Raw genomic sequence first — 112,135 nt, 5'->3', positions numbered from 1 at the left:
GATCGTTGCCATCGTGATTGCTGGCAAAGGAGGCGTGATCCGCCGGGTGCCAGTCCTGGGTAAAGACGCGCAGTTCGAACTGATCCAGCAGGGCGTTGATCTCGGCCACAATATCATCCCCGCCGGGCACCGCCAGCGCGCCACCCGGGCAGAAGTCATTCTGGACGTCGACAACGATTAGGGCTTCGGTGGCAGGGCGCATATTGGTCTCCTTTTCGATGGGATCAGCTAAGAAGGTGTTGCGTAGGGCGTCAATGGCGCGCCCTTGAATATTGCCCTGAGTCGGGCGTAAGAGGACAGCCATGTTTACCGTTGCAGCATTATATCACTTCACCCGCTTCCCTGACCCTGCGGCGCTGCGTCCCGCTTTGTTGGATGTTTGCGATAAAGCCGGCACGACCGGCTCTTTGTTGCTGGCGCAAGAGGGAATCAACGGCACGTTTGCTGGCTCACGCGCCGGGGTGGATGCCGTTTTGGCCCATATCCGCGCCCTGCCCGGCTGCGCCGATCTGGAGTGGAAGGAAAGCACCGCCACAGAGCAACCTTTCGGCAAAATGAAAGTGCGGCTGAAGAAAGAAATCGTCACCATGGGTCAGCCTGATGTCGACCCGAAAGCACGGGTTGGGCATTACGTGACGCCCGAGGATTGGAACGAGCTGATCCAACAGCCTGACGTCGCGGTGATCGACACGCGCAACGATTACGAGGTGCAGATTGGCACGTTTGAAGGTGCAATAGACCCGCATACGGCCAGTTTCCGAGAGTTTCCGGCCTGGTGGGAAGAAAACAAACACCGTTTCCACAACAAACGCGTGGCGATGTTCTGTACCGGTGGTATCCGCTGTGAAAAATCGACCAACTATCTGCTTGGGCAGGGTATCGAGGACGTCTTTCACCTTCAGGGTGGTATCCTGAAATACCTTGAAGAGACTCCACAGGACGAAAGCCTGTGGCATGGTGAATGTTTCGTCTTTGATGAACGCGTGTCCGTGGGGCATGGGCTGGTCGAAGGGCCGCACAGCCTGTGCCGGGCCTGTCGTCGCCCCCTGACACCCGCAGATTTGAAGAGCCCTGACTATGAAGAAGGTGTTTCGTGTCATCAGTGTGTTGATGAACATGATGAGGCCCGGAAAGAACGTTTCCGCGAGCGTCAGCGCCAAATTGCACTGGCCAAGAAACGGGGTGAGTACCACCTTGGCCGCTCAGAGGCATCGCACGACTAGATTGAAGTCTCTGCTTGACCTTCCTGTTGCTGGAACCTTTATCAAAGGGTAGTTTCAGGAAAGTCGGTGAGACATGACAGCCTCTTCTACAACAGCGCTGCACATTCAGGGCATGACCTGCGCGTCTTGCGCCGGGCGGGTCGAACGTGCTTTGGCCGCGGTGCCGGGCGTGGCTTTGGCCGCTGTAAACCTTGCGAACAACACAGCCTCTGTGACCCATGACACCACCGTAAAGCCAGTGTTTTTGGCTGAAACAGTGACGAAAACCGGATATCCGGTCGCTACGGCAGAACTGGTTCTTGAAGTCGAGGGCTTGAACTGTGCCGCCTGTGTCGGGCGGGCAGAAAAAGCATTAAACGCCGGGGCTGAGGTACTTGAAGCCAGTGTGAATCTGGCGACCAAGACCGCCCACGTGACCTATCTGGAAGGCGCGACCAGCGCATCCGAGATCGCGGCGTTGTCGACAATGGCCGGGTACCCGGCTCATGCAAAACAGGTCAGCGCACTCGACTCCGATGCGACCCAAGACGAAATCGCCCCAATTCGACGCAAGACTTTGCTGGCAGCGGCATTGGCCTTGCCTGTTTTTGTGATGGAAATGGGCGGTCATTTGATCCCCGCCATGCACGGCTGGGTTCATGGCACGCTTGGGATGCAAAACGCGATCTTTTTGCAGTTTGTGCTGACGACGCTGGTGTTGGTCGGCCCGGGGCGTGGGTTTTTCACCAAGGGCTACCCTGCGCTGTTGCGCGGTGCGCCGGATATGAATGCACTGGTCGCGCTTGGAACCTCGGCGGCCTATCTGTTTTCGGTTTTGGCAACCTTTGCCCCCGGCCTGCTGCCGCAAGGAACCGCGCAGGTTTACTATGAATCAGCGGCGGTGATCATTGTCCTGATCCTGTTGGGCCGGTGGCTTGAAGCACGGGCCAAGGGGCGCACGGGCCAGGCGATCCGAAAACTTCTGGATCTGCGCCCAAAAACCGCACGCGTAGAACGTAAGGGCGCGCTGAAAGATCTGCCCATCGGGCAGATCGCTGCCGGTGATGTGATCCATATTCGGCCGGGCGAGAAGATTCCGACCGATGGCGTGGTTATCAGCGGTGAAAGCTATGTCGACGAAAGCATGATCACCGGCGAACCCGCGCCTGTTGGCAAGGCCGAAGGTGCAGGATTGGTTGGCGGGACGGTCAATGGGAATGGCGCGTTGGTGATGCGGGCACAACAGGTTGGATCAGAGACTGTTCTGGCCCAAATTATCACTATGGTCGAACAGGCGCAGGGAGCAAAGCTGCCGATCCAAGGCGCCGCAGACCGGATTGTGATGTGGTTCGTTCCCGCCGTTTTGGGGGTCGCTGCGGTGACTGTTCTGGCTTGGCTGATCTTTGGCCCGCAACCTGCGCTTGGCTTTGCTTTGGTCGCCGGGGTGTCGGTTTTGATCATTGCCTGCCCCTGTGCGATGGGGCTGGCGACGCCGACCTCGATCATGGTGGGGACGGGCCGCGCGGCAGAGCTGGGCGTTTTGTTTCGCAAGGGCGATGCCTTGCAAGCCTTGCAAGGCGCCCGCGTCGTGGCCTTTGACAAAACCGGCACGTTAACCGAGGGCAAGCCTCGGCTGACCGATGTTGCCTTGGCGCCAGGCGCAGACCGCGCCACTGTTTTACGGCTTGCAGCAGGGGCCGAGGCCGGGTCAGAGCATCCCATCGCGCGGGCCATCACCAGCGCCGCACCCGGCGCTGCGGCCGAAACGTTTGAGGCCTTGCCAGGCAAAGGCATAATGGCGCGGGTAGAGGGGCGCGATATATTGATCGGCGCCCCCCGCTTGATGGATGAAAATGACGTAATTTATAGTGATTTAGAGACTGAATACCGCGCTTTAGCGGGGCAAGGTAAGACGCCGGTGATTGTGGCCGTGGATGGTGTTGCCAAGGCCGTTTTGGCAGTTTCTGACCCTATAAAGCCCAGCGCCGTGAAGGCCGTTCAACGCCTGCACCAGATGGGGCTTAAGGTTGCGATGATCACCGGGGATGCGCAGGGCACAGCGGATGCGATTGCCGCGCAGATTGGTATTGATCAAGTTACCGCAGGGGTGCTGCCTGCTGGCAAAATTGACGCGGTGAAGTCGTTGGGAAGGGACGTTGTTTTTGTAGGCGATGGCATCAATGACGCCCCTGCTTTGGCCGCCGCGGGCGTGGGCATTGCCATTGGCACGGGAACCGACGTGGCGATAGAAGCGGCGGATGTGGTTCTGATTTCGGGTGATCCGATGGGAGTTGTCACGGCGCTGCAAATCAGTCGGCAGGTTCTGCGCAACATCAAACAGAACCTGTTCTGGGCCTTTGGCTATAATACGCTGCTGATCCCGTTGGCTGCGGGGGTGTTTTACCCGCTGCTGGGCGTTCTTTTGTCACCCGTGTTCGCCGCCGGCGCGATGGCCATGTCCAGCGTCTTTGTCCTGACCAACGCGCTGCGCCTGCGGTGGATGTCTTTCGGAGAAGCGCAATGAATATCGGCTCTGTTTCGGCCAAATCGGGCCTGCCTGCGAAAACCATTCGCTATTACGAAGAGATCGGCCTGATCGCGCCTGATCGCACGCCCAACGGGTATCGGGATTTTTCTGATACCCATGTGCACAAACTGACGTTTTTGCATCGGGCGCGTTCGCTGGGGTTTACAATTGAGGATTGCCGTACCCTGCTGGCCCTGTGGGAGGACAAAGCCCGCGCCAGCGCCGAGGTCAAACACATCGCCCAGGATCATTTGGCTGAAATAGAGACGAAGATTGCCGATCTGATGGATATGCGGGATACGCTGGCGCATTTGGTGGACACCTGCGCCGGAGATCACCGGCCTGATTGCCCGATCCTGAAACAGCTCAGCGGTGAAACCCCGGATGAAAAGGAAGCCTGATCTGATGAAACGCGTTAAAGCAACCGTTTTGGCCACTCTGTGCCTTGGATGCATTGGCTCCGTGGCCCTTGCCCACAGCGGCGTGAAGAACCCAGCGGTTTTGGCCCGTATGGAGAACATGAAATCCATTGGCGCCGGGATGGAAGTTCTAAGCAACATGGTAAAGGGCAAGGTTGCCTTCGATGCAGCCAAGGCCCGCGCCGCAGCCGGTGATATTGCGCGGCATTCGACGCAGACAGTCGCCTTGTTTGAAGCCCCGGAAACCGACCCGAAAACAGAGGCAAAGCCGTTGATCTGGGAGCGGTTTGACGATTTCACCACCAAGGCAGGGGCGACCGAAACACTTGCAATTGCCCTGTCACAGAGCCTTGAAACCCCTGATGACCTGAACGCCGGGTTTATGCAGCTGGGGGCCTCGTGCAAGGCCTGCCACCGCGACTATAAGGACTAGATCATACTGCGATGGGCAGGGGGCGGGCCAGCAGCTCTTGCCCGACGACACGTTCCACGAAAGGCACCAGCCCTTCGGGGCCGGAGGCGCGATCTTTGATATGAATGCACAGATCGGGGCGCAGCGTAGCGATAATGCCGATCAGATCGCCACGGATTTTGTCATCCAACCCGCCTGAAATGATCACACAGTCGATGCGCGGTTCGGTTTCAAGCTGGCGGACGACCTCGGGGTGGTCATGAGCGCCCAACCATTCGATGGGCAGGTGCGAAAGCTCTTCGGCGACGTTGCCAATGACGTGGGGCAAACGACCGATCAAAAGCACAACGGGGTACATGGGGGATCCTTTCCTTTGCCGGTCCCGCACCCGGTGGCGGGACCTGCCGCAAAGGAAGTATAGCACATCGCGCCGGAGGACCGGCGCGGGCGCTTAGAAATCGAGGTTGGCGACGTCCAGAGCGTTGCTTTGGATAAACTCGCGCCGGGGTTCCACAACGTCGCCCATCAGCTTGGTGAAGATGTCATCGGCATCGGCCAGATCGTCGATTTTCACCTGCAACAGGGTGCGCGCTTCGGGGTCCAGCGTGGTCTCCCACAGCTGGTCTGGGTTCATCTCACCCAAGCCTTTATAGCGCTGCAGGGTCAGGCCCTTTTCGCCTTCGGCCAGGATCGCCATCAGCAGGTCGATGGGGCCGTGAATTTCAGTTTCACGGTCGCGACGCACCAGACCAGCGGGTTTGGCGTAATAGTCACGGGTTTCGGCACTGACCGACGACAGGCGGCGCGCTTCGCCCGAGCGCAGAACGGCACCGTCCAGCGTGCGGATTTCTTCGACCCCGCGCAGGATCCGCGACAGGCGAATGCCGTGATCCTGGGTGATGCGACCGTTCCAGCCCTGTTCGTATTCGACCGCGACCTGATCCAGACGCCCGGCCACAGCCGTCGCCACCGCTTGCAAATCAGCGTCCGCCTTGCCCGGATCAAAGGCCCCCGCAAGCGCGGCCTGTTCCAGAATGTTGCGCGGATAGTGCGTGGGGAAGGCATCCAGCACGGCCTTGAAGGCGCGGGCGGCTTCGACCACGCGGCTCAGGTCATTGCCGGCGATTTCCTCGCCCGAAGACAGGCGCAAAACAGCGCCCTCGATCCCTTGCGCCACCAAATAGTCATCCAGCGCGGGTTGGTCTTTCAGATAGACCTCGGACTTGCCGCGCGCGACTTTGAACAGCGGTGGCTGCGCGATGTACAGATACCCGCCTTCGATCAGTTCCGGCATCTGACGGAAGAAGAAGGTCAGCAGCAGGGTCCGGATGTGGGCGCCGTCGACGTCGGCGTCCGTCATGATGACGATCTTGTGGTAGCGCAGCTTGGAGATGTCGAATTCATCGCGGCCAATGCCGGTGCCCATCGCCATCACAAGGTTGCCGATCTCTTGCGAACCCAGCATCCGGTCAAAGCGCGCACGTTCGACGTTTAGGATTTTACCGCGCAGGGGCAGGATCGCCTGCGTGCGACGATCACGGCCCGTTTGGGCGGAACCACCGGCCGAGTCACCCTCGACGAGGAACAGTTCGGTTTTGGATGCGTCCTTTTCCGAGCAATCCTTGAGCTTACCGGCAAGGAAGTTCACATCGGTCGCAGTTTTACGGCGGGTCAGTTCACGCGCCTTGCGGGCGGCTTCGCGGGCCAGCGCGGCCTCGACAATCTTGCCGACAATCTGCTTGGCTTGGGCAGGGTTTTCTTCAAACCACTCGCCCAGCTTTTCGTTGACCAGCCCCTCGACCGCCGGACGGACCTCAGAACTGACCAGCTTATCCTTGGTCTGGCTGGAGAATTTCGGGTCGGGCACTTTGACCGACAGAACACAGGTCAGACCTTCGCGCGCGTCATCGCCGGTGAAGTTCACCTTTTCCTTTTTCGCGATCCCGCTGTCCTGAGCATAGCGGGTGATCGTGCGGGTCAACGCACCACGCAGACCGGCCAGATGGGTGCCGCCATCACGCTGCGGGATGTTGTTGGTAAAGGGCAGGACGTTTTCATGGTAGCTGTCGTTCCACCACATCGCGACTTCGACGCCGATGCCGTCTTTCTCGCCGGTCATGAAGACAGGCTCTTCCATCACCGCGGTTTTGTGACGGTCCAGGAAGCGCACGAATTCACGCACGCCGCCCTCGTAATACATCTCGGCCCGCAGGGGTTCGGCGGGGCGTTCATCTTCGAGGATGATCCGCACGCCTGAGTTCAGAAAGGCCAGCTCGCGCAGGCGGTGTTCCAGCGTCTTGAACACGTATTCAAGGTTGCTGAACGTGTCGGTCGAGGCCAAAAAGCGCACCTCGGTGCCCTTTTCGCCATTCGCATCGCCAACGACGCGCAGATGTTCTGCGGTTTCGCCATGGGCAAACTTGGCATAGTGTTCCTTGCCGTCGCGCCAGACGCGCAGCTCCAGCCAATCGGAGAGGGCGTTTACAACGGACACGCCCACGCCGTGCAGACCGCCGGACACCTTGTACGAGTTGCTGTCGAATTTACCACCGGCGTGCAGCTGGGTCATGATGACCTCGGCCGCGGAAACGCCTTCTTCCTCGTGCATGCCAACCGGAATCCCGCGCCCGTTATCGCGCACAGAAACCGAGTTATCGGCATGGATTTTAACGCTAACGAAGTCGGCGTGACCGGCCAAAGCCTCGTCGATGCCATTATCGACGACCTCATAGACCATATGGTGCAGGCCCGAGCCATCATCCGTGTCGCCGATATACATACCGGGGCGTTTGCGGACGGCTTCCAAACCTTTGAGAACCTTGATAGAATCGGCGCCGTATTCTTCCGGCGTCTGCGCGTTGTCGGACATGCTGCCCTTCCTTCGTATTTTTGTCATTTTATACGAAGTTTTGCGGGGGATGTCACGCGCATCCCCCATATTTTGCGGTTTGCGTTAAGCCGCTTTAGCGCCCAACGCGCGGGCCTGATCCAGCCAGTTTTCGACCTTGGCCGCATCGGGGTGCGAAGCCGGGGCAAATTGGCTGTAGCGCGTTGGTTTGATCCCGACGAAACCCAAAATCTGACGGCCCAAAAGTTTCTTCAACGCATTGCCGTAGGCCAAACGAAGGAAAAACGCGGGCGTGTCGGATGTCAGCAGGACGCGCGCGGTTTTGCCGGTCAGCAGGGGCTTGGGAATGCCAAACATATTGGTGTGGCGCGTGTCGAAGGTGCGCCCCGGCAAAAAGGCGCGGTCAAACAGTCCTTTCAGCTTGGCTGGCACCCCGCCCCACCACATCGGCGTGCCCAGAACGACGTGCTCGGCCCACTCCAGATCTGCCAAGAAGGCCTCGAGATCGGGTTCCAGCGTTTTCGGGTTTTCATAACCGCCTTCGCCGTAATCCATATCAAAGGACATCTGGCCAAGGTCGTGCAGGCGCACGTCGTGGCCAGCCTTTTGCGCGGCCTCGGCATAGCTGGCCGTTAGGGATTTCGACAAAGAGCTTTGGCCCGGATGGCCGTTCAGCACGAGGATGCGTTTGGGGGTCATGGCGATTCTCCTAATAAATGACCACGGTCAATTTACGCTTATAATGACCGTGGTCAATTATTATTTTTGACCTTAGTCACTTTTTGTGATTTCAAGGGCGCTATGAACAAACCCGTGCAGCAAAGAACCCTAAAAACCCGCGCCAATCTGGTAGAGGCCGCGCGCGCCATTGTCCTGGACGTCGGCTATGAGGGCTTGCGCACAGAAGAGGTCGTGAAACGCGCCAGCGTGGCCAAGGGCACGTTTTTTGCCCATTTCGCCGACAAGGATGCGTTGCTTGAGCTGTTGATCGGTGAGGCCCTGCTTGAGTGCCTTGATCAGATGGCAGAGCGGCCCGCACCGGTCACGGTGCCCGAAGTTGTCGAGCACCTGATGCCGCTGATCGGTTTGATGACACAAAGCCGCTTTGTCTTTGATGTGATCGTGCGCCATTCGGGGGCGGCGGTGGTCGAGTCTCTTGGACCCATCGCGCAAAGCTTTGATCTGCAGTATGCGGTATTCGCCAAGTGGTTCGACCCCGAAGGCGACCATCCGTTCCGCCGAGACGTCCCGCCCGAGTTGCTGGCCGAAGGCATACAGGCCTTTGCCATTCAGGCCATGGCGCTGATGTTCTGCGCGATCAACAGCGTGACCTCGGTCGAGGATCGGCTGACAGTCTATCTGAACGCGTGGTTGTTGCCGTCTAAATAAACGGGATCAAAAGACCGACCCCGATCAACAAGACCCCCGCCGTCAGGTTCATCCGGCGGATTGCACCCGGCGAGGTCATCAGGGCGCGTACTTGGCCAAGGAACAGTGCCAAGATCAGGTTGCCGATCAGCGGCACCAGCGCCGATAAGGCGCCGATCACAACGATGTCTTGCCAGACCAGCGCCGACAGATCAAAGAACCCCGGCAGCATGCCCATATAAAATAGGATCGCTTTGGGGTTGCCCAATATCACCGCCAAACCGGCCAGAAACCCGGCCCACATGCCGGGGCGGGTCAGGCGGCTGTCCGAGGCGATGGTTTTATCGGCGTGGCGGATGATCATCACCCCCATGAACAGGAAAAACCCCGCCGCGACCCAGCGCAGCAGTTCTAGAAACCCGCCATAGACCGACAAGATCCAGCTGATGCCAAGGATCGCCAGCACGGACCAAAGCACATCGCCGATCACCACGCCCAGCGCCAGTGGCCAAGCAGCATGAAACCCGCCCGACAAGCCGCGCGCGATCAGCGCCACCCAGACCGGGCCGGGGGTGAGAAACAAGATCAGGAGCGCGCCGGAATACAGCGCCAGTTCGCCAATGCTCAGGGTCATACGCCGTCTTTCAATTTGCCGTTTTCGTCCAGCTCCCAAAATGGGTTCCAGGCGTATTCCCAGACGTGGCCTTCGGGATCGGCCCAACTGCCGGTGTAGCCGCCCCAGAAGATGTCGTCGGGGCGTTTTAAGGCGGTGCCACCGGCGGTGATTGCCGCGTCATAGGCGGTGTCGACCTCGGCCTTACTGGCGAAGTTCACGGCCAGTGTCTGTGCGCCGGTGCCCAGGTCATCGACAGATTTGTTCAGATCATGGGCCAGTTTTTCGGCGGTATAGAGCCCAAATTTTAGCCCGCTGAGGTTATAGAACACCACGTCGTCGGATTGGAATTCTGACTCCCATCCCAGCGACTTATAAAACGCGGCCTGCGCCTGCAGGTCGCGGGCGGCGAGGGTGATCAGGGTAATGCGGTTTGCCATTAGGGCGCGTCCTTGGGGGTAATGCGGCTGGTGCCGGTATCCTCGGTAATCTCGAAATACTGCGCGCGGGTGGACAGGTCAGAAAACAATTCCGGCCCGGTGCCAGTCATGAAAGCTTGGGCGCCCAACGCGCAGATTTCATCATAAAGCGCGGCGCGGCGGGTGGCGTCAAGATGGGCGGCGACCTCGTCCAGCAACAAGATCGGCGGCGCGCCAAAATCCGCCGCCAGTGCCCGCGCATTGGACAGGATCAGCGAGATCAGCAAAGCCTTTTGTTCGCCGGTGGAACATTGCGCCGCTGCGACACCCTTGGCGGTAAAAACGGCGCCCAGATCAGCGCGATGCGGGCCGATCAATGTGCGCCCGGCGGCCATGTCGCGCGGCCGGTTCTGGGCAAAGGCCTGCGCCAGATCGTCTTCGGCTTCGGGCATTTCGACCAGCAGATTCAGATCGGCGGCGGGAAAGGCGGTTTCAGCCCCGGATTGGGCCTGCGCGATCCGGGCGATGGCATCCACCCGGTTGGCGTGAATGCGCGCGCCCGACTGCGCCATCTGCGTTTCCAAAGCGTGATACCAATGGGCGTCCTGCACCTGATCTTTCAGCAGCCGGTTGCGTTCGCGCATGGCCTTTTCATAGGCCAGCGTGGCTTCGCCGTGGCCCGGCTCAAAGCTAAGCACCATGCGGTCCAGAAAGCGCCTCCGCCCATCGGCGCCTTCAATCCACAGCCGATCCATCGAGGGCACGAGCCAGAGCATCCGCGCGATCCGCCCCAAGGCGGCCTGCGGCGCGGCTTTGTCATCGATCCGAACCTGGCGCGACGTGCCCGGCTCGGCCCAGGTTTCGACTTCGTGCACCTGATGCAAAGAATGCAGTTCAGCGCGCAGTTTCCAGCCCAATGCTTCAGGGCGGCGGATCAGATCTTCGCCCGCCGCGCGGCGCAACCCGCGCCCCGGCGATAACATGGATACGGCTTCAAGGATGTTGGTCTTGCCCGCCCCGTTGGGGCCGAACAAGGCCACCGGACGGCCATCAAGCCCGATTCCCGCCCGCTGATGCGAACGGAAATGCGAGGCCGTCAGATGTGATAAAAACAGGCCAGTCATCCCAGCCCTTCCGTGTTTGCGCGCTTAGACGCGCATCGGCATGACGACGTAAACCGCGCTGGTGTCATTGCCTTCACGCATCAGGGTCGGATCCCCGGCCGAGTTGAACAGGAAGACGGCGTTTTCACGATCCACCTGACTGGCGATTTCCAGCAGGTATTTCGCGTTGAAACCGATCTCCAGACGTTCGTCGCCATAGGCCACGGCCAGTTCTTCCTCGGCGGCGCCAGCATCGGGCGCGTTCACCGACAAAACCAGACGGTCTTCGTCCAGCGACAGTTTCACGGCGCGCGAACGTTCCGAGCTGACAGTGGCCACACGGTCAACGGCCTTGGCAAAGTCGGACGCGTCGACCTCTAGCTGGCGGGTGTTGCCGGTGGGGATCACGCGGGTGTAATCGGGGAAGGTGCCGTCGATGACTTTCGAGGTCAGGGTGATCTCGGGCGTGGCAAAGCGCACTTTGGTTTCGCTGACGGACACGGCGATTTCGACATCGTCGTCGTCCAGCAGCTTGCGCAGCTCGCCTACGGTTTTGCGCGGCACGATCACGCCAGGCAGAGTTTCGGCGCCTTCGGGCAGGTCGGCATCAATCCGGGCCAGACGGTGGCCATCGGTTGCAACGCAACGCAGCTTTTTGCCGCCATCGCCATCGGCCACGTGCATATAGACGCCGTTCAGGTAGTACCGGGTTTCCTCGGTCGAAATGGCGAATTTGGATTTGTCGAACAAACGGCGCAGCACGGGGGCCTTGGCCGAAAAGTTCGAGCTGTATTCCGACGTCGCCATGACGGGGAAATCTTCTTTGGGCAGGGTGGCCAGACTGAAGTTGGAGCGGCCCGCGTCCACCGTCAGACGGTGATGCGGGGCTTCGTCGGTCAGGGTGACCAAAGCACCGTCGGGCAGTTTGCGCACGATTTCATGCAGGGTCACGGCCGAAACGGTGGTGGCCCCGGCGCGTTCGACCTGCGCCACAGCTTTATCGACCACTTCGATATCCAGATCCGTCGCGCGGAAGCTGACGGCAGCGCCCTCGGCTTCGATCAGCACATTCGCAAGGATCGGGATAGTATTGCGGCGTTCGACAACCGATTGCGCCTGGGCAACGGCCCGCAACAGCGCGCTGCGTTCTATGCTGAATTTCATTCCCTCGCTCCTCATGATGCCGGGAGGGAAAACCTAGCGGTTTCCCTCTGCGGCTCAAGCATTTTTTAAGAGTCTCGGCTGGTTTAACGGGGGCGTCAAGACCAGTTGCGCCCCCAAAGGGCGTTAAGCCTCGAGCATACGGCGCAAAAGCTCCAGATCTTCGGCGATCTGGCTGTCTTTGGCGCGCAGCTCGTCGATGCGTTTTACGGCATGCATGACGGTCGTATGGTCACGCCCACCAAAACGACGCCCGATTTCAGGCAGGCTGCGCGAGGTCAGCTGCTTGGCCAGATACATGGCGATCTGGCGCGGGCGGGCAATGGTGCGGTTGCGCTTGGGCCCGATCAGGTCTGACAGGCGGATGCTGAAATGCTCTCCGACGCGGCGCTGAATTTCCTCGACGGTGACCTTGCGGTCTGAGGCACGCAACACATCCGACAGACAATCCTGAGTCAGATCCAGAGTGATTTCCTTGCCCACAAGCGAGGCAAAAGCGAACAGCCGCGTCAGCGCGCCCTCCAGAACCCGCACGTTGGTGGAAATCCGGTGAGCCAGGAATTCAAGCACACCATCATGGATCATCAGACCCGGATACTGGTTGCGATAGTGGTCGACCTTTTGCTGCAGAATTCCCAAACGCAATTCGTAATCGGTTGGGTGCAGATCGACGACCAGCCCGCATTGCAGGCGGCTTTTGATGCGATCCTCAAGATCTTTGATTTCACCGGGCGCACGGTCCGCCGAAATGATGATCTGTTTGTTCTGGTCGACCAGCGCGTTGAAGGTGTGGAAGAACTCTTCTTGGGTGCTGTCCTTGCCGGCGATGAACTGCACGTCATCGACCATCAGCACATCAACGGAACGAAACAGTTCTTTGAAGCCCATGGTGTCACGTTCGCGCAGCGCCTGAATGAAGCGGTACATGAACTGTTCCGCCGACAGATAGACCACGCGCAGATGCGGCGACTTGGTGCGCAACTCGTGCGCAATCGCGTGCATCAGGTGGGTTTTACCAAGCCCCACGCCGCCATAAAGGAACAGCGGGTTAAAGGTGACCGGGCCACCTTCGCCAACACGGCGTGCAGCGGCATGGGCCAGTTCGTTGGGTTTGCCCACAACAAAGCTGTCAAAGGTAAACCGCGCATCCAGCGGCGCACCCAGATCGGGCTGACGTACAGCGGGCGCGGCGGCAGTAGGAGCAGTTTTGGTGTTGGCAGGTTCAGCCTTGGCAGAAGGCGCGACGGCAGATTTCGGAGCGACGGCGAATTCAAGACGATCGACTTGTTCGCCCGAGCGCATGAAATGCTGTTTGATCTGATCGCCGAAGTTGCGCTGCACCCAGTCACCTACAAAGCTGGTCGGCACGTTGAAGCTTACCACGCCATCTTGCAGGTCCTTAAAGGCCAGAGGTTTGATCCAGGTCGTGTAATTGTTATCGCCGATCTCGCTGCGAATTTCGTTGCACACCAAACCCCATTTTTCTGCCGTCATCTCTTTGTTTGCTCCCGCACCTTACCACCAGACCCGCCCAAACAGGGCACCCTGCGATTCAGATGTCTTTGGCAACAAACTTACATCTGGCTAAAACGCCAGTTGCCCCTTTCGGTGCGCAAAGCAAAACAACACCCCATCCGCTCCGGCGGGTGCCGAAGATCCTTGTCGTGTTCCGCTTTCGCGCGGTCTGTCTTTGGACATGAAGGTGCCAAAATGGAAAACCATCCGATACCCTACAGCAGGCGGCAAAACGCAAAGCCCCACTTCGCAAACCGCTCCGATGCCCGATGCTCACCCGCAGTTCAAATAGTTCCCCGTTGGACCGATTTGAATTAGCAGACGGGGTGAGGCCCGGGCCATGTCCCCCCAAGACGATGTGAATCGCAATTCAAAATTACCAAGCGCCTAGGCGGAGTCGCAACTGATCTTCGGGCTTGACTGAAAGGTTTCCCAAAACGAATCCCGCAAGTGCTTGATGAACATTGTTCTGATGCGATTTTGTTACAGCATAAAAAAAGCAAAAAAGAGACGCCGGGTCACCCCAGCGTCTCTTGGAATCACGAAAAGTGAGTCGTTTTCTTAGCCCAGCGACTTAACGCGTGCGGACAGGCGCGAAATTTTACGCGCAACAGTATTCTTGTGCAGAATGCCTTTGGTAACACCGCGCATCAGTTCGGGCTGAGCATCGCGCAGAGCAGCGGATGCTGCGTCCTTGTCGCCCGACTCGATCGCTTCTTCGACTTTACGCAGGTAGGTGCGAATGCGCGAACGACGTGCTTTGTTGATTTCGTAGCGGCGCTCGTTCTGACGGGCGCGTTTTTTTGCCTGAGGCGAATTTGCCATGTCTGTGTCTTCCCGTTTGGGTCTCGTTACATAATTCTCGTGCGCAGAGCCCCACCGGGTTTCATGAACCGGCTGATTCTGGCCAAGCGGGCCTCACGCGCATGTATGACGGCTGCGTATAGGGATATTGGCCCTGAAAGGGAAGCCCTTATTTATCGCGGAACTGTGGCTCGCGCTTTTCAAGGAAAGCGCCCATGCCTTCTTTCTGATCCTCGGTCGCAAACAGCGAATAGAACACGCGGCGTTCAAACAGGATGCCTTCGGTCAGCGTGGTCTCGTAGGACCGGTTCACCGCCTCTTTCACAACCATGGTGCTGATGGCAGATTTCTCGGCAATCTTGCGCGCCGCATCCATGGCTTCGTCCATCAGCTTCTTGGCGGGCACAACGCGGCTGACAAGGCCGGAACGCTCGGCTTCTTCAGCGTCCATGAAACGGCCTGTCAGGTGCATATCCATCGCTTTGGACTTGCCGACAAAGCGGGTCAGGCGCTGGGTGCCCCCAAGGCCGGCGACAACGCCCAGATTGATTTCCGGCTGGCCGAACTTGGCAGTATCAGCGGCGATGATGAAGTCGCACATCATCGCCAGCTCGCAACCGCCGCCCAGCGCATAGCCTGCAACGGCGGCGATGATGGGCTTGCGGCAGCGGACAATGGTATCGTGATCGTCGGTAAACATGTCGCCCGCGAAGACATCGACAAAGCTCTTTTCGCTCATCTCTTTGATGTCAGCCCCGGCGGCGAAGGCCTTATCAGAACCGGTGACCACAATGGCGCGCACTTTGTCGTTTGCGCCCATCTCGGTCAGGCATTTGGCCAGCTCTCCGATCAACTGGCTGTTCAACGCATTCAAAGCATCAGGACGGTTCAGCCGGATCAGGCCAACGTGGTCTTCGATTTCAACAATCAGCGTCTTGTAAGCCATCCGTGCGGTCTCCCGGTTAACGATCACAGAACCGATTCCTTAGCAGCCTGAGTATGCTGATCAAGCTATCTTTGACATTGCGCACACCAGAAAGTTGAGCGTCCCGACTGCACGATTCGCTGGATTTCGCCGGTGCATCCGGGGGTTAGGCAGGGTTCGCCCTCGCGGCCATAAGCGCGGAAATTATGCTGAAAGTAGCCCAGCTCACCATCTGCCTGCCGGTGATCGCGCAGGCTGGAGCCCCCGGCGGCGATGGCTTCTTCCAGCACGTCGCGGATGATGGGCACCAAGTCAGCGATCCTTTTGGCCGACACCTGCCCCGCCTTGCGCTTAGGCGAAATTCCAGCACGGTTCAGCGCCTCGCAGACATAGATATTGCCCAGACCGGCGATGATCTTTTGATCCAGCAGGGCAGATTTCATCGGAGAGTTACGCCCCGCAAACGCCTGAACCAGGTAGTCGGTATGAAAGCCGTTGCCCAACGGCTCGGGCCCCAAACCGGCCAACAGCTTGTGGTTTTGAACTTCGTTCATAGGGGCCATATCCATCGCCCCAAACCGGCGCGCATCGTTAAAGGTGATCCGCGCGCCGTTCTCCATGTCCAGCACCACGTGGTCATGCTTTTGCGCGGCCGGGTGGTCATGCAAGAACTGCCCTAAAGGGTCGCCGGACACGGTCATCCGACCCGACATGCCCAGATGGATGATCAGGCATTCACCCGTGTCCAGATCCGCCAATATGTATTTGGAGCGCCGCCCCAACCGCAGCACCCGCGCGCCGGTCAGACGTTCGGCCATACGCTCGGGGAAGGGCCAGCGCAGATCGGGCCGATTGACGTGGGCCTGGGCGATCACCTGCCCCTCCATCGCGGGGGCAAGGCCACGGCGGACGGTTTCAACCTCGGGCAATTCGGGCATGCGACGTCTCCTGCGATTGTGTCGGGCGCTGGGCACCTATATGGAAGGATAGAAAGCAACGGCGGCAAGACCCATGAGCGATAAAACCACCCATTTCGGATTCCAAACCGTGCCCGAGGATGAAAAAGCCGGGATGGTGCATGGGGTCTTTACCAATGTGGCCTCAAAATACGACATCATGAATGACGTCATGTCGATGGGCATCCACCGCGTCTGGAAAGACGCGATGATGGATTGGCTGGCGCCGCGGCCCGGGCAGGAACTGTTGGATGTGGCGGGCGGCACCGGGGATATTTCGTTCCGGTTTCTGAAACGTGCGCCGGGGGCGACCTCGACCGTGTTGGACATGACGGAATCGATGCTGGTTGAAGGGCGTCAGCGCGCCGATGCCGAGCAGATGGCCGATAGCCTCTCATGGGTCACCGGCGATGCCATGGCGCTACCGTTTTCGGACAACAGCTTTGATGTTTACACGATCAGCTTTGGCATCCGAAACGTCACCCGCGTGCCTGATGCGCTGGCCGAGGCTTACCGCGTGCTGCGCCCCGGCGGCCGGTTGATGGTGCTGGAGTTCAGTCAGCTGCCCAACCCCGCGATGCAATGGGCCTATGATCGGTACTCGTTCAACGTGATCCCCGAGATGGGCAAGCTGATCGCGGATGATCGCGACAGTTACCAATATCTGGTGGAATCGATCCGCAAGTTCCCTGATCAGGACACCTTTGCGCAGATGATCAAGGACGCCGGGTTCGGGCAAGTGAAGTACCGCAACCTGAGCCTTGGCATTGCGGCGCTGCACTCGGGCTGGAAACTGTAAATGCGCGGACCTCATAACATCTGGCGCCTGATCCGTACCGGCGCCACCATGGAGCGCACCGGCGCCATGGGCGTGGTGCTCGAAGCCATGGAAGCGCCGCGCGCCCTGCGCATTGTCGCGCGCACGTTGGTTTGGCCCGTGCAATGGCTGGGCGATAAGGGCGACCCGAACCTGCCGCCCGCCACCCGTGCGTTGACGGCTTTGGGCCCGGCCTACATCAAGTTCGGTCAGATCCTGTCGACCCGCCCGGATGTGGTGGGCCCGGAACTGGCGCAGCAGTTGCGTGTTCTGCAAGACAAGCTGCCGCCGTTCGACGTGGACACCGCCAAGAAGGTCATCGCCGAAGAGCTGGGCGCGCCGGTCGATCAGCTTTATTCCGAGTTCTCCGAACCCGTCGCGGCCGCCTCGATTGCACAGGTCCACCGCGCGCGGGTTGATGCCACCGGACAAGAGGTTGCCGTAAAGGTGCTTCGTCCGGGCATTGAGCGCGCCTTCCGTAAGGATATCGACGCCTTCTATTTCGCTGCCGGGTTTATCGAGGCGTTTTCGCCGGCCTCGCGCCGTTTGCGTCCGCGCGATGTAGTAGAGCATTTCGAAGGCGTGGTGATGGGCGAGCTGGACCTGCGTCTGGAAAGCGCGGCGGCGTCCGAATTTGCCGCCAACACCAAAAATGACACGGGCTTTTTCGTGCCTACCACCCATTGGGACCTGTCCGGGCGTCGCGTGATGACGATGGATTGGGCCGAGGGCGCGCCGCTGGGCGACAACGACGCGATTGACGCCGCCGGGCATGATCGCCGCGTATTGGGCGAGCGGGTGCTGCAACTGTTCCTGTCCCATGCGCTGCGCGATGGGTATTTCCACGCCGACATGCATCAGGGCAACCTGAAGGTTGGCGCCAACGGCGATGTGCAGGCGTTTGACTTCGGCATCATGGGCCGGATTGATGAATACACCCGCCGGGTTTACGCCGAGATTCTGTTTGGCTTTATCCGCCGTGATTACCGCCGCGTGGCCGAGGTGCATTTCGAAGCTGGCTATGTGCCCGCCGACCGGGACATTGATGAATTCGCTCGCGCCTTGCGCGCCGTCGGAGAGCCGATCTTTGGCATGGATGCCTCGCGCATATCCATGGGCAAGCTGCTGTCGTACCTGTTCGAAGTGACCGAACAGTTCGGCATGGAAACCCGGACCGAGCTGATCTTGCTGCAACGCACCATGGTGGTGGTCGAAGGCGTGGCACGATCTTTGGATGAACACATTAACATCTGGGAAGTCGCCCATCCCGTGGTCGAGGCCTATGTGCGCGAAAACGTCGGCCCGCGCGCCTTTGCCCGTGATCTGGCCAAAACAGCGCGGGTGCTGGCGCGGTTTGGGCCAAAACTGCCGCAGATGGCAGAGCAGGTGCTGGTGCGCCAGTCCGCCGATCCGGTTGAGCCGCCCCGCGCGTCACGTTTGTCCGCGGTGATATGGTTTGCGTTGGGTGCGGGGCTTACGGCCTTGGCGAGCGTTCTGGCACAAACGCTGTAAAGCAGCAGCACGCTGAAAACAGAAACGCCCGCCGAGGCGGGCGCTTTGTTCAGTTGTTATAGTACTTCTTGCCGTAGCTGCTGTAGGCGCCATAACTGTCGCCAAAGCCGTAGCGTTTCATGCCGCGACCATCGATCTGGTTCAGAACGATGCCGCTGACAGATACGCCCACGGTTTCAAACATCCGCAGCGCATCACGCACCTGCGTTTTCGAGGTCTTATCCCAGCGCACGGTAAACAACACCGCGTCCACGTTCTGCGCAATCACACGTGCATCGGGCACAACCAAAACCGGCGGTGTGTCGACAATAACAAAATCATAGATTTCGCGTGCACGATTCAAAAACTCCGCAAAACTATTCGAAGACAGAACATCTGCTGCGTTTACTTTGGTTTCCTCGGCCACAAGAATGTCGGCGCCGATCAGTTCATTGAAGATAACCGCGTCTTCAAGCTTGGTATCGCCCGAAAGAACACTCATCATCCCTTTGGCATCCTTTGCGCCAAGATACTGGCCAAAGATCTGACGCCGAATATCGCCTTCAACCAACAAGACTTTCTTACCCAGTCCAACCAAATTGTGTGCCATCGCAAACGAGATGGTGGTCTTGCCTTCACCAGGCAGCGAGGACGTAGACATGATGACTTTTGGCGTGTGGTCGATGCCGGACAAAAGCACCGAGGTCCGGAGGTTTCGAATGGCCTCTGCCGCTGCCGACGACGGTTTTTCGGACAGATACTCGATCCCGGCTTTCCGGCTGCGTGCGGGCAACAAAGGCACCTGCCCCATGACAGGTATGCCAGTGTCATCTTCAATGTCTTTGGCCTGACGATAGTTGTTCTGGCGCATTTCCCAGATCAACGCACCGCCGGCCCCGAACATAACCCCCAGCATCAGCGATACGATCAGGATCAGAGATTTCTTTGGTTCGGCCGGACCTTCGGGAAGAACGGCCCGCGAAAGAAGACGACTGTCAGCCTGCTGGATACCCTCCTGCGCAGAGGTCTCTTTCAGACGACCCAGAAAATACTCATAGAGCAAGCGGCTGGCTTCGGCTTCGCGGGACAGTTGCTGCAGTTCGATCAGCTCTTCACTTTGTGCGGCAATTTCGGCTTCCATCGAGCTGATGCTGTTTGAAAGCGATGCAGCCTGAAGCGAAGTACGTTCCGCTTGTTGACGTGCGGTGGTCAGAACCTGCTCAAACCGCGCGTCAAACGCCTCGCCTTCGCCCTGCGTGCGCAAGATCGTCAACAACCGCGCGTCATCGGCTTTCTGAGCCTTTTCCTCGGCGCTGGCATCGGTCAGCGCTTGCAGATCCAGAACCTTCTGTTCGGCGATCAATGCGCTTGACGCGGTCCCGTCACGACGATCACGCAGGTCTTTGACCTGGCGTTCAAGGGCTTGCACGCTTTCAAGGCTCACAACCTTGGAACTTGACGAAAATTCTGAGACCCGCGCCTCTGCCTGTTCAAGTTCAATTTTCAAGTCCGCAACCCGAGAGCTGAGCCATTGAGACGCGTCACGGGTGGCTTCGAACTTTACGTCCATTTGGTACAGCACGTATTGCTCGGCGATCAGATCAGCCAGCATCACTGACTTTTCAGCGGCCTCCGAGATCACGGTAATCTGCAATACATAGGTGCTTGGCAAGTTGCGCACGTTCATGCGTTCCTGCACAGCCTTGATTGTTGTGGTCAATTCAAACTGGGCGTTGGGCGGTTTGGATTCTGCGCCGGTCAGCAGGCTCTTCAGTTTGCTCTTTAACGAGGGGGGGCGCAGGGTGCTATTGAACTCTGGATCGCGGGTCAGGTCGGCCGCCTTCACGACACGCTCGATCAACGCCCGGCTTTTCAGAACTTCTACTTCCGTATTGATCGCTTCGGAATCAGCGCCAAGGCTGGGCAACACCGCGCTAAGGTCCACCAACTCGGCACCGTTAGCATTCAACAAAATATCCGTGGTGGCTTTGTACTTAGGGGTTGCAACGGAGAACGCGTAGTAAACGCCCGCCAACAAGAACAACAATCCAGCCGCTAAGATCCATAGTTTGCGGCGCCAGAGCGTTCCAAGTAGCTGGCTTAGATCAATCACGTCATGATCGACAATCTGCTCGCGCTGCGGGAAAAACTTTTCAGACACGTTCATTTTCGTCCTTCAAATAGCTTTCTGCGTTCAACAGCAGCCAGCCTTAGTGGTCTTTGTCTATAAACTTTTCGCAACTGCGAAAAGAATAGATTTGCCGATGCAAACCGATATTGACAGATCGAGACAAAACCACCCCACACATTCGCGAAACAGGGGAAAAATCCATCAACTTTGGCGTCGGTGAGTGGCCCAAAGCCCCATTTCGAGCAAAAATCGGCAGAATCACCCCAAAGTCACAACAGGTAGGGACGTGGTGGGTGGTGCCGGTGATAGGACTCGAACCTACGACCCCATCATTACGAATGACGTGCTCTACCAGCTGAGCTACACCGGCACACTTAGACCGCCAGAGGCGTCTTGGTAGCGCGCTCTTTAGCACCACGTTTCAGGCGTGTGTAGCCCTAATTCGTCGCGGTGCGTTGTTCTTCTTCGGTCAAAGGTTCCGCATCAATGATGCCCGGGCGGGTCGGGTCATCGGTGGGCGTGACGTCGACGTCTTCTGAAAGGGCCTCGGGCGTTTCGACCGGGGCATCTTCAGTGATTTCCTCGACGGGAATAGCCTCTTCGATCTCTTCATCCGCGCTCTTGTCTTCCAGCGCACCTACGATCAGCGGCAGCATCTCGGTGGAGTGCGGCATGGAAAGCGCGCCCGCCGGGGCGGTCTTCCAGCTAAGCGTATCAAAGCTGGCGCAGTTCTGGCAAACCGGCGCCCATTCGCCATGAGCCGTACCGCAGCTGTCGCACAGCCACTGCGGCCCGCGCGAAGCGGTCAAAGCCTTGGTCAGCCAGCCGCGCACCACAACGTCATCCGCGCCTTGACCGCGCTCAATTGCGGCCATCAGCGTCAGAGAACGCGCGGTCGGGTCGGACTCGGCCAGATCGCCCAGCGCCTTGCGGGCTTCGGGGAAGTCTTCGGCGGCGATATGCAGCTCGGTCAGCAACATCCGGGTTTCCGGGTGGCTTGGCTTGAGATTGGTCAGCGCCTTGAACCGTTTCAGACGGGCTTGTGCGTCTTCCTCGGGTTTGATCTCGGCAAAAGCGGTGGCCAAATCAGGGTGAGGTTGAACCTCCCACGTTTTTTTCACCACACGGGTCGCATAACGCGGCTTGCCTTGTTCGATATAGGATCGCGCAGCCATCACAGCGGCAGGGATCAAATCGGGGGACAGGCGGTTGGCCTCAATGGCGGATTCGCGGGCTTCGATCGGGCCGGTGTCATCCAGAATATCGCGCGCCTCGGACAAGGCAAGAACGGCATCGCGACGGCGGTGCACATCACGCGGCAAAGCGCCGTGGCGCAGCTTGGCGCCCAAGGTTTTGCGTGCGCCTTTCCAATCGGCTTTTTCGGCCTGAAGCTTCAGCAACGTGTCCTGAACTTCTTCATGCGCCGGTTTCAGGGCAAAAGCCTTTTCAGCCAGTTTCAGTGCGACATCGGTATCGCCATCCGCCAACTTTTGCTTCATCAAGCCACGCACCCCGACAAAACGCGTGCGATCATCGGTCAGCAACGCTTTGTAGGTTGCTTCGGCCTTTCTGCGGTCGCCAGACATTTCAGCGGCCTGGGCGGTCAGCAGGTTGGTCAGTTCTGGCTTATTCAGCAAACGTTCAGCCTTGGCGGCTTTGCTGATCGCACTGCGACCATCACCCGAAGCCAGCGCCAGCATGCCATCGGCCAATGCCTTGAACCCGCGCCGTTCACGGTTGCGGTCAAAATAGCGCGAAATGGCGGTTTCATCGCCCAGAACGAACTTGATCACAGCAACCAATAGGCCCGCCAGTTTCAAAACCAGCCAGACAACGACCAGCAATATCAGCGCCACGATCACAGCTTGCAGCGGCCCGAATGAGAACTCCCACCCGCCAACAGCAATGCTAAGCCCGTGTTCGCTTTCCATCAGCAAACCCGCGCCAAAAGCCAACGCGGCGACCAGAACGACAAAAAGAAGGATTTTCAGCAAAGACCAGAGCATTTCACCCTCCTTAATTTACAGATGCGAGAAGCGCTTTGGCCGCAGCCTGCGCATCCAGTCGGGCTTGGGCTTGGGCCACCCAATCCGCCATCGCGGCCTGCCCGTTTTCAGGCAGGGTTGTCAGTTCAGCCAACGCTGTCGTCAGATCCCCCGCTGCCACGGCGGCTTGGGCGCGCGACAGCACGGCATCGGGGTCATCCCCGTCACGCGGTGTCAACGATCGGGCACCGGTCTGAACCCGCAGGAAATTCGACAAACGCTCGGAGGTGCTTGCGCCCGGGGCCGCTTTCAGAGACGCCGCCAAGGCATCGCGCGCATACCCGGCAAACTCGGTCTGCAGACCAGCCAATGAGGTCACCCCGGTTTGCGCCACATCTGTCAGCGCGGCGGGTAGGTCATATCCCGACAAGCTGCCCAATGCGGCCTCAAAGCCGGTTCCGGTTTCCAACGCAGCCATGATGCGCATCGCGGCAGAGTGTGCTTCGAGCGCGCGGGCCTCGGATGTGGCGTCACTGGCGGCGGTTTCGACTTTGGTTAGCAGTTCGTCATTGCGCGCACGCTGATCTGCCAGCTCGGCGCGCATCTCCTCCAGCTCGCGCTGGTATGCGGCGGCGGCACCGGAAGAATCCCCCGAAGCAATCGGGGCTTTTTCAATTTCGGTCACACGTACATCCAGATCGGTCAGCGCCTGTGACAGGGTTTCAATCTGAATCGCCAGATCCTCGGCGGTGTCGCCCAAGGCAGTGATCTGCGGGGTCATATCGACCGGAGCGATAGCGGCGACACTGGCTTTAAGATCAGCGATGGTCTGGGCCACTTCATCATTCTTAAGCACCAGTTCGTCGATGCGCGTGTCGTTCTGGGGGTCACCAAACAGGCCAAGCGGGCCAAGGTACTGCGACGCGCCAAACCCGATGACTGCCGCGATGATTCCGCCGACAACCGGGCCCATAAAGCCACCGCTGCGTTTGGGCTCGGACGTGATTTCAGGTTCGGGCGCTTCCAGAGGCGTGTCGGCATCCTGCAGAACTTCTTCGATCTGCTCGATATCTTCCTGAGCCTTGGTTTCAGACTCTTCCTCGATGGTGGCTTCGTCTTCAATTTGATCCAGCGACTCTTGCGTCTTCGCTGCCTGGTCTTCGGCTTCTGCTTTGGTTTCGCCGTCGATTTGGTTCTCGGTCGGTTTGCTGGAATCCGTCACGAAGCCCACCCTGTTTAATTCAACAATTAATCCTGCGCTTTCTGCGCTGCAAATACAGCTTAGCTTGGCGCTGTGACACCCTCAAGCGGATCACATCAACTTCAGTATCGCCTTTAGCATGCCTTGCGCATCCGGCGTGGGGGCAAGTGCGACACGATCAGCCGGCCCGGCCCAAGCCTCATACACAGCAGAACTTAGCGCAGCGATCCACATTGGCGCGTGGATATGGGTCGATTCTAACGACAGAAGCTGGGCACTTCGCGGGGAAAAAAGCGGAAGGATCACCGGGGTAGCACCCGACAGAAGCTCTCGCGCCGGGTCCGTCAAAGCCTGAGAAACCTGACGATAAACGACCAATTCGGTGCAGGGCTGCCCGCCCTTGTTCAGTCGCTGACAAATGTCCCCACGGCTGTGTTCGCCGCGCAGGTGCAGCAGGGGCTCATTGGGCGGGTTGCACAGGATTTCAGCGATCAGCGCATCCGCGTCCGGAGCTGTTAGCGCCACCTTTATTCCGGCGGCATGGGCCGCCTTCGCCGTGCGTGGCCCGACGCAGTAAGCGGCAATTTGCCGAGAGCCGTTTGGCACGGCAATCTGGGGCACCGCGCTGGCCGAGCTGAGGATCACCGAACCGGGGGGCTGAACCTGCGCGCCATGGGATTCGATCCGCATGATCGGAGACCGCACAATCGGCAGATCGGGCCACAAAGCAGCGCACTCCCGCGCGAAGGCTTGGGCGCCTTTGGTAGGCCGGATCAGCAATAGGGTTGGGGTCACACGACCTCCTAGAAGCATTGTGCCAAAGCTTTCACGGTGTTACCTGCCATTGGATGATCACGCAATGTTGGGACCATGGGCCAGACACTGACATTTTTGGGGCTGGAAAGCAGCTGCGATGACACCGCCGCTGCGGTGATCCGTCATACGCCGGGCCAGACCCCACAAATTCTGGCCAATGTGGTGGCCGGACAAACCGCGTTGCACGCGAATTTTGGCGGTGTCGTGCCCGAGATCGCGGCCCGTGCCCACGCGGAAAAGCTGGACAGCTGCGTTCAAGAGGCATTGGCCGAAGCGGGGCTTGCGCTTTCAGCGCTGGATGGGGTCGCCGTGACAGCAGGGCCCGGGCTGATAGGCGGCGTGATGTCGGGTGTGATGTGCGCCAAAGGGCTGGCGGCGGGCGCCGGTTTGCCGCTGATCGGTGTGAACCATCTGGCCGGGCATGCACTTACCCCGCGCCTGACCGATCAGCTGGAATTTCCCTATCTGATGTTGCTTGTTTCGGGCGGGCATTGCCAGTTCTTGCTGGTGCGGGGATCAGATGATTTCTCCCGTTTGGGCGGCACGATAGACGATGCGCCGGGGGAGGCTTTTGACAAAACCGCCCGGCTTTTGGGGCTGGCGCAGCCCGGTGGGCCTTCGGTCGAAAAAGAAGCCACGGCCGGCGAACAAAACCGATTCAAGTTTCCGCGCCCGCTGATGAACAAACCGGGTTGCGACATGTCTTTCTCGGGGCTGAAAACCGCGATCTTGCGGGCGCGCGATGCCTTGGTGGCGGAAAAGGGCGGAATAACGGTGCAAGACCGCGCTGATATCTGCGCTGGGTTTCAGACAGCCGTGCGCGACGTGTTGGTCGGCAAGACCGAGCGCGCTTTGACCACCTATATGGCAGAAGACCCTTCTGAACCGGCGCTTGCCGTCGCTGGGGGCGTGGCGGCAAACATGGCCATTCGCGGTGGATTAGAGACGCTTTGTAAGCAAAGAGGCGTAGAGTTTCTGGCACCCCCGCTACGCCTGTGCACCGACAATGCCGCCATGATCGCTTGGGCGGGGATTGAAAGGTATCGCGATGGACAACGCGATGGCATGAACCTGACGGCGCGCCCGCGTTGGCCACTGGACAAAGCAGCGACCCCCATGTTGGGATCGGGTAAGAAGGGGGCAAAAGCATGAGCAGTATCGCCATTGCAGGTGCGGGGGCGTTTGGTACCGGTCTGGCCATCGCGCTTGGTCGTGCCGGGCGTGCGGTCACGCTTTGGTCGCACGACCAAAACCACGCAAGTGCCATGCAGCACAGCCGCGAGAACCTGTCGCGTCTGCCGGGTGTGAAACTGCCTGATTGTGTCACTGTTTCAGCCGAAATTGCTGATCTGGGTGGGCATGATGCGGTGTTGGTCGCCGTCCCGATGCAAGCCTTGGCCGGGTTTCTGGAAACCGCCAAAGATGCCATCGGCGCGACTCCGGTAGTGGCCTGTTGCAAGGGTGTTTCGCTGATCACGGGCACTGGCCCGACGTCGATCATCGCCCAAACCTGCCCGGTTGCCACCCCGGCGATCCTGACCGGGCCGAGCTTTGCTGCCGATATCGCCAAGGGCCTGCCAACAGCTTTGACTTTGGCCTGCAAAGACCCGCACGCCGGTCAGACGCTGCAAAATCTGCTGTCGACGCCCGATTTAAGGCTCTATCGCAGCACGGACACGGCCGGGGCCGAGCTGGGCGGCGCCCTGAAGAACGTCATCGCGATTGCCGCTGGCATCGTGATAGGCGCAGGCTTTGGCGACAGTGCCCGCGCGGCGCTTATCACCCGGGGGTTTGCCGAGACAAATCGCTTTGCTAAAGCGTTTGGCGCTGAAACAGAGACACTTTCGGGCCTGTCCGGGCTTGGCGACATGGTGCTTACCTGCACCTCAGATCAGTCGCGCAATTTCAAACTTGGGCTGTCGCTGGGGCAGGGGCAGGCCTTTGATCCTTCGATCACGGTCGAGGGCGCGGCCACCGCGCGCGCCGTGGCCAAAATCGCCCGGGATAAGGGTATCGAGATGCCGATCACCACAATGGTCGCTGCGGTACTGGACGGTAAACTGAATATCAAAGATGCTACGCGTGCGTTGATGTCGCGTCCGCTAAAGGAGGAATAAATGCCGTTTTTCGCTGTTGTCTGTCATGACAAACCCGGCCATCTGGAGGTCCGCAAAGCCAACCGTGATGCTCATGTCGCCTATCTGAAAGCCACCAGCGTGGCACAGGCCGGGCCGTTTCTGGACGCGCACGGCGATATGTGCGGCTCGTTGCTGATCTTGGACGTGCATGACATGGCCGCGGCTGAAGACTGGGCCGCGAACGACCCTTACGCCAAGGCGGATCTGTTCGAAAGCGTCACGATCAAGGCGTGGAACCGGGTGATCGGCTGATGGCCTATTGGTTGTTCAAGTCTGAGCCCAACACCTGGAGCTGGGATCAACAGGTCGCCAAGGGCGAGGCGGGCGAAGAATGGGACGGCGTGCGCAACTATCAGGCGCGCAACAACATGCGGCTGATGAAAGTTGGGGATCGTGGGTTTTTCTATCACTCGCTGAAAGAGAAAGCGATCGTCGGCATTGTCGAGGTCTGCGCTGAATCCCACCCCGACAGCACCACCGACGATGACCGTTGGGAATGTGTCGATATCAAAGCCGTCGAACCGGTGCCCAAGCCGGTCACGCTTGAGATGGTGAAAGCTGAACCCCGGCTGTCCGACATGGTTCTGGTAAACAATTCCCGCTTGTCCGTTCAGCCCGTGACCGAACAGGAATTCAACCTCATCTGCACCATGGGTGGTGTAGGGCTGTAGGAAATTCCACCAAATCAGGTATACTGCGCGCATTGGAAAACGCGTGGAGGACCCAATGGCGTATTTATCCGTACTGATCGCGGCCGTTGCCGCATATGCCTTCGGAGCTGTGTGGTACATGGTTTTGGCACAGCCGTGGATGGCGGCATCTGGTGTGGAAGTTGGCGAAGATGGCAAGCCAGCAGATCGGTCAAACCCGACCCCCTATATCATCTCCTTCGTCTGTGCTGTTCTGGTGGCAGGAATGATGCGCCACATCTTTGCCTTGGGCGGGATTGAAGGCGCGGGCAAAGGGCTGATCTCGGGGCTTGGCCTTGGCGTCTTTATCGCCGCGCCGTGGATCGCAACCAACTATGCCTTTGCGGGCCGCCCCAGAAACCTGACGCTTATCGACGGTGGATATGCCACGTTTGGCTGCGCCGTGATGGGCTTAGTGCTGGGCCTGATCTAAACAAGAAGCGGGGGCTTTGGACGTTCACCAAACCCCCCGTTTCCCCCGTGGCTCGCACCACGCTCTCTCGGACAGATCAAAGATCTGCAGCAGCGTTCTAGCAGAAATCGGCGGGTTTCCAAAACGATTACCGCTGAGAATTCTTATAGAATTCAACAAACTATCGCATTAAATTGCCTGCGCCCGCCAAAAAAGGGCGGGCGCAAAGTCAAATTTCGTAAAGCTTAGCCGTAGATCGACTCTTTGCCGAAATGCTTGGTCAGCATGTAGTAAACCACGGCGCGATACTTGTTGCGCTCGGATTTACCATAGGTCTCGATCACTGAATTGATCGCGCCCATCAGCTCGGGCCCGTCAGCCAGACCCAGCTTCTTGATCAGGAAGTTGTTCTTAACGGTTTCCAGCTCGCTTTCCTGCGTCGCTGCAACAGTCGAGGCGTCGTCATTGTAGATCGCGGGGCCACATCCGATAGTGACCTTGGTCAGCAAATCCATATCCGGAGTCATGCCACATTTGTTCTTTAGATCATCAGCATACTTCGCGATCAGATCGTCTCTTTTGCCCATCTTAAATACTCCCAGCTTGGACCAAATCAGGGCTTTTACTACCCTCTGGCGGGCAGCGTAGGGCGAAACGGTCCGCATACAAAGGAAAACTTTGCCCCATCTTTCCCCGCCAGCGCAAATCATATAGTGTAAATTGAATGCATGAGTGTTTGTCGCCGTCGTTGCCGCGATCCGCTCCGAAAACTGAAAGAAACAAAGTGACACTCCCTGCACTATCAACCTTTGTCTTTGCACTAGCTCTTGCCAGCTCGGCGCTTGCCCAGATGCTTGAAGCTCAGCGCGTCACCGACGACGTCTGGGCGCTTGTCGGCCCCAAGGAACAGCGCAACGCGCAGAACCTTGCCAACAATGCCACCTTTGGCGTTGTGGTGACCGAAGCCGGTGTTGTGCTGGTTGATCCCGGCGGCAGCTGGTTAGGGGCCGAGGCGATCCACGCTGAAATCCGCGCGCTGACTGACAAGCAGGTGACCCATGTCATCAACTCCGGCGGGCAGGATCATCGCTGGCTGGGCAATGGGTATTGGCAGACGCAGGGCGCCACGGTGATCGCGAGCAATGCGGCCGTCGCGGATCATAAAGATCGGGGATCAATGCAGTTGACGATGCTCGACAATCTGATCGGGGATGGGTTGGCGGGTACGGAACCCGCCTATGCTGACATCACCTTTGATGAGACCTACACGCTAAAGCTCGGCGAGTTAGAGTTTGAAATCATCCATCCCGGGCAGGCGCATACGCCGGGCGATGCCTTTGTCTGGTTACCCGCGCGTGACACGGTGTTCACCGGCGACATCGTCTATGTCGAACGCATTCTGGGCAACGGGTCGCAGTCTGACGCCAAAAGCTGGATCGAAGCCTTTGAAGCGATGGCAGCTTACAATCCAACCCATGTGGTCCCTGGCCATGGCGCGGCAACGACGCTCGACCACGCCCGTGCCGACACCTATGACTATCTGGTGAACCTGCGCACCCGGATCGGCGCGCTGATCGACGAAGGGGGCGATATTCTGGACGCGCCCAAGATCGACCAATCCGCCTTTGACTATCTGGAACAATTCGACAGCCTTGCCGGGCGCAATGCGCAACAGGCCTTTGAGCAGATGGAATGGGAATGAAAAACGCCGCCCCGTTTAGGGCGGCGTCGCGTTAGATCTGGCGGTAAGTCCGAATTAGTAACGATAGTGTTCCGGCTTGAACGGACCTTCGGGGGTGACACCGATATAATCGGCCTGATCCTTGCTCAGCTCGGTCAGCTTCACGCCGATCTTGGCCAGGTGCAGACGGGCAACTTTCTCGTCCAGATGCTTGGGCAGGATGTAGACTTCGTTGTCATACTGATCACCGCGGGTGAACAGCTCAATCTGCGCCAGAACCTGGTTGGTGAACGACGCCGACATCACGAACGACGGGTGGCCAGTGGCGTTACCCAGGTTCAGCAGACGGCCCTCAGAAAGCAGGATGATGCGGTTGCCCGAGGGCATCTCGATCATGTCCACCTGCTCTTTGATGTTGGTCCATTTGTGGTTCTTCAGGCTCGCGACCTGAATTTCATTGTCGAAGTGACCGATGTTGCCAACAATCGCCATGTCCTTCATCGCGCGCATATGCTCGATGCGGATGATGTCTTTGTTGCCGGTGGTGGTGATGAACACGTCGGCAGAATCTACCACGTCTTCCAGAACCACAACTTCGAACCCGTCCATTGCGGCCTGCAGGGCGCAGATCGGGTCGACCTCGGTCACCTTCACGCGGGCCCCTGCACCGCGCAGTGACGCGGCCGAGCCTTTGCCCACATCGCCGTAGCCGCAGACCACGGCAACCTTACCGGCCATCATGGTGTCGGTGGCGCGGCGGATGCCGTCGACCAGCGATTCCTTACAGCCGTATTTGTTGTCGAACTTCGACTTGGTCACGCTGTCGTTCACGTTGATCGCGGGGAAGGGCAGCTGGCCGGTTTTCTGCAGGTCATACAGACGATGCACGCCGGTGGTGGTTTCCTCGGATACGCCCTTGATCGCATCGCGGGTCTTGGTGAACCAACCGGGGCTGGCGGCCATGCGCTTGGCGATCTGCTTGTGGATCACCTCTTCCTCTTCGGACTGGGGCACGCCCAGATCTTCGCCGGCCTCGGCGCGGGCGCCCAGCAGCACGTAAAGCGTGGCGTCGCCGCCATCGTCGAGGATCATGTTGACGCCGTCTTCAAACAGGAAGGATTTGTCCAGGTAGTCCCAATGCTCTTCCAGAGTTTGGCCTTTGACGGCAAAGACCGGAATGTCAGCCGCCGCGATGGCCGCCGCCGCGTGGTCCTGCGTGGAAAAAATGTTGCACGAGGCCCAGCGCACATCGGCGCCCAGTGCGACCAGCGTTTCAATCAGAACGGCGGTCTGAATGGTCATGTGCAAAGACCCGGTGATCCGCGCGCCTTTCAGCGGTTTGCTGTCGCCATACTCTTCGCGAAGCGCCATCAGACCGGGCATTTCGGTTTCGGCGATGTCCAGTTCCTTGCGACCGAACTCAGCCAGCGCGATGTCTTTTACAATAAAATCGTTAGCCATTTTCGGCTCCAGTGTTTGGTGTCCTTGCCTTTGAGGGGCAAATAGCACCAGCGATGCCAATTGCCAACAACAGCAGATCGTTAACCCGTGTCTGCAATAAGTTTTCTTGAAACGTGATCGCCCTGCTGGCACAGTCAGAGCAAAAGAACGAATGAGGCAGTACAATGAAACGGACAAGAAAGTCCGTGCTCGACCTGTTTAAGAAACGGGGACGCGGCGCGGAGATTGGCGTATTTGCAGGCAATTTCACCCGTAAAATCCTGCATGATGTAAACCCAACGAAGCTGTATCTGGTTGATCCCTGGATCAATTTTGATGACCCCGGGCTGGAGAAATCTTGGTACTCCAAAGGGTCCACCCACGATATGGACCAGCTTTATCAGAAACTGCGCAGCAAATATGATCGCCGCGTGGCCAACGGTCAGGTTGAATTCCTGCGCGGGACAGCAGCAGAAATGATGCCACAGGTCGAGGATGAGAGCCTGGACTTCGTCTATATTGATGGTGATCACCGGTATGAATCGGTCAAGATCGACCTTGCGTTGGCCTATCAAAAGATCAAGCCGGGCGGGATCATTGCCGCAGATGACCATGTGCTTGGCTATTGGTGGGAAGACGGCGTTGTGCGTGCATTGAATGAATTCATCGGTGCCAACGCGCATGATGTTTCGATCATCGCCTGTGATGAAAATCAGGTGGTCCTGCGGCGACACAAAGCCAAACACGCCAAGGCGCTACCCATATCAGACGCGGCTTGATCGCGGCTTGCTTTCAGGCTGGCTGAAACGTTGGCGGTAATGCGGTGGCTGAACATCCCTGTGCCTTTTTAAGGGCGTTTGCCGTGCTCAGACGCGGCACCGCGAGGTTCAGACTTTGGGATATTGCGCGACAGTTGCAAAGCAGCCTCGCGCAAATTTGCGTCGTCCAAGCGAGTGATTTACAGCGCAGATCAGAAAAGTTAGCAACGGGTCTAAAGGAGGCCCCATGGCCAAAGAACCACGCGCATGGCAACGGATGCTTTCAGGCCGCAGGCTTGATCTGCTGGATCCAACCCCGATGGATATCGAGATCGAAGACATCGCCCACGGGTTGGCTTTTGTCGCGCGTTGGAACGGGCAAACAGCGGGTGATTTTGCCTATTCGGTGGCGGAGCATTCGCTGTTGGTGGAACAGATATACGGCCTGCAAAATCCCGATGCGCCGATAAAGTGGCGGCTGGCCGCTTTGCTGCACGATGCGCCTGAATATGTGATTGGCGATATGATTTCGCCCGTGAAAGCCGCCATTGGCCCCGACTACGGCAAGTTGGACGATCGGCTGATGGCCGCAATCCACATCCGGTTTGGCCTACCCGCGCAATTGCCCGTGACGGTGAAGAAGGCGATCAAACGCGCCGACAAGGTCTCCGCCTGGCTTGAGGCAACGCAGATTGCGGGCTTTTCCCCGGCCGAGGCCAACAAGTTCTTTGGCCGCCAAAACCCAGACTTGATCGGTGGGCTAAAGTTGCACCTTCGCCCATCGATAGAAGCCCGCAATGACTTCACCGCGCGGCATATGGAGTTGCTGAAACAGTTATGAGCCGCCAAGTGCTTGTCAGGTTGGGCATTGTTACGCTCTACGGTTTGATCCAGTACGCGATCAGCTTTTTCATGTTTGATCATCCCGCTGCAACGATAAGCGCTGTCGCCCTTTACGGCATCGGCCTTGGGCTTGCGTGCCAACTGGTGTTTGACTGGAAGCTGTTGCTGCCTCTTCGTACCGTCATAGAGCGCACCGTAGTCGCGATTTTAGTTGTGTCGGCTTTATTGATACTGCTGCGTTTTGAAACGCTGATCTGCGTGGTCATCGCGCTTCCCTTTGCTGCCGGGCTTGCGACGTTTGGGATTGCTCTGACCCGGGCTATTTTGAAGGCGCTCGATCCGACGCATCTGAACGTTTCAATTCTTATCGTGTTGCCGATGGTGCTGCCCGTATTTGATTGGGCGCTGCCTACGAAAACTGAACTCGTGCGCGTTTCGAATTCAATCGTTGTCGATGCGCCAGCGTCAGACATTCGCAGATTGGCGGAAAACGTCGCTCCGATTACCCAAATGGAAAGACCCTGGACCGTCACTCATGACCTGCTGCGCGCGCCGCGGCCCGTGTCAGCACAAACCATTGATGGGGTGCGATATGCCACATGGACCAATGGCGTGCATTTCGAAGAACACCTGCTAAACGGGCCTGATCTGGCCTGGCGTTTCGTCTTCCCCGATCCAGACGCCTTAAAGGCGGTGGACACACGCATCTCTCCTACCGGGCCAGAAGTCTCGTTGATCGAAGGTCGCTACAGTTTTGAACCGCTTGGGTCGTCCAGAACCCGAGTGACTTTGACAACGACCTATCAACTTGCCACACCGATTAACGCGTACCTGAAACCTTGGGGAAAGCTGTTTCTGGGGGACTTTCATGTTGCCGTGCTGACAACGATCGCCGACCGCGCCGAGGCACGACACAAAGTAGTGATGCGAGACCCGCCCCAATGATCCACATTCGCCGCGCCGGATCACTAGACACGCGCCCCATGGTCGAGCTGTTGAACGGCATCATCGAAGTCGGCGGGACAACAGCAATCGCAGCACCGGTCGACGCACAGGATTTCGCCGAGTGGATCGCCAAAAGTCAGCGCAGCGCTTGGTTCATTGCAGAAGACGCCCAAGGCACGTTGTTGGGATTTCAATGGATCGAACAAATCCCAGACTTGCCCGCCGAAGCGGCCGAAATCGCGACGTTCACCCGGATTGGCAAGACCGGGCTTGGCGTGGGTTCGGCCTTGTTCGGGCAAACCCGCAAGGCGGCCAAAGCTCTGGGCTATCGTTGGATACGCGCCAATATCCGCGCTGATAACACAGGTGGATTGGCCTATTATCAAAGCCGCGGGTTTGAAGAATACGCCCGTTTGCCAAACGTACAGCTTTCAAATGGTCAGGTCGTGGACAAGATTTTGAAACGGTTTGAGCTTTAGCACAGACGACCGGCGCTCTGGCCGTTCCAGACCCAACCGCTGAAGGCGGGTGTAAAATGCGCCTCAAACCCGTCATCCCAGATCAGGCGCGTGCAATCCGGCGCATCAACGCGTCGAAATCTAGGGCCTTTGACCTTGGAAAGCGCCGTGATTGCGCCGCTGGCGTCGCGGCCAAAACCGATCTCTTGCCCGGTGCCAATAACTTCGATCCCGCTGGAATAGGGGCTGATTTGATAGCTGGGTTGTGGTTCGGGCGTGGCGCAGGCGGCCAGAGCCAGGACCAGCGCAAGGGCCCTCAACGTGGGCTGCGCTTGGCCAGAATCCGTTGCAGCGTCCGGCGGTGCATGTTCAGACGTCGCGCGGTTTCTGAAACGTTGCGGTCGCACAGCTCATAGACGCGCTGGATGTGTTCCCAACGCACGCGATCCGCCGACATCGGGTTTTCCGGCGGCGGGGGCAGTTCATCCCCGGTGGCCAGCAAAGCATTTGTGACGTCATTGGCATCGGCCGGTTTGGCCAGATAGTCGGTCGCACCCATCTTTACCGCAGACACCGCAGTCGCGATTGCGCCGTACCCGGTCAGCACAACGATCTTGGCATCCGGGCGACGTTCACGCAGGGTTTCGACCACGTCCAGCCCATTGCCATCTTCCAATCGCAGGTCGATCACAGCAAAGGCTGGGGGGCGCGCCGTCGCGATGGCTTTGCCAGCGGCAACGGTTTCGGCGGTTTCGATCTCAAACCCGCGTTTTTCCATCGCACGGGCCAAACGGCGCAGGAACGGCTCGTCATCATCTACGAGGAGAAGAGATTTATCCTCTCCGATCTCAAGCGCATCTAGCTCGGCCATCGGTGTTCTCCTGCGTCGCGACGTATTTCTACTGTTTCTAGGGGTTTAGGCTGACACCGTCAAACGGCGGCGTCAACTTCCATAGGCCTCGCTGAAACAGGCAACAGTTGTGGCCATGTCCTGCGGGCTGATCTCTCGGCGGAAGAACTCCAGAAAGCCTTCGCCCGGCACGACCAGATAGGTGAAAGTGGAGTGATCCACCAAATAGTATTCCGGATCATCCCCTTCGCGCTTCTTGTAATAAGTGCGATAGGCCTGCGAGGCCGCTTTGACCTGCTCGGGCGTGCCGGTCAGGCCCAACAGCTTGGGGTGCATGTTTTCTGTGAAGTCCTTCAACAACTCGGGCGTGTCGCGCTCGGGGTCGATAGAGATGAACACTGGCAGAATGTCGTGACCCATGTCATCCAGAATGTCGATGGCCTCGGCGTTGCGGGCATTGTCCAGCGGGCAGACATCGGGGCAATAGGTGTAGCCAAAGTACAGCAACGAGGGGCGCGTGATCACATCTGCGTCAGTGACGGTCGTGCCGTTCTCATCAATCAGGGTGAACGGGCCGCCAATAGCGCCTGCACCACCGCCGACCTGACCAATCCGGCATTCGGCATACTTATCGTCCGATCCGCCGGGAAAGGCGAAAAAGGCCGCAATTGCCAATAAAGACACGGTGGTAACACCTGCCACAATAGCGCTGGTCTTGGTCAAGATCATTCTCCTTTGTCTGCGGGAACGTGCTTTGATCCGCAATCATGCGGCTGTATACAAGGGGTCATCTTGCCGCACAAACGTATATCGGGAATGACAGATTTAAACAGCCAACCTCTGATCAGCCCACACCGGCGCAGCCACTGGGTTCGCCTGCGGACGTTGATCTGGTTGCGCTGGGTCGCAATCATTGGGCAATCCGTCGCCATCACGGTGGCGCATTTCGGCTTTGGGCTTGAGATCAACATCGGTCTTTGCCTGCTGGCGATCGGAGCAGCGATTTGCTTCAATCTAACCGCGATCTTCGTCTATCCCGAAAACAAGCGCCTGTCTGAACGCGAGGCCGCTTTGACGCTGCTGTTCGATCTGGGCCAACTGTCGGTTTTGCTGTTCCTGACCGGAGGGCTGCACAACCCGTTTGCCTTGCTTGTGCTGACCCCCGTTACCATCGCTGCCACTGCTTTGCGTCAAAGATCCACCCTGACTTTGGGGGTCTCGGCCATCATCATCGTCAGCGTTCTGGCGTTTCTGCATCTGCCCCTCGTCCTGCCGGGGGGGGAGGTAAAAGCGCTTCCAGGTATTTTCCTTTTTGGCTTTTGGCTTTCCATTGTGATCGGCGTGGCATTCTTATCGCTTTATGCATCGCGCGTGATGTCGGAAATAAACTCCATGTCTGATGCGCTTTTGGCCACACAGATCGCGTTGGACCGGGAACAAAACCTTGCCAATCTGGGCGGAGTGGTCGCCGCCGCGGCGCACGAACTGGGCACGCCGCTTGCAACCATCAAGCTGGTCAGTGGCGAACTGACCGAAGAGCTGGAACCGGGTACAGAGCTGCATGACGACGCTGTTCTGATCCGCGATCAGGCAGATCGTTGCCGTGACATTCTGCAATCCATGGGCCGCGCGGGCAAAGACGATCTGCAGATCAGATCTGCCCCCGTGGCCAATGTGGTAGCCGAGGCCGGTGAACCGCATGTCGCGCGGGGCAAAACCGTCCATTACGATCTAGTGCCGCAAGACGGTAACGATCCGCGCGAACCCACAATCATCCGAAGCCCCGAGGTGATCCACGGGCTGCGCAACTTGATCCAGAACGCCGTGGATTTCGCCCGCGAACACGTTTGGGTCATGGTGGGGTGGAATGACACGCATATTACAGTCCGTATCATCGACGATGGCCCCGGGTTTCCGCAGCACCTGCTTGGCCGCATTGGCGACCCGTATGTCCGGTCTCGTCGCAACGATCCCAAACGGCCTGGCTATCAAGGTATGGGGCTGGGGCTGTTCATCGCGAAAACGCTTCTGGAGCGGTCCGGCGCAGAACTGAGCTTTGCCAATGGAGCCGATGTCGCACAGCCGACCGTGCCCCACCGCGGTGCCGTGGTTGAAGTCTCATGGCCGCGCGGACTGATCGAATCTGTTCCGGCACAAGCCCTTGGCGCGCTGGGCGAAAACCAACCTTTCTGACACAGGATCGGCCCCGAATTAACGGGCGTTTAACCATTCTGGCCACACAGTTATCCGTAAGAACGACCTGTCGAAAGGAAGGTTAACATGGATATCGGTTGGAGCTTTGCAATCGTCCTGGTGCTGACATCGTTTCTAACTGCGATGGCTGTGATCATGATGGTGTCCTACCTGCCGATGCTGCCACGCAGATTGATCGGGCCTTCGGTTTCACAGCGACACGATGACACCGCCTTTCTGTTTGACGATGATCGCCTGCTGGATGCGACGCCACGCGCGCGTAATCTATTGATGCAAGGCCCCGAAGGCATGGGAGACTGGAGCAAACTCACATCGCTTCTGGCACCCCGTTTTCCTGGTCTGGGCCAGAAAATGGCGTCGCTTTCAGAGCAGGGCTACATCGAAATCGAGGAACACGGCGGGTCAGGCCTGTTGTGTGCGCAATGGTTGGGCGGCACGGCCCGCATCACCTTGCAAGACGGGCTGGGTGATGCCGATCACGCCGCGATTGACCCTTCCAGCTTCAGCGCCATGCAAGCAGAGCTGGACACCCTGCGCGAGATTGTCTCGCAAATGCCCACGCTCGCCTGGCAACAAGATGCATCAGGGGCGATCACCTGGGCGAACAAAGCCTATTTGCAGCTGGCAGAAATTGTTCAAGGGCAAGAAGACGTGCTGGTCTGGCCGCTGCCGCGCCTGTTTGACGCGCATATTGATGACATTTCTCCGCGCCGTCAGTCCGTGAACATCGCGGGTGAGGACATTCAGTGGTTTGACTGTATGGGCGTCACGCAAAAAGGCAGTACTCTGTATTTTGCGGCACCCGCCGACGCCGCTGTTAACGCGGAAACCTCTTTGCAGAATTTCGTGCAAACCCTGACCAAGACCTTTGCGGGATTGCCCACCGGGTTGGCGATATTCAACCGCTCTCGCAATCTGGTGATGTTCAACCCGGCCTTGGTGGATTTGTGCATGTTAGAGCCTCAATTCCTGACATCGCGCCCATCGCTGTTCATGTTTCTGGATCAGCTGCGCGAAAAGCAAATGATACCAGAACCCAAAGATTACAAATCCTGGCGCCAGAAAATGACTTCGCTGGAACAGGACGCTGTAAATGGCGTTTACGAGGAAACATGGTCTTTGCCCTCCGGGCAGACGTTCCGCGTGACCGGCCGCCCGCATCCTGACGGGGCCGTGGCCTTTCTGATTGAAGACATCAGTTCAGAAGTGTCGCTCACACGTCATTTCCGGGCCGAGCTGGAAACCGGCCAAGCAGTGATCGACAGTTTTGACGATGCGTTGGCGGTGTTCTCGCCGGCTGGCGTACTGACCATGTCAAATGCCGCCTACGCCCAGCTTTGGGGCAGTGATCCTGCACTTTCACTGTGCGAAATATCTTTGCGCGATGCTGTGCAGCTCTGGTCGTCACAATGTGACTCGGCCGATTGCCTGAATCATCTGCAAGACGGCATACCAAACAAAGCTGCGACCGATCCAGAGCTAGGCAAAGTCACCCTGAATGATGGCCGCGTTTTCTGCGTGCAATTCAAACCCATCGCGGCAGGGGCCAGCATGATCACCTTTTCCCAAACGCAGCCGGGTGCAATCAGATCAAACCAGCCATCTAAAAGCGCCGCGACCGCCCTGCCCGCCTGAACTCCCTTGCTCATGGCGTGACAGCCGGTAAAACTGCGGCCATGTCGGCCAAGTATTCTATCAGCACGCGCTTTTCTTCTCCTGAACAGACCGCCGACTTTGCGCGGCGCCTGTCTGACACGCTAAAGGCCGGAGACGTTTTGCTTTTAAGCGGGTCGATCGGCGCTGGAAAAACCCATTTCGCGCGCGCCATGATCCAGCACCTTCTAGCCCAGCATGGAGCTGTCGAAGATGTCCCTTCACCCACGTTCACGCTTATCCAATCCTATGAAGCGGGCTCTCTGGAAATCTGGCACGCTGATCTCTATCGCCTGACCCACCCTGACGAAGTACTTGAGCTTGGTCTGGATGAGGCGTTTGAAACCGCTTTGTGCCTGGTCGAGTGGCCCGATCGTCTGGGTGATCTGGCCCCGGCCGATGCCCTGCATTTGACCTTCACCGCCGAGGATGACGAAACGCGCGCCCTGACGATCAAAGCCCCGCAAAAATGGCAAGAGACGCTGGAAGGACTGATCCGATGACAGCCCGAGAACACCTGCTTCAGCAGTTCGTAGCGGCAGCCGGTTGGGACGCGGCCCAGCGCGGCCCGCTCGCCGGGGATGCATCGAACCGGCGCTATGAAAGGCTGATCCACCCGCAACTTGGGCGCGCCGTATTGATGGACGCGCCGCCACAGTCCGGCGAAGACACGCGCCCTTTCATCCATATCGCTGAACACCTTCGCAGCCTTGGGTTTTCCGCGCCAGCGATCCTGGCCCGTGACACAGAGAATGGGTTCCTGTTGCTGGAGGACTTGGGCGACACCCTGTATGCCCGCATCATACAGCAGCAACCCGCGCTGGAAACCGCGCTGTATGAGGCCGCAACAGATGTGCTGGCTGCGCTGCATTTGCACCCTGCTCCGGCTGGATTGCCCGCCTATGACACCGCTCTGATGACCGATCTGGCAGCATTGCCCTTTGAATGGTATCTGACCGGATCTGATCAAGCCGCCACCCCGACGCAAGAAACGGCGTTTCGTGCTGCTATGCGCGCTGTGCTTGATCGTTATGCCTCAGCGCAAGACGTTATGATTCAACGTGACTATCACGCTGAAAACCTGCTGTGGCTGCCCAAGCGAGACGGGTTGGCGCGCGTCGGGTTGCTGGATTTTCAAGACGCGATGGCCGGGCATCGCGCCTATGATCTGGTCTCTATCCTTGAGGATGCGCGCCGCGATGTGCCAAGGGACCTGCAAGACCAGATGCTGGATCGTTACGTTGCAAAAACAGGTGTGGATGAACAGCAATTCAGGGCCGCCTATAGCGTGTTGGGCGCACAACGAAACTTGCGGATCATCGGTGTGTTTGCGCGTCTATGTATCCGTGATGGCAAGCCGCATTATCTTGAATTTCTCCCCCGGGTCTGGGCACATCTGCAGCATGACCTGTCCCACCCCGCCCTGACCGAGCTGCGCAAAACATTGGACTGTCTGCCTGCGCCGACTGCTGAAATTCTTGCAAGGATCGCCGAGAAATGCGCCCAACGGCCCTGATGCTTTTTGCCGCCGGTTTCGGCACCCGAATGGGCGCACTGACGAAGTCTCGGCCCAAGCCCCTGATCGAGGTCGCTGGCAAAGCCCTGCTGGAGCATGCCCTGGATCAACGCAAAGGCGTTGCGCTGAGTAACACCGTGGTCAACAGCCACTATCTTGGAGATCAGATTGCCGCCCATCTGACAGGGCGCGACGATATCACGATCTCTGCCGAAGCGCCTGACATACTGGATACCGGCGGTGGGTTACGGCAGGCTTTGCCCTTGCTCGGCAGCGGGCCGGTTTTCACCATGAATACCGATGCTGTCTGGACCGGTGAGGGCGCTCTGGCTCAGCTGGAAAACGCTTGGGACGATGACCGGATGGATGCGCTGTTGCTTTTGGTGCCGCGTGATCAGGCGGTGGGGCACAACGGCAAAGGTGATTTCGTGATCGCGGCTGATGGCAAAATCCGCCGCGGCCCGGGTCACATCTATACCGGCGCTCAGATTATCCGGACTGATCTGCTTGGCACCATTCCTGAAACTGCGTTTTCGCTGAACCTTCTCTGGGATCGCATGCTGGAACAGGGGCGCATGTATGGGCTGGAGCATCAGGGCGGATGGTGCGACGTCGGCCACCCCGGTGGAATCGATCTGGCCGAGTCCATGTTGCATGAGGCAAAAGATGGCTGAGCCCATCAAAGGCATCTTCGGTCTGGCCCCCGGCGTGGACTTTCCCGCAGCATTGCTGAACGGATTGGAAAACCGATTGGCACAGGCCACGCCACGTGACTGGGCACAGGTCGAAATCTATGTGAACACCCGCCGGATGCAGCGCCGCTTGGCTGAACTTTTCTTACAGGGTCCGGCCCGCCTGATGCCGAAAATCCGGCTTGTATCTGATCTAGGCCACGTCACCCTTGGTGCGGGCCTTCCCGCACCGATCCCTCCATTGCGCAGACGGTTAGAGTTGTCACAGCTCATCGCCGGACTTTTGGACCGCCAGCCTGATCTGGCACCGCGATCTGCCTTGCTGGATCTGTCCGACAGTCTGGCCGCGCTGATGGATGAGATGCACTCCGAGGGCGTGTCACCCGCGGTACTGCGTGAAATGGACGTCTCGCACCTTTCTGAACATTGGGCGCGCAGCCTGCAGTTTCTGGATATTGTAGAACAGTTTTTTGGCGAACAGGCCCGCGAACGCCCGGATCGCGAAGCGCATACGCGCATGGCAATCGAGTATTTGGCAGAACGCTGGCAAGATACCCAGCCAGAACATCCAGTGATTATCGCTGGCTCGACCGGCTCACGGGGGGCGACGGCCATGCTCATGCGTGCGGTTGCGACACTGCCACAGGGTGCGGTCGTGTTGCCGGGTTTTGACTTCGATATGCCCAGACAGGTTTGGGACGGTTTGGATGACGCCCTTACCGCCGAAGACCACCCGCAGTTCCGGTTTGCTCAGCTGTTGCAGTCGTTGGACTTAAGCCGTGATGATGTTCAGGCGTGGCACGCACAACCCGCGCCCGACCCGGGGCGAAATCAATTGATATCCCTAGCCCTGCGCCCGGCTCCTATTACCGATCAATGGTTGGTGCACGGGCCTGATTTGGGCGCGTTAGAGCCTAGATGCGCCGGTGTTTCTTTGATCGAGGCCCCCTCGCCGCGGGCCGAGGCCAACGCGATCGCCCTATGCCTGCGCGATGCTGCTGAACGGGGCGAAACCGCCGCGCTGATCACGCCAGATCGGATGCTCACCCGCCAGGTCACAGCCGTGTTGGATCGCTGGGGGATAGAGCCAGACGACAGTGCCGGCATGCCATTGCAGCTGTCGGTTCCGGGCCGGTTCATGCGTCAGGTCGCCGCGCTGTTTGGTCAGGTTCTGACCGCCGAGGCGCTATTGGCACTGCTTAAACATCCGCTTACCGCCACTGGCAGTGCCCGCGGTGATCACCTGCGTTTGACCCGCGAGCTGGAACTGCATCTAAGGCGCCATGGCCCAGCCTTTCCTTCGGCGCGTGATCTGACCGAATGGGCGAAAGCGCAAACCGACCCTATCGCAGACAGCTGGGCGGCGTGGCTGGGGGGCCTTCTGGAACCGCTGGCGATGGTTTCCGGGCGATCTTTGCACAACCACATCACTGCGCACCTTAACTTGGCTGAAGCTTTGGCCGCTGGCCCCGAAGGAACTGCGGCAGGTGATCTGTGGGATAAACCCGCTGGCAAAGCGGCCCAATCCGCCTGTGCGAGCCTGCTGGAAGAAGCCGCGTTTGGAGGTGATCTGACCCCTTCGGAATATGCTGATCTGTTTCGAACCATACTGGCAAATGCAGAAGTGCATGACCCGCTAAGCCCACACCCCGGGGTGATGATCTGGGGTACGCTCGAGGCGCGCGTGCAGGGAGCGGATCTGGTGGTTCTGGCCGGGCTGAACGAAGGCAGCTGGCCCCAGGCCCCTGCGCCCGATCCCTGGTTGAACCGCGACATGCGACGCCGTGCGGGCCTCTTGTTGCCCGAGCGGCGCATCGGCCTGGCCGCGCATGACTTTCAACAGGCCGCCGCCGCGAAGCGTGTGGTGATTTCGCGTGCAATCCGGGATACCGAGTCCGAGACGGTTCCTTCCAGATGGTTGAGCCGCCTGACCAACTTGCTGTCTGGCTTGCCCGAGCAAGGAGGCGAAACCGCGCTGGAAGGCATGCGCGCACGCGGGCAGTACTGGCTGAACGTCGCCGCCCAGATGGAGCGGCCCGCGGCAATCGTCCCCACCACTCTGCGCCCTGCGCCCAGCCCCCCGGTTTATGCGCGCCCAAAACAGCTTTCGGTCACGCGTATCCAAACCCTGATCCGTAACCCCTATGCCATTTATGCAGAGCGTGTTTTGGGGCTGCGGGCGCTTGATCCGATCCGGGCCAAACCTGATCCCGCCCTGCGCGGCACTGTGTTGCACAAAGTCATGGAAGAATTCCTGAGCGCCGGTGTCGCGCCCGACCCGGTTCAGGCTAAATCCGACCTGATGAGGATCGGCGAAACCTGTCTAAAGCAGCGCCTGCCCTGGCCCAGTGCGCAGCGGCTTTGGTTGGCGCGGATCAGCCGGATCGCCGATTGGTTCATAAGCGGCGAAATCGACAGACAGGCTCAGGGTCAGCCCATCGCACTTGAAAAAAGCGGCTCTATTACACTGCAAAATGGGTTTTCATTGACGGCCGAGGCGGACCGAATTGACCAATTGACCAGCAACGAGCTGGTCATTTTTGACTATAAAACCGGGTCCATCCCCACCAAGGCGCAAATCGACAACTTCGACCAGCAGCTACTTCTTGAGGCCGCGATGCTGGAACAGGGCGGGTTTGCTGGTTTGCGTGGCTCGGTTGCTTTTGTCGCGCATATCGGGCTGGGCAATACCCCAAAATACGCCAGCTATATCATTGGTCCGGGTGACAGCGACAAAACGTTGGCGCAGCTGACAGAGCTAATTTCGGCATTTGAGGATCGCGATTTAGGCTATCAATCCCGGCGAGCGGTGTATGAAACCCATGTTGGTACCGACTATGATCACTTGTCTCGTTTTGGTGAGTGGGACGAAAGCGACGAGGCCGTGACAATGGAGGTTGGCGCATGAAGCGCGACGCGGCAACCCAAGCGCAGGTGCGCGCAGCAGATCCGATTGCCTCGACGTGGCTGTCGGCCAATGCCGGATCGGGCAAGACCCGGGTTTTGACCGACCGCGTGGCGCGGTTGCTGCTGTCTGGCGTGTCTCCTCAGCACATCCTTTGCCTGACCTACACCAAAGCCGCCGCCAGCGAGATGCAGAACCGCTTGTTCAAGCGTCTGGGCGAATGGGCGATGCTGGATCAGGCCTCTCTGCGCGATGCGTTGGAGCGTTTAGGGCTGGAACAGAGCCTGAATGACGATGTTTTGCGCAATGCGCGCCGACTTTTCGCCCGTGCTATCGAAACGCCGGGTGGATTGAAAATCCAGACCATCCACTCTTTTTGTGCGGCTCTTTTGCGGCGGTTCCCGCTAGAGGCCGGGGTGTCACCACAGTTCGTGGAAATGGATGACCGTGCGGCAAACCGGCTGCGCGAGGATGTGCTCGAAGCCTTGTCCGACGGGCCTGACACTTCCGCGATGGATGCCTTGGCGCATTACTTTCCGGGCGATGACCTGAACGGGATATTGCAAGAGATCGCCAAACATCGAGCGGCCTTTGGCGCCTCGGCAAGCGACATCTGGCAGACGTTCGGCCTGAGCCCAGATTTCGACGAAAACCAGCTTTCACAGCAGGTATTCCTTGGTGATGAGCAGCAGATGCTTAGCGATTTGATCGCCGCGATGCGCGGCGGGACAAAAACCGATGTATCAAATGCCGAAAAGCTGTCTCGCCTGTTGCCGGACCTGCCTCTGGCCGATTTGGAAAAGCTGTTTTTGTTTGGCAAAAGCGCCCAGTCCCCTTTTGGTGCGAAGATTGGGAAATTCCCCAACAAGGCGGTACTGGAAACCCTATCCTTTCGTGACGCGCTGGAAGATTTCATGCGTCGCGTTGAAGCGGCACGGCCAAAACGGCTGGCGCTTGCCGCGGCCCGAAAAACGCTGGCACTGCACCAATTCGCCGCCGCCTTTCTGCCCGAGTATAACCGGCGTAAACAGCTGCACGGCTGGCTGGATTTCGATGACCTGATCCTAAAAGCGCGCGATCTTCTGACCAACCCAAGCGTGGCAGAGTGGGTCCTGTTCCGTCTGGATGGCGGCATAGATCACATTCTTGTCGACGAGGCACAGGACACCAGCCCGCTACAATGGGAGGTTGTCGAGCTGCTCAGCCGCGAATTTACCGCAGGCGAGGGCGCTCACGCAGATACGCCGCGCACGATCTTCGTGGTTGGGGATAAGAAACAATCTATCTACTCGTTCCAAGGCGCTGACCCGGATGGGTTTGATCGTATGCGCGATACATTCGCCGGTCGATTGCAAGCCGCACCGGTGCCTCTGTCAGTGCAGCAGCTTGAGTTTTCATTCCGTTCGGCCCCCGCGATTTTGAACGTGGTCGACACGGTCTTTGGCGAAGGGCGGCGCGCTGGCATGGGCGACAGCGTGCTGCACCGCGCCTTCCGGCACGACCTGCCCGGGCGGGTTGATCTGTGGCCAGTGGTCGAAAAAGAAGAAAAGCCGGATGATCTGCCTTGGTATGATCCGGTAAACCGCATTGCGCCCTCAGCCGCCCCGGTGCGTCTGGCCAACCAGCTGGCGGCGCGCATCAAAGCGATGATTGGCGCGGAAAGCCTGATCAAGGACGGTGCACGGCGCGACCTTGAGGCCGGGGATGTGCTGATCCTGGTGCGGCGCCGATCGACCCTGTTTCACGAGATCATCCGGGCCTGCAAAGCGGCGGGCCTGCCGGTGGCCGGGGCCGACCGGTTGAAAATCGGCGGCGAGTTGGCAGTGAAAGATTTGACTGCGCTTCTGTCTTTTCTGGCGACACCCGAAGACAACCTTTCGCTGGCCGCTGTTTTGCGCTCTCCCCTGTTTGGCTGGGATGAGGCGCGGCTTTATGATTTGGCTGCCGGGCGGAAGAAAAAGTACCTATGGGCCACTTTGCGGGCCCGGGCAGATGATTTTCGCGCAGAACATGACATGTTGCAGGCCCTGCGCGACGAGGCCGACTATCTGCGCCCGTTTGAACTGCTGGAGCGAATCCTGACCCGTCAGGATGGTCGCCGTAAGCTTATCGCCCGATTGGGCGAAGAAGCCGAAGACGGCATTGACGCGCTTTTGGCACAGGCGCTGAGCTATGAGCGGTCCGAGATTCCGTCTTTGACCGGGTTCATAGGCTGGCTGCAAAGCGATGAAGTTGAAATCAAGCGCGAGCTGGGCAGCGCGGGCAACCGCATCCGGGTGATGACCGTACATGGCGCCAAGGGGCTTGAGGCCCCGGTGGTGATCCTGCCTGACACGAACAAGCATGAACTGCGCATTCGTGATGAGATCCTTGAGGGTCCCGATGGAAGGGCGCTATGGAAAACCGCGACTGATCAAAGCCCAGCCTTGGTGGCCGACGCCTTGGATCAGCTGCGTCTGAAACAGGAAGAAGAACGCCAGCGCCTGCTTTACGTCGCCATGACGCGGGCCGAGCAATGGCTGATCGTCTGTGCGGCGGGTGATTTGGACAAGGGCAACAGCTGGTATGAAAAAGTGCAGCTGGGAATGCAGCACGCCGGTGCGGTGACCCATGACTTTGCATCGAGGCAGGGGTTGCGGCTTGAAACCGGCGACTGGCCCGGCCCCGTGGGCAGCGCTCAATCCGAAGACACGCTCCAGACCGACCTGCCCGACTGGCTTTGGCACAAGGCGCCTCGGCCCGAAAAACCCGCGCCTGCACTGTCACCTTCAAACCTGGGTGGGGCCAAAGCTCTGCCCGGAGACGCCGGCCTGCCCGAAGACGAGGCAAAGTCGCGCGGCACCGCCTTACACCTGTTGCTGGAGCACCTGCCCAACCATCCGAAAGACCTATGGGGGCGCATCGCTGAACAGTTGGAAGCCTCGGACATGTTGGAAGAAGCGGTTTTTGTTCTGACAAATGAAAAACTAGCATCGGTTTTCGCCGAACCCGCGCTGGCAGAGGTTGATTTGACTGCCTCTTTGCCCGCCTTGGGAAATGCGCCCTTGGCCGGAACAATCGACCGACTATTGTTCCGCGATGATCACATCCTGGCGATTGACTACAAGTCGAACGCCACGGTGCCACCATTGGCCAAGGATGTGCCCGAGGGTTTGTTGAGACAGATGGGGGCTTATGCCTCTGCTCTTAAACAGATTTATCCTGATACCCACATTGAAACCGCCATTCTATGGACGGCCACCGCAACGCTTATGCCGCTGCCAAACCAACTGATAGACAATGCACTTGCACGCGCAACGACATCTTGACCTTAACCGGGGGGCTTCTTAGGTTTCAGCCAACCGATTTGATGCCAAGGAGATCCATCATGGCAACCGTTGCTGTTACCGACGCGACTTTCGACGAAGAAGTAAAATCCGCCGCAATCCCCGTGGTTGTGGATTTCTGGGCTGAATGGTGTGGCCCCTGTAAGCAGATCGGCCCGGCTCTGGAAGAGCTGTCCGACGAAATGGACGGCCAGGTAAAGATCGTCAAAGTTAATGTTGACGAAAACCCCGACAGCCCCGCCCAGATGGGCGTGCGCGGCATCCCTGCCCTGTTCCTGTTCAAGGACGGCGAGGTTGTATCGAACAAAATCGGCGCCGCCCCCAAGGCCGCGCTGAAAAGCTGGATCGAAGAGTCGGTCTAAGCTGTCATAATTTATGATCTAATGGGGCGCTTTCGGGCGCCCCTTTTTCTTTGCCCGCTTGTCGCAGCTCCTGCCGGGGGCCATATAGGGATGCAACTAAAGGAGGCCCCTATGGCAGATGATCAGTTCCCCGGTTGGCATGGCACCACAATCATTGGCGTGAAACGCGGTGGCAAAGTGGTGGTGGCAGGTGACGGGCAGGTCAGTCTGGGCCAGACGGTTATCAAAGGCACAGCACGCAAAGTGCGCCGCCTTTCGCCGGGTGGGCATGACGTGGTTTGCGGCTTTGCCGGGTCAACCGCCGATGCCTTTACCCTGCTGGAACGGCTTGAAGTAAAGCTGGAGGCCACACCGGGCCAATTGCAGCGTGCCGCAGTGGAGCTGGCCAAAGATTGGCGCACCGATAAGTACCTGCAGAAGCTTGAGGCGATGCTGATCGTCACCGATGGCCAGCATCTTTACGTGATCACCGGCGCTGGTGATGTGCTGGAGCCGGAACATGACGTGGCGGCCATTGGCTCGGGCGGGAATTTCGCCCTGGCCGCGGCGCGCGGCTTGATGGAAACCGATCTGGACGCCGAGGCCATCGCCCGCAAGGCCATGGCCATCGCCGCTGACATTTGCGTTTATACCAATGGCAAACTGACGGTCGAAGAAATCGGATGAGTAACATTACCAAGGACGACCTGCGCGCCGCTGTCGCCGCGGGCAAAATATCCGAGGCCCAAGCCGCGTCCGTCATTGCATTGGCCGAAGCCCGCCACGGCGTACGCGAAAATATGGATGGGTTAGACGAACCGTTTGAGCTGTTCAAAGGCTTCAACGAGATTTTCATCGTCGTCGGGCTCAGCATTTTGTGCACCGGCTATTTCGGCGTCACCAGCGCCTTGGCCGAAGGGGTCGGGATGCTCCTGACTGCTGTTCTTGGCATGGCGTTAATCGCGTGGTTGTCGCGGTATTTTGTGCTGACCCGGCGAATGGTCGCGCCCGCGATTGCATTGTCGATCATGTTTTCAATGTTTGCCAGTCAGTTTGGCTTGGGCTTGGGCGATAGCTTTGGGTTAGCCGAAGCCGAAACCATGATTCCGCTCGCAGCGCTTATCACCGCCGTGGCAATGCTGGGGTTTTGGAAAGTCTTCCACGTGCCTTTCGCACTGTTCGTCACGGCAAGCGCCGTGTTTGTCGCGGCCTTTGGGTTCACCGCGCTTTCCGGTGCGAATCTGGAGAACCCAGAAGACCTCTTTTTGCTGACCGCAGACGGGCCGTTTTCGATCATCACCATCGTTCTGGGGGTAATCGCGCTGGGCATTGCCTTGCGTTTCGACATGTCTGACCCCCACCGGGTGACGCGCCGCGCCTCAAACGCGTTTTGGCTGCATGTGGTCGCCGCACCCGCCATCGTGAACACCGTCGCACTGACCTTGTTCAACATGGACGGGGCATTGGCGTTGCTGGGCGTTTTTGCCTTCATAAGCCTGATGGCGCTGTTTGCCGTGGCGATTGACCGGCGGTCTTTCCTGATCTCAGGCGTGGGTTATGCCGTTGCCTTGGCAGTCACCGTCGCCGATGGTGGGGTGTTCTTCATCATTCTGGCCCTTGGCGTCGGGCTGGTATTTCTAGGCGCCAAATGGGAGCGCCTGCGCAGTGCTCTGATGAATCGCCTACCTGACTTTACCGGTAAAGATCGTCTACCACCTTGGGATGAAGCCTAGAGCATTTTCGGCTCTAATTCGGCTGAATACCCCCCAAACGACAGGCCACGCGCGCCCAGCGCGTCGCCGATTTGGTCGATGATCGCGGCCAGCTTTTCGTCGATGATATGCAGGTATTCGGTCCAGTCAGTCACGTCTGACAGCTCGGCATCGCCGTCTGACACACCACGCAGGGCGATCAGCGGCAGGTCGAACTGATGACAGGCGCGCAGGATGGCGAAGGTTTCCATATCCACCAGATCGGCGTCTATGTCCTGATACATCGCGCCTGAGATGATGTTCGCACCGGTCGAAAGCGTCGCCTGCGGCACATCCGCAATGCGCAATGGCAAGGGCAGTGTGGCGGGCAAGCCCAGAAACGGGGTAATCCCCTTAGGAAAGCCCAGCGGCGAGGCATCCATATCGCGGTATCCGACCTCGGTCACCTGATAGATATCCGTCTTGCGCAGCTTGGCAGACCCGGCCGAGCCGATCGAGATCACCAGATCAGGCAGTTCATCCAGCGCGGCCAGATGGCGGGTGATCGCAATCGCACCCTCAACCGGACCAACCCCGGTGATCAGCGGGACAAACCGTTGTTGCAAATGTTCGCCATATTCGGGTTCCGCCGCCATGACGAACAGGGTTTTGACAGTGCCGAACTCTTTGATCTGCGCCATGGGGCCTCCGCTATTTGGCGCATGATTTTCAAGCGCGGGCGGCAAATTCAAGCCCAATCTGCTTGTGTTCGCTGCGATACCCCTTACCTAGGGCGTGACAGATCGAAAGGTATGCACATTGACTGACCTCACCCCGCGCGAGATTGTTTCCGAGCTGGACCGTTTCATCATCGGCCAGAATGACGCCAAACGAGCCGTGGCCGTGGCCCTGCGTAACCGTTGGCGGCGCAAGCAATTGTCGGACGATCTGCGCAACGAGGTCTATCCCAAGAACATCCTGATGATCGGCCCCACCGGTGTCGGCAAAACCGAGATCAGCCGCCGTCTGGCCAAGCTGGCCCGCGCGCCCTTCATCAAGGTCGAAGCCACGAAGTTCACCGAGGTCGGTTACGTGGGCCGCGATGTCGAGCAGATCATCCGCGATCTGGTCGACAATGCGATCATTGAGACCCGCGAATGGATGCGCGAAGACGTCAAAGCCGCCGCCCAGCAAGCCGCCGAGGACCGCGTGATCGAAGCCATCGCTGGTACGGATGCCCGCGAACAAACCCGCGAAATGTTTCGCGGCAAGCTGAAACGCGGAGAGCTGGACAACACCGTGATTGAGCTTGAGGTCGCGGACAATTCGAACCCGATGAGCATGATGGAAATCCCCGGCCAGCCCAATATGGGAATGATGAACATCGGCGATATCTTTGGCAAAGCCTTTGGCGGGCGCACCGTGAAACGCAAGGTGACCGTCGCCGAAAGCTATGACCTGTTGATCGGGGAAGAGGCCGACAAGCTGCTGGATGACGAAACCGTCAACCGTGCGGCGCTTGAGGCCGTGCAGGAAAACGGCATCGTGTTTTTGGACGAGATCGACAAGGTCTGCGCCCGGCAAGAGGCCCGCGGCGGTGATGTCAGCCGCGAAGGTGTGCAACGCGATCTGCTGCCGCTGATCGAAGGCACGACCGTTTCGACCAAATACGGCGCGGTGAAGACCGACCACATTCTGTTCATCGCCTCGGGCGCGTTTCACATTGCCAAACCGTCAGACCTGCTGCCAGAGCTTCAGGGCCGTTTGCCAATCCGCGTTGAACTGCGCGCGTTGACGGAAAGCGACTTCGTGCGCATCCTGACGGAAACCGACAACGCCCTGACCCGTCAGTACACCGCCTTGATGGGCACCGAAGAAGTCACTGTTAATTTCACCGAAGACGGCATTGCCGCGCTGGCCCGCATTGCCGCCGAGGTCAACCAAAGCGTCGAAAACATCGGTGCGCGGCGGCTTTATACCGTGCTGGAACGTGTGTTCGAAGAACTGTCATTTACCGCGCCGGATCGCTCGGGCGATACGATCACCGTAGATGCCGATTTCGTCGGCCAGCATCTGGGCGAGCTGGTGAAATCAACGGATATGAGCCGCTACGTCCTTTAACGGCTGCGCCGTAGATAGACATAATAGGCCCCTGTCCCGCCATGTTTCAGGTGGGCGGGAAGCACTTGTAGTACAATCGCACCCAGCGGCGGCATCGCCAGCCACTGCGGCACCTGATGGCGCAGCACACCTTTGCGGATCGGGATCGGTCCGTCGTCGTCGCGGTCTTTACCCTTGCCGGTGATCACCAGAACACAGCGCTTGCCCGCTGCATGTTCACGCAGGATGAACCCGGTCAGTGCCGGATGTGCCTGCGCCAGAGTTTTCCCATGCAGGTCAATCCGACCCTCGGGCGGCAGTTTCCCGCGCTTTAAACGCTGGAAGTTCTTGCGATCCATCCGTGGTGTCGCCTGTGCGAGATGATCAGCCGGGTCAGCCAACAGATCATGGGTAGGGGCGGGCAGGGTGGCCTTTTGCCCGATCTGAAACTTGGTCATCGGGGGGCGGGCGTGATGCTGGGTTGGTTTTGCTGGGGTCGCTACATCTGCAGGATCAATCGGTTTGCGGGATCCTTCCGGGTGCAGCGGCACGGTGGTCTGTGCAACCTTCTGCCATAGCTCGCGGTCCTGCGCGCTCAGCCCTTTTGGTTTGCGACGTTTCATAGATCAGCCCCCGGGGGCCAGCGCAAAGGCGCGTTCTATTGGCAAAAGCACGACCATACGACCCGGATCACGAACACGCCCGGCGGCGCGCCCGGCGCTATCGCCCGTGCCATAGAAAATATCCGCCCGCTGCGCCCCTTTGATGGCCGAACCGGTATCCTGTGCAATCATCAGGCGTTTCAGCGGATCTTGTCCGGCCTTTTCTATCCAGACCGGTGCGCCCAGCGGGGTAAAAGCCGGGTCCACCGCCACGGTACGCATGGTGGTGATCGAGCGGTTCATTGCCCCAAGCGGACCCATGTGAGAAGGGACTTTGCCAACTTCGCGGAAAAACACAAACGATGGGTTGTGTTGGAGCAGGGCGCGCCCATCCACTGGATTGCGCCGTACCCAATTCTGGATCACCTGCGCTGAAACCTGATGGGGCTGATAGACCCCACGGCGCACCAGTTCAGCACCGATTGAGCGATACTGATGCCCGTTCGCACCGCCGTATCCAACCCGCAACGCAGAGCCATCAGGAAGCTTCACACGCCCCGAGCCTTGGATTTGCAGAAAGAAAACCTCGACCGGATCATCGACCCAGGCAATCTCCAGGCCACGACCACGTAAAAGACCCTGATCTTCGATTTCTGCCCGGCTGAACCATTTCTGCCCAGACCGCAATTCGGGCGGTTTGCGATAAAGCGGATAGCGATACCTTGTATCCGGGCGCAGCGCGCCGTCCAGCTCGGGTTCAAAATAACCGGTAAACAAGGCCGGATCTTCGCCGCCAATCAGAACCGGACGAAAAAACAGTTCGAAGAAAGCGCGGCCACTGGGTTGGTTCTGCGCCACGGCGCATAGCGACCGCCAGTCCGGGTCCTTCAAATCAGTGCAGGTGTTCAGAAAGGTGGTTAGGGCCGCGTTGTGATCATCATCGGCCCAACCATCCAGCTCGTCGAAAGACAGGATTTGGGAACTGGCACCGGGCATCGCGCTGCTCACGACCAGGGCCGCGGCTGCGGCGATTGCCCGCGCCGCACGAATCATTCCCCCGTGGCCACCAACTGCCAGTTGGGATCATTCGATCCCATGATGCGGGCAAAGGTCCAAACATCACGCTGGCGCTTGATTTCATTGGGATTGCCTTCAACGATCTCATCGGCTTCGTTGCGTACAACAGAGGTCAGCTCGCCAACAAATTTCACTGTCAGCTCTGCCTCATTTGTATCGCGCGAGAAGGTGGCGTTTTTCAGCGCAGTTTCACGAACTCCAACAAAGTTAGCCTCAATCCGCAGGCCCTGATCTTCGCGGGCAGCAATGCCAGAAACAAAGCTGTCGCGGACGTCCTCGGACAGGAAGCTTTCGATCTGTGAGATATCACCGGATTCATAGGCCATCAGGATCATCTCATAGGCGCCTTTTGCACCCGACAAGAAGTCGCTCACCACAAAGCTGGGTTCGGCCAGCTTCATTGCGGCCAAAGCTTTCGCAGCATCCGAGCCATCGGGCACGTGATCGGTGATATCCGCATCAGGGCCACCTTCGATGACCTCAAAATCGCGGCGTGCTTTCCGAGCATTCTCGATGCTCTCGGGCTGATCCACGCGCGGCTTTTCGAAGCCTTCGCGGGTGCCAAGCACCGATTTCAAACGCAGAATCAAAAAGACGGCTACGCCGGCCAAGACCAAAAGCTGGATGATCGCAGAGTTCATAGTCACCTCATAAAGTGCCCCGGGGATGGTAACAGGCACATTTGGCACATATGTAAGCTACGGCTAGGGTCAAGTCCACCAACGACCCGGGGAAGAGAAAGGCTTTCGCATGTGGCTTTTTGTACTGTTTATCGCGATCCCGCTGATTGAGATCGGATTGTTCATTCAGGTTGGCGGCTTGATTGGCCTGTGGCCGACGTTGGCTATTGTTATTGTCACCGCCGTTCTTGGCACCAGCCTGATGCGCGCGCAGGGCGCAATGGCGATGGGTCAAATTCGCGATAATTTCAATCAGCTGCGCGATCCAACAGAATCTCTGGCTCACGGTGCGATGATCCTGTTTGCCGGGGCACTGTTGCTGACACCTGGCTTTTTTACAGATTTTTTCGGCTTCCTGCTGCTGTTGCCGCCGTTCCGTGCTGTGGCCTATCGTTGGCTAAAAGCACGAGTAAAGGTTCAAAGCTTTTCAACTGCTCCACAACAATCGCAGGGCTATCAGCGCAGCGACGTGATTGATGGCGATTTCACCGAAGTTTCACAGCAAAATAACGAAAACCAGCCGCCTTCGGGTTGGACCCGGCATTGAGACGCCTTTGCTGACCTGATAAGCACCCAGCAATTCAAATTCCGTTTGCCAGGAGCAAAACATGACCGATGCCACCGAAGGCGCACCGCAGCCGCAACAACCCGCGCCGGTGAAGATGAACATTCTGGGCCAGTATGTGCGCGACATGTCGTTCGAGAACATGTTGATGCAGAAAGGCGCCACCGGAGAGATCAACCCTGAAATCACCGTTCAGGTGCAGCTGGATGCCAAGAAACGTCCGGTAGATCATCAATACGAGGTAATCTCGAAGTACACGGTTACGTCAAAAAACAAAGCCGACGGCAGCACGCTGTTTTTGATCGAGCTGGATTACGCAGGTATCTTCCACATTGAAAACGTGCCGGAAGACCAGCTTCACCCTTTTCTTCTGATCGAATGCCCGCGGATGATCTTCCCGTTTGTGCGTCGGATCGTCAGCGATGTAACCCGCGATGGTGGCTTCCCGCCCTATAACATGGACACGGTCGACTTTGTCGCGATCTATCGTCAAGAAGCCCTGCGCCGCGCCGAAGCGCAAAAAGAGAACGCAACGACCAACTAAGGGTCAGCTAAACTTTTTCCATATCGCGCCGTCGCCCATGCTTTCGACAAATTCAGCATGGGCGGCGGCTTCTTTGTTTGTAAGGCGTGCTGGCAGCGGTGTGGGCCGTGGACGTGGTCGCCAAGATTCCTGTGACCCGCCAGCGTTTTGCGAACCGCTTACCGAGCTGGCGAGTGCAAAGTCTGGCTGCCGCCCGCCGATCAGTTCCAGATAGACTTCCGCCAGAATTTCCGAGTCAAGCAACGCCCCATGTAGCGTTCGTGCAGTGTTGTCGATGTGAAAGCGGCGGCAAAGCGCATCCAAAGACGCAGGCGAGCCCGGGAATTTCGTGCGCGCGATCGCCAGCGTATCCAGAGCCTGCTCCCACGGAAGCTTTGGCAGACCCATCCACTCAAGCTCGGCGTTCAGGAATTTCATATCGAAGGCCGCGTTGTGGATCACCAGCTTTGCGTCACCGACGAAATCGACGAACTGCTGTCCGATCTGTGAAAAAAGTGGTTTGTCTTTAAGCGTAACAGCGCCGGGTTCCGGGTTTTCGGGCGGCTCAAGTAAATCGGGGCCGATCCCGTGCACTTCGAATGCGCCGCGCGGCATACTACGTTCCGGATTGATATACTGGTGATAGGTTTCGCCCGTTGGCAAATGGTTCCACAGCTCAATCGCACCGATTTCAACAATCCGGTCGCCAGACTGCGGGTCAAACCCGGTGGTTTCGGTATCGAGTACGATTTCACGCATCAGCCATCTTTCGCTTCACATCTTCAATGACAGATTGCACAGCCGCGCGGGCATGCTCAAGCGTTGTGGTTTCTATCACATAATCTGCGCGGGCGCGTTTTTCGGTATCCGGGGTCTGTTTGGCAAGAATAGTCTCGAATTGCGCCTCAGTCATGGTGCCACGCTCCAACACCCGGGCGCGCTGGATTTCTGCGGGGGCGCTGACCACAACAATCGCGTCCATCTTTTCTGCAGACCCTGTTTCAAACAGCAAAGGGATATCCAGCACCACAATCGTATCCGGTTTTTGTGCCGCGATGAATTCCGCACGGTCCTTGGCAACAAGCGGGTGCACAAGTGCCTCGATCTTCTGAAGGGCGGTTTTATCAGTGGCGATCCAACTTTTCAGGGCGTCGCGACTGACCTTGCCTTCGACTACGGCGGGCGCATGCAGGTTTTTAACCGGTTCAACAGCCGCACCGCCCTGATCATACAACCGATGCACGGCAGCATCTGCATCCCAGACGGGTAGTCCGGCCTCGGCAAACATCGCGGCAGTGGTGGATTTTCCCATCCCGATAGAGCCAGTCAGACCCAGAAGAAAGGGTTTCCCGGTCATGCGCTCAGCAATACGGCACGGGTTTTTTCATCAACTTCGGGGCGGGCACCAAACCAACGTTCAAACCCCGGCACAGCCTGATGCAACAGCATGCCCAACCCATCAACCGTGGTGCAGCCAATTTCTTCGGCGGTGGTCAGGAGCTTGGTACGCAACGGGGTGTAAACGATATCTGTGACCAAAGCATCGGGCGAAAGCCCATCGAGCGGCACACGAAATTCAGGTTTGCCAACCATGCCCAGAGTACTGGTGTTTACCACCAAAGCGGCGCCTTCAATCATGTTGCCGGCTTGCACCCAGTCATAGACTTCGACCTTGGGGCCAAATTCTGCACGCAAGGCCTCGGCCCGGGCGCGGGTTCGGTTCGACAGACGAATTTCTGTAACGCCAACCTCGGCCAAAGAGGCAACAATGGCGCGTGCCGCACCACCAGCGCCGATAACAGCGGCGGGCCCAGCCGCCGGATCCCAATCGGGCGCACCTTGGCGCAGGTTTTCAATAAAGCCATATCCATCGGTATTATCCGCATGGATCGTGCCATCTTCGCGGAAAATCAACGTGTTGGCAGCCCCGATCAGCGCCGCCCGGTCCGTTACATGATCGGCCAGTCCAAGCACCGTTTCTTTGTGCGGTACCGTGACGTTCACACCAACGAACCCCATTTTCGGCAGCATTTGCAGCACGTCTTTCAGATCGTCTTGCGCCACATCCATCGGAATGTAGTGCCCTGCGATTCCCATCCGGCTCAGCCAATGCCCATGCAGACGTGGGGATTTTGAATGGCTTACCGGCGATCCGATTACGCCCGCCAAGGGTATCCGCTTTGTCATGACTCGATTATCCCGTTTTGGGTCAGGTGGCCCAGCAGTTCCAGCAAAGGCAACCCGAGCACCGTGAAATAGTCACCTTCAACGCGCGAAAACAATCGTACGCCTTCGTGTTCCAGCATATAACAGCCAACACAGTACTGCACCTTGTCCCAATTGCGCTCTAGGTAACTTTCCAGATAGGCATCCGAAAAATCACGCATCGTTAAGCGCACTTGCCCAACATGTCGCCAAGTTGGACGGCCGGCCTCATAGATAACAGCAGCGGAGAGAAGCTTATGGGTTTTACCCCGCAAAGTTCTTAGCTGCTGAGACGCTTGTTCCAGACTATCAGCCTTGGAAAAAATCTGCCCTGCCAAGTCAAGCACCTGATCGCACCCGATTACAACAGCGTCCGGGTGTTTGTTGCTCACCTGACGGGCTTTGAATTCAGCCAGGGTATCGGCGACGTCTCGGGGAGTGGCTTCTTCTGCCTGAAGCGCAGCGCGGATTGCCTCTTCGTCAATGCGTGCGGGAACCGTTTCTATGATCAGTCCCGCGTTTTCAAGCAAGCTTCGCCGGATGGCGGAACCAGAAGCTAAAACAATGCGCCTGTGCATGATCCTGTGGATACCAGAGTGACAGGACTGTTGATGCCCCGTGTGTGAATTAAGGTTTTATTCAGAACTCGTCATTCCGAAGATGTTAACCAATCATTACCAAGCGATAATCCCACGTGGAAAGCCTATATTTAGGATAGGTGGAAAAAACTGATTATCCCCGATAGTCTTCACCTTCAGCTCACGCCATGTTTCGTATTCGTTACAATTTAAGATGTTGTTTATAAACAATAATTTGTCTTCGTAAAAGATATTCTATTTTTATACAGACTTATCCACCGGTTTTCCCTGCTGTGGGCAACTACTGGGACAAATCAGTAATCCACAGTATCCACAGCCCCAACATCATCATCATCTTTTCTTTTAATTATTTATTTATTTAGTAAGAGGATGGGACTGGCTTAGAAAAGGGATGGCGCCTTGGGTGACCTGCTGACAAATCTTTACCCATGGATCCTTGCGCTCCATATCATTGCTGTAGTCACCTGGATGGCAGGTATCTTCTATTTGCCTCGGTTGTATGTCTATCATGCTGAACAAGTCGAAACCGGTTCACAGACAGATCAATTGTTTCAAACGATGGAGCGAAAGCTTCTGAAGTTCATCATGAACCCCTCCATGATTGCTGTGTGGCTGTTTGGGCTGTTATTGGTCATGACCCCCGGGATTGTCGATTGGGGCTCTGTATGGCCGTATACAAAGGGCGCCAGTGTACTGGGAATGTCTTGGTTCCATGGCTGGTGTGGCAAAAAACGTAAGCTCTTTGCAGCAGGTGAGAACCATCACACGGGTTCCTTTTATCGCAAGATGAACGAAGTACCGACGATCCTGATGTTGGTCATTGTCTTCTCGGTCGTGGTGAAATTCTGAGATTTGTTGACTCAGAAGAACCAAACCCCTATGTCTCCGGTCAAAGGGCTGTCCTGCCCGCTTTTCCCCTGAACTCCATAGACGCCTTGAAATTCTCAAGTGTTGTCGTTTGCGGTACCTATTCCCATGACCCAAGAATGTCTGAATCTGTCTGATCTGAAAGCCAAAACGCCCAAGGACTTGTTGGCGATGGCCGAAGAGCTTGAGATCGAAAACGCCTCCACCATGCGGAAGGGCGAGATCATGTTCCAAATCCTGCGCGAGCGTGCGGAGGAAGGGTGGGAGATCTCTGGCGATGGCGTTTTGGAGGTCCTGCAGGATGGTTTTGGCTTCCTACGTTCACCCGAAGCAAACTATCTGCCCGGTCCCGACGATATCTATGTTTCCACGGAAATGATCCGTAAGCATTCGTTGCGTACTGGCGATACCGTTGACGGCGTGATGCAAGCCCCGCGTGAGAACGAGCGCTACTTTGCTATCACCAAGGTCACGCAGATCAACTTTGAAGAGCCCGAGAAGGCAAAGCACAAGATCAACTTTGATAACCTGACGCCGCTCTACCCGGATGAGCGTCTGAAGATGGAAATCGAAGACCCAACGATTAAAGACCGGTCTGCCCGGATCATTGATCTGGTTTCGCCGATCGGGAAGGGCCAGCGTTCGCTGATCGTGGCACCGCCGCGGACGGGTAAGACCGTTCTGCTGCAGAACATCGCCCATTCAATCGAACAGAACCATCCTGAGTGTTATCTGATCGTTTTGCTTATCGATGAACGCCCGGAAGAAGTGACTGACATGCAGCGCTCGGTGAAGGGTGAAGTCGTGTCTTCGACGTTTGATGAGCCCGCCACACGCCACGTTGCTGTGTCCGAAATGGTGATCGAAAAAGCCAAACGCTTGGTCGAACACAAGCGCGATGTAGTGATCCTGCTGGATTCGATCACCCGTCTGGGTCGCGCTTTCAACACGGTTGTTCCCAGCTCAGGCAAGGTTTTGACAGGTGGTGTGGATGCCAATGCGCTGCAACGCCCCAAGCGTTTCTTTGGTGCGGCCCGGAACATCGAAGAAGGCGGTTCGCTGACCATCATTGCAACCGCGCTGATCGACACGGGCAGCCGGATGGACGAAGTGATCTTTGAAGAATTCAAAGGCACCGGTAACTCGGAAATCGTGCTGGACCGCAAGGTTGCCGATAAGCGCGTGTTCCCGGCGATGGATATCCTGAAGTCCGGTACCCGGAAAGAAGAGCTGCTGGTCGATGCTAAAGATCTGCAGAAAACCTTTGTGCTGCGTCGTATCCTGAACCCGATGGGCACCACCGATGCGATTGAATTCCTGATTTCCAAACTGAAGCAAACCAAAACGAACGGAGAGTTCTTCGACTCGATGAACACGTAAGGGGATGTGATGGATACCATCTTCGCCTTGGCGACGGCCCGCGGTAAAGCGGGCGTCGCTGTCATCCGAATTTCGGGGCCGCACGCAAGTGCGGCCTTGTCTGCTTTGGGAGCGTCTGTCCCTGCGCCGCGCCGCGCCGTGATGCGGGCGCTGAAACAGGGGACAGAGATTCTGGACGATGCGTTGGTGATCCGGTTTGAACAGGGCGCGAGCTTTACCGGCGAAGAGGTGGTCGAACTTCACACACATGGCAGCCCCGCAACTGTTACCGCCGTGTTGCGGACGTTGGGCGATATGCCTGATCTGCGTTTGGCCGAGCCGGGCGAATTTACCCGCCGCGCCTTGGAAAATGAACGCCTGGACATCGCGCAGGTTGAAGGCCTTTCAGACCTGATCGAGGCCGAGACAGAGGCACAGCGCAAGCAAGCGCTGCGCGTGCTGTCGGGTGCCATTGGAAAGCGCGCAGAAAGCTGGCGATCTGATCTGATCCGCGCCGCTGCGTTGCTGGAAGCCACCATTGATTTCGCTGATGAAGAAGTACCGGTAGATGTGTCGCCCGAGGTGTTGGAACTGCTGGATCGCGTTGACAATGACCTCAAACGCGAGGCCGAGGGCGTACATGCCGCTGAACGTATCCGCGAGGGATTCGAAGTGGCGATTGTGGGGCCGCCAAACGCGGGAAAATCTACGCTTCTCAATGCTTTAGCGGGTCGCGAGGCCGCGATTACCTCGGAATTTGCCGGAACAACGCGTGATGTGATCGAAGTGCGCATGGATTTGCGCGGTTTGCCGGTAACGGTGCTGGATACGGCCGGACTGCGCGACACAGACGACGTAGTTGAAGGCATCGGGATTGACCGCGCGCGGGATCGGGCGATGGCGGCGGACCTTCGGGTTTTCCTTATGGACGAAACCGGCAAGGCCGAAGGTTTGGCGCCGTTGGAGGGCGATATCGTCTTGCGTGGGAAGGGCGATTTACGGGGTCACGTCGATAGCGCAGTGTCGGGCAAAACCGGGCAGGGCGTGCCCGAGCTGGTCGAACGGATTGCCGCTATTCTTGAGACCCAAGCAGCGCGCGCCGTAACCGCCACGCGGGAGCGCCACAGGGTGGCGATTGTGCGCGCGCTAACCTCTATTGATCTGGCGCGGAATCATGTATTAGGAGGCCTTGGTTTGGATGAGTTGGCCGCCGAGGAATTGCGCAATGCGATCCGGGCGTTGGACAGCTTGGTGGGCCGCGTGGATGTCGAACATATCCTCGACGAGATCTTCGCCAGCTTCTGTCTTGGCAAGTAAGGAGTGTTTCACGTGAAACATCGCGACTTTGACGTTGTGGTGGTCGGTGGTGGCCACGCGGGCGCGGATGCGGCCCATGCTGCCGCGCGTATGGGTGCGCGGACGGCGCTGGTGACCCTGCGCTTTGGCGACCTTGGCGTGATGTCGTGCAACCCGGCAATCGGTGGATTGGGTAAGGGTCATCTTGTGCGCGAGGTGGATGCGCTGGACGGGCTGATGGGGCAGGTGGCAGACCGGGCTGGCATCCAATACCGCCTGTTGAACCGTCGTAAAGGCCCCGCTGTGCAAGGCCCGCGCGCGCAGGCAGACCGCAAACTTTATGCGCAAGCGATGCAGTCGTTCATCGAAGTGACGCCTTCGCTGGAGGTGATCGAAGGCGAAGCCACCGATTTGATCATGGACGGCGAACGCGTTGCCGGGTTGGTCCTTGGGGATGGGTCTGAATTGCATGCCGGAGCCGTGGTGTTGACCACCGGCACCTTCCTGCGCGGCGTGATCCATATTGGCGATGTCCAGCGTGCTGGCGGGCGGATGGGCGATAAGCCCTCAGTCAAACTGGCCGAGCGGATTGACGGTTTTGGCCTGCCACTTGGGCGACTGAAAACCGGCACACCACCACGTTTGGATGGACGGACGATCAATTGGGATATCCTTGAAGAACAGCCGGGTGATGATGAGCCGGTGCTGTTTTCTTTCCTCTCGGAAAAGCCTTTCGTGCGGCAGGTGGCCTGCGGAATCACCCACACGAATGAAAAAACCCATCAGATCATCCGCGACAATCTGGATCGCTCGGCCATGTATGGTGGCCATATTGACGGGGTAGGGCCGCGCTATTGCCCTTCGATCGAGGATAAAATCGTGCGGTTTGCCGATAAGGACTCGCACCAAATTTTCCTCGAACCCGAAGGGCTGGATGACCACACGGTTTATCCCAACGGCATTTCGACCTCTTTGCCCGAAGATGTGCAGCACGATTACGTTCATTCTATCCGCGGCCTCGAGGGTACGAAAATCCTGCAACCGGGCTATGCCATCGAATATGACTACGTCGATCCGCGCGCGCTGATGCAGACGCTACAGCTGCGCGATGTGCCGGGGCTGTTCCTGGCAGGGCAAATCAACGGAACAACCGGATATGAAGAGGCCGCGGCGCAGGGGCTTGTGGCTGGTTTGAATGCCGCGCGCTTGGCGCAGGGTGGCGAAGAAATCACCTTTAGCCGCACGGACAGCTATATCGGCGTGATGATTGATGATCTGGTGACGCGTGGCGTCAGCGAGCCGTACCGCATGTTCACGTCGCGCGCCGAGTTCCGGCTGAGCCTGCGGGCTGACAATGCCGACCAACGGCTGACGCCTAAAGGGCTGACATGGGGCTGTGTACGCCCAGAGCGCGCACGGGCTTTCAGTGAAAAAATGGAAAAGATCACGAAGGCGCGTGATGTTCTGGAGGCAATGGCGCTTTCGCCCAAGCAGTTGACTGAGGCGGGGATCAAGGTCAACGCCGATGGTACTCGCCGTTCGGGAATGGATTTGCTTGCTTTCCCGGATATCGGGTTCGAGGACGTTATCGGGCTCGCGCCAGAGCTTGCGCATAATTCACGACCAATCCGCGAGCAGATCGAAAAAGACGCGCTCTATGCCAATTACATTAAACGCCAAGAACAGGATGTGGCCGCGATGAAGCGGGATGAGGCGCAGCATATCCCGCAAGATTTCACCTATGAGGGCTTGCAGGGGCTTTCGAACGAACTGCGCCTGAAGCTGGAGCGCGCTAAGCCGGAAACCTTGGGTCAGGCGGCGCGCGTCGAGGGCATGACCCCGGCTGCGCTGACTTTGCTTCTTGCCAAAGTACGACAGGCGGGGCGGAAATCTGCATGACCCTCGATGTTTCACGTGAAACATTAGACCGGCTTGAGAGCTATGAGGCCTTGCTGCGCAAGTGGAACCCGGCGATCAATCTGGTAGCGAAGTCCACCCTCAAAGACGCTTGGTCGCGCCATATCCTGGATTCCGCACAAGTTTTTGAATTGGGGCAGGGGGCAAAGCACTGGGTCGATCTAGGGAGCGGCGGCGGCTTTCCGGGCATGGTGGTTGCCATTTTGGCGGCCGAGCGCGCCCCGGACATGAAAGTTACCCTTGTTGAAAGCGATCAGCGCAAGGCGACATTCTTGCGCACGGTGGCGCGCGAAACCAGCGTATCCGCAGAGGTTATCGCGGATCGAATCGAAGAAGTCACACCTTTGAACGCAGATGTGGTTTCAGCCCGTGCATTGGCCTCTTTGGAAATGCTGCTGAGCTTTGCAAAGAGGCATTTGAACCACAGCGGAAAGGCGATTTTCCTTAAGGGCGAAAATTACCAACAAGAGATCGACGCGGCGCTTGCAACATGGCGTTTCAACGTTCAAAAAACTCCTAGCACGACGGACACCCGCGCCGTCATTCTGAGCATTGGAGAGCTGAGCCGTGTCTGATCCGACCCGACCCACAGGCCCTAAGATCATCGCTGTCGTTAATCAAAAGGGCGGCGTTGGAAAGACCACCACAACGATAAATTTGGCCGCAGCGCTGGTTGGTGAAAGCAAGCGGGTTCTGATCGTTGATCTTGACCCACAGGGCAACGCCTCGACCGGCTTGGGGATTGATCCAAGTCAGCGTACCCGTACGACATATGATCTTTTGTTAGATGAAGCGCCCCTAAGCGATGTGGTGCACAGCACCGAAACCGTTGGCTTGTGGATCGCGCCGGCGACCACAGACCTCTCTTCCGCCGACATTGAAATGGTTTCGAACGAAAAGCGAAGCTTCTTGCTGCATGATGCGCTGCGTCAGACAGACATTGACGCCTATAATCTGGACTACATTCTGATTGATTGCCCTCCTTCGCTGTCTTTGTTGACGGTGAACGCCATGGTTGCGGCGCATTCCGTGCTGGTGCCGCTGCAGTCCGAGTTTTATGCACTCGAAGGATTGTCTCAGCTGATGCTGACCGTCCGCGAGCTGCGCCAAACCGCCAACCCGGATCTCCGCATCGAAGGCGTTGTCCTGACCATGTATGATGGTCGAAACAACCTATCGCAGCAGGTTGAAAATGACGCGCGTGAATATTTGGGCGAGCTGGTGTTCAATACGGTGATTCCGCGCAACGTTCGGGTGTCCGAAGCGCCATCTTTTGCGATGCCTGTCCAGGATTATGATCCGAACTCGCGCGGAGCGATTGCCTATAAAGAGCTGGCGCAGGAAATGCTGACCCGCGCCGCCTAAGGAGGAAAAATGAGCAAGAAGCCCGAAAAACGAGGCCTTGGCCGTGGTCTGTCTGCCTTGATGGCCGATGTTAACCTGTCTGCTGACTCCGAAGCCCCGGCAAGTCCCGACGCGCCCCGGCGTTCTGACTTGGTGGTGCCGGTTGAAAAGCTGGTGCCTAACCCGGATCAGCCACGCAGACATTTCGCCGAGGAAGCGTTGCAGGAGCTCGCGGAATCAATCAAAGAGAAGGGCGTTATCCAGCCCCTGATCGTGCGCCCGAACAAGCGCCGGGCCGATACCTATGAAATCGTGGCGGGTGAACGTCGTTGGCGCGCGTCACAAATGGCGCAACAACACGAAGTGCCGATCATCGTCCGAGATTTCGACGACACCGAAGTGTTGGAAGTGGCGATCATTGAGAATATTCAGCGCGCTGATCTAAATCCGATCGAAGAGGCGCTGGGCTATCGTCAGCTGATGGATCGTTTCGGTCACACGCAAGAAAAGCTAGCCGAGGCGCTCTCGAAAAGTCGGAGCCACATTGCCAACCTGATGCGCTTGTTGCAGCTGCCCGAAGATGTTCAGGAGTTTCTGCGCGTGGGTCAGCTTTCGGCGGGGCATGCACGCGCCCTGATCACCACGGATGATCCATCGGCGTTGGCGCGCACGGTGATCAACAAGGGCTTGTCTGTGCGCGAGACGGAAAAGCTTGCCAAGGGGCCCAAGCCAGCAGCAAAGCCCTCTGCGCCCAAGGCTGACAAAGACGCTGACACCAAGCAGCTTGAACAAGATCTTTCGGCCAACCTGGGAATGAAGGTGCTGATTGATCACGCCACCGGACAAGAACACGGCAAGTTGACGATCTCTTACAAAACATTGGAAGACTTGGACGAGCTGTGCCGTGTTCTAACGGCTACACCTCTGGACGGGTCCAAATAAACAGCGCCACGCAACACAGGGTTGCGGCTTGAATCATCAAAATCGTAGGCCGCACGCCCATTGCGGCCGCAAGTCCAAATGCCAACAGGATAGACGCCGTGGCCACCCACTTAACCGGGCGCCGAATGGCGCCTTTTTCGTGCCAGTCGATGATCGGCTGGCCAAAGCGCGGATGTGTCAGCAGCCAATTGTGAAGCGTGTCAGAAGAGCGGGCGAAGAAGAAAGCGGCCAACAACAAAAACGGCACCGTTGGCAAAAGAGGCAACACGGCGCCAATCGCGCCAAGACCTACGCAACACAATCCTAATAGCATCCAGATCAATCGCATCGGTTACCCCGGTATAAGCTCTCGTAGCACGGCGTTCAGCACGGCACGCCCTTGCGATGTGGCGCGGAGCCGATGATTTTCAAGGCTGATCATGCCGATCTCCAGCAATGAGTCGAGCTTTTCAGCATCTAGCGGCGCGCCTGAGAGGCGCTCAAACCGGTTTGTGTCGATGCCCTCGGCTAGACGAAGGCCCATCAACAGAAATTCGACCGCTTGTTCAGAGATTGACAATGCGGTGTGAGGGTTGTCCCCGCTGCCGTGGTTTTCGACACGCTGAAGCCACTTTTCTGGCGATAGCGGGGTATCCGTCGCATAGCGCTGCCCGTTCATCGTCAGCCGCCCATGCGCGCCGGGTCCAATTCCCGCATAATCGCCATACCGCCAATAGATCAGGTTGTGACGCGATTCAGAACCTATTTCAGCGTGATTAGACACTTCGTAGGCTGGCATGCCCGCCTTTTCGCACTCTTCCTGCGTGACGAAATACATCTCGCTTGCGCTGTCGTCATCTGGCAAACCGCCGAGCTTGCCTCGCGCATAGCGGTCACCAAAAGCCGTGCCGGATTCGATCGTCAGCTGGTACATCGACAAGTGGTCCACGGCCATCGACAGCGCTTCTTTAAGCTCGGCGCGCCAATTCTCCACCGTTTGATCCTGGCGTGCATAGATAAGGTCAAAACTAACACGATCAAAGTTTTTCTTAGCAATATCAAAGGCTTGAATTGCTTCTTGTACGTTATGCATGCGCCCCAGACGGCGCAAATCATCATCGTTTAGGGATTGTACGCCCATGGACAGCCGGTTCACCCCAGCTTGTCGGAAGCCCTGAAACTTGCCCGCCTCGACAGAGGTTGGGTTTGCTTCAAGCGTGACTTCCAAGGCATTGGAAGTAGGCCAGGTTTTATGGATCTCTTCAAGTATCGCGGCGACAAGAGCCGGATCCATCAAAGATGGGGTGCCCCCGCCGAAAAACACTGTGTTTAAAACCCGGCCCTTGGTCAGTTTTCCGACACGGTGAATTTCGGATAAATAGGCACTCTTCCAGCGAGATTGGTCGATTTCTGCGGCAACGTGGCTGTTAAAATCACAATATGGACATTTGGCCTGACAGAAGGGCCAGTGCAGGTAGAGGCCGAAGCCTCCGTTTTGCCAATCATCAGCGCTCAAAAACCGAAACCAGCTTGCGGAAGGCATCTGCGCGATGACTGATGTTGTTTTTCAGACCCGCGTCCATTTCGCCAAAGGTGATGTCATACCCTTCAGGCTGGAAAATCGGATCGTAACCGTGGCCTTCAAGACCGCGCATGGGCCAAACGATATGGCCGGGCGCGAAACCTTCGAAAACTTCATCATGCCCATCGGGCCAGGCCAGCACGAATGTACAGCAGAACCGAGCGGTGCGAGGGAAGGGGGCCTTGGCGGCTTCAAGTTCTTCCCATGACCGGGTCATGGCCATAACAAAGTCACGACCATTGCCTGTTTCAGCCCAATCGGCTGTATAAACGCCCGGCGCGCCACCCAAACCGTCGATTTCAATTCCGGAATCATCGGCCAGCGCGGGCAGGCCGGTGGCCTTGCACGCGGCGTGGGCTTTGATCCGGGCATTGCCGATGAACGTGTCTTCAGTCTCTTCAGGTTCGGGGAGGCCCATTTCACCGGCGGAGGTCACACTGATGCCGAAAGGCGCCAAAAGCGCCTCGATCTCGGCCAGCTTGCCCTTGTTATGGGTGGCAATCAGCAGTTTCTCGTCGGTGAAGGTGCGCATTTAGCTCTCCGTCGCTTGTTTCTGGGCAACGACCAGCTCGGATATGCCTTTTTCAGCAAGATCGAGCAGCGTGTTCATCTGGTCCCGGCTATAGGTAGAGCCTTCGGCCGACATCTGTACTTCGATCATTTTGCCCGCGCCGGTCAGGACAAAGTTGCCATCCACGCCAGCGTCGGAATCTTCGGGATAGTCCAGATCAAGCACCGGCTGGCCGGCATAAACGCCGCAAGACACCGCCGCGACATGATCGGTCAGCGGATCCGAGATAATATCGCCCGCTTTCATCAGCTTGTTTACGGCCAGACGCAAGGCAACCCAGCCACCAGTGATCGCGGCGCAACGGGTGCCTCCGTCAGCTTGGATGACGTCGCAATCAACGGTGATCTGGCGTTCGCCCATCGCAACGCGATCCACGCCAGCACGCAGGCTGCGTCCAATCAAGCGTTGAATTTCAACCGTACGACCGCCTTGTTTGCCCGCTGTGGCCTCGCGCCGCATGCGCGACCCAGTCGAACGTGGCAGCATGCCATATTCGGCCGTCACCCACCCAAGACCCGAATTGCGGAGGAACGGTGGAACGCGTGCTTCCAACGAAGCGGTGCACAGAACATGCGTGTCGCCGATCTTGATCAGGCACGAGCCTTCGGCGTGCTTGGTCACGTTGGTTTCGATTGAAATCGGGCGCATTTCGCTTACATCACGGCCTGAAGGGCGCATCAGATCTTCCTTTATATCTAAGTTGCGCTTTGCTCCCATGTGGCGGCTTTTGATGCAAGCCCGATTGACGCCGCGAACACATGCATTTTAATGGCGTCCGTACAACGGGAAGGGCCAGATGTCGCAAAAGGCTCAGATACTAAACGAAATGAACGAACGCTCTCGCGAGGTGTTTCGCCGGGTGGTCGAAGGCTATCTTGAAACTGGAGAGCCTGTTGGCTCGCGCAGTTTGACCCGAACCATGAGCGAAAAGGTGTCTGCTGCAACGATCCGCAATGCCATGGCGGACCTGGAGTATCTGGGTTTATTGGGTAGCCCGCATGTCAGTGCCGGGCGCATGCCAACCGAAACGGGCTTGCGGATGTTTGTTGACGGGCTTTTGGAAGTCCGTGATCTGGACGAGTCCGACCGGGATTCAATTCATGCGACCGTCGGAGAAGGCGAAAGTGATGTCGGCAGCATGCTGGATCGTGTTGGTTCGGCTTTGTCGGGTGCGACTCATGGTGCAAGCCTTGTTCTGACACCCAAGCACGAAGCACCAATCCGCCATATCGAGTTTGTCAGCTTAGCCCATGATCGCGCTCTTGTGGTGCTGGTATTTGCTGATGGTCACGTCGAAAACCGCGTGTTTCAACCCCCTGCCGGGCAAACGCCCAGCTCTATGCGCGAGGCAGCGAATTTTCTGAATGCACTGGCCGAGGGGCGTACGCTGTCTGAACTAAGCGATGCGATAGCGCGTGAAATTTCGGAACATCGCCAGCAACTTGATGTTTTGGCGCGTCAGATGGTCGAAAGCGGTCTGGCTATGTGGGAAAACGAAGGCCAATCCTATGAACGGCTGATCGTGCGTGGGCGCTCGAATCTTTTGGATGATTCGACCGAAGCAACCGAATTAGAACGCATTCGCGAGTTGTTTGATGACCTGGAACGCAAACGTGATATCGCCGATTTTCTGGAACTGACCGAGCAGGGCGAAGGCGTACGTATTTTTATTGGCTCGGAAAACAAACTTTTTTCACTTTCGGGTTCCTCTCTGGTGGTCTCTCCCTATATGAACGCTGACCGTAAGATCATTGGCGCTGTGGGCGTGATCGGACCGACGCGGCTGAACTATGGCCGGATTGTACCGATTGTGGACTACACCGCTCAGCTGGTCGGGAAACTGATCTCGGACCAGGGCAAGAGGTAGACGATGGCTGACGCCGAACAGAACAAAGAAGAGCTGTCGCTGGACGACATGCTTGAACAGGAAGTCGATCTGGATGCGCTGGATAGCGCAGATGAAGAGGTCGAAACGCTGCGCGCTGAGCGTGACGATATGCGAGACCGCTTTATGCGAGCGCTGGCGGACGCCGAAAATTCGCGCAAGCGTGGCGAGCGTGATCGGCGCGAGGCCGAGCAATACGGTGGTTCAAAGCTGGCGCGGGATATGCTGCCAGTTTATGATAACCTGAACCGTGCTTTGGAAGCAGTCGAAGAAGATCAGCGCGATGCAAATAAGGCCCTGATCGAAGGCGTAGAGCTGACCTTGCGCGAACTGCTAAGCGTGTTCTCAAAGCACGGGATTTCCGAAGTGTATCCCGAACTCGGGGATACGTTTGATCCGCAGATGCATGAAGCAATGTTCGAAGCCCCGGTGCCCGGTACTAAAGCAGGTGAAATCATCCAAGTGATGACTCGCGGCTTTATGTTGCACGAGCGTTTGCTGCGGCCTGCGCAGGTCGGCGTTTCCTCGACCCCGGCATCGTAATTTAAAGGGCGGCTTTGGCCGCCTTTTCTTATTCCAGCAAACCCTTCAGTCGATACACCAAATCCAACGCTTCGCGTGGGGTCAGTTCGTCTGGGTGAGTGTCTTGCAATGCGTCTTCGACAGCGCTGGGCTTGGTTGATGCAACAGGCGCTGGCGCCGGTGTCGCGGCAAACAGTGGTAGATCGTCAATCACAGCCTTTTGCCCGCCGCCATCTCGTTCGCCTTTTTCCAGCGCATCCAACACGACACGGGCGCGCGCCACTACTGTGTCTGGTAGTCCCGCCAATTTAGCGACCTGAACACCGTAAGATCGGTCTGCTGCGCCTTTCTGGACCTCGTGCAGAAAGATCACATCGCCTTCCCATTCACGCACTGCGACGGTGGCGTTTTCCACGCCGTCCAACTGCCCGGCCAGCGTTGTCATCTCGTGGTAATGCGTTGCGAACAGGGCGCGAGCACGGTTAACGCCATGCAGATGTTCCAGCGTGGCCCAGGCGATGGACAGCCCGTCATAGGTGGCGGTGCCACGGCCGATTTCATCTAGAATCACGATAGCACGATCATCGGCTTGGTTCAGGATCGCCGCTGTTTCGACCATCTCGACCATAAAGGTAGATCGGCCTCGTGCCAGATCGTCCGAGGCCCCGACCCGGCTGAAAATCTGTGATACCAGCCCGATATGGGCCGACGCTGCGGGTACATAACTGCCAGCTTGCGCCAGCAGGGCGATCAAGGCGTTCTGACGCAGGAATGTCGATTTACCTGACATGTTTGGGCCAGTTAGCAACCATATTGCGGCCTCTTGATCCGCGCTGAGGTCACAATCATTGGCGATGAACGGCGCGCCACCCTGTTTGCGCAGCGCGTTTTCTACAACCGGATGCCGGCCACCTTTGATGTCGAACGCCCGGCTGTCATCAACCACCGGCGCGCACCAGTTTTCGCCTATGGCCAGATCGGCGAAGGATGTGGCCAGATCAATCTCAGCCAAGGCGCTGGCGGCCTGCCCAATCTGTGCAGCCTGATCCATGACCGCATGGCGCAAGGTCTCGAATATTCGCTTTTCGATTTCAAGCGCGCGGTTCCCGGCGTTCAGGATCTTGGTTTCCAGTTCAGACAGTTCAACCGTTGTGAAACGCACAGCGTTGGCTGTGGTCTGACGATGGATAAAGGTTTCCGACAATGGGGCCGAGAGCATCATGTCCGCGTGTTTTGCGGTGGTTTCGATGAAATAACCCAGCACGTTGTTGTGCTTGATCTTAAGCGACTGCACGCCTGTCATAGCTGAATATTCAGCCTGCATCCCGGCGATAACACTGCGCCCTTCGTCGCGCAGGGTGCGGGATTCGTCCAGTTCACCGTCATATCCGGGCGCAATGTAGCCGCCATCGCGGGCCAGCAAAGGCGGTTCCGCAATCAGGGCATGATCCAGCAGATCCAACAGGGCATCATGGCCGATCAAGGCCTTGGCAGCGTCTGCCAACAAAGGCGGCACATCGTCTGGCATATCCTGTGCGATGGTACCGGCCTGTTCCAATCCGTTGCGAATGGCCGCAAGATCGCGGGGTCCGCCGCGATCCAGACCCAATCGGGAAAGCGCGCGGTCAATGTCCGGCACCTTGCGCAGGGCGTCGCGCAGGTCAGCAGAAATGCGGCTCTGTTCAACTGCAAAACGCACAGAATCGAGCCGAGCCTTGATGGTATTCAGCGTGCGCGACGGGGCCGAGATGCGGCGTTCTAACAAACGCGCGCCGGCTGCCGTGACAGTGCGATCAATAGCAGCAAGAAGCGAGCCTTCGCGCCCTCCTGTAAGGCTTGCGGTCAACTCCAGATTTCTGCGTGTGGCCGCGTCGATCTGAACATTCCCCGCCGGCTGTTCGCGCATGGGCGGGCGCAACAAAGGCAAACGGCCTTTTTGGGTAATGTCCAAATAATCGACTATCGCACCCATCGCAGACAGTTCCGCGCGGCTGAAATTGCCAAACGCATCCAGACTGTCGACTTTAAACAGCCCGGTCAGCCGCCCTGTGGCATTTGTAGAATCGAAACTGGCCGGGGAAAGTGGCGTAAGAGACGCGCCCGATTCAGAGACTAATTCGGCCAAATCGCCCTCTACACGATCAACAACCACCACCTCGCGTGGGGTCAGGCGCGCCAGCTCGGGGGCCAGTCGCACCTTTGGGCAAGGCATTACCCGGAACGCGCCGGTTGATATATCGACCCAAGCCAACGCACTTTCGCCGCGCACCTCGGCGAAAGCTGCAAGATAATTGTGGCGGCGCGCTTCAAGCAGGCTTTCTTCGGTCAACGTGCCGGGGGTGACCAGCCGCACAACTTCGCGCCGTACAACAGACTTCGAGCCGCGCTTCTTGGCCTCGGCCGGGCTCTCCATCTGTTCACACACTGCCACCCGAAAGCCCTTGCGGATTAGCGTCAAAAGATAGTTTTCAGCGGCATGTTGGGGCACGCCACACATGGGGATGTCTTCGCCAAGGTGTTTGCCGCGTTTTGTCAGGGCAATGTCCAATGCCTCAGCCGCAGCAACGGCATCGTCAAAGAACAGCTCATAGAAATCGCCCATACGGAAAAACAGAAGCGCATCTTTATGTGCTTCTTTGATTTCCAGAAACTGCGCCATCACTGGCGTTACGCCTGCATTCGCGACTGCCACTAAATTCCCCCGGATCTGCGTTTCCAAGACCATACAAAGGTGGGGATTCCTGTGAAAGCCGAAATCCCTTCTTTTGTTGAGGCTGGGCGCGCAGGGCGTTAAGAGGGCTAGACGAGACGAGGAGAGCGACAACCGATGGCAAGTAATACCAAGATCACCCGTGAAGAGGCACTGGCCTATCATCTGGAGCCAGCTCCAGGGAAATTCGACATTGTCGCCAGCACGCCGATGACCACGCAGCGCGATCTGTCGCTGGCCTACAGCCCGGGTGTCGCCGTGCCGGTTGAGGCCATCGCCGAAGCCCCGGAAACTGCTTACGACTATACGACCAAGGGTAACATGGTGGCCGTGGTGTCAAACGGTACCGCGATCCTGGGCCTGGGGAACCTGGGTGCCCTGGCGTCGAAACCCGTGATGGAAGGCAAGGCGGTTCTGTTCAAACGCTTTGCTGACGTCAACGCCATCGACATCGAACTGGACACAGAAGACCCCGAAGAGATCATCAAAGCCGTCAGCCTGATGGGTCCGACCTTTGGTGGGATCAATCTGGAAGACATCAAAGCGCCCGAATGTTTCATTATTGAACAGCGCCTGAAGGAAGAGATGGATATTCCGGTCTTCCACGATGACCAGCATGGTACTGCTGTGATCTGTGCCGCTGGTCTGATCAATGCGCTGCATATTTCAGGTAAAAAGATTGAAGACTGCCGTATCGTTCTGAACGGTGCGGGTGCTGCCGGGATTGCCTGCCTTGAACTGATCAAGGCGATGGGCGCCAAGCATGACAATTGCATCATGTGTGACACCAAGGGCGTGATCTATCAGGGCCGCACCGAAGGCATGAACCAGTGGAAGTCTGCGCATGCCGCCGTGACCGATGCACGCACATTGGAAGAAGCCATGGATGGTGCTGACGTGTTTTTGGGCGTGTCGGTCAAAGGTGCTGTGACGCCGGATATGGTCGCCAGCATGGCTGACAACCCGGTGATCTTTGCCATGGCCAACCCCGATCCGGAAATCACCCCGGAAGAGGCCCACGCCGTGCGCACCGACGCGATTGTTGCCACCGGTCGTTCGGACTATCCGAACCAGGTAAACAACGTGCTGGGTTTCCCTTATCTGTTCCGAGGCGCGTTGGATATCAACGCTCGCGCCATCAATGACGAGATGAAGATCGCCTGCGCCGAAGCTTTGGCTGAAATGGCGCGTGAGGACGTGCCAGACGAGGTCGCAATGGCCTATGGCCGCAAACTTAGCTTTGGCCGCGATTACATTATCCCCACGCCGTTTGATCCGCGCCTGATCTATATGATCCCACCTGCCGTGGCGCGGGCGGGTATGGACACCGGCGTCGCCCGCCGTCCGATTGTCGATCTGGAAGGCTATGCGGAACAGCTGAAGGCGCGGGTTGACCCGACTGCCAGCGTTTTGCGCGGTATTTCGGCCCGTGCGAAATCCAAACAGGCCCGGATGATCTTTGCCGAGGGCGACGACGTGCGCGTATTGCGCGCCGCCGTTCAGTATCAACGCACTGGCTATGGTCAGGCGCTGGTTGTTGGCCGTGAAACCACGGTCAAAGAGCTGATGGAAACAGCCGGGATGGGCGATGCGCTGCGTGAGCTTACGATCGTGAACGCCGCCAACACCACGCACCTCGATACCTATCAGGACTTCTTGTATGAGCGTCTCCAGCGCAAAGGCTATGACCGGATGGACATCCGCAAACTGGCCGCGCGTGACCGTCATGTGTTCGCGTCCTTGATGCTGGCGCACGGGCATGGCGATGGTCTGATTACTGGCGCGACCCGGAAATCAGCGCATGTGCTTGAGCTCATCAACAATGTTTTCGACGCCAGCGCCAAGGATGGTGCTGTGGGTGTGACGGCGCTTTTGCACAAGGGCCGCATCGTGCTGATTGCCGATACATTGGTGCATGAATGGCCGGATGAAAACGATTTGGCCAATATTGCCGAACGCGCAGCCGGTGTGGCGCGCAGCCTTGGGCTTGTGCCGCGCGTGGCCTTTGTCAGCTTCTCGACTTTTGGCTATCCGGTGTCGGAACGTGCACACAAGATGCACATCGCTCCGCAGGTTTTGGACGAACGCGGCGTTGATTTCGAGTATGAGGGCGAGATGGCCGTCGACGTGGCACTGAACAAGTCCGCGATGGAGGCTTATCCGTTCTCGCGCTTGACCGGTCCGGCGAACGTACTGGTCGTACCGGCGCGCCACTCGGCGTCGATCTCGGTAAAGCTGATGCAGGAAATGGCCGGTGCAACGGTAATCGGCCCGATCCTGACCGGTGTTGATAAGCCAATCCAGATCTGTTCGACCGTGTCCACGGTGAATGACATTATGAACATGGCCCTGATGGCGGCAAGCAAGGTGGGTTAATGGCGGTTTTTAACCTCGGCTCGATTAATATCGACCACTTCTATGAAGTGGCGCATTTGCCTGCGCCGGGGGAAACGATCGCTGCGAAAACCTATCGAACAGGATTGGGGGGCAAGGGCGCCAATCAATCTGTTGCTGCTGCGCGGGCTGGCGCCAAGGTGTTTCACGGAGGCGCCGTTGGAGCAGGTGGTGAATGGGCCCGCGCTGCTTTGGGTAGTTTTGGGGTCGATACTTCGAATGTTGTGAAACTGGCAGAACCGTCTGGCCATGCGGTGATTTGCGTTGATCCTGACGCCGAAAACAGCATCGTAATTGTCCCCGGCGCGAACCGCAGGCTGACCGGCGCTGATGCCGAAGCCGCTCTGCGTTTCGCCAAGGTTGGCGATGTTTTGTTGTTGCAGAACGAAACCTCTGCCCAAGCGGATGCCGCCCGTATTGGGCGGGAAAAGGGACTGTTTGTGATCTATTCCGCCGCGCCCTTTGATGTACGGGCCGTTCAAGCGGTCTTGCCCTACATCGACATGTTGGTGATGAACGAGGTAGAGGCCCAGCAGTTGCACGAGGCGTTGGGTGCGGCCGAACTGCCTCAGACGGTCATTACCCTGGGCGCGCGAGGCGCAGTTTGGTGCAAGAGCGGGTCAGAGATTGCGCAGCCCGGGTTTGAGGTTGGCCCGATTGACACCACCGGCGCTGGGGATTGTTTCACCGGCGCTTTGGCAGCGGCGATGGACCGGGGCTTGCCGGGGACTGATGTTCTGCGTTTTGCCGTTGCGGCCTCTGCTCTTCAGGTAACGAAACCGGGCACGGCAGCGGCCATGCCCGGATTAGAAGAAATCCAAAGTTTTCTGAACGATCAGTGAGCGTCGGCGAACGGTGCTTGTTTGCCCCAAAGCGCCTTTACTTTTGCATCGCGACCGCAGGCCTTGCGATAGCGCTTATAGGCTTCGGCCTTCGATTTCGGGCCAAAGCGGGTAACAACGATATCGCGCTTTTTGTAATAGTCCTGATGGTACTTTTCGGCGGCATAGAACGGGCCAGCGTCCAGAATTGGGGTCACGACCTTCTTGCCCAAAGCGGATTGTGCTTTGGCGACTGCCGCCTTTGCAGCGGCGCGTTCTGCCGAGTTAGAGACGAAAATCGCTGTGGCATAGCTTTGGCCGCGGTCGCAAAACTGCCCGCCGGCATCCGTCGGATCAACGCTGCGAAAGAACAGATCCAGCAAAGTTTCATAGCTGATCTGATCGGGGTCATAGGTGATTTCGACAGCCTCGTAATGCCCGGTGCCACCACGCACGACCTGCTTGTAGGTCGGGTTCGCGACCGTTCCGCCAGCGAAGCCTGACACAACCTCTTTCACACCTTTTACGCTCTCGAAATCGGATTCGACGCACCAAAAGCATCCACCAGCCACATAGGCCTTTTCGTTCGGCGCAGCGTTAGCGGCCGAGCAATGGGCAAGTAATCCGATAGCAATGGCGACCATCAAGGTGATGGATTTAAAGTTCTGAACTGCGGATGTCATGGCAAGCTCCTTTGTTGCCAAGACCATACTCTTGCGTGCAGTGCACAGGGAACTGACATGGATGTGAGCTCACGCAGGTTCGATCAATTGAAACAAAAACGCCGCCCGAAGGCGGCGTTTTGGCGGGTTTTCCGGGTTTTAGCCCTTCAGACGCTTGTCGCGCGCGGCCAAAAGTTTCAAACGCAGCGCGTTTAGCTGGATAAATCCAGCTGCGTCTTTCTGGTCATAGGCGCCCGCATCATCCTCAAACGTTACATGCGCTTCGGAGTACAGGCTGTGATCGGACCACCGACCAACGGTGCGGGCCAAGCCTTTGTATAGCTTCAGCCGAACGGTGCCGGTGACATGTTCTTGCGACTTGTCGATGGCGGCTTGCAGCATCTCACGCTCGGGCGAGAACCAGAAACCATTATAGATGGCTTCGGCGTATTGCGGCATCAGCTGGTCTTTCAGATGCATCGCGCCGCGGTCCATGGTGATGGATTCGATCCCGCGATGGGCTTCCAGCAGAATGGTGCCGCCCGGGGTTTCATAGATACCGCGCGATTTCATGCCCACAAACCGGCCTTCGACCAGGTCCAGACGGCCAATGCCGTGCTTACGACCGTATTCGTTTAGTTGCGTCAGCATCTCAGCCGCCGTCACAGGCTTGCCGTTGATTGCGACTGCATCGCCTTTTTCAAAGCCGATCTCGATGAACTCAGCCTCGTCCGGTGCATCTTCGGGGTGGACGGTGCGCTGATAGACGTAATCGGGCGCATCTTCGGCCGGGTCTTCCAGCACTTTACCCTCGGACGAGGTGTGCAGCAGGTTGGCATCAACGCTGAAGGGCGCCTCGCCACGTTTGTCTTTGGCAACGGGGATCTGGTTCAATTCGGCGAATTCCAGCAGCTTGGTACGGCTGGTCAGATCCCATTCACGCCAAGGCGCGATCACCTTGATCGACGGGTTCAGCGCGTAAGCGGCCAGTTCGAACCGCACCTGATCATTGCCTTTGCCGGTGGCGCCGTGGGCGATGGCATCGGCACCGGTTTCTTCAGCGATTTCGATCAGACGCTTCGAAATCAGCGGACGCGCGATTGAAGTGCCCAGCAGGTACAGGCCTTCGTATTGCGCATTGGCGCGGAACATCGGGTTGACGAAATCACGCACAAACTCTTCGCGCAGGTCTTCGATATAGATGTTCTCCGGCTTGATCCCCAGCATGATCGCCTTTTCGCGCGCCGGTTCCAACTCCTCGCCCTGACCAAGGTCAGCGGTAAAGGTCACGACCTCGCAGCCGTATTCGGTCTGCAACCATTTGAGGATGATCGAGGTATCAAGGCCACCGGAATAGGCCAGAACAACTTTCTTGGGCGCGGACATAGGAGCTCCTGCAATCGGGGTATCGCGCGGGCGATAACGGGTTTTGCGCGTAAGGGCAAGGTGATCACGGGAAATGGCTTGTTGTGCGACAGCAAAAGGCGATAGCTTGTGTGCGGTTTCAACTGAAAGGATTTGCTTTGAAGGGCTTTAAGATTTTCACACATGCGTTGCGCATGGTTTTTGGAAATTTCGGAACAGTGTTGAGAATTTTGGTACCACCCGTCTTGATCGCTGCGGCTGTGTTTGTCGGCGCCATGTATATGTCGGGACTTAGCTTCGAAGAATTGGATGCAAGCGCTCAACCGGCACAGGGCCCGAACCCGATATTCATTCTAACAGCGTTTTTGCTGATAGTTTTTACCTTCATCTGGGTCGCTGTGGCATGGCACAGGTTTGTTTTGTTGGAGGAACGCCCTGTGGGTGCTCTGCCCAAGCCGCATATGAATGCAATGATGTCTTATGTTGGCAAGATACTCCTGCTGTCGTTGATCGGGGTGGTGTGTATGATTCCTGTCGCGGTGCTACTTTGGGCGCTGGTCGCCGTGACGAATAGTCCGGTGCTCGGGCTGGTGCCGCTTCTAATGATGTTGGTATTCAGCGTTTTTTTCTTGCGGGCAAGCGTTGTGCTCCCGGCAGCGGCGATCGGACGAAAGCTTACTGTTAGGGAAGCTTGGGAGGCCACGCGTGGGTCAACTTGGCCAATCGTACTGTGCTATTTTCTAAGCATGGTGCTTGGGATGTTGCTCTCTGGCCTGTCGTTGGGTGGAACTCTCATCACACCATTTCTTGGCGTTGCAGTTCAGATCGCGACCCAGCCGGTATTGACGGTCATCAACATGAGCGTGCTGACCACGCTTTATGGTCACTACGTCGAAGGACGAGAGCTGATCTGAATGTCCCAATTCGCCGCATGGGCTTGCGTTGGCCGGGGGGTTCGGTCACTCAAGGTGTATGACTGATTTTGAGACCAACGCCCGCGCCGCGGAACAAGCGATGCGCGATCTGTTTCCGGCGACGCCTTTGCAGCGCAACGATCATCTTTCCGCGCGGTTTGGTGCAGAGATTTGGTTGAAGCGCGAGGATCTGTCGCCGGTCAGGTCCTATAAAATTCGTGGCGCGTTTAATGCCATGCGCAAGGTGCTTGCTGAGCAGCCTGATCAAGATCTTTTTGTCTGCGCAAGCGCAGGCAATCACGCGCAGGGCGTGGCTTTTGTTTGCCGACATTTCGGGGTGAAAGGTGTGATCTTTATGCCGGTCACGACACCTCAGCAAAAGATCGACAAGACCAAGATCTTTGGCGGCGACGCCATCGAAATCCGGCTGATTGGGGATTACTTCGATGACACTCTGGCCGAGGCTCAGGCGCATTGCACTCGTTCGGGCGGACATTTTCTGGCACCTTTTGACGATGTAGATGTGATCGAAGGTCAGGCCTCGGTCGGAGTTGAGTTACTGGATGCATTGCCAAAGGCGCCTGATCTTGTCGTGCTTCCGGTGGGTGGTGGCGGGTTGTCGGCCGGGGTGAAGCAGCTTTTTAGTGCTGTTGCGCCAGCGACGTCTTTAAAATTTGCCGAGCCGCTTGGCGGCGCTTCGTTGCGCGCGGCCTTGGCGGCGGGCCAGCCTGTGGCATTGGATCAAGTTGACACATTCGTTGATGGCGCTGCGGTTGCGCGGATCGGAAGCCATCCGTTTGCGGCGCTTCAGGATGTTCCGCTAAATGACGTGCTGGCGGCGCCCGAAGATCGTATTTGTGTGACGATCCTCGAGATGTTGAACGTCGAGGGCATTGTATTAGAACCCGCAGGAGCGCTGTCGGTTGATGTATTGCCGGAACTGGCTGATGAGATCAAAGGAAAGACCGTTGTCTGCGTCACCTCTGGCGGTAACTTCGATTTTGAGCGCCTTCCTGAAGTAAAAGAGCGTGCTCAGAGATACACGGGTGTCAAAAAATACTTTATCCTGCGGTTGCCACAACGCCCCGGCGCGTTGCGTGATTTTCTGGAAATGTTGGGCCCCGAAGACGACATTGCCCGTTTCGAATACCTTAAGAAATCCGCGCGCAACTTTGGCTCGGTGCTGATTGGTATTGAAACAAGCCGTGCACAGAACTTCGAGAAGCTTTTCGCAAAAATGGAAGCCGAAGGGTTGGTCTATAAGGATATTACCGAGGACGAGCTACTGGCACAATTTGTGCTTTAAGCGGCATTCAGACCGCTGATTTGGTCCATAAAAATAGACTTTGATTCAGCATAGCAAGTCACCAACAAACCTATGTCAGGCGCGTCGTTTCCGTCAGTCTTTGCCGTGCGTTCATATTCAGCGCAGATGGCGGCGAACTCGGCAAAACCCAGGTTCATTGCGGCGCCTTTCAGAAAGTGCAGATCATCGGGCAGAGTTGAACGGTCTTTTGTTTCGGCGATACGATTTGTCGCTTCGTCGACTTCCTCCAAAAACAGTTCAATGACTTCGCCAAATGCCTCCGCGCCGACTTCTTCCTTAAGTTCTTCCACGCGACCCCAATTGATCATCTGGTCTTCTCCATACCGATACAAACCCCTCCAACAGAGCCTCAAGTTACTGCGAAGTTCTTAACAACCGGTAACTTGCAGAAGGCCCGATCTTTTGAGGTCTTCACACGTCGTTAAGGCCGCGGACGTAAAGATGAACAGGCCGGATTATGAAACTGAGGGATCTAGTGAGCATCATACCGAAAACTATGCCTGGCCAGCCCGTTGCGCCGGCTGCGGATACGTTACGTGTCGTCTTGTTGGTGGACGAAAGCCGTGTTCAACGACGCATCCTGAAGGCGTTGCTGGCGAAATGGGGATATCAGGTGGCAGAGGCGTCTTCAGCCGCCGAGGCGCTGGAGTATTGTGCATCCAACACCGTTGATTTCATCATTAGTGGCTGGATCATGCCGGGCATGTCAGGGTTGGAGTTTTGCAAAAAATTCCGCGAGATGCCCCGCGAAAGCTATGGCTACTTCATTCTGCTGACGTCGAAGTCTGAAACCAACGAGGTGGTCAGCGGGCTGGAAGTTGGCGCTGACGATTTTCTGACCAAACCAGTCAATGCCAGCGAATTGCGCGCACGCCTTTCGGCGGGTGAACGCGTGCTGCACATGGAACAGGAACTGAACGAAAAGAACGAATTGATTCGGGATGCGCTTGAGAAACTCCAGCGTCATCATGACATCATTGATCGCGATTTGATGCAGGCGCGAAAAATTCAGGAAGCCCTGGTGCCGGAGCGGCATCGTAAATACGGGGAATCCCAACTTTCCATGCTGTTGAAGCCCTGCGGACATGTCGGGGGCGATCTGGTTGGGATGTTTTCTCCGAGCGAGAACCAGCTTGGTTTCTATAGTATAGATGTCTCTGGTCACGGTATCACGTCGGCGATGATGACTGCGCGGCTGGCGGGTTACCTGAATGCGCGCTTTCCGGAGCAGAACATTGCTTTGAAACACCGATTTGAAAAGTTCTATGCGCTGCGCCAACCGGATGAGGTCGCGCGCATTCTGAATGATCGGCTTTTGTCTGACACCGGCGTGGAGGAATACTTCACCATGATCTTTGGTGTGGCCGACCTCAACTCGGGGCGTTTGCGGTTGGTACAGGCCGGGCATCCGCATCCGGTCATACAGAGATCAGACGGCGAGATCGAGTTTATTGGTACCGGCGGATTGCCCATCGGTTTGGTTGCCGATGCGGACTACGACTCTTTTGAGGTCCAACTGAATCCCGGTGATCGCCTGCTGCTTTATTCGGATGGATTTACAGAAGCTGTCTGCGCGGATGGCGAGATGCTGGAAGAGGACGGGCTTGCCAGGATGCTGAAGCGGAGCCACCAACTTACCGGACCAGACGTTCTGGACGATCTGTTTTGGCAGCTGACACAACGGCAGGCCGGCGCGGCGCTGGATGATGATGTTTCTGCTGTGATGTTGGAATACCGTTAAAGAAGCTTCGCCGCGAAATGCCGGTCCCCACTATTTGCCAAGGCAGGGATGGCTTCGGCCAGCGGTAGCCAAACCGCCTGATGATCTGGTTCCGTCGGTGGATGAAGCTGGATCACGGGGCGTGCCAGATAGATCTGACACAGCTTTTGGGCCCACATGTCGTACTCTGGCATATAGGTAAAACGGCAAAACGCGCCCAGCCGCCGGATTGGCGCGATCCGCCACCCGGTTTCTTCAAGAACTTCCCGATGGAGAGTGGCCATTGGCGACTCGCCTTGGTCCATCCCGCCACCGGGAAGCTGTATCTCGGATGTTGGGCTGATTTGGTGGGTCAATAATACATCCCGCCCCTTAAGCAAAACCCCATAGCACCCTGGCCGCAACCGATAGATTTGATCGGTGCGCGGAGGTTGCCCGAACCGTCTGATCATGTCGCCCCCTTGGTGTCTTGGTTGAACCGCCTATATTGACGCGGTATGCCAAGCAAAGGCGCACAAGGAAACCCCATGTCACTCGGATCACAAATAGCTTGGGACGATACCGTCCTTCCGTTTCAACTTGACCGCAGCGATATCCGCGGCCGGGTCGCGCGCCTTGATGGCGTGTTGGATCAGGTTCTGGCACAGCACGATTACCCACCGGTGATCGAGGCGCTTGTTGCCGAGGCCGCATTGTTAACCGCTATGATCGGTCAAACCATCAAGCTTCGCTGGAAGCTTTCGCTTCAAGTGCGTGGTGACGGACCGGCACGCTTGATTGCGACCGATTACTACGGCCCTACGGAAGACGGCGAACCTGCACGCGTTCGGGCTTATGCCAGCTATGATGCAGACCGGATTGACAACAAGGCAGCGCCATTTTCACAGATCGGCAAAGGCTATCTGGCCGTGTTGATTGATCAGGGCGAAGGCATGGTGCCCTATCAGGGCATCACACCTATTGCTGGCGGATCGCTGGCGAGCTGCGCCCAAAGCTATTTTGCGCAGTCCGAGCAACTGCCGACGCGTTTCGCGCTATCTTACGGGCGTTCGCAATTGGCCGGCGGCAAGGAAACCTGGCGCGCGGGGGGCGTTATGGTGCAGCATATGCCCAAGGCTTCACCTTTTGTTGCCAGCGAAGGCGGCACCGGTGAGCAGGGGCTGCTCAAACCCGAAGATGTTCTGGAGGGCGAGGCTGCCGAAAACTGGAATCGCGTGAACATTTTGCTGGAAAGCGTTGAAGATCTGGAACTGATTGGCCCGTCGGTTTCTTCGACTGATTTGTTGGTACGATTGTTTCACGAAGAAGAGCCGCGCGTGTTTGATGCGCAGCCCGTGAAATTTGGCTGCACCTGCTCAGAACATAGGGTGCGCGAGAGCCTTTCGATTTACTCGGCCAAGGACATCGCGCACATGACCACCGAGGATGGGCTGGTCACCGCCGACTGCCAGTTCTGCGGCGCCCACTATGAGCTGAATCCTGCCTCGTTGGGTTTTGAAGCGACGGAGGGCTCAGGTGACGAATGAGGCTCTAACCCGCCTGAAAACGGCCTTGGCAGCTCCGGGCGGGGCCTCTTCTGATTTTGACCTGAATCCGAATTATCGCCCACCTGAGGGCCGTAAACTGCGCCATGCTGCCGTGTTGGTTGGCCTGATTGAAAAACCCGCGGGATTGTCCGTGGTCTTGACCAAACGCTCTTCGCGCTTGAAACACCACCCTGGGCAAATTGCTTTTCCAGGGGGTAAACAGGATGAGGGCGACGCCGACCTGACAGCCACCGCCCTGCGCGAGGCAGAAGAAGAGATCGGGCTTAACCCCGCCAGCGTCGACGTTCTGGGCACATTGCCGACCCATGAGACCGTTACAAGTTTCACGGTGACCCCCATTTTGGGCCTCATTAGAGACGAATTTCACCCGCTTCCCGAAGAAAACGAAGTGGAAGAGGTTTTCTTTACCCCCTTTGACCATGTGACCAATCCGGAGCGGTTCATCGTTCAATCGCGACGCTGGATGGGGCAGCAGCGGCACTATTACACCGTGCCTTTCGGCCCCTATTACATTTGGGGTGCCACCGCGCGGATTCTGCGTGGTTTGGCCGATCGGATGTCCTCGTGACCCGGCTGACCGCAGAGTGGCTTGCGCGATCTGAGACGCAAACCGTTTGTTCGGTGCTGGTCGATGCTGGGTTTCAGGCGCTGTTTGTCGGCGGCTGCGTTCGAAACACTTTGTTGGGCGCGCCCGTGTCTGACATAGACATCGCCACGGATGCGCGACCTGATCAGGTGATAGAGATCTCGCAAAAGGCGGGCCTGCACGCCGTTCCGACCGGGATTGATCATGGAACGATCACGGTGATCGCAAATCACATCCCGCATGAAATCACGACCTTCAGACGTGATGTTGAAACGGATGGGCGGCGGGCTGTCGTTGCGTATTCGGACACGCCCGAAGAAGATGCCCATCGGCGCGATTTCACCATGAACGCGCTTTACGCCACACCCTTGGGCGATGTGATCGACCCATTGGGTGGTTTGACAGATTTGAAAGCACGCAAGGTCCGGTTCATTGACGATGCGCATGCCCGGATCAAGGAAGACTATCTGCGCATTTTGCGGTTCTTCAGGTTTCACGCTTGGTACGGCGACCCGAATGAGGGGATGGAGCCCGAAGGCCTTGCCGCCTGTGCAGAGAATTCAGCCGGAATAGAGACGCTTTCTGGTGAACGTATTGGTGCTGAAGTCAAAAAACTTCTGTCCGCCGCCGATCCGGCCCCCAGCGTCGCAGCAATGGAACAGGCAGGTGTTTTGGGCCAGGTTCTGCCAGGCGCGACGGCTAAAACCTTGCCCATTTTGGTACACGTGGAAGAGCACCAGCCCTCTGACCCAATCCGCCGTTTAGCCGCGCTTGGTGGTGAAGATGCGGCGCGGCGCTTGAAGCTGAGCCGGGCCGAGGCAAAACGACTGGCGCTGCTGCGCGGCGCCATTGGTTCATCTGTCCCCCCGGCTGAACTGGCGTATCGCGAGAATCCGCAACTGGCCCATGATGTGGTCTTGTTGCGCTGGGCCAGCTTTGAAACCCCGCCCCCAGCTGACTGGCAGGCACAAATTGATGCGGGGCAGGCCGCAGAGTTTCCCATCAAAGCCGCAGATTTGATGCCAGAGCTGTCAGGCCCAGCATTGGGTGCGCGACTAAAACAGCTTGAACAGCGTTGGATTGACTCGGGCTTTATGCTGACCCGGGCGGAGCTGCTGGCCTAGCCCGTTACCCAGCTGTTGCTCGACGTTCGGCCCAACTGGGTCTATATGCTGAAGCGATAGCAAAGAGTGTTTGTTCCCGTGTTCCGGTTCTTCGAAAACCTGATCGACCCCTACGCGCCTTATCCGCACACCGACCAAATGCCTGACAAGCTTTGGCCGTTTCTGATGGCGTATGCGCGCCCGTTTCGAAAGGTGTTTGTGTTTGCAACGCTGACTTCTATCGTTGTTGCAGCAATTGAAATCTGGTTGATTTCTTACATGGGGCGTCTGGTGAACCTGCTCTCCAGCAGTACCCCGGCGCAAATCGTGTCAAACCATAGTTTGGAATTGATCGGTGTGGCTTTGTTCATCCTGATCTTACGGCCCCTGCTGCAGGGGCTGGACGTTTTGCTGCTAAACAACACCGTGCTGCCGAATTTTGGCACATTGATCCGCTGGCGTTCACATGCGCAGGTTTTGCGCCAATCGGTCGGTTGGTTTGAAAACGATTTCGCGGGGCGGATCGCTAACCGGATTATGCAAACCCCGCCCGCTGCGGGCGATGCGATCTTTCAAATCTTCGACGCACTGGCGTTTGCGCTGGCCTATCTGGTGGGTGCGGGCATTCTGCTGGCCAATGCAGATGCCCGGCTTGCCCTGCCATTGATCATCTGGTTCGTGCTTTATGCCGCTTTGGTGAAGTGGACACATAAGACGGTTGGCCCTGCCTCTAAGGCCTCGTCGGATGCTCGTTCGCGGATCACCGGACGCGTAGTGGACAGCTATACCAATATTCACTCGGTCAAGATGTTCGCGCATCACGACCAAGAGCTAAGCTATGCCAAAGAGGCGATTGAGCAGGCGCGGCAGACGTTTTCGGCCGAGATGCGCATTTTTACCAAGATGGACATCATGTTGACGGCAATCAACGGATTCCTGATCGTGGGCGTTGTGGGCTGGGCGGTCTGGCTTTGGATTCAGGGCGCGGCGAATGTGGGCGCCGTTGCTGCCGCCACCGCTTTGACTTTGCGACTGAATGCGATGACCGGCTGGATCATGTGGGCGCTGTCTTCCTTCTTCCGCAATCTCGGGGTTGTGGCTGAGGGGATGGAGACGATCTCGCAGCCCATTGCGCTGTTGGATGCGCCGGGCGCCAAGCCGCTGCAGATGAAGGCTGGCGAAGTGCGATTTACCAACGTCACCCATCACTATGGGCGCGAAAGGGGTGGCATTCAGGCGTTGAACCTGACGCTGAAACCCGGTGAAAAAGTTGGGTTGGTGGGCCGGTCTGGTGCTGGCAAGTCGACGCTCGTAAAGCTGTTGCTGCGGTTTTATGACTCCGAAGGTGGGTCGATAGAGATTGACGGTCAGAACATTGTGCAAGTGACTCAGGAAAGCTTGCGCAGGCAGATCGGTATGGTCAGCCAGGACAGCTCGCTGCTGCATCGGTCTATCCGGGATAACATCCTGTATGGTCGGCCCGAAGCCACCGACGAAGAATTGTTTGCCGCGGCGCGTCAGGCTCAGGCCGACACGTTCATTCGGGATCTGCAAGACCCGGCAGGCAACACCGGGTATGACGCCGAGGTGGGCGAGCGTGGCGTAAAACTTTCAGGCGGGCAGCGACAAAGGATTGCCCTGGCGCGTGTCATTCTGAAAAACGCACCTATCTTGGTACTGGACGAGGCCACATCGGCGCTCGACAGCGAGGTGGAGGCAGCCATTCAGGAAACGCTTTACGATGTGATGCAGGAAAAGACGGTGATCGCGATTGCGCACCGCCTGTCGACCATTGCGCATATGGATCGGATTGTCGTTCTGGACGAGGGCCGAATTGTCGAGGAAGGCAGCCACGAAGACCTGCTGGCGCAGGGTGGGTTGTATGCCGGGTTCTGGGCGCATCAATCAGGCGGATTCATTGGAACAGAGGCGGCACAATGAAACTGGCTGGTATGATCAACGCGTTTCGCCCGGCCGAGGGGCCACCGCCGCAAACCTTGATGGCCTTTGTGCGCTGGGCATTGCGCGGCGCTTTTCCGGTTTTGGGGCTGGCCACCATTTTGGCTATCGCAACGGGATTCACAGAGGTCGCGACAGCCTTCCTTCTGGGCACGGTAATCGACACGGCGCTGGAAACCGGGCCACAGGATTTCTTTGCGCAAAAATGGCCATTGGTTATGGGGTTTGTTTGCTTCTTCCTGTTTGCGCGGCCCATCTTGATGGCGGCCTCTGCGGCAATGAACTCGATCGTGCTGACGCCGAACCTGAACATGTTGGTTCTGTCCCGCTTGCATCGCTGGACGCTGGGCCAGTCAGTCACCTTCTTTGACGAAGATTTCGCTGGCCGCATCGCGCAAAAGCAGGTGCAAACTGCCAGCGCGTTGACCAGCGTTGCGGTCGATACAATCAACGTGATGACCTATGCACTGGCCTCGATCCTTGGGTCGGCGGCGTTGTTGGCGCTGATTGACTGGCGGATTGGCCTGTCTTTGGCGATCTGGATGGTGCTGTATCTGGCGTTGATCCATTGGTTCATGCCACGTATCCGGGCCAAGTCACGCGCCCGCGCTGGTGCCCGTTCGGCGGTGACCGGGCAGGTTGTGGATACGATCACCAACATCAAAACTGTAAAGCTGTTTTCGTTGTCCGAACACGAAGACCGCGAGGCGCTGAATGCCATGGAGACTTTCCGCGACAAAGCGTTGGGTTTTGGCGTGACGTCGGCCCAATTCCGGTTGTCTTTGACAACATTGGCAGGGACGCTGCCGGTTTTGCTGATTGGCGGGGCGTTGCTGTTATGGAGCAATGGCGGCGCCACTGCGGGTGATATTGCTGCTGCGGGCACGATTGCTATTCGCATCGCCCAGATGACCGGGTGGGTCAGTTTTTCGCTGATGGCGATTTATTCGCATGTGGGCGAAGTTGAAGACGGCATGAAAACTCTCAGCCCGCCGCACACCTTGGTGGATGTCCCCGGTGCGAAGGACCTGCCCTCTGTCGATGGAGAGGTTCGGTTCGAAGGGGTTAGTTTTACCTATGGCCGGGACGTGGGCGGTGTGCGTGATGTCAGCCTGACGATTGCACCGGGTGAAAAGCTGGGAATTGTTGGGGCCTCGGGGGCCGGGAAATCCACGCTGGTCGCGGCGCTTTTACGGCTCTATGACACCGAAAAAGGCGCAATTCTGATTGATGGGCATGATGTGTCGAAAGTCACGCAAGAAAGCCTGCGCAGCCAGATCGGAATGGTTACGCAGGAGGCGGCAATGTTTAATCGCTCAGCCCGCGACAACATCCTTTATGGCAATCCAGCAGCGAGCGACGAACAGATGATTGCCGCCGCACAGCAGGCCCGCGCGCATGAGTTCATCGAGGAATTGCAAGATAAGCAAGAGCGCCGGGGCTATGATGCCCACCTGGGTGAGCGTGGCGTGAAATTGTCCGGCGGTCAGCGACAGCGCATTGCTCTGGCGCGTGCCTTTTTGAAGAATGCGCCGATCTTGGTTCTGGACGAGGCGACCTCGGCTCTTGATAGCGAAGTCGAGGCGTTGATTCAGGAGGCCCTGTCAGAGGTCATGGAAGGCAAGACCGTTCTGGCCATCGCACACCGTTTGTCGACGATCAAACAGATGGACCGGATCATCGTTCTGGATGAAGGCCGCATCGTCGAACAAGGCAGTCATACAGAGCTATTGGCGATAGGGGGTCTTTATGCCCGCTATTGGGAGCGCCAGTCGGGCGGGTTCATCGGGTTGGATCCCGAAGAGCTGTGCGATGAACCTGCCGTCGTGAACGGCTGAACGTCACTAACTCAGCGCAAAAGCCAGAGAATTCCATGACCGAAGTCACCATTACCCATCTTGATCAACATGGATTTGGCCAATCTGAGGCCGGGCAAAAGCTGCCCCGTACTTTGCCCGGTGAAGTGATCGTGCTTGATGCAGATACGGGCAAACAACGGGTGGTCACCCCGTCAGAGCATCGTATTTCGGCCCCGTGTCGTCACTTTAAGAACTGCGGGGGCTGCGCAATGCAGCATGCCGCTGATGACTTTGTGGCGAATTGGAAGATGGGGATCGTAAAAACCGGTCTTGCCGCGCGCGGGATCGAGGCGCGGATGCGTCCGATCAAAACCTCGCCTCCAAACAGTCGCCGCCGCGCTACCTTGCATGGGCGGCGTACCAAATCGGGCGCGTTGGTTGGGTTTCACGCCCGCGCCTCGGATATGGTTGTCGAGGTGCCCGATTGTAAACTACTGCATCCCGATCTTCTGAAAACAGTCCCTGTTCTTGCGGAAATCACCAAAATGGCCGGGTCGCGCAAGGGTGAGATCGGCTTTGCCCTGACCATGTCGGAAGGTGGTGTTGATCTGGATGTACGCGGGGCAAAAGCCACGGATCTGGATATGTTGACTCGCTTAGGGGAATTGGCGGATCGCGCTGATCTTGCACGCTTGTCGTGGGAGGCAGAGCCGATCGCAACCCGGCGTGCCCCGTACCAGCGATTTGGGCAGGCCCGCGTTGTTCCTCCGCCCGGCGCGTTCCTGCAAGCCACGCCACAAGGCGAGTCGGCATTGGTCGCCGCGGTGCAGGAGGCCGTCGGGGATGCATCGCGTGTTGTTGACCTGTTTGCGGGCTGTGGAACCTTCGCGTTGTCATTGGCGAGTGACGCAGAAATTCTGGCGGTAGAGGCCGAGGCCGCCCCCTTGCAAGCGTTGGATGCAGCTTGGCGCGCCACACCGGGCCTGCGCCACGTCGCCACGTTGGTGCGCGACCTTTTTCGCCAGCCCCTTTTGCCGGATGAACTAGGCAAGTTTGACGCCGTGGTCATTGACCCGCCCCGCGCCGGAGCAGAAGCACAGATACGTGCGGTGGCGGATGCGCAAGTGCCGGTAATCGCGGCTGTATCGTGCAACCCGGTTAGTTTTGCGCGGGATGCCCGGATACTGCTGGATGCCGGGTATGGCTTGGATTGGGTGCAAGTCGTGGATCAGTTTCGGTGGTCCACCCATGTAGAGCTTGTGGCGCGATTCTCACGCAATTGTGGGTGAAAACCTGCGCCGAATGCTGTATTTTGCGCGAAAACGAAACGAGCAGCTTATGGTTCACAATTTCCGCGTTCTTGCCGCTATGGCGGTCTGTCTTCTGCTGATTGGTTGCAGCAGCGGGCCAAGATTTTTGTCCTATAATGGCCCAGAGGTGACTCGTATTGTCGTTATGAAGGAAGATCGGCGCATGTATCTGATGCATGGCGACGAAATTCTTGAAAAGTATAAGATCGAACTTGGATTTGCCCCTATAGGCGACAAAAAGATCGAAGGCGATGGGAAAACGCCCGAAGGACGGTATTACATTGACCGCCGCAATCCGCGCAGTGCGTTCCATCTGTCGTTGGGCATCTCGTATCCCAATGCGCAGGACCGGGCCGAGGCCGCTGCCTTGGGCAAGCCCCCGGGGGGAGACATCTTTATCCATGGTCGCGCCAAGAAAAACCGTGGCAAGGGCCCGGATTGGACGGCAGGGTGCATCTCTGTCAAAGATGGTCAGATGGAAAAAATCTATGCGATGGTCAACAACGGTACAGTAATCGACATTTTTCCGTGATTAACTGCCGGTGCTGGGCACGCTGAGTGCGGCGCTGCCATCGCCGGTGACCATGGTCCACCAGATTTTACCGTTTGATTCCTGATAGAAAGAAAAGCCCAGATCGCGGGCGTTCGGATCAAGCACCACGTTCGCGGTATCGGGCATCTGCATCCAAGCGGCCAGTGTTTCCAGCTCGGTCTCGAAGGTCTCTGAGATGTTTTCGCCCAGCAACATACCCGGATAGCCTGCACGTGTCGCGCGATCCAGCGGCGAAGAGCCATCAGACCCGAAATGCCAGGGGCGGTTTTGAACCGACATATCGCGCGCATGCGTGGCTGCGGCGGCATTCAGTGCGGCATTCAATTGTAGGGGCGAGACGCCGCGCGCCTGCCGCAGCGCATTGACCGAATCCAGTAAGCGGAACTGGATTTTTGAAACGTCACCGGAAGAAATTCGGTACACCCGGGGCAATGGTTTGCCATCCGGCCCCAGCTGAGCTTCTGGCGCGGTACAACCGGCCACACCCAAGACAGCAACAAAAGCAAGTGCAACAAGACGTTTCATGTATTTCCACCCATGGTTTTCGCCCAAGCCTTAGCGTGAAGCGTTGTATCGATCAAACGCTTACCGGCACAAATCCGCTCTAACGCGTCTTTGATTTGCGACTGAGGCCTGAAGGCCATAACATCCGCGTGAATTGGCAGAGTTCTGTGGAGACAACGAGAAAATGAGTAAGTTCATTCAACCCAGCCGTCGTGCCTTCTTGGCAGGCAGCGCAGCGTCCCTGAGCGGTCTGGCCGCGCCCGCGCTCGCGCAGGACACGGGCGAAACCGTCGAAATCGAGCAAGAGCCGGGTCGTGGTGAAACCTCGGTACGCCGAAATATTTCCAGTTTCCGCACGCTGAACTGGGAGCCATACTTTTCAAACCTGCGCAATGGGGCGATCCTGGTGGATACGACGTCACGCGCGTTGCATTATTGGTCCGCGGATGGGCAGACCTATAAGCTTTATCCCACATCCGTGCCGCTGTCAGATGACCTGACCCGGCTGGGCCGCACCTCTGTGGTGCGCAAAGTCGATGGTCCTTCGTGGCGTCCGACACCGTCGATGAAGAAGCGCAACCCCGAATGGCCGGACTATGTGGGCCCCGGTCCTGATAACCCCTTGGGGACGCACGCGCTTTACCTCAGCTGGACATATTATCGTATCCACGGCACCCATGATACGCGTAAAATCGGGCGTCGTTCGTCGAACGGCTGCATTGGTTTGTACAATGAAGATATTGCCGAGCTGTTCAGTTACGCGAAGGTCGGCAGCCAAGTGTTGCTGATTTGACGACAAATTGCCCACTTTGCGCCGCAAAATAAAACGCTGGTTGCTATTTCTTTTTTGGGCTGCTTAGTGAAAGATACAAACACAGTCTTGAGTGCGCCTTGGTCAAATGGCTGATGCGTAATTTCTGGAGGGAAAAATGAAGAAACTTGCTCTTGCTGCTGCACTGTCGGTTGCCGCTTCCACTGCTTTCGCTGGTGGTATGGATGATCCGATCATCGAACCCGAAGTCATGATCGAAGAAACTTCTTCTTCGTCCGGTGGCCTGCTGGTTCCGCTGCTGTTCCTGGTTCTGGTTGCTGCTGCTGCTTCTTAAGCTGCACACCAAATCAAACGAAAAAGGCGGTGCAATGCACCGCCTTTTTTGTTGCGTGAAGGTTGGGATCAGTCGATCCAACCTTTCAGGTTCTCTTGTACGATATTGGCCAGAACTTCGATATGCGCCGGTTCGGCATTCAGACAGGGGATGTAGACAAAGCTTTCCCCGCCTGCTTCTTCAAAGCTTTCTTTGATCTCTTCGTTGATCTCTTCCAGCGTTTCAATGCAATCGGCCGAAAAAGCGGGCGCGACCACGGCGATGCGTTTTTTGCCTTCTTCCGCGGCCAGACGGGCGACTTCCTCAACCGTATAGGGGCGCAGCCATTCTTCGGGACCGAAGACTGACTGGAAGGTGGTTTTGATCTCGGTATCAGCCCAACCCAGGCGCTCTTTCAGCAGGCGCGTCGTTTTCTGGCACTGGCAGTGATACGGGTCTCCCTGCATCAGGTAGCGCTTGGGCATGCCGTGGTAGGAAACGACCAATAGTTCGGGCTTTTCTTCGGCGTCGGCATACGCGGCCTCAATCGATTTGGCCAAGGCATCAATATAATCAGGACGGTCAAAGTAAGCGGGCGCCGTGCGGGCGGCAGGCTGCCAAGTTTCTTTCATCAGCGCACGAAAGAATTCGTCATTCGCAGTGGCCGAGGTTGCGCCTGCGTATTGCGGATAGAGCGGGAAGAACAGAATCTTTGTGCAACCCTTTTCAACCATCTCGCGGACCTTGGATTTGGTCGACGGGTTGCCATAGCGCATGCAGAAATCAACTTCGACATTGTCGCCATAGGTCTGTGCCAGCTTGGAGCGCAGCGCCTTGGTTTGATCTCTGGTAATGGTCATCAGGGGGCTTTCGCCCTCTTCTTCGTTCCAGATGGATTTATACGCCTCGCCCGAGCTGAAAGGGCGTTTGGTCAGGATGATCAGCTGCAATAGCGGCTGCCATTTCCAACTGGGATAGTCGATCACGCGTTTATCCGACAGAAATTCGTTCAGATAGCGTCGCATCGACCAATAGTCATAGCCATCGGGCGTGCCCAGATTGGCAAGAAGCACACCGACTTTTTCGCGGCGAATGGGCGGGTGGTCTTTAGGGGCGTGCGAGGTGCTTCCCGGCTTGGCGTCCAGCATCGTTTCTCCGGCTATGATGGCTCATTTCCAACAGGAAATAGACGGTTTTGTGTCTGGGTCAATCACGCTCTTTGTTACGCAACCGGTTCAGGGCGTCTTCAAGCGGTATCTGGGCTGATCCGGGCTTAAGTGGTTGCGGTTGCGAGTCATCGGGCGCCCAACCTGTCATAAAGATTGTCTCAAACGTTGCCGGAATACGGCCATCCGGCAAACCGTGCGCTTGATGATAGAGTTGCGCAGCCATTGGAAACAGAGCGCGTGGTGGTATCGCGCGGTGGCGTTGATCCAGCGCGTTGCCTTCGCCCATCGCCCGCAGGTCCTGCATCAGATGAAGCGGTGAAGGGTAGGTTACCGTGCGCGCCGCGCCATCGGCGACGGGCAGGGCAAACCCGGCGCGTTGCAGCAAACCGCCCAGATCACGCAGTTCCGCCATAGGCGCGACTCGGGGCGAGAGGCCGCCTGTCAGCGTGGCTTCGGCCTCGGCCAAAGCCGCGCGCAATTCCTGCAGGGTGCCACCGCCGAACAACACGCCCAGAAACAGGCCGTCAGGTTGCAAGGCGCGCCGGCATTGTACCAGTTGTCCGACCGGATCATTTGACCAATGCAGGCACATCGCGTGAATCACCAGATCATGCGCGCCTTCCTGAAGATTCAGGACATCGCCGTCCGCAACATGGCGAATGCCGGGCAGCAGATTGCCCCATACCTGCGGAAAACCAGACACGATCGCTGGCGTCGTAAAGGTTCTGTTAACCTCCATGAGCCTTTCATGAATCTCGTCAGCCGCATCCTGCTGGAGGAATAGCGCAGGATTATCCATCGCGCTGGCGCGCGCTCGGAACCGATCAAGCGCGGTGCGATCTGTCAAAATAGGCGGATGAGTCATACGGGCTCCTTCGTGCAGAGTTTTAGAGGCCCCGCCATGGGAATGCAAAGTGCCCTTCATGCGATCTTTCCGCCGCAATGCATTGGTTGCGGGGAGCTTGTTGATCGTGATTTTGCCTTGTGCGGAACATGTTGGCGCGAAGCGCATTTTATCACTGGTCTGGTATGCGATAGCTGCGGTGTGCCGTTGCCGGGCGATGGGGATGGCAGTGTTGAACAATGTGATGACTGTCTGAAAACCGCGCGGCCCTGGACGCGTGGGCGGGCGGCGGTGATGTACGAGGGCACTGGCCGTAAGTTGGTGCTATCGCTAAAACATGGGGACAGGGCCGAACTGGCCCGTCCTGCCGCAAGTTGGATGGCGCAAGCCGGCGCACCGTTGAAGCTGGATGGTATGATTGTCGCGCCGGTGCCCTTACATCGTTGGCGGCTGTTGAAGCGCCGCTATAATCAGTCGGCCTTGCTGGCGCAGGGCGTGGCAGACGCGATGGGTTTGGTCCATTGCCCCGATCTGCTGATGCGCGTGCGCGCGACAGAGACGCAGGACGGTAAAGGGGTTGATCAGCGGTTCGCCAATATCGCGCAGGCGATCAGAATGTCCCCTCGGCAAATGCACCGGGTCGAAGGTAAACCGGTATTGTTGATTGATGATGTGATGACCTCGGGCGCGACGTTATCGGCCTGTGCGGAGGCCTGCATGGCGGTAGGTGCCGCGTCAGTGTCCACTCTGGTTTTGGCACGCGTTGCGAAACTGCCATAAGCCCCTATATTCCCCAAGACACTGATGGGAATTCACATGCCGACTATCGAAATTTACACCACACGCACCTGTGGCTTTTGCCACTCTGCGAAACGGTTGCTGGGCAGCAAAAACCAGAGCTTTGCCGAGATTGACGTTTCCACCGATTCCGACAAACGGCAGGAAATGATGGCCCGCGCCAACGGCGGCTATACGGTGCCGCAGATTTTTATCAACGGTACCCATGTGGGCGGCTGCGATGATCTTTATGCCCTGGAGCGTTCGGGCAAGCTGGACCCGATGCTGGAGGGGTAAGCCATGCGCGCTGCTCTGCTGCAGATCTGCTCAAGCGATGATCCTGCGGCGAATCTTGGGATGGTCCGGGAAATGGTACAGGAGGCCGCGCAAGGCGGAGCTTCTTTCATTCTGACGCCTGAGGTTACCAATTGCGTCTCAACCTCGCGACGCCACCAAAGCGCCGTTCTGCGGCACGAGGAAGACGACCCAATGCTTGCCGACTTGCGTCAGCAGGCAGCAGCGCTGGGCGTATGGGTTTTGATCGGGTCACTGGGGTTGAAAACCCATGATGAGGACGGGCGGTTTGCCAATCGGTCTTTTCTGATCAGCCCCGATGGCAGCATCTGCGCCCGGTACGACAAGCTTCACATGTTTGATGTCGATATTGGCAAGGGCGACAGTTTCCGGGAGTCAGATGGCTATCGGCCCGGGGATGCGGCGGTATTGGCGAAAACCGACTTTGCCAAGATCGGTATGACCATCTGTTACGATTTGCGGTTTGCGCAGCTCTATCGTGCTCTGGCCAAGGCAGGAGCGCAGATTTTGACAGTCCCAGCGGCCTTTCATCCCGTCACCGGCGCCGCACATTGGGAGACTTTGCTACGTGCCCGGGCCATAGAAACCGGGTGTTTCGTGATGGCGCCCGCACAGACGGGCGAACATAATATTTCACAAGGTACACCGCGCAAATCATTCGGGCAGAGCATGGTAATTTCGCCATGGGGCAAGATAATTGCGCGCGCCAATGACGCACCCGGCATTGTTTTCGTTGATTTGGACCTAGATGAAGTGGCACAAGCGCGCGAACGTGTTCCGTCGTTGGTTCACGACCGTCAGTTTAAGGCCCCTTAAGTGAGTGAAACTTCCGAAAATCTTGCGATCTCGCTTTTTGGTGAGTTGTTTATGTCTGATCAGCTGGCGCGTAGTCAGCTGTCAAAAGCCCTTCCCAAAGGGATGGAGCTAAGCCACTTTTCGGTTTTGAACCATCTGGCGCGGGTCGGCGAAGAGCGTACCCCCGCTCAATTGGCGCAGGCTTTTCATGTCACCCGCGGGGCCATGACCAACACGTTGTCAAAACTTGAATGGGCCGGGCATATCCATATCCGCCCTGATTGGGATGATGCCCGCCGTAAGCTGGTGGCGATCAGCCCCGCAGGGCGGAGGGCGCGCGACGTTGCGATCCAATCTATCGCCCCGATGATTGCCGAAGTTGTCGATGACATCGGGATCGAAAACGTCCGCGTTGCTTTGCCGGTTCTGCGTGCGCTGCGGCAGAAGTTTGAGACTCAGTCCTGATTTGGTTTTACGCTGGCGGTGACGTAGTTCACGCTGAGGTCGCGGTCTGAAATCGACCAACGCCAGCTGATCGGGTTAAAAACATATCCCTTGCGGTCCACCGGGGTCAGCCCGGCTTTGGTGATCAGGTCAAACAGTTCTTCGGGGGTGATGAACTTGTGCCATTCATGGGTGCCCTTGGGCAGCCAGCGCATCACCACCTCGGCCCCGAAAATTGCCATGGCATAGCTTTTGGGGTTCCGGTTGATGGTGGAACACAGCATCAGCCCGCTGGGCTTTAGCAGTGCGGCACAGGCATCCAGATAGGCTTGCGGGTCTGCGACATGCTCGACCACCTCCATGTTCAACACCACATCGAATTGTTCACCGGCTTCGGCCATGGCCTCGGCTGTGGTGAACCGATAATCAATGTCCAACCCAGATTGTTCGGCATGGACCTGCGCGACGGGAATGTTGCGCTCGGCCGCGTCCGCGCCCACCACAGTGGCACCCAGCCGCGCCATGGGCTCAGACAAAAGCCCGCCGCCACAGCCGATATCCAGCAAGCGTAAGCCCTTGAACGGTTCTGGTTGCGTCAGGTCGCGGTCAAACTCGGCAGCGATTTGAGTTGTGATATAGTCCAGTCGCACCGGGTTCATCATGTGCAACGGTTTGAACTTGCCTTTTGGATCCCACCATTCGGCGGCCATGGCTTCGAACTTTGCCACTTCGGCGGCATCAACTGTTGTTTGCTGGGCTTGCATCTGGGCCTCCGGTCCGGTCATGTGGGATAACACCCTGACATGCTTTGATACAGAACTATATAGAGCGCAAATGGATAAGTCCGCAGGCCAAAAAAGCGCAGCCCAGATGCTGTATCCTCCGCTGGAGCCCTATGACCAGCGGATGGTCGATGTGGGCGATGGCCACACGCTGTATGTGGAACAGTGCGGTCACCCGGATGGCATCCCGGTGGTCGTGGTGCATGGCGGGCCCGGCGGGGGATGTAGCCCGGCGATGCGGCGCTACTTTGACCCCAGCGAATACCGGATCATCCTGTTTGATCAACGCGGCTGTGGCCGTTCGCGCCCGCATGCCAGTGTCGATGACAACACCACATGGCATCTTGTGGCGGACATGGAGCATATCCGCAATTTGCTGGAGATCGATCGTTGGGTTGTTTTCGGCGGCAGTTGGGGCGCGACCCTGTCGTTGGTTTATGCGCAGACGCACCCTGAACATGTGGCCTATCTGGTGCTGCGCGGCGTGTTTTTGATGACACAAGGCGAACTGGACTGGTTCTATCGTGGCGGCGTTGGGCAGTTCTGGCCCGACCTGTGGACCCGCTTTGAAGGCATGATCCCCGAGGACGAGCGCGGGGATATGGTGGACGCCTATCATAAACGCCTGTTTTCGGGCGATCGCGCTTTGGAAATTCGCTATGCCAAGGCTTGGACGGCATGGGAGAATGCCCTGGCCTCGATCGACAACGAAGGATTTATGGGGGACGCGCCCGCTGAATACGCGCGTGCATTTGCCCGGCTGGAGAATCACTATTTTCACAACGGTGGGTGGCTTGCCCCGGATCAGCAAATTCTAAGCAATGTGTCGGCGATCACGCATATCCCGGCGACCATCGTTCAAGGGCGGTATGATATGGTCTGCCCGCCGCGCGCGGCCTGGGCATTGGCCGAAAACTGGGGCCGGGCGGAACTGTCCATGGTGCCTTTGGCGGGTCACGCCTTGTCAGAGCCGGGCATCACCGCGCAGCTGCTGCGCACCACGCGGGCCGTACAAAGACAGGCGGGTATGTTAGGCTTTTGATCAGCCATGTCAGCAAGGAGGATCAAATGTCTGACAAAGCTAAGATCGAAGAACGCGAAGATGGCCCACTGATGGTGCGTGGGCTGACCAGCCTGACAGATGCCGATGGTAATGCAGTCGACTGCAAACCGGTGATGGCGCTGTGTCGTTGCGGCAAGTCCGGGAACAAACCCTTTTGTGATGGCTCGCACAAGGACGCCGGGTTCAAATCTCGCGGGGGGACGCCCGAGGGGCCGGATCGCTTCTTTACCTACGAAGGGCAAGAGATCACCGTCAGCTTCAATCCGCGCTTGTGCAGCCATGCCGCCCAATGCGGTAAACTGGCCAAACACATCTTTGACCCGTCGCAAAAACCTTGGGTGCAGCCGGACAATGGTACCGTAGCCGAGGTCGAAGCCGTGATTGCCGCCTGCCCATCGGGCGCGTTGCAGATGGGCACGCCGCCTGAAACCCGGACGGATACAGAAACCCGGATCAAAATTCAAAAAGATGGTCCCTACTGGGTTAGTCAGGTCGAGATCGAAACCGACGCCACCGCCGTCGGCCTGTCAGCTGAGAAGTTTGTGCTGTGCCGATGCGGACAATCGGGCAACAAACCCTATTGCGATGGTAGTCACCGTGATGCGGGTTGGAAGAGCGGCGACTAAAGCGGCTCCCACAGTTCGATACGATTGCCTTCTGGGTCGGTGACATGGGCGAAACGCCCGTTTGGATAAGGATTTGGGTCAGGGTCGACAGGAATGCCAGCAGCGGTCAGCGCACCGATGGCGGCGTCCAGATCATCGACGCGCAAGTTCAGCATCCACTGGTTTTCCGGGGTTCCAAAGTACTCGCTGTCTTCGGGAAAGGGCGCAAAGACCGTCGGGCCGGCATTTTGCCGCCAGACGGGGCTGTCATAATCAGCAGGAACCCGCAAAATTCCGAAATGAGTTTCATACCAATCTGCCAAAGCGGCCGGATCTTTAGCCCGGAAGAAAAATCCGCCGATGCCCTGAACTGTGACCATTAGCTCCTCCTATCTAGCATCCTGAGGATACAGGGATTCGCAGCATTTTGCGCGCTACAGTTGCAGGGCGTTCAAGCGTGCCAGGTTACATTTCAGACGAACGCGCCCAAAGGTTCATGTCAGGCGCTTTGCACAAAGTGTCGATTTGGCCCAGCTCTGCGTCCGAGAAGGCCAGATTGCCAATCGCTCCAACGCAATCTTCGACCTGACCCGCCCGAGACGCACCGATCAGGGCCGTTGTAATCCGACCTTCGCGCAAGACCCAGGCGATCGCCATCTGTGCCAAAGTCTGACCACGCGCAGCGGCGATATCGTTCAATCCGTTCAGCCGTTCGATTACATCCGGGGTCAGCCAGTCTGCAGACAGCGATTTGTCTTGTGTCGCCCGGCTGCCTTCGGGAATGCCGTTCAGATATTTCCCGGTAAGCAAGCCCTGCGCCAGCGGTGTAAAAGCGATTGATCCAATTCCCAATTCGTCGAGCGAGTCGGTCAACCCATCCTCTTCAATCCAGCGATTGAGCATGTTGTAGCTGGGCTGGTGGATCAGGCAGGGCGTGCCCAGATCGTTCAGAATGGCAGCCGCTTCGCGCGTGCGCTGGGTATTGTAACTGGAAATCCCGGCATAGAGCGCCTTGCCGGACCGCACGATCTGATCCAATGCGCCCATGGTTTCTTCCAGCGGCGTTTCCGGGTCAAAACGGTGCGAATAGAAAATATCGACATAGTCCAGCCCCATGCGCTTAAGGGACTGGTCGCACGAGGCGATCAGGTACTTACGGCTGCCCCATTCGCCGTATGGGCCGGGCCACATATCATACCCGGCTTTGGAGCTGATGATCAGTTCATCCCTGTGTCCGGCGAAATCAGTGCGCAATATCTCGCCAAAGGCTTCTTCAGCGCTGCCCGGGGGCGGGCCGTAGTTGTTGGCCAGATCAAAGTGGGTGATGCCAAGATCAAATGCCGTGCGGCAGATTTCTTTCTTGGTGTCATGTGGCGTGTCATGGCCAAAGTTGTGCCACAACCCCAAAGAAATCGCAGGCAGGCTGAGCCCAGAGCGCCCACAGCGGCGATAAATCATCAGGTCATAGCGGTCGGAGGCGGGTTGATAGGTCATTGCAGGCTCCCTGTTAGCGATCACAATCATGGGGACACCTGCGTTTGTCCATATTAAAGGTGAATCTCACCACCCTCTTGCAGACTCGGACTCAAGGGCGTATATGCCTTCTCAACAGCGGCGCGCTGGTCTCCGGATCGACGCTCCACCGGATTAAACAACGGGCCGCGCGGCCCGTTTTTTTGTATTGGAACCCATGAACGACCTGATCGCCAAAGCTGCCATCGACCGCATGTTGGCCAAGATTATCCAGCCCGTCATCGAGGGCATGGGATATGAGCTTGTGCGCCTACGCCTGATGGGCGGCAAGACCGCCACGTTGCAGATCATGGCTGAACGCCCCGAGGGCGGGATTGAAGTGGATGATTGCGCTGAAATCTCGACCGCCGTGTCGGCCGTGATGGATGTGGAAGATCCAATCGAAGACAATTACGCCCTTGAGGTTTCAAGCCCCGGCATCGACCGCCCGCTGACGCGGTTGAAGGATTTCGATGTCTGGAACGGCTACGAGGCCAAGATCGAAACCACCGAGCTGATCGACGGCCGCCGTCGTTTCAAGGGCGAACTTGCCGGAACTGAGGGCAACGAAGTTCTGATCACCATCAACGATCAGGGCGAAGACGTGACCATCGGGCTTGAGTTCGACTGGCTGTCCGACGCCAAGCTGGTGATGACCGACGAGCTGATCCGCGAGATGCTGCGGCAACGTAAGGCCGCTGGCATCGTCGACGAAGACGCATTTGACGATATTGAAACAACCGACGCTTCCGAGGAGGAGTGAGACCATGGCAATTACTTCCGCAAACCAGCTGGAGCTGTTGCAGACCGCCGAGGCCGTGGCCCGCGAAAAGATGATCGACCCCGATCTGGTCGTGCAGGCGATGGAAGAAAGCCTCGCCCGCGCTGCCAAGTCGCGTTACGGCGCCGAGATGGACATTCGCGTGTCGATCGACCGCAAGACCGGCAAAGCGACCTTTACCCGCGTGCGCACGGTGGTCGAAGACGAAGAGCTTGAAAACTATCAGGCCGAGCTGACCGTCGAGCAGGCCAAGCAATACATGGAAAACCCTGCCGTGGGTGACGAGCTGCGTGACGAGGTTCCGCCGGTTGAGATGGGCCGTATCGCGGCGCAGTCGGCCAAACAGGTGATCTTGCAGAAGGTCCGTGAAGCCGAACGTGACCGTCAGTATGATGAGTTCAAAGACCGTGCAGGCACCATCATCAATGGTGTTGTGAAGCGCGAAGAATACGGCAACGTCATCGTCGATATCGGCCGTGGCGAAGGCATCCTGCGCCGCAACGAGAAAATCGGCCGCGAGAGCTATCGCCCGAACGACCGTATCCGCTGCTTCATCAAGGATGTGCGCCGCGAAACGCGCGGCCCGCAGATTTTCCTGAGCCGCACCGATCCGCAGTTCATGGCAGAGCTGTTCAAGATGGAAGTGCCGGAAATCTATGACGGCATCATCGAGATCAAAGCCGTGGCCCGTGACCCCGGTTCGCGCGCCAAGATTGCTGTGATCAGCTTTGATGGCTCGATTGATCCTGTTGGTGCCTGTGTTGGTATGCGCGGCAGCCGTGTTCAGGCCGTTGTGAATGAGCTTCAGGGTGAAAAGATCGACATTATCCCTTGGAACGAAGATCAGCCGACCTTCCTTGTGAACGCGCTTCAGCCTGCTGAAGTGTCCAAGGTGGTTCTGGACGAAGAGGCCGAACGCATCGAAGTTGTTGTGCCCGACGATCAGTTGAGCCTTGCCATTGGTCGCCGTGGTCAGAACGTCCGGTTGGCCAGCCAGTTGACGGGTCTGGATATCGACATCATGACCGAGGCCGAGGAATCGGAACGTCGTCAGGCCGAATTCGCTGCACGTACCCAGCTGTTCATGGATGCTCTGGATCTGGATGAATTCTTTGCTCAGCTGCTGGTGTCGGAAGGCTTCACCAACCTCGAAGAGGTTGCCTATGTCGAGCAAGACGAACTGCTGGTGATTGACGGTGTTGATGAAAGCACTGCTGACGAGCTGCAGGCCCGTGCGCGTGACTATCTGGAAGCGCAGAACCGCAAGGCACTGGAAAATGCCCGTGCGCTGGGCGTCGAGGACAGCTTGGTTGCATTCGAAGGTCTGACACCCCAAATGATCGAGGCGCTGGCCGAAGATGGCGTGAAATCGCTGGAAGATTTCGCCACCTGTGCTGACTGGGAACTGGCCGGCGGCTGGACCACCGTTGATGGCGAGCGCGTCAAGGATGACGGTGTGCTGGAAAAGTTCGACGTCAGCCTGGAAGAAGCGCAAAACATGGTGATGACCGCGCGTATTTCGTTGGGCTGGGTCGATCCGGCCGAGCTGGAAGCCGCAGACGCTGAAGAAGGCGAGGAAACCCAAGAGGAGGCCGAGGCCTAATGGTCTCGGAGGTGCGTCTTGGGTCGCGGTGGCCAAAACGTAAAACGGGATGAACCGGAACGGCGATGTGTTGCCACCGGTGAAACTCAGCCTCGTGCGGGGCTGATCCGTTTTGTTGTTGGGCCGGGCGATCTGATCGTGCCGGATATTCTGGGCAAGTTGCCCGGGCGGGGGATCTGGGTTTCCGCCAATCGCGAAGCCTTGGACCTGGCCGTTAAGAAACGGCTCTTCGCCCGGGGCGCTAAGCAAGCGGTAAACCTGCCCGACGATCTTGTTGGTCAGGTTGAAGCGCAGCTGGCTAAGCGCGTGATCGACGGAATCTCGTTGGCGCGCAAAGCGGGATTGGCGGTGTGCGGGTTTGAAAAGGTCAAAGGCTGGCTTTTGACAGAAGAAGCCCGCGTTCTGATCCAGGCCAGTGACGGGTCGACACGTGGAAAAACGAAACTGCGTGCGCCTGACGGCGAGAATAGGTTTATCGGCTGCTTGAGCGCCGAGGAATTGGGTTTGGCTTTCGGCCGCGAACATGTGATACATGGCGCGCTTGCGGCTGGCGGACTCACCAAACGTGTTGTAGAGGATGCCTCCAAGCTTTCAGGCGTCCGCAAGATGATGAACGGGGAACAGGTCCCCGGAAAGGTGTAAAGACCACATGAGCGATAATGACGGCAAAAAAACTCTTGGTGTTCGCGGCGGGCCGCGTTCGGGGCAGGTGAAGCAGAGCTTCAGCCACGGGCGGACGAAGAATGTCGTGGTTGAGACCAAGCGCAAGCGCGTTGTCGTACCCAAGCCCGGTGCGGGCAAGGGTGGTTCTGGTGCCGCCCATCTTGGCGACCCTTCGAAACGCCCGGCAGGGATCTCGGACGCAGAAATGGAACGCCGTCTTAAGGCGCTTCAGGCTGCTAAGGCTAACGAGGCCGCAGAAGCCCAGCGTCGCGAAGACGAAGAGAAGCGCCGCGACGAAGAGCGCAAGCGCCGTCGTGCCGAGGTAGAAGCCAAGGAACGCGAAGAACGCGAGCGTGAAGAACGCGCCAAGGCTAAGGCCGAGGAAGAAGAGCGTAAGAAACGCGAAGCCGAAGAGGCCAAGAAGCGCGCGGCAGCGGCTCCGGCCAAGAAAGCTGAAGCGGCTGCGCCCGCAGCGCCGGCAGAGCCCAAAACCGCCGATGCACCGCGTGGCGGCGGCAAGCCGACTCCGCGCAAGACGGACCGTGAACGTGACAACCGGGACGACCGTCAGAATCGCAACAAGAACCGCGGCGACAACCGTCGCTCGGGTAAGCTGACCGTTAATCAGGCGCTGTCAGGGGGTGACGGACGTCATCGCTCGGTCGCGGCGATGAAGCGGAAACAGGAGCGCATGCGCCAAAAGGCCATGGGCGGCAACGAACAGCGCGAAAAGGTTGTTCGCGATGTCCAGGTTCCCGAAACCATCGTGGTGTCAGAGCTGGCCAACCGTATGGCCGAACGGGTGGCGGATGTCGTGAAATCGCTCATGAACATGGGCATGATGGTGACGCAGAACCAATCTTTGGATGCGGACACTGCTGAACTGATCGTCGAAGAATTCGGCCACAAGGTTGTGCGTGTTTCGGACGCCGATGTGGAAGACGTAATCGACACGGTTGATGATTCTGCTGAAGATCTGGAGCCGCGTCCGCCGGTGATCACCATCATGGGCCACGTTGACCATGGTAAAACCTCGTTGCTGGACGCGATCCGCAACGCCAAGGTTGTATCGGGCGAAGCCGGTGGCATCACCCAGCACATCGGTGCCTATCAGGTGAAAACCGACAGCGGCGCTGTTCTGAGCTTCCTGGATACGCCGGGCCACGCCGCGTTTACATCCATGCGTGCCCGCGGTGCGCAGGTGACGGACATCGTGGTTCTGGTTGTGGCCGCGGATGACAGCGTCATGCCGCAGACCATCGAAGCAATCAACCACGCCAAAGCGGCTGATGTGCCGATGATCGTGGCGATCAACAAATGCGATAAGCCCGAGGCCGACCCGATGAAGGTCCGCACCGAGCTGTTGCAGCACGAAGTGATCGTGGAAGCCATGTCGGGTGAGGTTCAGGACGTCGAAGTTTCGGCCCACACCGGCCAAGGTCTGGACGAGCTGCTGGAATCGATTGCGCTGCAGTCTGAAATCCTTGAGCTGAAAGCCAACCCGAAGCGTGCTGCCTCGGGTGCTGTAATCGAAGCTCAGCTGGATGTGGGTCGCGGCCCTGTTGCCACCGTTCTGGTGCAAAACGGCACCCTGCGTAAGGGCGACATCTTTGTCGTTGGTGAGCAGTGGGGTAAAGTACGTGCGCTGGTTGACGACAAGGGTGATCGTGTCGACGAGGCCGGGCCTTCGGTTCCGGTCGAGGTTCTGGGCCTGAACGGCACACCCGAAGCGGGTGACGTTCTGAACGTGGTCGAAACCGAAGCACAGGCCCGTGAAATTGCCGAATATCGCGAGCAAGCTGCCAAAGACAAACGTGCTGCTGCTGGTGCCGCGACGACGCTGGACCAGTTGATGGCCAAGGCCAAAGAAGATCAGAACGTGGCAGAGTTGCCGGTTCTGGTGAAGGCCGACGTACAGGGTTCAGCCGAAGCCATCGTTCAGGCGATGGAAAAGATCGGCAACGACGAAGTACGCGTGCGCGTTCTGCACACGGGTGTGGGTGCGATCACCGAATCCGATATCGGTCTGGCCGAGGCTTCGGGCGCGCCGGTCATGGGCTTTAACGTCCGTGCCAACGCCCCGGCCCGGAACGCGGCCAACCAAAAGGGCGTCGAGATTCGGTACTACTCGGTCATCTATGACCTTGTGGATGACGTCAAAGCCGCCGCCTCGGGCCTGCTGAGCGCCGAGATCCGCGAACACTTTATCGGCTATGCCGAGATCAAAGAGGTGTTCAAGGTTACCGGTGTGGGCAAGGTAGCTGGTTGTATCGTGACCGAAGGCGTCGCACGCCGCAGCGCCGGTGTGCGTCTGCTGCGCGACAACGTTGTGATCCACGAAGGTACGCTGAAAACGCTCAAGCGTTTCAAGGACGAAGTGAAAGAGGTTCAGTCGGGTCAGGAATGCGGCATGGCATTCGAAAACTACGACGATATCCGTGCTGGTGACGTGATCGAGATTTTCGAACGCGAAGAAGTAGAACGTTCTCTGGATTGATCTTCTTCGATCCAGTGACCGCAATAAAAAAGGGACGGCCCAGCGGGTCGTCCCTTTTTTCGTATGGTTGGCGCTAAGTTAAGCGGTCTTTTTGGTGCTGACCGGACGGCCTTCAAAAAGACGCTCACCCACGCGGACCTGTACATTTCCATTGCCCAGTTTGCGCACAAAGGCACCCTGAACGGAAATGTAATTTCCCATTGTGATTGTCTTAATCATATCCTGCTCTCCCCCAAAGAGTATGTGACGCTAAGGAAACAATACTATATTCAGATAAAATTTCATCTTAAAAAGTTCACACACAGGCGCCCAAAGAGACGAAATTTTAAGCAAATAGGTGATGAGCTTGTGCGCGTGCCGTTGTCGGCGTCAAATCGCCGTTACAACCAGTCTCTGAGGATCGGGATAAGCGGTATGTCAGCCGCTGGCATCGGGTAGTCACGAAGTGATTCGCTCCGCACCCATTTTAGCGCCTGACCTTCGCGCGATTGCGGGATCCCTTCCCACTTGCGGCAAGCAAATAACGGCATCAAAAGATGGAAGTTTTCATAGCTGTGGCTGGCAAATGTCAGTGGTGCAAGGCAGCTTTCCCATGTGTTGATGCCCAGCTCTTCTTCCAGCTCGCGGATCAGCGCGACCTCGGGGGTTTCGCCGGGTTCTACTTTGCCGCCTGGAAATTCCCACAAACCAGCCATGGATTTGCCTTCGGGGCGCTGTCCCAGCAAGACGCGCCCATCTGCGTCTATCAAGGCAACGGCAGACACCAGTACTGTTTTCATGAACGATAGTCCGCGTTGATGCTGATGTAGTCATGGGTCAGGTCGCACGTCCATGCGGTGGCATGACCCGCGCCAAGGCCCAGATCGACTCCGATCACCAATTCCTGGTTTTTCATATAGGCCGCGCCGGTTTCTTCATTGTAGCCATCTGCCACCCAGCCGTTTTCAGCCACAAGGATGTCGCCAAACCGGATACTTAGCAGGTCGCGATCTGCCTTGGCGCCGGACTTGCCGACCGCCATGACAACCCGTCCCCAGTTTGCATCTTCGCCCGCTGCTGCTGTTTTCACCAGCGGCGAGTTGGCAATTGCCATTGCCACCTTGTGCGCGTCCGAGGCGCTGGCAGCGCCTGAAACGGACACCTCAATGAACTTGGTCGCGCCTTCTCCGTCGCGCACAACCTGATGGGCAAGATCTAGCATCACTTGCTCCAGCGCCGCACCAAAAGCTTTGGCGTTTGCGGACCGCAGATCGCTGATCATCGGAGCGTTGCTTTTACCCGTGGCGGCCAGCAGCAGCGTGTCAGAGGTTGAGGTGTCGCTATCAACTGTGATGGCGTTAAAGCTGCTGTCGGTCAGGCGTGACAGGATGCGTTGCAACGGATCCCGCGCAATTTTGGCGTCAGTGAAAATGTAAACGAGCATTGTCGCCATGTCAGGCGCGATCATACCCGAGCCTTTGGCGATACCGCTGATGGTGACCAGCTCTCCGCCAATCTCAACCTGAATGGATGCGCCTTTGGCAAATGTGTCGGTGGTCATGATCGCCTTGGCGGCAGCTTCAATCCCGTCGGGGCTTTGGTTTTTGACCAGTTCGCCGACTTTGGCGGTGATGCGTTCATGCGGCAGACGCTCGCCGATCACCCCGGTTGACGAAGTGAAGACCCGCGTTTCGGGAACCCCCGTCGCCTGCGAAACCGAAGCGGTCAGCGCGTTTGTGGATTCATCTCCATGGCGCCCGGTGAAAGCATTGGAGTTGCCGGAGTTCACGATGATCGCTGCACCGTCTGCACTGTCGGTGCCGACTTTCTGCTGACAATCCAACACGTTGGCAGAACGCGTGGCGGAGCGGGTAAATACGCCAGCTATGGTTGTACCCGGTTCCATCACAGCCAACATCACGTCATCCCGCCCTTCATACTTCACCCCGGCTGCAGCCGCGGCAAAGGTGACGCCTGCGACGGGCGGCAGATCGGGAAAGCTGTCCGGGGCCAGCGGCGACACATGCGGCGAAGACTCGTCTTGCTCTGGCGTTTGGCCCTTGGCCTCTTTGAGCTTACGGCGGAGCTCTGAAAGCTTCTGGCGCAGCCGCTTCAGCTCTTCCTTGGTGCCAAGATCGTTTGCGTCTTCGTCATTCGGATGTGTCATGATGCCCCCCGGACAAGGATGTTATTGAGTCAGCAGATCGGTACTGCGCAGCAGCGTCGGGTCGATCTCTTCTTCGGTCCGGGTGATCGTGGTGGCGGCGGTAACCTCGTCCAATGCGACGGTGACGGCGTCCTGCTGCAAGGTGGACTCCAGTTCCGGGCGAACCTCTTCCAGGGTCGGGATCGCGGCGACGCGGGTTTCATTCAGGATTACGATGTGCCAGCCAAACTGGGTTTGTACTGGGTCCGACACCTGACCTGTTTCCAGTGACATGACGGCGTCTTCAAAAGGTTTGACCATCATCCCAGCGCCAAACCAGCCCAGATTGCCGCCATTGGGTCCCGAAGGGCCGGTGGACTTCTCTTTGGCGGTTTCAGCGAAATCCGCACCACCGTCCAGATCAGCCTTGATGGCTTTGGCTTCGTCTTCTGTTTCAACCAGAATGTGCGAGGCGTTGTATTCGGTGGCGGGTTCAACGTCTTTGAACTGCGCATCATAGGCAGCCTGAAGGGCTTCATCTGTGACCGCCGAGGCCGCAATACCGTTCAGCGCTTCAGAAGCCAAAAAGCCAATGCGCTCGTTCTCCATTGCCAGCTTGGCCGACAAGGACAGTTCATCTTCGATGGTCTTGCCAATGGCGATCTGACGGATCAGCTGATCCAGCACTGCATTGTATAGAACCTCGTCAGGCAGCGATTGGTATTCAGAAGGAAGCTGCTGTGCCATCACAATCATCTGACCCAAAGTGACGTCTGTCCCGGCGACGGTGGCAACCACGGTCGACGCATCAGGTTCAGCCGCAAAGACCGGGGTCGAAAGACCAGAAATAAGGGCCGCACACAGCAGGGAATTCTTCAGATTGGGCATCAGGGCCACTCCTTTTGCACCAGTCTGGCTGGTGACGTTGACACAGGTTGGGCAGGCGCTTACATCGCTCTTGGTCTGAATGCGCCTAAACGCCCTTTAAGCCCTACCTAAGGGGGCTATGCAGGGCGGGCAAGGTATCCTTTCTTACGATCCTCGAAAAGAGCCACGAAGCGGAGAAAACATGCTGGGTATCGGAACAATCGCCAAGAAGGTTTTTGGCACCCCAAACGACCGCAAGATCAAGGCCACTCGTTCGATCGTTGCAAAGATCAATGCACTTGAGGAAGATTTCGCTGCGTTGAGCGACGACGGCATCAAGGACAAGACCGATAAATTGGCCGCGCGCGCCATGGGCGGTGAGTCGCTGGATGACCTGCTGCCAGAAGCCTTTGCCAATTGCCGTGAAGCGGCCAAACGGGCGTTGGGCCTGCGCGCTTTTGACACCCAGCTGATGGGCGGCATCTTTCTGCATCAAGGCAACATTTCGGAAATGAAGACCGGCGAGGGCAAAACCCTTGTTGCGACCTTCCCGGCCTATCTGAACGCGCTGACGGGCAAAGGCGTACATATCGTCACCGTGAACGACTATCTGGCCAAGCGGGATTCCGAATGGATGGGTAAGGTTTATACCGCCCTGGGCATGACCTGCGGTGTGGTTTACCCCCAGCAGCCCGAAGAAGAGAAAAAGGCGGCCTATGCGTCTCATGTGACCTATGCCACCAACAATGAGCTGGGTTTTGACTACCTGCGCGACAACATGCGGCCCGATCTGGAACAAATGTCCCAGCGCGAGCACAACTTCGCGATTGTGGATGAGGTCGACTCGATCCTGATCGATGAGGCACGGACGCCGCTGATTATCTCGGGGCCCAGTCAGGATCGTTCAGATCTGTATAAGTCGCTGGACGAGGTGATCCCGTCGGTTCAGGACGAACATTTCACCATCGACGAAAAGGCCAAGAACGTGACCTTCACCGATGATGGTAACGAATTCATGGAAGAGGAACTGCACCGCCTTGGCATCCTGCCCGAGGAGCAGTCGCTTTATGACCCGGAATCCACCACCATTGTGCACCACGCGACGCAAGCGCTGAAGGCGCATAAGCTGTTTCACAAGGACAAGGACTATATTGTCCGTGGCGGCGAGGTTGTGCTGATCGACGAATTTACTGGCCGGATGATGTCGGGCCGCCGCTTGTCGGAAGGGCTGCATCAGGCGATTGAAGCCAAAGAAGGCGTGACGATTAATCCCGAAAACGTCACGCTGGCTTCAGTGACATTCCAGAACTACTTCCGTCTGTACGATAAGCTGGCCGGCATGACCGGTACGGCATTAACCGAAGCAGACGAATTCATGGAAATCTATGGCTTGGGCGTGGTCGAAGTGCCCACCAACCGCCCCATCGCCCGCGAAGACGAACATGATGCTGTCTATCGTACGGCGCAGGAAAAATACGACGCGATTGTCGAAACGATCAAAGAGGCCCATGAAAAAGGCCAGCCGGTTCTGGTTGGCACAACCTCGATCGACAAATCCGAGATGCTGAGCCAGATGCTGACCAAGGCGAAGCTGAAGCACAACGTTCTGAACGCGCGCCAGCACGAACAAGAAGCCCAGATCGTCGCCGATGCCGGTAAGCTGGGCGCGGTGACCATTGCCACCAACATGGCTGGCCGTGGGACCGATATTAAGCTGGGCGGCAACGTCGAGTTTAAGATTATGGAGGCCATTGCCGCTGATCCTTCGGGCGATGCGGATGCAATCCGCGCCAAGATCGAAGAACAGCATGGCGCCGATGAACAGGCGGTCAAAGATGCGGGCGGCTTGTTCGTTCTGGCGACAGAACGTCACGAAAGCCGCCGCATTGATAACCAGCTGCGCGGCCGTTCGGGACGTCAGGGAGATCCGGGGCGTTCGTCTTTCTTCCTGTCGCTCGAAGACGACCTGATGCGGATTTTCGGCTCGGATCGTTTGGACAAAGTGCTGTCCAGCCTGGGTATGAAAGAGGGCGAAGCGATCGTTCACCCTTGGGTCAACAAATCATTGGAACGGGCGCAGGCGAAAGTTGAAGGCCGCAACTTTGACATTCGTAAACAGCTGCTGAAATTCGACGACGTGATGAACGACCAGCGGAAGGTAATCTTCAGCCAGCGTCGCGAGATCATGGAAGCCAAAGACTTGTCCGAGATTGTTAAGGACATGCGCTATGACGTGATTGACGATCTGGTTGAAAAGCACATGCCGCCCAAGTCTTATGCCGAGCAATGGGATACCGAAGGGCTTTATGCCGCCGTGCTTGAAAAGCTGAACATTGATGTCCCGGTCATTGACTGGGCCGCCGAAGAAGGCGCGGATGACGAAACCGTGCGCGAACGTCTGGAAAAAGCCAGCGATGAGTCTCTGGCTTCCAAGGCAGCCCAGTTCGGCCCAGAAAATATGCGCAACATCGAGAAGCAGATCCTGCTGCAAACGATTGATGGCAAGTGGCGTGAGCACCTGCTGACGCTGGATCATCTGCGCTCGGTTGTAGGCTTTCGCGGTTATGCGCAGCGCGATCCGCTGAACGAATACAAGACCGAAGCTTTTGCCCTGTTTGAATCGATGCTGGACTCTCTGCGCGAGGAAGTCAGCCAGAAGCTTGGCCAAGTCCGTCCGCTGACCGAAGAAGAGCAACAGCAGATGATGGATCAAATGCTGGAGCAGCAGCGCGCGATTCAAGCCGCGGCTGACCCAGAGCCCAAGCCCGAACCCATTAATCCGGACTTTGACGAAGACAACCCGGATACATGGGGCAACCCCGGCCGCAACGATCTTTGCCCATGTGGGTCAGGCAAGAAATTCAAGCATTGTCATGGCAAACTGGGGTAAATTGCTGCCACGATAGGGGCTACATCTTTGCAATGTTCCCCTGTCTGCAACAATCCACGTTCTTGCCACGCAATTGCCCCTTTCCATCACTAGCTTCCGCTGGTGAGTTAAGGAAAGGTAAGTGTTGTGGTACTCCGTAATCGTCTTCTAGCAGCTGCGGGCAC

General features: G+C 57.7%; 113 protein-coding genes and 1 tRNA gene (2 of these 114 cut by a window edge). 65 read left to right on the top strand and 49 right to left on the bottom strand.

The annotated features are described in order from the left end of the window. Positions 1-202: the beginning of a bifunctional nicotinamidase/pyrazinamidase gene (gene pncA, locus ATO10_RS06625; RefSeq protein ID WP_035249626.1), read on the bottom strand. Its footprint begins 407 nt before the window's first position; only the first 202 of its 609 coding nucleotides appear in the window; the start codon lies at positions 200-202; its stop codon lies beyond the left edge, outside the window. A 100-nt stretch (positions 203-302) separates the two neighbouring features. Between pncA and trhO the strand changes: the two genes are divergently transcribed. The 4 genes from trhO to ATO10_RS06605 all read left to right on the top strand — a co-directional run bounded on the left by trhO (position 303) and on the right by ATO10_RS06605 (position 4,581). After that, on the top strand, positions 303-1,223 hold the full coding sequence (gene trhO / locus ATO10_RS06620; RefSeq protein WP_035249624.1) for an oxygen-dependent tRNA uridine(34) hydroxylase TrhO: 921 nt from the start codon (positions 303-305) through the stop codon (positions 1,221-1,223). Between the two features lie 73 nt (positions 1,224-1,296). Further along, entirely contained in the window at positions 1,297-3,726 is a 2,430-nt protein-coding gene (locus tag ATO10_RS06615) for a heavy metal translocating P-type ATPase (RefSeq protein WP_081806451.1), read from the top strand. Further along, entirely contained in the window at positions 3,723-4,130 is a 408-nt protein-coding gene (gene cueR / locus ATO10_RS06610; RefSeq protein ID WP_035249622.1) for a Cu(I)-responsive transcriptional regulator, read from the top strand. The genes ATO10_RS06615 and cueR overlap by 4 nt, the downstream gene beginning before the upstream one ends. 4 nt (positions 4,131-4,134) lie before the next feature. Then, on the top strand, positions 4,135-4,581 hold the full coding sequence (locus ATO10_RS06605) for a c-type cytochrome (protein ID WP_035249620.1): 447 nt from the start codon (positions 4,135-4,137) through the stop codon (positions 4,579-4,581). 1 nt (position 4,582) lies between these two features. Here ATO10_RS06605 and ATO10_RS06600 read toward each other — a convergent pair whose 3' ends face one another. The 3 genes from ATO10_RS06600 to ATO10_RS06590 all read right to left on the bottom strand — a co-directional run bounded on the left by ATO10_RS06600 (position 4,583) and on the right by ATO10_RS06590 (position 8,107). Then, a complete protein-coding gene (locus tag ATO10_RS06600) occupies positions 4,583-4,918 on the bottom strand; it encodes a hypothetical protein (protein WP_035249618.1) in 336 nt (111 codons plus the stop codon). A gap of 93 nt (positions 4,919-5,011) precedes the next feature. Next, positions 5,012-7,429: a DNA topoisomerase (ATP-hydrolyzing) subunit B gene (gyrB, locus tag ATO10_RS06595; protein WP_035249616.1), complete on the bottom strand. Its 2,418-nt coding sequence runs from the start codon at positions 7,427-7,429 to the stop codon at positions 5,012-5,014. Between the two features lie 84 nt (positions 7,430-7,513). Further along, positions 7,514-8,107 (bottom strand): NAD(P)H-dependent oxidoreductase, encoded by a 594-nt coding sequence (locus tag ATO10_RS06590; protein ID WP_035249614.1) that lies wholly within the window; start codon positions 8,105-8,107, stop codon positions 7,514-7,516. Between the two features lie 114 nt (positions 8,108-8,221). Between ATO10_RS06590 and ATO10_RS06585 the strand changes: the two genes are divergently transcribed. Then, complete coding sequence (locus ATO10_RS06585; RefSeq protein ID WP_238323412.1) at positions 8,222-8,797, top strand: TetR/AcrR family transcriptional regulator; 576 nt, start codon at positions 8,222-8,224, stop codon at positions 8,795-8,797. Here ATO10_RS06585 and ATO10_RS06580 read toward each other — a convergent pair. From ATO10_RS06580 to mutM, 8 genes are all read right to left on the bottom strand, one after another. Further along, positions 8,790-9,410, bottom strand: a complete 621-nt coding sequence (locus tag ATO10_RS06580; RefSeq protein WP_035249609.1) for a LysE family translocator — start codon at positions 9,408-9,410, stop codon at positions 8,790-8,792. The two genes, ATO10_RS06585 and ATO10_RS06580, sit on opposite strands and share 8 nt — an antisense overlap. Beyond that, positions 9,407-9,829 carry a VOC family protein gene (locus tag ATO10_RS06575; protein WP_035249607.1) on the bottom strand — a complete coding sequence of 141 codons (423 nt, stop codon included), beginning with the start codon at positions 9,827-9,829 and terminating at the stop codon, positions 9,407-9,409. The genes ATO10_RS06580 and ATO10_RS06575 overlap by 4 nt, the downstream gene beginning before the upstream one ends. Continuing rightward, positions 9,829-10,932 carry a DNA replication/repair protein RecF gene (gene recF / locus ATO10_RS06570; protein ID WP_035249605.1) on the bottom strand — a complete coding sequence of 368 codons (1,104 nt, stop codon included), beginning with the start codon at positions 10,930-10,932 and terminating at the stop codon, positions 9,829-9,831. Before recF ends, ATO10_RS06575 begins: the two co-directional genes overlap by 1 nt. A 24-nt stretch (positions 10,933-10,956) precedes the next feature. Continuing rightward, positions 10,957-12,075, bottom strand: a complete 1,119-nt coding sequence (dnaN, locus tag ATO10_RS06565) for a DNA polymerase III subunit beta (RefSeq protein ID WP_035249603.1) — start codon at positions 12,073-12,075, stop codon at positions 10,957-10,959. 123 nt (positions 12,076-12,198) lie between these two features. Next, complete coding sequence (dnaA, locus tag ATO10_RS06560) at positions 12,199-13,566, bottom strand: chromosomal replication initiator protein DnaA (RefSeq protein WP_035249601.1); 1,368 nt, start codon at positions 13,564-13,566, stop codon at positions 12,199-12,201. Between the two features lie 582 nt (positions 13,567-14,148). Beyond that, the gene (rpsT, locus tag ATO10_RS06555) at positions 14,149-14,412 is read right to left on the bottom strand and encodes a 30S ribosomal protein S20 (protein ID WP_035249599.1); all 264 of its coding nucleotides are present in this window, start codon (positions 14,410-14,412) and stop codon (positions 14,149-14,151) included. A gap of 148 nt (positions 14,413-14,560) precedes the next feature. Further along, complete coding sequence (locus ATO10_RS06550) at positions 14,561-15,337, bottom strand: enoyl-CoA hydratase (protein ID WP_035249878.1); 777 nt, start codon at positions 15,335-15,337, stop codon at positions 14,561-14,563. 65 nt (positions 15,338-15,402) lie between these two features. After that, complete coding sequence (gene mutM, locus ATO10_RS06545; protein ID WP_035249597.1) at positions 15,403-16,254, bottom strand: bifunctional DNA-formamidopyrimidine glycosylase/DNA-(apurinic or apyrimidinic site) lyase; 852 nt, start codon at positions 16,252-16,254, stop codon at positions 15,403-15,405. 73 nt (positions 16,255-16,327) lie between these two features. On the opposite strand from mutM, the gene ubiE reads away from it, so the two are divergent. Both ubiE and ubiB read left to right on the top strand, forming a co-directional pair. After that, on the top strand, positions 16,328-17,071 hold the full coding sequence (gene ubiE / locus ATO10_RS06540) for a bifunctional demethylmenaquinone methyltransferase/2-methoxy-6-polyprenyl-1,4-benzoquinol methylase UbiE (protein WP_035249594.1): 744 nt from the start codon (positions 16,328-16,330) through the stop codon (positions 17,069-17,071). After that, positions 17,072-18,601 carry a 2-polyprenylphenol 6-hydroxylase gene (ubiB, locus tag ATO10_RS06535; protein WP_035249592.1) on the top strand — a complete coding sequence of 510 codons (1,530 nt, stop codon included), beginning with the start codon at positions 17,072-17,074 and terminating at the stop codon, positions 18,599-18,601. It begins immediately after the preceding gene. Between the two features lie 49 nt (positions 18,602-18,650). On the opposite strand, the gene ATO10_RS06530 is transcribed toward ubiB, so the two are convergent. The 5 genes from ATO10_RS06530 to ATO10_RS06510 all read right to left on the bottom strand — a co-directional run bounded on the left by ATO10_RS06530 (position 18,651) and on the right by ATO10_RS06510 (position 24,692). After that, a complete protein-coding gene (locus tag ATO10_RS06530) occupies positions 18,651-20,747 on the bottom strand; it encodes a polysaccharide biosynthesis tyrosine autokinase (RefSeq protein ID WP_035249590.1) in 2,097 nt (698 codons plus the stop codon). A gap of 258 nt (positions 20,748-21,005) precedes the next feature. After that, positions 21,006-21,081 (bottom strand) — tRNA-Thr (locus tag ATO10_RS06525). A gap of 67 nt (positions 21,082-21,148) precedes the next feature. Next, complete coding sequence (locus tag ATO10_RS06520) at positions 21,149-22,717, bottom strand: heme biosynthesis protein HemY (protein ID WP_035249588.1); 1,569 nt, start codon at positions 22,715-22,717, stop codon at positions 21,149-21,151. Between the two features lie 10 nt (positions 22,718-22,727). Beyond that, positions 22,728-23,918, bottom strand: a complete 1,191-nt coding sequence (locus ATO10_RS06515) for a COG4223 family protein (RefSeq protein ID WP_155886705.1) — start codon at positions 23,916-23,918, stop codon at positions 22,728-22,730. 90 nt (positions 23,919-24,008) lie between these two features. Beyond that, positions 24,009-24,692 (bottom strand): uroporphyrinogen-III synthase, encoded by a 684-nt coding sequence (locus ATO10_RS06510; protein WP_035249584.1) that lies wholly within the window; start codon positions 24,690-24,692, stop codon positions 24,009-24,011. A 75-nt stretch (positions 24,693-24,767) separates the two neighbouring features. On the opposite strand from ATO10_RS06510, the gene tsaD reads away from it, so the two are divergent. From tsaD to ATO10_RS06485, 5 genes are read left to right on the top strand one after another with little or no spacing between them, the layout of a single operon-like run. Next, positions 24,768-25,865, top strand: coding sequence for a tRNA (adenosine(37)-N6)-threonylcarbamoyltransferase complex transferase subunit TsaD (gene tsaD, locus ATO10_RS06505; RefSeq protein WP_035249581.1), 1,098 nt, complete (start codon positions 24,768-24,770; stop codon positions 25,863-25,865). Further along, positions 25,862-26,830 carry an NAD(P)H-dependent glycerol-3-phosphate dehydrogenase gene (locus ATO10_RS06500; protein WP_035249578.1) on the top strand — a complete coding sequence of 323 codons (969 nt, stop codon included), beginning with the start codon at positions 25,862-25,864 and terminating at the stop codon, positions 26,828-26,830. The genes tsaD and ATO10_RS06500 overlap by 4 nt, the downstream gene beginning before the upstream one ends. Next, positions 26,831-27,103, top strand: coding sequence for a YciI family protein (locus ATO10_RS06495; protein WP_035249576.1), 273 nt, complete (start codon positions 26,831-26,833; stop codon positions 27,101-27,103). It abuts the gene before it with no gap. Beyond that, positions 27,103-27,522, top strand: coding sequence for an EVE domain-containing protein (locus ATO10_RS06490; RefSeq protein ID WP_035249574.1), 420 nt, complete (start codon positions 27,103-27,105; stop codon positions 27,520-27,522). The genes ATO10_RS06495 and ATO10_RS06490 overlap by 1 nt, the downstream gene beginning before the upstream one ends. Positions 27,523-27,577: 55 nt before the next feature. Further along, positions 27,578-27,973 (top strand): DUF1761 domain-containing protein, encoded by a 396-nt coding sequence (locus ATO10_RS06485; RefSeq protein ID WP_035249571.1) that lies wholly within the window; start codon positions 27,578-27,580, stop codon positions 27,971-27,973. A 224-nt stretch (positions 27,974-28,197) separates the two neighbouring features. On the opposite strand, the gene ATO10_RS06480 is transcribed toward ATO10_RS06485, so the two are convergent. Beyond that, positions 28,198-28,539, bottom strand: coding sequence for a DUF2853 family protein (locus ATO10_RS06480; protein ID WP_035249569.1), 342 nt, complete (start codon positions 28,537-28,539; stop codon positions 28,198-28,200). 197 nt (positions 28,540-28,736) lie between these two features. On the opposite strand from ATO10_RS06480, the gene ATO10_RS06475 reads away from it, so the two are divergent. After that, entirely contained in the window at positions 28,737-29,654 is a 918-nt protein-coding gene (locus ATO10_RS06475) for an MBL fold metallo-hydrolase (RefSeq protein WP_162174083.1), read from the top strand. 54 nt (positions 29,655-29,708) lie between these two features. Here ATO10_RS06475 and ahcY read toward each other — a convergent pair whose 3' ends face one another. Then, positions 29,709-31,094 carry an adenosylhomocysteinase gene (gene ahcY / locus ATO10_RS06470; RefSeq protein ID WP_035249567.1) on the bottom strand — a complete coding sequence of 462 codons (1,386 nt, stop codon included), beginning with the start codon at positions 31,092-31,094 and terminating at the stop codon, positions 29,709-29,711. A 164-nt stretch (positions 31,095-31,258) separates the two neighbouring features. Between ahcY and ATO10_RS06465 the strand changes: the two genes are divergently transcribed. The 4 genes from ATO10_RS06465 to ATO10_RS06450 all read left to right on the top strand — a co-directional run bounded on the left by ATO10_RS06465 (position 31,259) and on the right by ATO10_RS06450 (position 34,098). Beyond that, positions 31,259-31,852 carry a class I SAM-dependent methyltransferase gene (locus tag ATO10_RS06465; protein WP_035249565.1) on the top strand — a complete coding sequence of 198 codons (594 nt, stop codon included), beginning with the start codon at positions 31,259-31,261 and terminating at the stop codon, positions 31,850-31,852. 226 nt (positions 31,853-32,078) lie between these two features. Next, positions 32,079-32,672 (top strand): HD domain-containing protein, encoded by a 594-nt coding sequence (locus tag ATO10_RS06460; protein WP_035249564.1) that lies wholly within the window; start codon positions 32,079-32,081, stop codon positions 32,670-32,672. Continuing rightward, positions 32,669-33,619 carry an SRPBCC family protein gene (locus ATO10_RS15925; RefSeq protein ID WP_051597985.1) on the top strand — a complete coding sequence of 317 codons (951 nt, stop codon included), beginning with the start codon at positions 32,669-32,671 and terminating at the stop codon, positions 33,617-33,619. Before ATO10_RS06460 ends, ATO10_RS15925 begins: the two co-directional genes overlap by 4 nt. Next, complete coding sequence (locus ATO10_RS06450) at positions 33,616-34,098, top strand: GNAT family N-acetyltransferase (protein WP_035249562.1); 483 nt, start codon at positions 33,616-33,618, stop codon at positions 34,096-34,098. The genes ATO10_RS15925 and ATO10_RS06450 overlap by 4 nt, the downstream gene beginning before the upstream one ends. Here the strand turns inward: ATO10_RS06450 and ATO10_RS06445 are convergent. The 3 genes from ATO10_RS06445 to ATO10_RS06435 form a co-directional block, all read right to left on the bottom strand. Further along, the gene (locus tag ATO10_RS06445) at positions 34,095-34,397 is read right to left on the bottom strand and encodes a hypothetical protein (RefSeq protein ID WP_035249559.1); all 303 of its coding nucleotides are present in this window, start codon (positions 34,395-34,397) and stop codon (positions 34,095-34,097) included. The genes ATO10_RS06450 and ATO10_RS06445 overlap by 4 nt on opposite strands. After that, positions 34,394-34,948 (bottom strand): ActR/PrrA/RegA family redox response regulator transcription factor, encoded by a 555-nt coding sequence (locus ATO10_RS06440; protein WP_035249556.1) that lies wholly within the window; start codon positions 34,946-34,948, stop codon positions 34,394-34,396. Before ATO10_RS06440 ends, ATO10_RS06445 begins: the two co-directional genes overlap by 4 nt. Before the next feature lie 72 nt (positions 34,949-35,020). Then, a complete protein-coding gene (locus ATO10_RS06435) occupies positions 35,021-35,650 on the bottom strand; it encodes an SCO family protein (protein WP_035249870.1) in 630 nt (209 codons plus the stop codon). A gap of 93 nt (positions 35,651-35,743) precedes the next feature. Between ATO10_RS06435 and regB the strand changes: the two genes are divergently transcribed. The 10 genes from regB to ATO10_RS06385 all read left to right on the top strand — a co-directional run bounded on the left by regB (position 35,744) and on the right by ATO10_RS06385 (position 49,307). Continuing rightward, positions 35,744-37,120, top strand: coding sequence for a sensor histidine kinase RegB (regB, locus tag ATO10_RS06430; RefSeq protein ID WP_035249554.1), 1,377 nt, complete (start codon positions 35,744-35,746; stop codon positions 37,118-37,120). Positions 37,121-37,207: 87 nt separating this feature from the next. Next, positions 37,208-38,776: a PAS-domain containing protein gene (locus ATO10_RS06425; protein ID WP_035249551.1), complete on the top strand. Its 1,569-nt coding sequence runs from the start codon at positions 37,208-37,210 to the stop codon at positions 38,774-38,776. A gap of 41 nt (positions 38,777-38,817) precedes the next feature. After that, a complete protein-coding gene (gene tsaE / locus ATO10_RS06420; protein WP_051597984.1) occupies positions 38,818-39,297 on the top strand; it encodes a tRNA (adenosine(37)-N6)-threonylcarbamoyltransferase complex ATPase subunit type 1 TsaE in 480 nt (159 codons plus the stop codon). Next, complete coding sequence (locus ATO10_RS06415) at positions 39,294-40,310, top strand: aminoglycoside phosphotransferase family protein (RefSeq protein WP_035249550.1); 1,017 nt, start codon at positions 39,294-39,296, stop codon at positions 40,308-40,310. The genes tsaE and ATO10_RS06415 overlap by 4 nt, the downstream gene beginning before the upstream one ends. Beyond that, positions 40,292-40,984 carry a nucleotidyltransferase family protein gene (locus ATO10_RS06410; RefSeq protein ID WP_035249547.1) on the top strand — a complete coding sequence of 231 codons (693 nt, stop codon included), beginning with the start codon at positions 40,292-40,294 and terminating at the stop codon, positions 40,982-40,984. The genes ATO10_RS06415 and ATO10_RS06410 overlap by 19 nt, the downstream gene beginning before the upstream one ends. Next, entirely contained in the window at positions 40,977-43,910 is a 2,934-nt protein-coding gene (addB, locus tag ATO10_RS06405; protein ID WP_035249545.1) for a double-strand break repair protein AddB, read from the top strand. Before ATO10_RS06410 ends, addB begins: the two co-directional genes overlap by 8 nt. Beyond that, positions 43,907-47,215, top strand: coding sequence for a double-strand break repair helicase AddA (gene addA / locus ATO10_RS06400; protein ID WP_035249541.1), 3,309 nt, complete (start codon positions 43,907-43,909; stop codon positions 47,213-47,215). The genes addB and addA overlap by 4 nt, the downstream gene beginning before the upstream one ends. Before the next feature lie 59 nt (positions 47,216-47,274). Beyond that, complete coding sequence (gene trxA / locus ATO10_RS06395; RefSeq protein ID WP_035249538.1) at positions 47,275-47,595, top strand: thioredoxin; 321 nt, start codon at positions 47,275-47,277, stop codon at positions 47,593-47,595. Between the two features lie 111 nt (positions 47,596-47,706). Beyond that, positions 47,707-48,261 carry an ATP-dependent protease subunit HslV gene (gene hslV / locus ATO10_RS06390; protein ID WP_035249536.1) on the top strand — a complete coding sequence of 185 codons (555 nt, stop codon included), beginning with the start codon at positions 47,707-47,709 and terminating at the stop codon, positions 48,259-48,261. Next, entirely contained in the window at positions 48,258-49,307 is a 1,050-nt protein-coding gene (locus ATO10_RS06385) for a hypothetical protein (RefSeq protein ID WP_035249534.1), read from the top strand. Before hslV ends, ATO10_RS06385 begins: the two co-directional genes overlap by 4 nt. Here the strand turns inward: ATO10_RS06385 and ATO10_RS06380 are convergent. Then, entirely contained in the window at positions 49,304-49,966 is a 663-nt protein-coding gene (locus tag ATO10_RS06380; RefSeq protein ID WP_051597983.1) for a 5'-methylthioadenosine/S-adenosylhomocysteine nucleosidase, read from the bottom strand. The two genes, ATO10_RS06385 and ATO10_RS06380, sit on opposite strands and share 4 nt — an antisense overlap. 118 nt (positions 49,967-50,084) lie before the next feature. On the opposite strand from ATO10_RS06380, the gene hslU reads away from it, so the two are divergent. Beyond that, positions 50,085-51,386, top strand: a complete 1,302-nt coding sequence (hslU, locus tag ATO10_RS06375; RefSeq protein WP_035249532.1) for an ATP-dependent protease ATPase subunit HslU — start codon at positions 50,085-50,087, stop codon at positions 51,384-51,386. Here the strand turns inward: hslU and ATO10_RS06370 are convergent. Genes ATO10_RS06370 through ATO10_RS06360 form a run of 3 tightly spaced genes read right to left on the bottom strand, consistent with a single transcriptional unit; the run spans position 51,383 to position 53,685 of the window. Continuing rightward, positions 51,383-51,988, bottom strand: a complete 606-nt coding sequence (locus tag ATO10_RS06370; RefSeq protein ID WP_035249529.1) for a Smr/MutS family protein — start codon at positions 51,986-51,988, stop codon at positions 51,383-51,385. The genes hslU and ATO10_RS06370 overlap by 4 nt on opposite strands. A 3-nt stretch (positions 51,989-51,991) precedes the next feature. Further along, on the bottom strand, positions 51,992-53,020 hold the full coding sequence (gene mltA, locus ATO10_RS06365) for a murein transglycosylase A (protein ID WP_035249527.1): 1,029 nt from the start codon (positions 53,018-53,020) through the stop codon (positions 51,992-51,994). Next, positions 53,017-53,685: a Tim44/TimA family putative adaptor protein gene (locus ATO10_RS06360; protein ID WP_035249523.1), complete on the bottom strand. Its 669-nt coding sequence runs from the start codon at positions 53,683-53,685 to the stop codon at positions 53,017-53,019. The genes mltA and ATO10_RS06360 overlap by 4 nt, the downstream gene beginning before the upstream one ends. Positions 53,686-53,794: 109 nt before the next feature. Between ATO10_RS06360 and ATO10_RS06355 the strand changes: the two genes are divergently transcribed. After that, positions 53,795-54,271 carry an FxsA family protein gene (locus ATO10_RS06355; protein ID WP_035249521.1) on the top strand — a complete coding sequence of 159 codons (477 nt, stop codon included), beginning with the start codon at positions 53,795-53,797 and terminating at the stop codon, positions 54,269-54,271. A gap of 61 nt (positions 54,272-54,332) precedes the next feature. Next, positions 54,333-54,833, top strand: a complete 501-nt coding sequence (secB, locus tag ATO10_RS06350; RefSeq protein ID WP_035249519.1) for a protein-export chaperone SecB — start codon at positions 54,333-54,335, stop codon at positions 54,831-54,833. 3 nt (positions 54,834-54,836) lie between these two features. Here the strand turns inward: secB and dnaQ are convergent, their stop codons facing one another. The 4 genes from dnaQ to ATO10_RS06330 are packed head-to-tail and all read right to left on the bottom strand — an operon-like array spanning position 54,837 to position 57,595. Then, the gene (dnaQ, locus tag ATO10_RS06345; RefSeq protein WP_035249517.1) at positions 54,837-55,571 is read right to left on the bottom strand and encodes a DNA polymerase III subunit epsilon; all 735 of its coding nucleotides are present in this window, start codon (positions 55,569-55,571) and stop codon (positions 54,837-54,839) included. Next, positions 55,564-56,169, bottom strand: a complete 606-nt coding sequence (gene coaE / locus ATO10_RS06340) for a dephospho-CoA kinase (RefSeq protein WP_035249515.1) — start codon at positions 56,167-56,169, stop codon at positions 55,564-55,566. The genes dnaQ and coaE overlap by 8 nt, the downstream gene beginning before the upstream one ends. Further along, positions 56,166-56,999, bottom strand: a complete 834-nt coding sequence (locus tag ATO10_RS06335; protein WP_035249513.1) for a shikimate dehydrogenase — start codon at positions 56,997-56,999, stop codon at positions 56,166-56,168. Before ATO10_RS06335 ends, coaE begins: the two co-directional genes overlap by 4 nt. Further along, a complete protein-coding gene (locus ATO10_RS06330; protein WP_035249512.1) occupies positions 56,996-57,595 on the bottom strand; it encodes a Maf family nucleotide pyrophosphatase in 600 nt (199 codons plus the stop codon). The genes ATO10_RS06335 and ATO10_RS06330 overlap by 4 nt, the downstream gene beginning before the upstream one ends. Positions 57,596-58,015: 420 nt before the next feature. Here ATO10_RS06330 and hemJ point away from each other — a divergent pair, with 420 nt between their 5' ends. The 7 genes from hemJ to ATO10_RS06295 all read left to right on the top strand — a co-directional run bounded on the left by hemJ (position 58,016) and on the right by ATO10_RS06295 (position 65,341). Next, positions 58,016-58,465 (top strand): protoporphyrinogen oxidase HemJ, encoded by a 450-nt coding sequence (gene hemJ / locus ATO10_RS06325; protein ID WP_035249511.1) that lies wholly within the window; start codon positions 58,016-58,018, stop codon positions 58,463-58,465. A gap of 126 nt (positions 58,466-58,591) precedes the next feature. Next, complete coding sequence (gene rho, locus ATO10_RS06320) at positions 58,592-59,863, top strand: transcription termination factor Rho (RefSeq protein ID WP_035249510.1); 1,272 nt, start codon at positions 58,592-58,594, stop codon at positions 59,861-59,863. Between the two features lie 9 nt (positions 59,864-59,872). Next, positions 59,873-61,159, top strand: a complete 1,287-nt coding sequence (gene mnmE / locus ATO10_RS06315; RefSeq protein WP_035249508.1) for a tRNA uridine-5-carboxymethylaminomethyl(34) synthesis GTPase MnmE — start codon at positions 59,873-59,875, stop codon at positions 61,157-61,159. 3 nt (positions 61,160-61,162) lie between these two features. After that, positions 61,163-63,037 (top strand): tRNA uridine-5-carboxymethylaminomethyl(34) synthesis enzyme MnmG, encoded by a 1,875-nt coding sequence (gene mnmG / locus ATO10_RS06310; protein WP_081806446.1) that lies wholly within the window; start codon positions 61,163-61,165, stop codon positions 63,035-63,037. Further along, positions 63,034-63,630: a 16S rRNA (guanine(527)-N(7))-methyltransferase RsmG gene (gene rsmG, locus ATO10_RS06305; protein ID WP_035249506.1), complete on the top strand. Its 597-nt coding sequence runs from the start codon at positions 63,034-63,036 to the stop codon at positions 63,628-63,630. Before mnmG ends, rsmG begins: the two co-directional genes overlap by 4 nt. Then, entirely contained in the window at positions 63,623-64,420 is a 798-nt protein-coding gene (locus ATO10_RS06300) for a ParA family protein (RefSeq protein WP_035249504.1), read from the top strand. Before rsmG ends, ATO10_RS06300 begins: the two co-directional genes overlap by 8 nt. 9 nt (positions 64,421-64,429) lie before the next feature. Beyond that, positions 64,430-65,341, top strand: coding sequence for a ParB/RepB/Spo0J family partition protein (locus ATO10_RS06295; RefSeq protein ID WP_035249502.1), 912 nt, complete (start codon positions 64,430-64,432; stop codon positions 65,339-65,341). Here the strand turns inward: ATO10_RS06295 and ATO10_RS06290 are convergent. The 4 genes from ATO10_RS06290 to rph are packed head-to-tail and all read right to left on the bottom strand — an operon-like array spanning position 65,316 to position 68,151. Continuing rightward, positions 65,316-65,669: a YbaN family protein gene (locus tag ATO10_RS06290; protein ID WP_035249501.1), complete on the bottom strand. Its 354-nt coding sequence runs from the start codon at positions 65,667-65,669 to the stop codon at positions 65,316-65,318. The two genes, ATO10_RS06295 and ATO10_RS06290, sit on opposite strands and share 26 nt — an antisense overlap. A gap of 3 nt (positions 65,670-65,672) precedes the next feature. Then, on the bottom strand, positions 65,673-66,863 hold the full coding sequence (gene hemW, locus ATO10_RS06285; protein WP_051597982.1) for a radical SAM family heme chaperone HemW: 1,191 nt from the start codon (positions 66,861-66,863) through the stop codon (positions 65,673-65,675). Continuing rightward, positions 66,826-67,434, bottom strand: a complete 609-nt coding sequence (rdgB, locus tag ATO10_RS06280) for an RdgB/HAM1 family non-canonical purine NTP pyrophosphatase (protein WP_035249500.1) — start codon at positions 67,432-67,434, stop codon at positions 66,826-66,828. The genes hemW and rdgB overlap by 38 nt, the downstream gene beginning before the upstream one ends. After that, complete coding sequence (gene rph / locus ATO10_RS06275) at positions 67,435-68,151, bottom strand: ribonuclease PH (RefSeq protein ID WP_035249498.1); 717 nt, start codon at positions 68,149-68,151, stop codon at positions 67,435-67,437. 118 nt (positions 68,152-68,269) lie between these two features. Here rph and hrcA point away from each other — a divergent pair, with 118 nt between their 5' ends. Both hrcA and ATO10_RS06265 read left to right on the top strand, forming a co-directional pair. Next, entirely contained in the window at positions 68,270-69,340 is a 1,071-nt protein-coding gene (hrcA, locus tag ATO10_RS06270; protein WP_035249496.1) for a heat-inducible transcriptional repressor HrcA, read from the top strand. A gap of 3 nt (positions 69,341-69,343) precedes the next feature. After that, on the top strand, positions 69,344-69,901 hold the full coding sequence (locus ATO10_RS06265) for a nucleotide exchange factor GrpE (RefSeq protein WP_035249493.1): 558 nt from the start codon (positions 69,344-69,346) through the stop codon (positions 69,899-69,901). 28 nt (positions 69,902-69,929) lie between these two features. Here ATO10_RS06265 and mutS read toward each other — a convergent pair whose 3' ends face one another. Continuing rightward, positions 69,930-72,539 (bottom strand): DNA mismatch repair protein MutS, encoded by a 2,610-nt coding sequence (gene mutS, locus ATO10_RS06260; RefSeq protein WP_035249491.1) that lies wholly within the window; start codon positions 72,537-72,539, stop codon positions 69,930-69,932. Between the two features lie 168 nt (positions 72,540-72,707). On the opposite strand from mutS, the gene ATO10_RS06255 reads away from it, so the two are divergent. Next, positions 72,708-74,966, top strand: a complete 2,259-nt coding sequence (locus ATO10_RS06255) for an NADP-dependent malic enzyme (protein ID WP_035249489.1) — start codon at positions 72,708-72,710, stop codon at positions 74,964-74,966. After that, positions 74,966-75,826 carry a ribokinase gene (locus ATO10_RS06250; protein ID WP_035249487.1) on the top strand — a complete coding sequence of 287 codons (861 nt, stop codon included), beginning with the start codon at positions 74,966-74,968 and terminating at the stop codon, positions 75,824-75,826. Before ATO10_RS06255 ends, ATO10_RS06250 begins: the two co-directional genes overlap by 1 nt. On the opposite strand, the gene msrA is transcribed toward ATO10_RS06250, so the two are convergent. After that, entirely contained in the window at positions 75,820-76,488 is a 669-nt protein-coding gene (gene msrA, locus ATO10_RS06245) for a peptide-methionine (S)-S-oxide reductase MsrA (RefSeq protein ID WP_035249485.1), read from the bottom strand. The genes ATO10_RS06250 and msrA overlap by 7 nt on opposite strands. A gap of 138 nt (positions 76,489-76,626) precedes the next feature. Continuing rightward, positions 76,627-77,853, bottom strand: coding sequence for an argininosuccinate synthase (locus ATO10_RS06240; protein WP_035249483.1), 1,227 nt, complete (start codon positions 77,851-77,853; stop codon positions 76,627-76,629). 110 nt (positions 77,854-77,963) lie between these two features. Between ATO10_RS06240 and ATO10_RS06235 the strand changes: the two genes are divergently transcribed. Next, positions 77,964-78,746, top strand: a complete 783-nt coding sequence (locus tag ATO10_RS06235; RefSeq protein WP_035249480.1) for a hypothetical protein — start codon at positions 77,964-77,966, stop codon at positions 78,744-78,746. Between the two features lie 58 nt (positions 78,747-78,804). Further along, positions 78,805-80,052 (top strand): threonine ammonia-lyase IlvA, encoded by a 1,248-nt coding sequence (ilvA, locus tag ATO10_RS06230; protein WP_035249478.1) that lies wholly within the window; start codon positions 78,805-78,807, stop codon positions 80,050-80,052. Here ilvA and ATO10_RS06225 read toward each other — a convergent pair. After that, positions 80,049-80,381 (bottom strand): Hpt domain-containing protein, encoded by a 333-nt coding sequence (locus ATO10_RS06225; protein ID WP_035249476.1) that lies wholly within the window; start codon positions 80,379-80,381, stop codon positions 80,049-80,051. The two genes, ilvA and ATO10_RS06225, sit on opposite strands and share 4 nt — an antisense overlap. Positions 80,382-80,569: 188 nt before the next feature. Here ATO10_RS06225 and ATO10_RS06220 point away from each other — a divergent pair, with 188 nt between their 5' ends. After that, the gene (locus ATO10_RS06220; RefSeq protein WP_035249474.1) at positions 80,570-81,814 is read left to right on the top strand and encodes a PP2C family protein-serine/threonine phosphatase; all 1,245 of its coding nucleotides are present in this window, start codon (positions 80,570-80,572) and stop codon (positions 81,812-81,814) included. On the opposite strand, the gene ATO10_RS06215 is transcribed toward ATO10_RS06220, so the two are convergent. Beyond that, positions 81,811-82,245 (bottom strand): NUDIX hydrolase, encoded by a 435-nt coding sequence (locus tag ATO10_RS06215; protein ID WP_035249472.1) that lies wholly within the window; start codon positions 82,243-82,245, stop codon positions 81,811-81,813. The genes ATO10_RS06220 and ATO10_RS06215 overlap by 4 nt on opposite strands. A 75-nt stretch (positions 82,246-82,320) precedes the next feature. On the opposite strand from ATO10_RS06215, the gene hslO reads away from it, so the two are divergent. The 7 genes from hslO (at position 82,321) to ATO10_RS06180 (ending at position 90,629) form a co-directional block, all read left to right on the top strand. Beyond that, positions 82,321-83,319 (top strand): Hsp33 family molecular chaperone HslO, encoded by a 999-nt coding sequence (gene hslO, locus ATO10_RS06210; RefSeq protein WP_035249470.1) that lies wholly within the window; start codon positions 82,321-82,323, stop codon positions 83,317-83,319. After that, positions 83,309-83,908, top strand: coding sequence for a CoA pyrophosphatase (locus ATO10_RS06205; protein WP_035249466.1), 600 nt, complete (start codon positions 83,309-83,311; stop codon positions 83,906-83,908). Before hslO ends, ATO10_RS06205 begins: the two co-directional genes overlap by 11 nt. Beyond that, the gene (locus ATO10_RS06200) at positions 83,905-85,050 is read left to right on the top strand and encodes a CCA tRNA nucleotidyltransferase (RefSeq protein ID WP_035249464.1); all 1,146 of its coding nucleotides are present in this window, start codon (positions 83,905-83,907) and stop codon (positions 85,048-85,050) included. The genes ATO10_RS06205 and ATO10_RS06200 overlap by 4 nt, the downstream gene beginning before the upstream one ends. A gap of 78 nt (positions 85,051-85,128) precedes the next feature. After that, positions 85,129-86,970, top strand: a complete 1,842-nt coding sequence (locus ATO10_RS06195; RefSeq protein WP_035249462.1) for an ABC transporter ATP-binding protein — start codon at positions 85,129-85,131, stop codon at positions 86,968-86,970. Continuing rightward, on the top strand, positions 86,967-88,826 hold the full coding sequence (locus tag ATO10_RS06190; RefSeq protein WP_035249460.1) for an ABC transporter ATP-binding protein: 1,860 nt from the start codon (positions 86,967-86,969) through the stop codon (positions 88,824-88,826). The genes ATO10_RS06195 and ATO10_RS06190 overlap by 4 nt, the downstream gene beginning before the upstream one ends. Positions 88,827-88,861: 35 nt before the next feature. Beyond that, positions 88,862-90,076: a class I SAM-dependent RNA methyltransferase gene (locus ATO10_RS06185; RefSeq protein WP_035249458.1), complete on the top strand. Its 1,215-nt coding sequence runs from the start codon at positions 88,862-88,864 to the stop codon at positions 90,074-90,076. A 79-nt stretch (positions 90,077-90,155) separates the two neighbouring features. Then, entirely contained in the window at positions 90,156-90,629 is a 474-nt protein-coding gene (locus ATO10_RS06180; RefSeq protein WP_081806455.1) for a L,D-transpeptidase family protein, read from the top strand. Here ATO10_RS06180 and dalA read toward each other — a convergent pair whose 3' ends face one another. Beyond that, positions 90,630-91,175: a divisome-associated lipoprotein DalA gene (gene dalA, locus ATO10_RS06175; protein WP_035249456.1), complete on the bottom strand. Its 546-nt coding sequence runs from the start codon at positions 91,173-91,175 to the stop codon at positions 90,630-90,632. It lies immediately after the preceding gene. Positions 91,176-91,338: 163 nt separating this feature from the next. Here dalA and ATO10_RS06170 point away from each other — a divergent pair, with 163 nt between their 5' ends. Together ATO10_RS06170 and ATO10_RS16510 are read left to right on the top strand one after the other, a co-directional pair. Next, on the top strand, positions 91,339-91,947 hold the full coding sequence (locus ATO10_RS06170; RefSeq protein WP_035249455.1) for a L,D-transpeptidase: 609 nt from the start codon (positions 91,339-91,341) through the stop codon (positions 91,945-91,947). A 136-nt stretch (positions 91,948-92,083) separates the two neighbouring features. Beyond that, the gene (locus ATO10_RS16510) at positions 92,084-92,260 is read left to right on the top strand and encodes a hypothetical protein (protein ID WP_035249453.1); all 177 of its coding nucleotides are present in this window, start codon (positions 92,084-92,086) and stop codon (positions 92,258-92,260) included. 68 nt (positions 92,261-92,328) lie between these two features. On the opposite strand, the gene hemH is transcribed toward ATO10_RS16510, so the two are convergent. Together hemH and ATO10_RS06155 are read right to left on the bottom strand one after the other, a co-directional pair. After that, entirely contained in the window at positions 92,329-93,387 is a 1,059-nt protein-coding gene (gene hemH / locus ATO10_RS06160; RefSeq protein WP_035249450.1) for a ferrochelatase, read from the bottom strand. Positions 93,388-93,445: 58 nt separating this feature from the next. After that, the gene (locus tag ATO10_RS06155) at positions 93,446-94,273 is read right to left on the bottom strand and encodes a methyltransferase domain-containing protein (RefSeq protein WP_035249448.1); all 828 of its coding nucleotides are present in this window, start codon (positions 94,271-94,273) and stop codon (positions 93,446-93,448) included. Between the two features lie 36 nt (positions 94,274-94,309). On the opposite strand from ATO10_RS06155, the gene ATO10_RS06150 reads away from it, so the two are divergent. From ATO10_RS06150 to ATO10_RS06135, 4 genes are read left to right on the top strand one after another with little or no spacing between them, the layout of a single operon-like run. Continuing rightward, positions 94,310-95,032 carry a ComF family protein gene (locus ATO10_RS06150; protein ID WP_035249444.1) on the top strand — a complete coding sequence of 241 codons (723 nt, stop codon included), beginning with the start codon at positions 94,310-94,312 and terminating at the stop codon, positions 95,030-95,032. A 36-nt stretch (positions 95,033-95,068) separates the two neighbouring features. Beyond that, positions 95,069-95,326 carry a glutaredoxin 3 gene (grxC, locus tag ATO10_RS06145; protein WP_035249441.1) on the top strand — a complete coding sequence of 86 codons (258 nt, stop codon included), beginning with the start codon at positions 95,069-95,071 and terminating at the stop codon, positions 95,324-95,326. A 3-nt stretch (positions 95,327-95,329) separates the two neighbouring features. Next, positions 95,330-96,160, top strand: a complete 831-nt coding sequence (locus tag ATO10_RS06140) for a carbon-nitrogen hydrolase family protein (RefSeq protein WP_035249440.1) — start codon at positions 95,330-95,332, stop codon at positions 96,158-96,160. Positions 96,161-96,211: 51 nt separating this feature from the next. Next, a complete protein-coding gene (locus tag ATO10_RS06135) occupies positions 96,212-96,604 on the top strand; it encodes a MarR family winged helix-turn-helix transcriptional regulator (RefSeq protein ID WP_051598002.1) in 393 nt (130 codons plus the stop codon). Here ATO10_RS06135 and ubiG read toward each other — a convergent pair. Continuing rightward, positions 96,595-97,347, bottom strand: coding sequence for a bifunctional 2-polyprenyl-6-hydroxyphenol methylase/3-demethylubiquinol 3-O-methyltransferase UbiG (ubiG, locus tag ATO10_RS06130; RefSeq protein ID WP_035249436.1), 753 nt, complete (start codon positions 97,345-97,347; stop codon positions 96,595-96,597). The genes ATO10_RS06135 and ubiG overlap by 10 nt on opposite strands. 70 nt (positions 97,348-97,417) lie before the next feature. On the opposite strand from ubiG, the gene pip reads away from it, so the two are divergent. Both pip and ATO10_RS15920 read left to right on the top strand, forming a co-directional pair. Beyond that, positions 97,418-98,407, top strand: a complete 990-nt coding sequence (pip, locus tag ATO10_RS06125) for a prolyl aminopeptidase (RefSeq protein ID WP_035249434.1) — start codon at positions 97,418-97,420, stop codon at positions 98,405-98,407. Between the two features lie 26 nt (positions 98,408-98,433). Further along, positions 98,434-99,054: a CDGSH iron-sulfur domain-containing protein gene (locus tag ATO10_RS15920; protein ID WP_051597981.1), complete on the top strand. Its 621-nt coding sequence runs from the start codon at positions 98,434-98,436 to the stop codon at positions 99,052-99,054. On the opposite strand, the gene ATO10_RS06115 is transcribed toward ATO10_RS15920, so the two are convergent. Together ATO10_RS06115 and mgrA are read right to left on the bottom strand one after the other, a co-directional pair. Beyond that, on the bottom strand, positions 99,051-99,413 hold the full coding sequence (locus ATO10_RS06115) for a VOC family protein (RefSeq protein WP_035249432.1): 363 nt from the start codon (positions 99,411-99,413) through the stop codon (positions 99,051-99,053). The two genes, ATO10_RS15920 and ATO10_RS06115, sit on opposite strands and share 4 nt — an antisense overlap. An 85-nt stretch (positions 99,414-99,498) precedes the next feature. Continuing rightward, the gene (gene mgrA, locus ATO10_RS06110) at positions 99,499-100,527 is read right to left on the bottom strand and encodes an L-glyceraldehyde 3-phosphate reductase (RefSeq protein ID WP_035249429.1); all 1,029 of its coding nucleotides are present in this window, start codon (positions 100,525-100,527) and stop codon (positions 99,499-99,501) included. A gap of 196 nt (positions 100,528-100,723) precedes the next feature. On the opposite strand from mgrA, the gene rimP reads away from it, so the two are divergent. Genes rimP through infB form a run of 4 tightly spaced genes read left to right on the top strand, consistent with a single transcriptional unit; the run spans position 100,724 to position 106,089 of the window. Next, on the top strand, positions 100,724-101,308 hold the full coding sequence (gene rimP, locus ATO10_RS06105) for a ribosome maturation factor RimP (RefSeq protein WP_035249427.1): 585 nt from the start codon (positions 100,724-100,726) through the stop codon (positions 101,306-101,308). A 4-nt stretch (positions 101,309-101,312) separates the two neighbouring features. Then, positions 101,313-102,929, top strand: coding sequence for a transcription termination factor NusA (gene nusA, locus ATO10_RS06100; protein WP_035249425.1), 1,617 nt, complete (start codon positions 101,313-101,315; stop codon positions 102,927-102,929). An 18-nt stretch (positions 102,930-102,947) separates the two neighbouring features. After that, positions 102,948-103,571, top strand: a complete 624-nt coding sequence (locus ATO10_RS06095) for an RNA-binding protein (protein ID WP_035249422.1) — start codon at positions 102,948-102,950, stop codon at positions 103,569-103,571. 7 nt (positions 103,572-103,578) lie between these two features. Further along, the gene (gene infB / locus ATO10_RS06090) at positions 103,579-106,089 is read left to right on the top strand and encodes a translation initiation factor IF-2 (protein WP_035249420.1); all 2,511 of its coding nucleotides are present in this window, start codon (positions 103,579-103,581) and stop codon (positions 106,087-106,089) included. 78 nt (positions 106,090-106,167) lie between these two features. Here the strand turns inward: infB and ATO10_RS16505 are convergent, their stop codons facing one another. From ATO10_RS16505 to ATO10_RS06070, 4 genes are all read right to left on the bottom strand, one after another. After that, positions 106,168-106,308 (bottom strand): hypothetical protein, encoded by a 141-nt coding sequence (locus ATO10_RS16505; protein ID WP_035249418.1) that lies wholly within the window; start codon positions 106,306-106,308, stop codon positions 106,168-106,170. Between the two features lie 161 nt (positions 106,309-106,469). Beyond that, the gene (locus ATO10_RS06080) at positions 106,470-106,868 is read right to left on the bottom strand and encodes a (deoxy)nucleoside triphosphate pyrophosphohydrolase (RefSeq protein ID WP_035249416.1); all 399 of its coding nucleotides are present in this window, start codon (positions 106,866-106,868) and stop codon (positions 106,470-106,472) included. Then, positions 106,865-108,235: a bifunctional glutamate N-acetyltransferase/amino-acid acetyltransferase ArgJ gene (gene argJ, locus ATO10_RS06075; RefSeq protein WP_081806444.1), complete on the bottom strand. Its 1,371-nt coding sequence runs from the start codon at positions 108,233-108,235 to the stop codon at positions 106,865-106,867. The genes ATO10_RS06080 and argJ overlap by 4 nt, the downstream gene beginning before the upstream one ends. A gap of 21 nt (positions 108,236-108,256) precedes the next feature. After that, complete coding sequence (locus ATO10_RS06070) at positions 108,257-109,102, bottom strand: peptidylprolyl isomerase (protein ID WP_035249415.1); 846 nt, start codon at positions 109,100-109,102, stop codon at positions 108,257-108,259. Positions 109,103-109,283: 181 nt separating this feature from the next. Here ATO10_RS06070 and secA point away from each other — a divergent pair, with 181 nt between their 5' ends. Next, entirely contained in the window at positions 109,284-111,971 is a 2,688-nt protein-coding gene (gene secA / locus ATO10_RS06065) for a preprotein translocase subunit SecA (protein ID WP_035249413.1), read from the top strand. Positions 111,972-112,097: 126 nt separating this feature from the next. Continuing rightward, positions 112,098-112,135 carry the 5' portion of a hypothetical protein gene (locus ATO10_RS06060; protein WP_155886704.1) on the top strand. 985 nt of this gene lie beyond the right edge of the window, so the window shows 38 of its 1,023 coding nt (coding positions 1-38); its start codon is at positions 112,098-112,100; its stop codon lies beyond the right edge, outside the window.

The sequence above is a fragment of the Actibacterium atlanticum genome (assembly GCF_000671395.1).
Classification (GTDB): domain Bacteria; phylum Pseudomonadota; class Alphaproteobacteria; order Rhodobacterales; family Rhodobacteraceae; genus Actibacterium_D; species Actibacterium_D atlanticum.
This window is presented reverse-complemented; position numbering and strand designations above follow the sequence as displayed.

Coding starts and splice junctions, on each gene's coding strand:
- dalA (WP_035249456.1), bottom strand. CDS start 91,175: ATGAAACGTCTTGTTGCACTTGCTTTTGTTGCTGTCTTGGGTGTGGCC.
- ATO10_RS06520 (WP_035249588.1), bottom strand. CDS start 22,717: ATGCTCTGGTCTTTGCTGAAAATCCTTCTTTTTGTCGTTCTGGTCGCC.
- pip (WP_035249434.1), top strand. CDS start 97,418: ATGGATAAGTCCGCAGGCCAAAAAAGCGCAGCCCAGATGCTGTATCCT.
- ATO10_RS06265 (WP_035249493.1), top strand. CDS start 69,344: ATGGCTGACGCCGAACAGAACAAAGAAGAGCTGTCGCTGGACGACATG.
- rdgB (WP_035249500.1), bottom strand. CDS start 67,434: ATGCGCACCTTCACCGACGAGAAACTGCTGATTGCCACCCATAACAAG.
- ATO10_RS06215 (WP_035249472.1), bottom strand. CDS start 82,245: ATGATCAGACGGTTCGGGCAACCTCCGCGCACCGATCAAATCTATCGG.
- rho (WP_035249510.1), top strand. CDS start 58,592: ATGACCCAAGAATGTCTGAATCTGTCTGATCTGAAAGCCAAAACGCCC.
- ATO10_RS06155 (WP_035249448.1), bottom strand. CDS start 94,273: ATGACTCATCCGCCTATTTTGACAGATCGCACCGCGCTTGATCGGTTC.
- ahcY (WP_035249567.1), bottom strand. CDS start 31,094: ATGGCTAACGATTTTATTGTAAAAGACATCGCGCTGGCTGAGTTCGGT.
- ATO10_RS06185 (WP_035249458.1), top strand. CDS start 88,862: ATGACCGAAGTCACCATTACCCATCTTGATCAACATGGATTTGGCCAA.
- ilvA (WP_035249478.1), top strand. CDS start 78,805: ATGACTGATTTTGAGACCAACGCCCGCGCCGCGGAACAAGCGATGCGC.
- ATO10_RS06180 (WP_081806455.1), top strand. CDS start 90,156: ATGGCGGTCTGTCTTCTGCTGATTGGTTGCAGCAGCGGGCCAAGATTT.
- ATO10_RS15925 (WP_051597985.1), top strand. CDS start 32,669: ATGAGCCGCCAAGTGCTTGTCAGGTTGGGCATTGTTACGCTCTACGGT.
- hrcA (WP_035249496.1), top strand. CDS start 68,270: ATGTCGCAAAAGGCTCAGATACTAAACGAAATGAACGAACGCTCTCGC.
- ATO10_RS06170 (WP_035249455.1), top strand. CDS start 91,339: ATGAGTAAGTTCATTCAACCCAGCCGTCGTGCCTTCTTGGCAGGCAGC.
- dnaA (WP_035249601.1), bottom strand. CDS start 13,566: ATGACGGCAGAAAAATGGGGTTTGGTGTGCAACGAAATTCGCAGCGAG.
- mutS (WP_035249491.1), bottom strand. CDS start 72,539: ATGGCGCAGTTTCTGGAAATCAAAGAAGCACATAAAGATGCGCTTCTG.
- gyrB (WP_035249616.1), bottom strand. CDS start 7,429: ATGTCCGACAACGCGCAGACGCCGGAAGAATACGGCGCCGATTCTATC.
- regB (WP_035249554.1), top strand. CDS start 35,744: ATGACAGATTTAAACAGCCAACCTCTGATCAGCCCACACCGGCGCAGC.
- ATO10_RS06615 (WP_081806451.1), top strand. CDS start 1,297: ATGACAGCCTCTTCTACAACAGCGCTGCACATTCAGGGCATGACCTGC.
- ATO10_RS06250 (WP_035249487.1), top strand. CDS start 74,966: ATGGCGGTTTTTAACCTCGGCTCGATTAATATCGACCACTTCTATGAA.
- ATO10_RS06150 (WP_035249444.1), top strand. CDS start 94,310: ATGGGAATGCAAAGTGCCCTTCATGCGATCTTTCCGCCGCAATGCATT.
- dnaN (WP_035249603.1), bottom strand. CDS start 12,075: ATGAAATTCAGCATAGAACGCAGCGCGCTGTTGCGGGCCGTTGCCCAG.
- ATO10_RS06220 (WP_035249474.1), top strand. CDS start 80,570: ATGCCTGGCCAGCCCGTTGCGCCGGCTGCGGATACGTTACGTGTCGTC.
- ATO10_RS06490 (WP_035249574.1), top strand. CDS start 27,103: ATGGCCTATTGGTTGTTCAAGTCTGAGCCCAACACCTGGAGCTGGGAT.
- hemW (WP_051597982.1), bottom strand. CDS start 66,863: ATGCCTTCCGCAAGCTGGTTTCGGTTTTTGAGCGCTGATGATTGGCAA.
- ATO10_RS06590 (WP_035249614.1), bottom strand. CDS start 8,107: ATGACCCCCAAACGCATCCTCGTGCTGAACGGCCATCCGGGCCAAAGC.
- ATO10_RS06380 (WP_051597983.1), bottom strand. CDS start 49,966: ATGGCGCAGATCAAAGAGTTCGGCACTGTCAAAACCCTGTTCGTCATG.
- ATO10_RS06575 (WP_035249607.1), bottom strand. CDS start 9,829: ATGGCAAACCGCATTACCCTGATCACCCTCGCCGCCCGCGACCTGCAG.
- ATO10_RS06240 (WP_035249483.1), bottom strand. CDS start 77,853: ATGTCCGCGCCCAAGAAAGTTGTTCTGGCCTATTCCGGTGGCCTTGAT.
- ubiE (WP_035249594.1), top strand. CDS start 16,328: ATGAGCGATAAAACCACCCATTTCGGATTCCAAACCGTGCCCGAGGAT.
- ATO10_RS06495 (WP_035249576.1), top strand. CDS start 26,831: ATGCCGTTTTTCGCTGTTGTCTGTCATGACAAACCCGGCCATCTGGAG.
- hemH (WP_035249450.1), bottom strand. CDS start 93,387: ATGCTGGACGCCAAGCCGGGAAGCACCTCGCACGCCCCTAAAGACCAC.
- ATO10_RS06335 (WP_035249513.1), bottom strand. CDS start 56,999: ATGACAAAGCGGATACCCTTGGCGGGCGTAATCGGATCGCCGGTAAGC.
- ATO10_RS06460 (WP_035249564.1), top strand. CDS start 32,079: ATGGCCAAAGAACCACGCGCATGGCAACGGATGCTTTCAGGCCGCAGG.
- ATO10_RS15920 (WP_051597981.1), top strand. CDS start 98,434: ATGTCTGACAAAGCTAAGATCGAAGAACGCGAAGATGGCCCACTGATG.
- ubiB (WP_035249592.1), top strand. CDS start 17,072: ATGCGCGGACCTCATAACATCTGGCGCCTGATCCGTACCGGCGCCACC.
- ATO10_RS06330 (WP_035249512.1), bottom strand. CDS start 57,595: ATGCACAGGCGCATTGTTTTAGCTTCTGGTTCCGCCATCCGGCGAAGC.
- msrA (WP_035249485.1), bottom strand. CDS start 76,488: ATGACATCCGCAGTTCAGAACTTTAAATCCATCACCTTGATGGTCGCC.
- ATO10_RS06425 (WP_035249551.1), top strand. CDS start 37,208: ATGGATATCGGTTGGAGCTTTGCAATCGTCCTGGTGCTGACATCGTTT.
- rsmG (WP_035249506.1), top strand. CDS start 63,034: ATGACCCTCGATGTTTCACGTGAAACATTAGACCGGCTTGAGAGCTAT.
- ATO10_RS06190 (WP_035249460.1), top strand. CDS start 86,967: ATGAAACTGGCTGGTATGATCAACGCGTTTCGCCCGGCCGAGGGGCCA.
- ATO10_RS06485 (WP_035249571.1), top strand. CDS start 27,578: ATGGCGTATTTATCCGTACTGATCGCGGCCGTTGCCGCATATGCCTTC.
- ubiG (WP_035249436.1), bottom strand. CDS start 97,347: ATGCAAGCCCAGCAAACAACAGTTGATGCCGCCGAAGTGGCAAAGTTC.
- addA (WP_035249541.1), top strand. CDS start 43,907: ATGAAGCGCGACGCGGCAACCCAAGCGCAGGTGCGCGCAGCAGATCCG.
- rimP (WP_035249427.1), top strand. CDS start 100,724: ATGAACGACCTGATCGCCAAAGCTGCCATCGACCGCATGTTGGCCAAG.
- mgrA (WP_035249429.1), bottom strand. CDS start 100,527: ATGACCTATCAACCCGCCTCCGACCGCTATGACCTGATGATTTATCGC.
- cueR (WP_035249622.1), top strand. CDS start 3,723: ATGAATATCGGCTCTGTTTCGGCCAAATCGGGCCTGCCTGCGAAAACC.
- nusA (WP_035249425.1), top strand. CDS start 101,313: ATGGCAATTACTTCCGCAAACCAGCTGGAGCTGTTGCAGACCGCCGAG.
- tsaE (WP_051597984.1), top strand. CDS start 38,818: ATGTCGGCCAAGTATTCTATCAGCACGCGCTTTTCTTCTCCTGAACAG.
- trhO (WP_035249624.1), top strand. CDS start 303: ATGTTTACCGTTGCAGCATTATATCACTTCACCCGCTTCCCTGACCCT.
- ATO10_RS06360 (WP_035249523.1), bottom strand. CDS start 53,685: ATGAACTCTGCGATCATCCAGCTTTTGGTCTTGGCCGGCGTAGCCGTC.
- ATO10_RS16505 (WP_035249418.1), bottom strand. CDS start 106,308: ATGATTAAGACAATCACAATGGGAAATTACATTTCCGTTCAGGGTGCC.
- hslO (WP_035249470.1), top strand. CDS start 82,321: ATGTCACTCGGATCACAAATAGCTTGGGACGATACCGTCCTTCCGTTT.
- ATO10_RS06480 (WP_035249569.1), bottom strand. CDS start 28,539: ATGGGCAAAAGAGACGATCTGATCGCGAAGTATGCTGATGATCTAAAG.
- ATO10_RS06385 (WP_035249534.1), top strand. CDS start 48,258: ATGAGTAACATTACCAAGGACGACCTGCGCGCCGCTGTCGCCGCGGGC.
- ATO10_RS06410 (WP_035249547.1), top strand. CDS start 40,292: ATGCGCCCAACGGCCCTGATGCTTTTTGCCGCCGGTTTCGGCACCCGA.
- infB (WP_035249420.1), top strand. CDS start 103,579: ATGAGCGATAATGACGGCAAAAAAACTCTTGGTGTTCGCGGCGGGCCG.
- rpsT (WP_035249599.1), bottom strand. CDS start 14,412: ATGGCAAATTCGCCTCAGGCAAAAAAACGCGCCCGTCAGAACGAGCGC.
- addB (WP_035249545.1), top strand. CDS start 40,977: ATGGCTGAGCCCATCAAAGGCATCTTCGGTCTGGCCCCCGGCGTGGAC.
- ATO10_RS06255 (WP_035249489.1), top strand. CDS start 72,708: ATGGCAAGTAATACCAAGATCACCCGTGAAGAGGCACTGGCCTATCAT.
- secA (WP_035249413.1), top strand. CDS start 109,284: ATGCTGGGTATCGGAACAATCGCCAAGAAGGTTTTTGGCACCCCAAAC.
- mnmE (WP_035249508.1), top strand. CDS start 59,873: ATGGATACCATCTTCGCCTTGGCGACGGCCCGCGGTAAAGCGGGCGTC.
- ATO10_RS06070 (WP_035249415.1), bottom strand. CDS start 109,102: ATGCCCAATCTGAAGAATTCCCTGCTGTGTGCGGCCCTTATTTCTGGT.
- ATO10_RS06440 (WP_035249556.1), bottom strand. CDS start 34,948: ATGGCCGAGCTAGATGCGCTTGAGATCGGAGAGGATAAATCTCTTCTC.
- ATO10_RS06295 (WP_035249502.1), top strand. CDS start 64,430: ATGAGCAAGAAGCCCGAAAAACGAGGCCTTGGCCGTGGTCTGTCTGCC.
- dnaQ (WP_035249517.1), bottom strand. CDS start 55,571: ATGCGTGAAATCGTACTCGATACCGAAACCACCGGGTTTGACCCGCAG.
- ATO10_RS06115 (WP_035249432.1), bottom strand. CDS start 99,413: ATGGTCACAGTTCAGGGCATCGGCGGATTTTTCTTCCGGGCTAAAGAT.
- ATO10_RS06140 (WP_035249440.1), top strand. CDS start 95,330: ATGCGCGCTGCTCTGCTGCAGATCTGCTCAAGCGATGATCCTGCGGCG.
- ATO10_RS06135 (WP_051598002.1), top strand. CDS start 96,212: ATGTCTGATCAGCTGGCGCGTAGTCAGCTGTCAAAAGCCCTTCCCAAA.
- ATO10_RS06450 (WP_035249562.1), top strand. CDS start 33,616: ATGATCCACATTCGCCGCGCCGGATCACTAGACACGCGCCCCATGGTC.
- ATO10_RS06550 (WP_035249878.1), bottom strand. CDS start 15,337: ATGGCTTACAAGACGCTGATTGTTGAAATCGAAGACCACGTTGGCCTG.
- ATO10_RS06355 (WP_035249521.1), top strand. CDS start 53,795: ATGTGGCTTTTTGTACTGTTTATCGCGATCCCGCTGATTGAGATCGGA.
- ATO10_RS06370 (WP_035249529.1), bottom strand. CDS start 51,988: ATGAAACGTCGCAAACCAAAAGGGCTGAGCGCGCAGGACCGCGAGCTA.
- ATO10_RS06605 (WP_035249620.1), top strand. CDS start 4,135: ATGAAACGCGTTAAAGCAACCGTTTTGGCCACTCTGTGCCTTGGATGC.
- recF (WP_035249605.1), bottom strand. CDS start 10,932: ATGACTGGCCTGTTTTTATCACATCTGACGGCCTCGCATTTCCGTTCG.
- grxC (WP_035249441.1), top strand. CDS start 95,069: ATGCCGACTATCGAAATTTACACCACACGCACCTGTGGCTTTTGCCAC.
- ATO10_RS06500 (WP_035249578.1), top strand. CDS start 25,862: ATGAGCAGTATCGCCATTGCAGGTGCGGGGGCGTTTGGTACCGGTCTG.
- trxA (WP_035249538.1), top strand. CDS start 47,275: ATGGCAACCGTTGCTGTTACCGACGCGACTTTCGACGAAGAAGTAAAA.
- argJ (WP_081806444.1), bottom strand. CDS start 108,235: ATGACACATCCGAATGACGAAGACGCAAACGATCTTGGCACCAAGGAA.
- ATO10_RS06465 (WP_035249565.1), top strand. CDS start 31,259: ATGAAACGGACAAGAAAGTCCGTGCTCGACCTGTTTAAGAAACGGGGA.
- ATO10_RS06600 (WP_035249618.1), bottom strand. CDS start 4,918: ATGTACCCCGTTGTGCTTTTGATCGGTCGTTTGCCCCACGTCATTGGC.
- rph (WP_035249498.1), bottom strand. CDS start 68,151: ATGCGCCCTTCAGGCCGTGATGTAAGCGAAATGCGCCCGATTTCAATC.
- mltA (WP_035249527.1), bottom strand. CDS start 53,020: ATGATTCGTGCGGCGCGGGCAATCGCCGCAGCCGCGGCCCTGGTCGTG.
- coaE (WP_035249515.1), bottom strand. CDS start 56,169: ATGACCGGGAAACCCTTTCTTCTGGGTCTGACTGGCTCTATCGGGATG.
- mutM (WP_035249597.1), bottom strand. CDS start 16,254: ATGCCCGAATTGCCCGAGGTTGAAACCGTCCGCCGTGGCCTTGCCCCC.
- ATO10_RS06415 (WP_035249550.1), top strand. CDS start 39,294: ATGACAGCCCGAGAACACCTGCTTCAGCAGTTCGTAGCGGCAGCCGGT.
- ATO10_RS06080 (WP_035249416.1), bottom strand. CDS start 106,868: ATGAAAACAGTACTGGTGTCTGCCGTTGCCTTGATAGACGCAGATGGG.
- ATO10_RS06225 (WP_035249476.1), bottom strand. CDS start 80,381: ATGATCAATTGGGGTCGCGTGGAAGAACTTAAGGAAGAAGTCGGCGCG.
- tsaD (WP_035249581.1), top strand. CDS start 24,768: ATGGGCCAGACACTGACATTTTTGGGGCTGGAAAGCAGCTGCGATGAC.
- ATO10_RS06290 (WP_035249501.1), bottom strand. CDS start 65,669: ATGCGATTGATCTGGATGCTATTAGGATTGTGTTGCGTAGGTCTTGGC.
- ATO10_RS16510 (WP_035249453.1), top strand. CDS start 92,084: ATGAAGAAACTTGCTCTTGCTGCTGCACTGTCGGTTGCCGCTTCCACT.
- hslV (WP_035249536.1), top strand. CDS start 47,707: ATGGCAGATGATCAGTTCCCCGGTTGGCATGGCACCACAATCATTGGC.
- ATO10_RS06580 (WP_035249609.1), bottom strand. CDS start 9,410: ATGACCCTGAGCATTGGCGAACTGGCGCTGTATTCCGGCGCGCTCCTG.
- secB (WP_035249519.1), top strand. CDS start 54,333: ATGACCGATGCCACCGAAGGCGCACCGCAGCCGCAACAACCCGCGCCG.
- ATO10_RS06530 (WP_035249590.1), bottom strand. CDS start 20,747: ATGAACGTGTCTGAAAAGTTTTTCCCGCAGCGCGAGCAGATTGTCGAT.